Raw genomic sequence first — 115,343 nt, 5'->3', positions numbered from 1 at the left:
CGGAGTGGCTATCGAGAGTGTGGCATATCCTTCGCCCATTCCAAGGCCCATAAAAGTCGGGCCGTTCTTTACGAAAATCGAGCCCTGAGAGGCGCGGGCCATCTCCGTGAGGTTTGCCACGTTGAGGGAATGCATGGCGAAAGTGTGATGGCTGTGGTCTTCGGCCTCGACGGCGAGTTTTATGGCGGCGGCGACGTCCGCTACGACGGTGACGGGCATAACGGGCATCAGTTGTTCCGTCCAGACGAAGGGATGGTCGTTGGGCACCACGCCCCACAAAAGCCTCGCGGAATCGGGAACGTTAAGCCCTATCGCACGGGCTATCACGGGGGCGTTCCTGCCGACGTAATCGCGGTTCATTTCGCCTTCGCAGCCGTGTCCGCCGACTTTTTTGATTACAACTTTAGCAAGAGCGTCCATCTGCTCGACGGTGAGTTCGTACGCGCGCGCGTCCGAGCGCATGTGTTTTAAGAAAGTTTCGGCGACGGAAGAAACGACTATCGTCTCTTTCTCGGCGGTGCAAAGCACTCCGTTGTCGAAGGACGCACCGGTAATTATAGAATCCGCGGCACGCGCCAAATCGGCGGTTTCGTCCACGACCACGGGAGGATTTCCCGGACCGGCGGCAATGGTTTTTTTGCCCGCGCCCATGGCGACTTTAACTATCGCCGGGCCGCCCGTGACAAGATTGACTTTGACCTCAGGGTGATTCAGAAGCGCCTTGGTGAACTCCACCGACGGAGGATTCACGGTGGTTATAAGTCCCGACGGAGAACCGGCCTCGACTATGGCGTCGTTTATGACTTTTATCGAATCGTGAACGACTTTTTTTGAAGCGGGATGCGGCGCGAATATTACCGAGTTGCCCGCCGCAATAATCGAGATCGCGTTGTTTATAATCGTGGCGGCGGGATTGGTCGACGGAGTCACGGCGGCTATAATGCCGAACGGCGCTTTTTCCACGAGTGTCAGACCGTGGTCGCCGGTGAATGCCTCGGGTTTGATGTCTTCGACGCCGGGGGTTTTCGTCGCCGCGAGAACGTTCTTTTTTACTTTATCTTCCCACCTGCCCATTGAAGTTTCTTCAACGGCCATCTTAGCCCATTTCTCGGCGTTACCGAGAGAAACTTCGCGCATAGCGGCGATGACTTTTTCTCTCTGCGCGAGACCCTGACGGGCGAAAACACCCTGGGCTTTTGCCGACAGCGCGACGGCCTCGTCGAGCGAAGCGCATATCGGCCCGCCCGACCCCCCCGACGATAACTCGGACGGCGACACCGAAGAAACACTCATCCGGCGGATGACTTCCGAGACAAGCGACTGAATATCTTTTTCGTTTATTTCCATAAGTAAATAAGGGAACAGGAGATAGGCAATAGTAGCGGTGGGATTGCTATCCCACAAAATACGGCGAATAGCAATTCGCCCGCTACACCCTACTGCCTATTACCTGCTGCCTGCCTCTATTTGTCCGCGCTTTTTTTAAAGACAACCGTGCCATCTTTCTCGACGAAATCGACTATGGCCATAATGGTGCAGTCGACGGGATTGCCCTCGGTGCGCTTGGTCTGGCGGGCGCTTGATCCCTGGACTATCAGCACGAACTCCCCCTCGCCGGCGCCCACCGCGTCTATGGCCACCATAGGATTGCCCTTGGGCTTATCCTCGGCGCCCGGCGCGGCGGGAGTATCGAGAGGCTGCACCAGAAGAAGCTTGGTGCCGACGAGCTTTTCGTCCTTGCGAGTGCAAACGACGTTGCCTATAACTCTTGCGAATAGCATTTTCTCTCCGATTAATAGGATTAAGTGTAGCGGTGGGATTGCCATCCCACAAATTTGGCGAATAGCAATTCGCCCGCTACTTAATTCTGCTTACTTTTTTGCTCTGTTGAGCGTTTCGGGCAGCGATATCGGCATCTTGCCTTCCAAGTCGAAGGCGGGCTGCGGTATCACGTGCACGGCTACGAGTTCTCCGACTTTCTGGGCGGATGCGGCGCCGGCGTCGCAGGCCGCTTTGCAGGCCGCAACTTCTCCGCGGAAAAGAACTGTTACAAAACCGGAACCGATTTTTTCCCAGCCCACGAGTTTTACGTTGGCCGCTTTGACGGCCGCGTCGGCCGCTTCGATTAACGCGATAAGACCTTTTGTCTCAATCATTCCCAGCGCTTCCATAGTACATCCTCCTTGGATATATACAGCGAAATAACCCCGAACTTGCGCAACTTTTTGTTCAGGTGTAATGCTCGTTTGTCATTTCGTAAAAGTGACGGAATAATTTATTTTGATGCGCCGAATATCTTTTTTCAGAACCAGTTTATAGTAATTGAACACTATCTGTCCGGCCGCACGGAAAATATCTTTCGCGGTCGGTTCCGTTTTGTCGGAAGGGATTCTTTGGTCGACGAAACTAATTCGCGCGTTCATAGATATTTTGTCCGCACATTTAAGTTTTCGAACAGTTTGTTCGCCGGCTTTGTGTATCAGTCGCCGGTCTTTTGTAATTTTTCGATGTCTTTCTTGAAGATTTCTTCGCCGTCTTTTAAGATAGTCGTCGTGATAAAAACAAGGATATGTCTGCTGATTTTGGTTTTTGTTTTCTTCGAGAAAAGATATTTGATGATGGGTATGTCTTTCAGCAGCGGAACGCCTTTTACCGAGTCAACATAAGTAGTCCGTTCAAGTCCTCCCATCACGAATGTCTGAGTGTCTTTGACGTCGATGTTGGACTGGGCGGTCTTCTCGTTAATTATCGGCGCGCCTTTTGCGCCCCAGCCGGTTATATCGCCGACACTCGCGTAGACATCGAGGTTTATCAGTCCGCCAGAACGGATTTTCGGCGTAATGTTCAAAGTTATTCCCGTTCCCGCCCGCCTTTCGTAAGTATCTCCTTGCTCGGTATATGGAACCGCATCGCCGGTGTAAACCCTGCCGCTTTTGCTGTTCTTCACCACAATCCGCGGAGACGATATGATTTTGGCGTGGTTTTCATTGACGAGGAAGTTCACGAATTCAAAAAAAGTTCTGAAATTAACGCCGACGTTGTAATATGCCCTCACGAATGTTTGAGGATATTCCGTTGTATATTTATATCTATTTTCATAACCCGACGATCCCGACTGATCCTGGGTCAGTTGTTCTCTGACCTCTTTGCCAAAATACAAATCACCGCCGATATATCCATAACCGCCGACCGCCGAAAGAACAGCATCCCAGTCCAGTCCGAGCTTGCTTATGTAGTCACCGCTTACCTCTATAATCTTCGCCTCTATGAGCGCCTGCGGGATTTTCGTGTCCAATCTGGCTATTATGCTTTTCGCAAAGTCGATTTTGCTTTTTACATCGGTTATTATTATGGCATTATGCAAAACGTCGGCGGATATTTTTCCCTCGGTGGACAGTTGCGACTGGACGAGCGGTATTACGTCCGTCGGGTCGGTGTGCTTCAGCGGTATCGTCTCGGTTTCCAATCTCAAAAATTCTTTCAGTCCGCTTACGTCAAGTTTCCGGACGAGTTCGGACAGGTCATTTACTTTTGGCTCTTTGTCGGTAACGATAATCATATTCAAAGCGTCGTTGACCTGAACTGCGCCGTAGCGCGACAATCGGGCTCGAATGAAGGGCTCTATCTCGGAAGCTTTGATGTTGTTTAAGGTTATTATGCTGCTTATCGTGTCTATGCCGGCGTCGTCATATATGTCAACGTCGAATTTGATTCTCCCCTGCGAAGTCGGCGAAACGGCGCCAAAACAATGGTTGACCGCCACTATAATTATCGACGAAAATACAATGGCCGCACGGATGTTCATTTTATTCCCCCCTACAAAATTATTCACTGAAACCACAGGCCGGTAACAAGATTTTTATTCTTTCGCTTTGTTATGACGACCGTTATGAGAACGTCTTCTTCGGTTTTATCGTATCTGCCTTTCCACAAAACTTTAGTCATTCCTTGCGCGTTCAGAATATTGTCGAGAATCGGCTCGGCAATTTTTCCCACATCCTGGTTCGTTTTGCCGACGGGCTCGGAATGCAGCGCGCAAGTCAGACCGGCAAGCAGAATAACGACTATGGCTTTTTTAAGCATTGTTTTTTCTACAAAATTACCGCCATATCGCCGTTTTTAAGTCCGGCGGCGTTGGCTTCGTCCGTGTCGATATGACATTCCAGAGCCATTTTATCCGACACTCTGGCGACCATATTTTCAAAAATCACAGCGCGCTCGCCGAGGGTTTTAACTCTCAATATATCGCCGTCTTTGATTTCAAAATAAGCGGCGTCGGCGGGTGTCATATGCACATGCCTTTTGGCGGCGATGACGCCTTCTTTTATTTCTATGTCGCCCTTGGGGCCTGTTATTTTTATGCCCGCGGAACCTTTGACATCGCCGGACTGCCTTACCGGAGCTTTTATTCCGAGAATAAAAGAATCAGTTATCGATATTTCTATCTGAGTGGCTTTTCTGACGGGGCCGAGCACCCTGACCTTGTCGATGGAACCCTTGGGTCCGGTGATTTTAAGAGTATCTTCCGAGGCAAATTCGCCCGGCTGCATAAGTTTATTTTTTATTTTAAGTTCGTATCCGGCGCCGAACAATTTATCCAAATCCTCGCGGCAGATGTGCATGTGCCGGTTGGAAACGTTGGCTACGACGGGTTTCTTTTCGCGCTTCTGACGCAGAGCCAGCGACATCGTTATTTCGTTGACAAGTTTTTCTTCCATGTATTCCTCCGCCAAGTGTCATTCTGAGCCCCGATGTCCATTGGGGCGAAGAATCCCTGTTTTGTATGCGGAAGAAGATTCTTCACTTCGTTCAGAATGACTTCAAAAAAAACAACGACGCGTCAGTATTTTACTATTTTGGCGAAATCGTCGGCTTTAAGAGCCGCGCCGCCGACGAGCGCGCCGTCGATATCGGCCTGTCTCATAAGGTTTGCCGCGTTATCGGGCTTGACGGAACCGCCGTAGAGAATTCTTAAACCCGACGCCGCCGAGCCGCCGTAAAGCGCGGAATATTTTTCGCGGATGAAGGCGTGGATTTCCTGCGCCTGTTCCGGAGTGGCGGTTTTGCCGGTGCCTATTGCCCAGACGGGTTCGTAAGCCGCCACGATTTTTTGAGAATCTTCGACGGAAAGACCCGCGAGGCCGCCTTTCATCTGGCGTTCTATGACCTCGAACGCGCGATTCGATTCGCGCTCGGCAAGCGTTTCGCCCACGCAAACAATAGGGATAAGGCCGGCGGCAAGAGCCGCTTTCGTTCTTTTATTGACGGTATCGTCGGTTTCGCCGAAATACTGTCTTCTCTCGGAATGTCCTATGATGACATAATAGCAGCCGGCGTCGACTATCATTTTGGCCGAAACCTCTCCGGTGTATGCTCCCTCTTTTTCCCAGTGAAGATTCTGCGCGCCCAGTTTGAGCGCCGACTTTTTTATCGACTGAGACACTATGGCAAGAGCCGTAAACGGCGGGCATACCACAACGTCTCTGTCGGCGACGGACGAGCAGGATAATTTAAGATTTTCGACGAGATCGAGGGCTTCGGCGAGCGACTTGTACATCTTCCAGTTACCGGCTATTATGGGTCTTCTCATTTTGAGGGACTGCTCCTTATCATTTATTTCAAAAAAGGCGAGCGGTAAAATTGCGGCCAATTTGGCCACACGCGAATGTTTTTATGATAGCAAATTCATCCGTTTCAGTCAAGGAATGCGGGGCGGTTCAAAATCGAAAATGCCGTCGGGCGCGGGAGTGTCCGTTTTGTAATACTGATAGTCCTCGGTGAGCACCCAGCCGCGGCCCAGCGCGATGGCTCTGTGCGCCTCGCGTTCCGAGGCGGCGCGGGCCGTTTTTTCGAGGCGGGCGGTCAGCTCAAATAGATTTTTTTTTCGCGTGTCGAGAGCGCGCAGATATGCGGCGTCGCGCCGGAGGGTCATCTTTGAGGCGGCGGTGCCGGGGCGCTCCGAATAAGGGAAGATGTGAAGTTTGGAAAACTCGACTCTTTCGCACAGCGAACGGGTGGATTTGAAATCCTCGTCGGACTCGGAAGGAAAGCCGACGATAACGTCGGTGGTAATGGTAAGCGTAACGCCGGCATCGGAAAATTCTTTTTTTATCGAGGAAATTTTATTTTCGTACTCGGCTGCCGTGTACGGCCGGTTCATTTTCTTCAGTACGGCGTCGGAGCCGGATTGAAGCGGGATATGCAGATGTGGACAAATTCTCAAGGGTTTTTCTTTCATCAGGCGGATAAGGCCGGGGGTTATTTCGTTTATTTCTATCGACGAGAGCCGGATGCGGAAATCGTCGCGCAACGACAGAAGTTCGGCGATGAGATTTTCGAGCGTGTATCCGGCGGCGGGAGCGTAGCGGCCGAGACGCACGCCGCACAGCACGATTTCGGGGTATCCGTTTGCCGTCAGAGAACTGATTTCGGCAAGGACTTCGCGCGAGGGACGGCTCGACAGCGCGGGGCGGACGGTCGGCACGATGCAGTATGAGCAGAATTGGTCGCAGCCGTCCTGAATTTTAACGTACGCCCTGGATTTTTCAAGGAAGTTTTTGAGGGGCGCGGCCGAAAATTCGGGCAGGTAAGGTTTGACGTCGCCCGACGGGACGCCGGGTTTTTTATATTGCGGGCGAAGCATTTCGAGTATTTCGCCGGAGGACGACGCAACGCGAACGCGCGGGGCATCCTTGAATATTTCCGTGAGTTCTTCGCGGGCTCGACGGGAGTAACAGCCATTTATTATTATCCGGGCGCTGCCGGATTCCCTGAGCATTCTGCGCACGATTTGTCGGCACTGTCTGTCGGCTTCGGCGGTGACGGTGCAGGAGTTGATTATCACGGCGTCGGCATCGGCGATGGTCTCGGAAGAAGTGTGGCCTTCGGCTTCGAGTTTATCTTTCAGCGACTGGGTGTCGTACTGATTTACTTTGCAGCCGAAGGTGTAGAAATGAATTTTCATCGAGGGTCGTCGACGGAGATTTCGTAGCCGAGGATTGCCGCGACGGCCTCCGCGGCGGTGTCGGCCCTTAAGATTCTCGGGCCGAGACCTATGGTTTTTGCCGAGGCCAGGATGGCGAAAGCGAGTTCGATTTCGCGGACGGAAAAACCGCCCTCGGGGCCGATGAATATATTGAGGCCGGCGGGCGAAGGCGATAAAACTTCGCGTATGGTCTTTTTGGCGTTTTGCTTTTCCGCCTCCCATGCGATTATCGCGGGGAAACCCGACGCTGCGGCGGCTGAAAGAGCGTCCGCGAATTGGGCGGGCGGAAGAACTTCGGGGATGTCGGGGCGGCCGCACTGCTTTGAGGCGGCCAGAGCGGCGGCGCGCCATCGGACGAGTTTGCGGGAGGCGTCGTCGGCGGACAATCTGACTATGGTGCGTTCGGTGATGACGGGTATGATTTTTGACACGCCGAGTTGTGAAAGCTTGTCGATTATATCTTCAAACTTGTATTTTTTTGGAACGGCCTGATAAAAGCACAGTTTGACAGGGGGGCGGCTCGACGGGGATTTATCATCGGCGGAGGAAACGATCACGCCTGAGACAACTCCGGCGGTCGATGTTATTTTCCCGCGGAACGAATTGCCTTTGCCGTCGAACAGGGAAATTTCGTCGCCCTCAATTTTACGCAGGACTTTGGCGGCGTGGCGGGATTCTTCGGGTGAGAGTTTGAATTCTTTTTGGTTTGTAATGTTTTCGGGGTGACAATAAAAATGCGGCATGATGTTGTACCACAATGCCCCTCTTTAAAAAAGAGGGGTCGGGGGAGATTTATCAAATCCCCCTGTATCCCCCCTTTTCAAGGGGGGATCAAACCAAAAAATTATTCCGCCAGCGACTGCGCGTATTGTCTCAGATAAAGCTTCTGGCGTTCGCTCATATTTTGGGGCATTTTGAGTTTCAATTTGACGAGTTGGTCGCCGCGGCCCCGTCGTCCCAGATGCGGTATGCCGTGGTCTTTGAGTTTAAGAATAGTCCCCGGAGTCGTCGACGGCGGAACCTTGACGGTGGCCGTGCCTTCCAAAGTGGGCACTTCTATGTCGGCCCCGAAGACGAACTGGTGGTAGTGAAGGTGGGTTTCAAAAATAACGTCGTCGCCCTGCCGGTCAAACTGCGGATCTTTGCGAAGGCGAATGCTTATGTAGAGGTCGCCCGGGTATCCGGCCGACGAAACTTCGCCGGAGCCGGCGATTTTAAGCACGGTGCCGTCGGCCACTCCGGCGGGAACTTTTACGGTGATTTTGTGCAATCTTCGCTCAAGTCCCGTGCCGCGGCACGAAGTACACGGCTCGTCGATAACCGTGCCTTTGCCGCCGCATTCGGGGCAAGGCGAGGCGTATGTAAAAAATCCTCTGCTTGATACGACTTGTCCTCGGCCTCCGCAATCGCGGCAGGTGCGCGGCGCCGCGCCTCCTTTGGCGCCCGTGCCGCGGCACGCGGCGCAGGGTTCCATGCGCGGAACTTCGAGGTGTTTCTCGACGGCGGACAGCGCGTCGCGCAGGGCAAGTTCTATGCCGATGCGGATGTCTACGCCGCGTTCGGCACGTTGCCGTTTATAGCGGAACGACCGGCCGCCGGCGGCCTGCGCGCCAAAAATGTCAAAGACATCACCGAACAAATCGGAAATATCGCCGAAGTCAACGCCATCGGCGTAGCGGGCATAGCCGCCGCCCTGGCCGGCTGCTCCGCCGCCGGTAAACGCGGCGGGCCCCATCCTGTCGTAGAGGTCTCGCTTTTTAGCGTCGGCCAGAACCTCGTACGCCGCGTTGATTTCCTTGAACTTTTCCTCGGCGCTCTTGTCTCCCGGATTTTTGTCCGGATGAAACTTTATGGCCAGAGACCGGTAGGCCTGCTTTATCTCGTCAAGCGAAGCGGTCTTTTTTACGCCGAGAATTTCGTAGAGGTCCTTGGGCATCGGCCGTTATTTGGATTCCGGGCCGCCGCCCTTGTCCTCGTCGACGATTTCAGCGTCCACGACATTATTGTTGTTGCTGTTATTATTGCCCTCGCCGCCTGGCGCGGCGCCTTCCGCGCCGCCCGCGGCCGAAGGCCCGCCCTGTCCCGCCGCGCCGCCTTTGGCCTGCGACTGCTTATAGGCGATTTCGGCGATTTTGTACGATTCTTTGACGAGAGCGTCCTTGGCTTTTTTGATCTTTTCGACATCCGAAAGTTTCGCGGATTCCTTCGCCTCCGACACGGCGCGCTCGATACCCAGCCGCTCGTCCTGCGAAAGTTTGTCGCCGTGATCCTTGAGCGCCTTTTCCGTGCCGTATATCACAGTGTCGAGTTCGTTCTTGGCCTCGATTTCCTCTTTTTTCTTTTTGTCGGCGTCGGAATACTGAGACGCTTCCTTGACGTATTTTTCGACTTCGTCCTTGGAAAGCTTGGACGACGCCTCGATTTTTATCGACTGTTCTTTGCCCGTGCCTTTGTCCTTGGCCGTTACGTGGAGTATGCCCGATGCGTCTATGTCGAACGTCACTTCTATCTGAGGAGCCCCGCGCGGAGCCGGCGGTATTCCGTCGAGCATAAATCTGCCGAGCGAAACATTGTCGGAGGCCATAGGACGCTCTCCCTGAAGCACGTGAACTTCCACGGACATCTGCGAATCGGCCGCGGTCGAAAACGTCTCCGACTTTTTTACGGGAACGGTCGTGTTTCGCTCTATAAGAGGCGTGCGCACTCCGCCCAGGGTTTCTATGCCCAGGGTAAGAGGCGTAACGTCCAGAAGAAGAATATCCTTGACGTCGCCCGTAAGAACCGCGCCCTGAATGGCCGCGCCCATTGCGACGCACTCCATTGGATCTACGCCGCGTTCGACTTTTTTACCGGCCTGTTCCTCCACAAATTTCTGCACCATCGGCATTCTCGTGGGTCCGCCCACAAGAATTATGCGGCTTATGTCCGAAACGGATTTCACGTGCGAGCCGGGAGCTCCCTTGGCATCCTCTATCGCGCCCGCTATCGAAGCGGCGCAGCGCGCGACTATGGGATGCACGAGCTTCTCTAAAATTGCGCGGGATATTTTCATCGTCAAATGCTTAGGTCCCGAAGCGTCGGCCGTAATAAACGGCAGGTTGATGTCGGTCTCAAGAATGTTTGAAAGCTCTATTTTGGCTTTCTCGGCGGCTTCTTTGAGACGCTGCATCGCCATTTTGTCGTTTCTTAAATCTATGCCGCTTTCTTTCTTGAACTCTCCGGCGATATGGTCTATCAGCGCGTTGTCCATATCGGTTCCGCCCAACTGGGTGTCTCCCGAAGTGGCAAGAACATTGAAAGTGCCGTCCTTGCTCATTTCCATTATCGTGACGTCGAGCGTTCCGCCGCCCAAATCGAACACCAGAATTATCTGGTCGGCGCCGGCCTTGTCGATTCCGTAGGAAAGCGATGCCGCCGTCGGCTCGTTAACCAAACGGACAACTTCAAGTCCCGCGATGGTTCCGGCGTCTTTGGTCGCCTGACGCTGATTGTCGTTGAAATAAGCGGGCACCGTAATGACCGCTTTATCGATTTTCTGACCCAGAAACGCCTCGGCGTCGGACTTTATTTTTTGAAGTATAAAGGCCGACAACTGCTGCGGCGTGAAATCCTTGCCGTGCGCCTTATATTTGAAGTCCGTGCCCATTTTTCTCTTGAACGCCGTAAAAGTTCCCTCGGGATTCGACACCGCCTGACGGCGGGCCGGCTCGCCTATAAGCACCTGACCGTCTTTGGTCAACGCCACGTAGGACGGAAACGCCTTGCCGCCAATAGATGTGCCTTCGGCCGACGGAATTATAACCGCCTTGCCGCCCTCCATCGCCGAAGCGGCGGAGTTTGAAGTTCCCAGATCTATACCTATTATTCTTGACATACTGCCTCCTATTAAATCTCCCCCGACCCCTCTTTCAAAAAGAGGGGTGAGTGCTATAGAACAGATTCGTCTTTTTCCCCCTTTGCAAAAGGGGGATTCAGGGGGATTTCTTTATCCTGTGTTTTATTTTTTACAATTTTTACGCGGGCGGGACGGATAAGCCGCTCGCCCATCATATAACCTTTGCTCATAACTTCTTTTATGCCGCCGTCGGGCAACGACGCATCTTCCAGCGTCTCTACGGCCTCGTGAACCGCCGGATTAAAACTGCCGTCGGCGGCAACCGCCGTAACACCCTCCTCGGCGAGCATCTTTTCAAACTCCTTTATTATCATCTCAAGACCAACAAGCACACCCTCGATATCGCGGGTGTTTTTCGCGGCCGTAAGCGCCTGCGTCATTATGTCAAGAAGAGATATCTGCTTAACAAGTATCTCCTCCTTAGCCCAAGCCCGCTGGGCGGCTTTTTCGCGTTCGACACGTTTGCGATAATTTTCAAAATCCGCGCGCAGCCGCAATAACTGCTCGTAATAATCCGCGCCGCCCTGAGTCGCGGCCTTATTTGGATCGACCGGCGAAGCGGCCGGCGCATCGCTTCCGGAGACCGGTTCCGGAACGGTTTTCTTGCAATCCACGGATTCGTTTTCTTTTTTCGTCATATATCTTTAAGCGCCTTTTCAAGCATTTTTGATACGTTGTCCACTATGGACATCATCTTTGAATATTCCATCCGCTTCGGCCCGAGAATACCCAGCACTCCGACGGGGCGCTCATCGCGGCTATACGACCTTATAACCGCGCTGGCGCACTCAAAACCCTTGCAGCGGGTCTCCGCGCCGATTATGACTTTCACGTCGAGCGCGGTCATATTATCACGTATGACACGGGCAAGAGGTCCGGGGCGGTGTCCCGCTTCGAGCGAGGACTCGCCCAGAAAATCGGCGATGTTCAAATCCCTGAACTCGGGCAAAGCCATTATATTGGCCACACCCTCTATGTGAAGATTCTCCTGATAATCAAAAGCCGACGACAGAAGACGGCCTATATCCCGAAAGTCCGCCGGACTGCCGGCCAAATCGCCCTGAATATTGGATACGGCGCTCTGAGCGTCGTCAAGCGTGCCGCCGACCAGCCGCTCGCGCAGATAAGCGTTTATGTAGCCCGCCGCCGCGCGCGAAATTTCAAAACCGAAAAGGCGGTGTCTCACAAGTCCCGTATCCGTCACAAAAACAAAAAGCGTCTTGCCCCCGGGAACCGTTATAAGCTCCACGTCCTTTATGCGCGTCCTGTCTTTGGCGGGCAACGACACGAATCCGGAATAATGAGACAGCGAAGTAAGCACCCGCGAAGTGTTTACTATGACTTCCTCGAGTTCCGCCGCTCTGTTGTCGTACGCCTTTCTTAATCTTGAGGCCTCGTCGAGCGCGACACGCCGCGCGCCTTCGAGCATATCCACATACGCGCGGTAACCTTTATCCGTAGGCACGCGGCCCGCCGAAGTGTGCGGCTGCGCCAGATAACCGTCTTCCTCCAATTCCGCAAGGATATTTCTGACGGTGGCCGAGGAACAATCCACGCCGTAATCTCCGACCAATACCTTGGAACTCGCGGGCGCGCCGGTCTTTATGTAATGATGCACAGCGGCGTGGAGTATTTTGTTTTTTCTGTTTTTAGTTTTTACTACGTCTGCCTTTCTCATTAAAATTCACGACCGCGCCTATCCGGCGGAACACGCCGGATTAGTTAGCTGCTCCTGAAAAACTATACATTTTGTCATTCTGGGTCCTTCGGCGACGTCATTCTGAGCGTAGCGAAGAATCTCATAATGCCTCAGGATAAACTCCGCGAAGAATCTCGTTTTCCGACAACAAGATAGACCCTTCACAGAGCATGCCCTGAGCCAAAGCGAGACCCTTCGTTTCACTCAGGGTGACAAAAGCGAAGGGTTCAGGGTGACATTTTTATGACTTTTTCAGGAGCAATTAGTTAGCAGTCAAGCCCTTTGAGTGCTAATATTGTAGCAAAACGAAGCCGGAATTGTCAAGATGAGATTATTGAAAAAGTCCCCTTGGCCGTCATTGCGAGGAACCCCGCATCGGAGTGCGGGGTAAACTCCGTGACGAAGTAGGGACAGGTCGCGACCTGTCCCTACCAAAACGGCGGTGCCACGCAATGACAAATTACGGAGGTTTTCAACGGTCTCAAAATATATTTTGGCAAAGCGGGAAAGATTTTATTCTTTGGACGCCGCCCTGTACGAGCCTATGTCCCCGAGAAGATAATACAACCCCAAAACTGTCGTGGGCAAGAGCGACAGGAAATGGAAAACAACGGCAAATCCCGCGGCCTTGGAACCGGTTACGCCGAATATCCCCAGACCCATCATGGCAAAAAATTCCCATATTCCCACGTAACCCGGAGAAGATGGTATGGCCACACTTATGACGGTAACAGCCGTAACTGTGAACGCCGCAAAAAACGGCAGATGTATTCCCAGCGATTCCAGCACCAAAAAAGTGTGGATGCACGACAACGTCCAGAAAAGTACCGTAAGGCCCGACACTTTTGCCAGGATAAGCGGGTCCTTGATAAGTTCAAGCCCCGAGAGAAAATTGTCCATCAATGACTGAATCTTGGCGCTGTGGTGAGCGGCAAGGAAAGTGCCGAAAATTTTTACGATGCGCCGGCCGAAAAGCGCTAACATCGTCAGAAAAAGAAAACCCGCCAAAACCAGAAGAAATATCCTGGGAAGCGTTATCATGGCCGGCAACGCTATAAAAACGGAACTGACCACTATTATTATCACCGGAGGCAGCAGATCCGTGAGTCGCTCGATAATCACCGTCGATAAGGCATAACTTTTGGACACGCCCGCGTTTTTACCAAGGACATACGCCTGAAAAAGGTCTCCGCCGCGCATCGGAACGAATGTGTTGAGCATAAGTCCCATATTGGTCGCCTTGAAAAATACTTTCCACGGAACCGCGGAGTATTTCTGGCGCCCTATAATCTTCCACCTGAGACACCTCAAAGAGAATCCGGCCAGCGACACCGCCAGCGCCGATATTATAAGAAGAATGTTCGCGCCCAGCGCCTCCTTTATGACTTCGCCGATGTGTATGTTGCGAAAAGCCAGCCAAAGAAACGCGGCGCTTATCAAAAGTCCCGCGAGTATTTTAAGATATTTCATAGTTCGTCGGGCGCCGCGGAGGGGCGCCTTGTCATCGCCTCCTGCTGCGGTCGAGCAATGCCTCGGCTTTTTTGGATATTACCGACCAGCGTGTGTCGGGATAAAGTTCTTTTGCCAGCGCGGGATTGGGAGGCGCCGGCAGCGCGGCGGCGGCGGCGCCGTCGAGAATGGCGTAAACGTAAATCCGGTTGAGCGGATTCGCCGCGTGGCGCGCCCACCATTCGGGCTGCTGACGCTTCATAGACGTTATGCCGTATTCCGGCGCGTAAATATCGGCGGCGGATGAGTGTATCTCGCGCACGTGCGCGCGCCAAAAATCATCAAATATTTCAAGCGTCCTCTCGTCGAAATAAAAAACGTCGTAACCCAGGAGCCGACGCGCTTCCGGCCAGTTGAACAGAATGTGCGTCATACCGGCATTTTTCAGGGCAAGCCGGTACTCGGCGGCATTGCGCGAATCGCCCAGAATTTCAAGATACCACCAAAAATCGGGAGCGCTGGAGGTTTTATGCTTTCTTTCGGTGAATAATCCGCGCGTCTCGCCCATAAAAATAATACCCGCGTCCGCGGGCAAATTATTATTTATCCACTCCGCGGCCGGGTAGTAAGGCGCGGGGTAACTCATTCTTTGAGTGCTCAGATAATCCCCTTTTGAGATGTCGGAAAATACATAACGCGCGGGGTCCTGCGTCTCGCGCAATATGCGGGCCGCGAAAACTATATTCGCGGCGGAAAGATAAATGACAAGAGCGGCGGCGAGTTTTCCGACCGCGGATGATTTTCCGGCGAGCGAAAGATAGTGCGCGAAGATGACCGCGGCCACCGGCAGCGACGGCAGAAAATATCGAAGATAAAATTTACCCGTGGCGGCCCATGATATGATTGCCGCGGCAAGATAAATCCACGAGGCAAGCGCCTTATGTTTGTCGTCGGAACGCACAAAAAATATCAGAGGCAGCAACGTCAGAAAAACGGCGCCGGGATAACCCTCGGGATGCAACAGATTCATCGTGAGCGGCCACAGAAAAAGAAAGTAGTTTACGAATGTGAAAGGCGGCCAGTTAGGGTCAAGAAACTGTCCGGCGGCGCGAAGCTTGGTAAATCCGATATGCGTCCAGAAAAACGGAAATACGGGATTGCCGGTCAGGATGGCGTTTCTTAAAAGCCACGGAGCGGACGCGAGACCGGCTAATGCCGAAAAGAAAAGCGCGTCAAGGGCGGCGGACTTCAAAGAGGTTTCTTTCGAGGCCGCGCGGAAGAATATCATCACGACGGCGGGAAACCAGGCGAAAACCAGTCCCGTATATTTTCCTCCGACGGCAAACCCGCACAAAACACCGGCCAGAGCCAGCCACGCGCGGCGGGATGTGTCGTAATATTTCATAGCCGCGAAAAATGACGCGAACGCAAAAACAGCCAGGCCCATTTCCACGGCCGTCTTCCAGGAAACCGTCATAGTCGCGGGGTTGGCGTAGAAAATCAGCGCGGCAAAAATGCCGGCGCCGACGGACCATCGTCTGCGGCAGAAAACGAATACGGCGTACGCGGCCAGAATACCGCAGAAATAATGAACCATTTTTGCCGCCACGTCGTCGCCGAAGGCCATCGCCGCGGTAAACAGCATGTTGACATTCATCGGGAAAAAGGACGAAGGCGTGTAGACATCGGATTTTATCGAGGAGCCGAGCAGCCACTGCGCGGGCAGCCCCAGCTGATACTGCTGCGAATCATAGAACGTCTCCGGCGTGAGGGCGCCGACGATATTTACGAAAGCCGCCACGGCCAGCACGGCAAGCGCGCCGTATCCGGCGAGACCTATTTTTTCTTTTTTCCCCGTCACGGCCTGATTCGGCTCCGGATGGCCGGACTTAATCGCGGAACGTATCTCAAAAACCGCCAATGCCCAAAAGACAATCCCGGCCATAGCCATAGGGACGACTTTAAGCAGCCCCGTGTGTCCAAGGACAAAAACGGACAGCGCGACAAGTCCCAGTCCCGTCGATAATGAAAAAACCGTTTTTTCCTGACGGGACATTTCCAGCCGGAAAATTTTCAAGAAAGCCGAACCCGCCCCGAACGCCGCCGCAAAAACCGCCAAGGCGCGCAAAATCGCCGCAAAATGCGAAAATATTTTGGCGGCTGGAGCGTTGAAATCCACGCCGGCAAAAAGTTTGGCGGCCGTAAAAGGCGACGGAAACGCGGCGAAATACCGTTTGAGTATGAGCGCGGCCGATACCACAAAAACCACGGCGGCCACGGATACAGGCGCCCTGAACACTGACGGCCGGGGCGCGGATTGTTTTTCTCTTTTTCGTTTACCCATTTTTTATACGCGAAAGTTTTCTATGAGTTTTTTCCACTCAGTATGTGACGCATCATAACCGACGCGCCGCGCAAAATCTCCGACGGACGCAGCCGCAAGGCGCTTTTGAGCAGCCACGACGGCCTCAGGTACATTTTTTTATACGCCCTGTGAATCAATTTTTCTATTTCATCGGCCGGCAACTCGGGAGTATTGATAAGAGGTATCGGCCTGTCGATGGCAAAATAATAATTGTCCCAGTCGGCGGCGGCGGGGCTGAGGTACCCTTTTTCTTCGCACAACCTGCGCGCCTCGGTTCCCGGAAAAGGCACCAGATTGACTATGGCCATACTGTCGAGATTCAGCCCGAGAAAAAAATCCAGCGACTCCCGCGCGTCGGCCGGCGTCTCGCCGGGGTATCCTATTATACAATTGCTGCCCACGTAAAATCCCATCGACTTGGCCAACTCAACGTTTTTCCGGGCTTTGTCCAGATCCAGATTCTTTTTCATTTTGACAAGGGTAGCCGGCGAACCGGATTCTATCCCGAAGGACGCCGAGTAGACGCCGGCTCGCTTCATGGCCGAGAGGATTTCGGCGTCGACGAAATCGGCGCGGATACCGTTGGCGAATTTTACGTGAACCTTCGGCCTGAACGCCGCAAGGCGCTCAAGAATGTCGAGAGCGCGGGGGCGGTTGGCGGTAAAATTATCGTCCTCGAAATATATCTCGTCGGCGCCGTATTTGCCGGTCAGCATTTCGATTTCCGCCATAACGGAATCCGCGCTGCGGTATCTCATGCGGCGGCCCATCATCCGGCAGCAAAACGCGCATTCGTGGGGGCACCCGCGCGAAGACATAATCGGAAGGACTCTTGAGCCCTTGCGGAATAATCCGTGTGTCTGGGAATCGGCGAAATATTTTTTAATATCCATCCTGTCGAACGCCGGAAAGGGCAGCGCGTCGAGTTCGGCGTCGTCCAGAAAAGCGCCGGGATCGGTACGAACGATTGCACCCGATTTTTTGTAGAAAAGATTTTTTACGCCCGATAATGCGGACGCGGAAACGTCGGGGCCGCGCAACCTTTCGCAAAGTTCGGGAAAGGAATGTTCCGCCTCGCCCGTAATGACGAAGTCCACGTTTTTCCCGGCCACAACATCCTCCGGAAGCGCGCTGGGATGCGCCCCGCCGAAAACCACGTATGTGTCCGGCGACGTCGCCTTGATGCGGGCGGCGGCCGACAAACCCCTCTTGTACGCCGGGGTGGCGGCGCTGACACCCACAATGTCGGGACGAAAATCTATGAGGGCGTCCAGCACGCGGCGATCTATTCTTTCGTCGAAAACAAACGTATCGAACCCATCGGCCGCCAGCAGCGCGGAAAGATACAGCGGGCCCAGATGCGGCGTAGTGTTGCCGTCGGGGATGTACGGAAGGTAGAACGCCACTTTGTTTCTTTTATTCATGTAATTCCGTCATTCTGACCAAGTTGAAAACTTGGGAAGAATCCCCTTTAATCAAAACTTTTGAGACCCTTCGTTTCACTCAGGGTGACAAAAACGAAGGGTTCAGGGTGACATTTTATTTTTTGCCGCCGGTGATGCCGGCGCGCTCGTAATAGGCCAGGGCGTCGCGCACGCTTTCTTGGAAACTGTAAGCCGGAATCCATCCGAGGTCGGCGAGCGCGGCGGCGGATGAATAATATTTATAGCGAAAAAGATCCCCGACGGTGTGCGCGGTAAGAAAGCGATTCCCGGAAAGTCGTCCGACGAGAGAAGCGGCCAGTACCGCGGGAAGGCGGGCGACGCGCGGCACCGGAACAAAAAGCGGTTTTTTACCGAGAACGCGGGCGATGACGGCAAAAATCTCGGCGAAAAGAAGATTGTGCGCGCCCAGCACGTAACGTCGGCCGCTGCGGCCTTTCTCGGCGGCCAAAAGCATTCCGCGCGCGACGTCGCGGGCGTCGACGACGTTACCGCCTCCGGGCGGCGCCGGCACTACGGAAGCGGCGCGAACGGTCATAATAATCGCTCCTGAATTCAACGAGCGGTCGTAACGCCCGTAAACCGTAGTGGGATTTACGACCGTCACGTTTTGACCGGAATCCGAGGCCTTGCGGCATTCTTCCTCGACGGCGAGTTTGCTTTCAGTATACGGGTTTTGCCTTATCTGGGAAGGGTCGGGATAAAATGTTTCGTCTCTTATCAGGGAGGGTTTTTTCGACGAGCCCAGCGTTATGGCGCTGCTTGCCACGACTATCTTTTTGACTCCGGCGGACCGAGCCGCCGAAAGCACGTTGCGTGTGCCGCCGACATTGACGTCGAGAGATTCATTCCTTTTCGACGGCGAAAAATCCACCAGCGCCGCCAGATGATAGCATACGTCGCATCCCTCGACGGCCTTCGCGAGCGATGCCGCGTCGGTCACGTCGCCCGCAATCGTTTCCACGGCCGACGGCAGCCCGCCGCCCGCGCGCGTCAGCGCTCTTACTTCGTGTCCCGCCGCGAGAAGTTCATCGACCAGGTTTCTTCCGAGGAATCCGCCCGCGCCGGTAACGAAAGCTTTCATAGGCGTTTATTTTTTATCGCGCCCGAACGCGTCGTCGGCGCTCATGGGAAGGCGGGCGGCTTTGAGTGTTTTTCCGACGATATACTTCCGCACGAATTCCTCGTCGGTGGAGGCCAGGCAGTCAGGCGCGTATTGTCCGAAATACGGATTTGACAATGCGCGAGCGCGTATTGTTTTTACGGAGTCGACAAAAATATTCCCGAACGCGATGTGTATGAACGGACAGGCCAGAACGTCGCCGTAGGGCGTTATGTAGAGAATTTCTTTGGCCGCGCCGCATCCGCGCGGGCCGAGATTGGCCTGAAAATCCGTGCGCACATAGCGGGACCGTCCGGTTATATATTCTACGTATTCGAGGTCTTCTTTCGTCAGAAGCATACCCCCGTCGTCGCCGCTCCAGCGGCCGGCGGGCACCGGAAAAATGACGTTGAGTATAATCTTCATTTCGTCGGCCAGACGCAGCAAACCGGTTATGCCTTCGCTCCTCAGGGTAGAGTGTGTGACGACCGCTCCTATTGTAACGTTGATGCCCGATTTCCGCGCGAGCTTTATCCCGTCGAGCGCTTTTTGGAAGGCCCCTTTCATACCGCGGAATTCGTCGTGTTCTTCGGGTATGGAACTGTCCAAACTTACCGTCAATATATCCACGCCGGATTTTTTAAGACCCGCGATTCTTTTTTCGTCGAGGAGCGTTCCGTTGGTTGTAACCGATATCAGATTTTTATTCGGGGAACAGGCGGCGATTATTTCGGGGAGTTCTTTGATAACGAGCGGCTCGCCGCCCTGAAAAGAGAAATTCACGGCGCCCAGAGCCATACTTTCTTTCGACACTCTGGCGTAGTCGGACGGAGTCATCCGGGGCCTTTTATCGTCGACAAGAGCAGTGGCGAAACAATGGGCGCATTTGAGATTGCAGGCGTCGCCAATCGAAAAATCCACATAGCGAAGCGGCGGACGGCGGAAGACCTTGCTGCGGATAAAGGCCTGCGCCAGGCGCGCCGTCAGAATGGGTTTACGGGGACGGAAAGCGTATCGAAGGTTGACGAAAAAATCCGAGATGGTCATAAAGTTATCAGACGAATTCTCTCATTACGGCGTTCGACGTAAAATACGCCGACGGTCTCAGCCGGAAAGCGGCGCCGCGGCGCTCGACGGAACCGTCGGCTTCGAGGCGGCTCAGGACATCCGCGTAGAGGCGGGATTCCTCCGCGCCGAATGTTACGCCTTCATTAAGCAGCCGCAATCCCAGAAAAATTTTCTCCGAGGCGATTTGTCCGCCGGTCAGCGTTTCGCGCTCGGCCGCAGAATCGGCGGGATTGTCGGTGTAGACGGCGGTATCGCTTGTGTTTTTGAAACGCGAACGGCCGTCGAAACTCGCGGCGGCGGCGCCCAGACCCAGATAACTTCCGAGACGCCAGTAATTCAGGTTGTGCCGCGATTCCCTGCCGGGCCGCGCAAAATTCGACAGCTCATAGTGGACATACCCCGCCGAGGACAGATGTTCGCGCGCGAGCGCGTACATATCGGCCTGTTCGTCTTCCGATATTATGTCGCCTGAAGCCGCAAGCGGCGTTCCGTCTTCTATCGACAGAGCGTAGACGGAAATGTGCTCCGGTTTCAGCGCAACCGCATTATCAAGGTCGCAACGCCATTTTTCAAGGCGGCTTTCCATCGCCGAAGTTTCCGGACCGCCGACAGGCGCTCCGAAAATCAGATCCAGCCCGATATTGTCAAAACCCGCCTCGCGCGCCGCCGCGAAAGATTCACGGACGGACATCGCCGGATGTACCCTGCCCAGATACTTCAGGGTTTCTTCGTCGAAGGATTGCGCGCCCATGCTCAGGCGGTTCGCGCCAAGACGCGTCAGGACGTCGAGCTTGGCGAAATCTGCGCTTTCGGGATTGCATTCGACGGTAATCTCGGAGGCCGCGGACAAATCAAAATTGCTTTTCAGCAAGACGAACAGCCGTTCGAGCGCGGCCGCGCTCAAAACGCCGGGAGTGCCGCCGCCGATATAAACCGTGTCGAATTCTTTCCACCCGACGGAACGCGCAACGGCCTCCGCGGCCAGAGCGTCGAGATACCGCGATTCCGTTTCCGCGAAATCTCTTCCGGCTGCCGCGCTTGCGAAATCGCAATAGCGGCACTTGGCCCGACAGAAAGGTATGTGGACATATAGTCCGGCCATTTTTTCTTACCTGTGATCGCGTATTTACATCAAAATTTACCCTAAATGTCATTCCCGCCACCGCATTTTGCGGGGTCCCGCCGTAGGCGGTGAAATGCCTGCCCCCGAATGTTGTTATCGGGGGTCGTTATCGGGAATCTGCTAGAATTTCGAATTCTGGATTCCCGCCGGAGTTTATCCCGCTGGATTCCGTGTCAAGCACGGAATGACAAGCGGCACGGGAATGACAGAATGCCTTTTGTTTTTACTAACCACTATCCACTAACCACTGACCACTGCCTTTCTTACTTCTTATCCTTCTGTTTATCGTCGAACAATTCTTTTATTCCGGCGATGGACGCAAGTATGCCGCTTGATTCCATCGGCAGGAATATCTTGGTCGCCTGGCCATTGGCGACCTTCTCGAGAGTTTCGAGATACTTTATCGCTATGAGGTCGTTGGTCGGACGGCCGGAATGTATGGCGTTGTAGACGACTTCAATCTGATACTTCTCGGCATCGGCCACTTTTTTTATCGCCTCGGAACGTCCCTCCGCCTCAAGCACGGCGGAAAGTTTGGCGCCTTCGGCCTTAAGTATGGCGGCCTGTCTGAAACCTTCGGCTTCCAGAATATTCGCGCGCTTCTCTCTTTCGGCCTTCATCTGGCGGCTCATCGAATCGGTGATGTCGCGGGGCGGCTCGATTTTTTGTATCTCCACACGTGTGACTTTCACGCCCCACTTGTCGGTGGCCTCGTCGAGAACCTGCCTGAGTTGAGTGTTGATTTTTTCACGCGAGGTCAGTGTCTGGTCAAGTTCAAAATCGCCGATTAAATTTCTCAAGTTCGTCTGGGCGAGTTTCATCGTTGCCATGGCAAAGTTGGAAATATTATAGACGACTTTGAACGGATCGGTTATCTGAAAATAAATAACCGCATCGACATTAACCACCGCATTGTCTTTGGTAATTACGTCCTGCGGCGGAACGTCGATTACCTGCTCGCGCATATCGACAATCCTCAGCCGCTGAAACGGCGGAAAAATTATCGTGAGGCCGGAATCCGCCGTGCGCGTATACTGCCCCAGCGTTTCGACGAGTCCCTTCTCGTACTGCTGTATGATCCTTGCTGCGCGAAAAATGTAAATCACTACGAATACTGCCAAAACAAAAATAAGACCTGCCGGCATAATGCTACCTCCCTTGTGTATTGAAAGTTCTGTCAAAAATCTTTTGACAATTCTTGTATAAATTCCCCCTTAACAAAGGGGGCAAGGGGGTTGTTATTCCCGGACGGGCAACAACCCCCTTTTATTCCCCCTTTGTTAAGGGGGAAATTAGCCGTTTTCATAAAACTTTTGACGCTACCGTTTCTTACTGTTTTTTCACCACAAGATGCGTTCCTTCTACGGCGACAACCTCTATTCTTTGCCCGGCTTCGAGCGTTTCCTGCGACGACACTTTCCAGAATTCTCCGTCTATCTTAACAAGCCCCAAAGAATCCGGCGTTACTTTTTCGATAAGCGGCGCGGCGCGGCCGACGACAGCGTCGACGTTGGATTTTTTCTTCAACCCCCCGAAATAACGGCGGGCAAACGGCCTTACCAGATAAATCGAGGCGATGGAGACCGCAAAAAATACCGCCCACTCAACCGTGGGCGAACCGCCGACGGCTGATACCGCGGACGCGGCCAGAGCGCCTACGCCCAGACACGCAAAGAAAAAAACGCCCGGCGTCAGAATTTCCAAAAGCAGCAAACCGACCGCCGCCACGACCCAGACAAGAGACATTTCCATAATTTCCTCCATAAGATACGGACAAAAAGAGAACTGACGGATTTAATATTTCCCCGCCGGATTAGCTCTGCTTCTTTAGTTTTCCGGCGACACCTGCGCGGTTCAACGGCCAGTAAATGACCCACGCGCGGCCTTTCAAATATTTGTCGGACAGCGGCCCCCAAAAACGGGAATCGCTGGAACGGTCTCGATTGTCGCCGAGACAAAAATAGTGGCCGGGCGGTATCATTACGGGACCGAAATCGTCTTTTACGGAGCGCTCGCCGCGAAATTCTCCCCGCTCCCATTTTCTCTGATATTCTTCACCCGCGGGATTCAGACGACGCGCGTATGCCGACGAAAAAGCCGACGCTTCGCCGTCGGCAAAACGGACATACGGCTCGTCGATTTTCTGCCCGTTGACGTAAAGTTTTTTATTTTTTATTTCCACCCAGTCGCCGCCCACGGCCACGCAGCGTTTTATGAAGTCCTTGCTCACGTTTTTTCGTCTTTCCGAGGGTTCCAGCGCCGACGGAGGCGCCTGGAAAACCACAATATCGGAACGTTCGACTTTTCTTAAAGGCAGTACCCTTCTGCCGCCGGTCAAAGGCACCCTGAAACCGTATATGAATTTATTTACGAAGAGATGGTCTCCCTCCAAAAATGTGTCGCGCATGGAAGCCGACGGAATCCTGAACGCCTGTAGAAAAAAATACATTATCACCGCCGCCAGCCACACCGCCGACCATCCGGTATCGAGCCATTCTTTCTGCCACGCGAGCATGGGCGAAGCCGATACCGGTTTGGCGCGATGTCTTAATCCCGCGAACGCGCCCATAAGCGCTCCGGCGACAAAACCCGCCGCCAAAACGGCAGGGCTCTGTTCCTCTTTGCCGATAAACACCCTTGCCACAAAAACAAGAAATACGCCCGCCACAGCTCCGAAAATCGACGAAGCCGCGGCCACCGCGGCGGAACGCTCGAACCATTTCTTTTTGATGCCGACGGAGTATAGAATGTCCGCGGACAGAAGCGCCGCGCCGAAAGCGAACAGTGTTTTTTCCATATTTTTCCCTTATCGCGGACATCGGAACGATTCGCCGACGTCAATTTATTTTAAGCACTTTGAAAAAAGTTTCCGACGGGATGTCTATCCTGCCGAATTTCTTCATCTTCTTCTTGCCTTCTTTCTGTTTTTCCAGAAGTTTTCTCTTTCTGGATATGTCGCCGCCGTAGCATTTGGCTATGACGTCCTTGCGCATCGCGGGGATGGTCGACCGCGCTATTATGCGCGAGCCGATTCTGGCCTGAATAGGCACTTCAAACATCTGGCGCGGAATCAATTCTTTCAGCCGCTCGGTGAGCGCGATGCCGCGCCTGTGGGCGCTTTCTATGGGTGTTATCGTCGAAAAAGCGTCCACCGCCTCATAGTTTATCAAAATCTCCAGTTTTGAAAGCTTGCCGCTTTGGTAACCGGCGTGCTCGTAATCGAACGATGCGTGGCCGGATGACGCCGATTTGAGCGCGTCGTAAAATCCCACTATGACTTCGGCCAGCGGAATAGTGTATTCCAGAATTACGCGGCGACTCTCCAAAAATTTTATTTTCTCCTGTCGGGCACGATAGTTTTCAAGAAGCTTAAAGACATTGCCGAGATATTTATCGGGCACGACTATGGTGGCTGTTACCATCGGTTCCCTTATGTCGACTATGTCCGACAACTGCGGGAAACGGCTGGGGTTGTCGATGTCATATTCTTTAAGCTCTCCGGCCTCGTCGACGGCAACTTTGTAAATTACGTTCGGCGCGGTCACTATTATGTCGAGCCCGAATTCTCTGGAAATTCTTTCTTTCATAATTTCAAGATGCAGCGTCCCCAAAAAACCGCACCTGAAACCCATACCCAGGGCCGCGGATGTTTCGTGAATATAACGGAAAGAAGCGTCGGTAAGACGGAGTTTATCGAGCGCTTTGACCAAATCCTCGTAATCGGCCGGATTCGACGGATAGAAACCGGCAAAAACGAACGGCTTGACCTCGCGGAAACCTTCCAGCGCGACGGACGCGGGCTCGGCGATGGTCGTCATAGTATCGCCTATTCTTACATCCTGAATATTTTTTATTCCGCAGATGACATATCCGGTTTCCCCTTCATGGAGCCGGTCGCGGGCGGCGAACTCAAGACGCCACCAGCCGATTTCAAGCACCTCGTACTTTCTGCCGTTGGACATAAACTTTATTTCTTCACCCTTGCGCATCGTCCCCGAAAAAATTCTGACGTATATGACGACGCCGCGGTAGGAATCGTAGTAGGAATCAAATACGAGCGCGACGGCGCCCGTACCCCGCGCGCGAGGCGGCGGAACATTTTCTATAACGGAGGCGATGAGAGTTTCCACGCCTTCTCCGGTTTTTGCGCTCACGGATACGGGTTCTTCGTCGATGCCCAGAATTTCTTTAATCTGCCTCCGGGTGCCGTCGACGTCGGCCGTGGGAAGGTCTATTTTATTGATAACGGGAATTATTCTGAGGCCCGCCGCGACAGCCAGATTGTGATTGGCGATAGTTTGGGCCTCCACGCCCTGCGACGCGTCGATAAGAAGCAAAGCGCCCTCGCAGGCGGCAAGCGCGCGGCTGACCTCGTAAGTAAAATCCACGTGGCCGGGTGTGTCTATAAGATTGAGTGCGTATCTGCGCCCGCCTCGCTCGACCTCCATCCTTATGGCCTTGGCCTTTATGGTGATGCCGCGCTCGCGCTCAAGCGCCATGGCGTCCATAATCTGCGCTCTTTTGTCGTCGGCGGAAATCAATCCCGCCGCCGCAAGAAATCTGTCGGCCAGAGTGGATTTACCGTGATCAATATGGGCGATGATGCAGAAGTTTCTGATATCGCCGCAGGGTATTTGTCCCATATTATCCTTTTATTGAGTTTCGCTCAATAGTCCGTCCCGCTTCGGCGGGATGCGCCCGGCGCGTTTTCTTCGACAAAAACAACTATGCCGTTTTCGATTCTGTATCCGGCTCCGCAAAAGTGGCATTTAAGCCCGCCCGAAGCCGGCGCGTTTACAACCGACCGCTCCGCGGCGGCGGCCTCGACAATCGCAAGGCCGTCTTTTTTACATTCAGGACATCGCAATATCCGCAACAGATCTTTTTTCATAGCCGGATTTGCCTCATAATACTGTTGAAAAATCTATTTTTTGACCATTTTGTCATTCCCGAATGCTTTAATCGGGAATCCATACTGCGACGGAAACTCTGGATTCCCGCTTTCGCGGGAATGACGTGACCAAGGGTTTTTCAACGCTCTCCTCACACGCTCCATTTTTTCCAGAATAACGCCGGAATCGCGCGGATGATAGTTTTCAAACGTCCGAAGAAAAATTCACGCGGATGAGAAACGCACTTCCGGAGATATTTCGGGCTGATATAAAATTTGCGGTATGCCGCGCGGGCAAGTTTTCTGATTTGTTCGTTGCTCAGTTGAGACATATCGGGCTGGCCGTCTTTATTAAGCCAGCCGTTAGCCGTCATCTCGGCGTGGAGCGGCGTGCCGGGAAACGGGATTATGATTTGAAACTGCGCGGTCGCCGGATTCATTTCGTACGCCCAGCGAATCGTATTCTTAACGCTCTCGACGGTCTCGCCGGGAAAACCGATGGCAAAATCGCCGTGGATGCCCAGCCCCGCGTTCTTGGCGTCGGCCGTAAAGCGCGTCATTCTCTCGACGGTAATGCCCTTTTTGATGCGTTTAAGGACTTCGGGGTCGGCGGATTCGTAGCCGACGTGAAGGTTCAGGCAGCCGCTTTTTTTCATCAGTTTCAAAACTTCGGCGCTCATATCGGCGCGGGCGTAGCACGACCACGGAAGTTTTATGCCGGCGGTGATTTTGGCCTCGCAGAACTCGGCGGCGCGGGCTTCCGTAAAAGTATCGTCCTGTATCATAACCGACTTGATTTCCGGCATTTCATTTTCTATGGCGCGGAACTCATCGATGACGTTGGCAATGCTCCTGAGATTGTAAGTGCAACCCTTTATGTAGGTATGAACCCACAGGCAAAAAGTGCACTGTCCCCAACGACAGCCGCGGCCCGTGAAAATATCCATGAAAGGATACGGCTCCGACGACGTCTTGTAGCGGTAGATGTCGACGTGTTTTTTGAAAAACCTCGAGACGAACGGCACGGCGTCGAGTTCCTCGCCGGTCATATAAGGTCCGGCGGGATTATGCGTTACCGCTCCGCCGCGGCGCCACACAAGGTTTTTTATGGATGCGCAATCTTTGCCCTCGGCGACTTCTCCGACGGCGCGCTCGAACTCGCCGGTTATTAATTTGTCGATTTTACGGGCGGCTGAAAGCGTGGCATCCGGATTTATGGATGCGTAAGGCCCTACGATAACACAATCGCAACTGAGTTTTTTCAGCAGCGGCTCGGCGAACTCAAGGTCGCTCGCCTGGCTCATGCGGCCGGTATAAAGCACGAGCAAATCCGGACGATAATCAGCCGCTATTTTCTCGGTTGCCGCCCGATCCAGATAATGCGCGGGAGCGTCCACAAATTTAACGTCGAAGCCCTTGCCTTCCAGATACGCGCCGCAGTATCCCAGAAGAAGCGGATACCACTGCGTGGCCGACAGCGACACAAAATCGCAGCGGGCGTTGCGCATATATTCGTCGACGTAGGGCGGGGATAAAAGCAATATTCGTTTACTCATCGACCGTTATCCTTTTTTGACGGCTCTTATGCTTAAAAGCGGGGCCAGGCCGCGGGGCATACGCAAACGCCCAAGCGAGGAATCAAGCGCGGGCAGCGAGCCGTACCAATGGAATTGCATCTTTACGTCGAATCCGGCGGCAGCAAGCAGACCGGCTATTTCGCGGGACGGCACGCCGTCGCTGCGGAATTCCGACAGGTCATAATCGTCGTACGACACATCGATGCCGGCCAGTTTCTTTTTTGTGCCGGAATTTTTGAACATTCTGTAAACATAAATGGGCAGCGCGAAATTTTTGCGGAAAGCGGAATCCAAATCGTGGTCCGAATAGAAAATACCGCCGGGTTTAAGCGTCCTTGCGACTTCGCTTGCAAGACCCGCGAAATCGTACATATGATGAAGCACGGCGAAACACACCGCCGCGTCGAAAGTTCCGTCGGCAAACGGCAAATTATCAACGTCGGCGCAAACGCCCATTTCAAAAGCGTCCGGATTGGCGGCCAGAATTTTGCACGAAAGATCGACGCCTACCCTCTCGTCGAAAATGCCCTCCGCGCAGCGCGACACGAAACCGCTGCCCGCGCCGATATCAAGAAGCGTCCCGCCGGGCGCGGCTTTTCTTAAATCGCGAAGATTACCGGCAAGCCACGCGGCCAGCGCCGGAGTCCGTCTGCCATCGATACGCTCGTAATCGCCGGCTATATCGTCGTAGAGTTTTTGATTCGCGCGCTTGACGGTATTTTTATCCGCCGAGGATTTTATACTCATATTTTACCGGTCGGCGCACCCAAGGAATCGGCGCGCGAAATTTTTTTGTAAGCGCTGGTCTGGCGGAAAAAAGGATAACACAGCACGGCGGCCACGAGTATGATATTCGTTATAAAAAACATCTTTATGCGGCCGGCGGCCGCCGCGAGCGCCGAACCGCGGACATCATCGGTTCCGGACAGCGCTTTGGCGTTTATAATCGCGGCGGACACGACCGCCGGCGCAAGCGCCGCCAGAACAAAAAGATATTCGCCGGACAGCACGCGCGCGACAGTCATCGCCGCGAAGGCCGCCAGCACAAACGGCGCGATTATCATGTGAAGCGCCTTGGCGGCGTAGACCATAAGCCATCGCGCCGGCATCAGGGGAATGCTGCGAGCGAATCTGAATATCTCGCGCAAATCGGCGTTTCCTTTTCTGGCTTTATGACGAAGCAGTTCCCCGATGTTTTTTGCGGCGCGGAGTTCGTAGGCCCTGGCCGATTGCAAATAAACCGTCTTATGCCCGCTTAAATTAGCCAGGAAAGGCAGGTATACGTCGTCGGCTATGACATCGTCCGGGAATTTGCCGATGACGCTCTTGCGGAATCCGTAGCAGGCGGCGACCACCGTGGAAGACAGACCGATTCCGCTCTCTAAAAATCTTATGGCGTTCTGAAGCCGCCAGAAATCGGCGTCCTCGACGGAACAGTCGAGAGGAACCACGAGAGCGCCGGCCACGGCCGTTTCGCCGTCGCAGAGGGCGGATACTATGCCGCGCAGCGTGTTTTTTTCCAGAACGCCGTCGACGTCGGTATTTACCACGACATCGCCGCCGATTTTGTCCAGGACTTTGTTTATCTGCGGAATTTTTCCGCGGACTCCGGTCTGAACGAACCGCACGAAAGACATCGACAAGGCCGCTTCCGTCACGATTTTGTCCGTGCCGTCGTCGGAGAGTCCGTCCGCGACGATGACTTCAAGCTTATCGGCGGGGTAGTCCGTCTCGGCCACGTTCGCGAGCTTTCGGGCAATGAAATCCTTTTCGTTGTGGACGGGTATCACAACCGTGAGTATGGGGAGTTCGGCGTCGCTGTATTCGCGGCCGGGAGCGCAGAGCCGTCGGCGGGACATCAATCCGATAAGCAGAAAATATCCCGCGTACGCCCACCATAAAATAAAAAGAGCCGCAAAGTAGGAAGCGCCCGAAAAAAAACTCATTTTCTTTTTCGGCGCAGAAGAAACTGTATCTCGTCGAACCTCTTATTTACCGTGTGCACAATGAACCCCGCTATAAAAAAAAGCAGGGAAAGTATAAAGAAGGCGCTGGATAGTATCGCCGACGGAACACGATAAACATATTTAAGGTCTATGTATTCTTTGACGACCGGCACGCCCCATATAAGGGAGAGCACAAGAAGCGCTCCGGAAATCGCCGGGAAAAACAGCATCGGCCTGTAATCGCGCATTATGCTGCCTATTGTGAGCATTATTTTGTAGCCGTCCCTGAACGGCCTGAGTTTGGACGGAGATTCTTTGTGCCGCGGTTTGTATTTTGTGGGGATTTCCCGTATGCGGAAACCTTTTTCCAGAGATTGGAGCGTAAGCTCGGTCTCAATTTCAAATCCGCGCGAAAACAGGACAATGCTTTCCACCAGTTCGCCGGAAAGAACCCTGAAACCCGAAAGCACGTCGGACAATTTGCTGCCGAAAAAAAAGTTAATCAACGTGATGATAACTCTGTTCCCGAAGTTGTTGAGCGGTTTCAATGACTTCTTGTCGGCGTCCTTGAGACGCACACCCACGGACATATCGGCTTCTAACGCTCGGACGGGGTCTATAAGTTTTTTGACCTCTTCGGCGGGATAAGTGTCGTCGCCGTCGACCATGACGTATATATCCGCCTCGACGCTTCTGAACGCTTTCTTCACGGCGTCGCCCTTTCCCCTTCTGCGCTCTACCATAACGGTCGCGCCTTCGGCCGCGGCCAGGAGCGCCGTGCCGTCGGACGAATCGTTGTCGACAACGATTATGCGCGCTTCCGGCAGTTCATTTTTGAAATCCCTGATGACTTTGGCAATCGTTTTTTCTTCGTTGTAGCAGGGGATTATTACCGCTATGCCGCCCATAAAAACGCACCTCTGTGAATTATTTTATCTTTATACGAGCCGCTTGAAAAAATCCTCTTGGCCGTCATTGCGAGGAACGAAGTGACGAAGTAGGGACAGGTCGCGACCTGTCCCTACCAAAACGGCGGGGGCTCGCAATGACAAAATTACGGGGTTTTTCAATGTTCTCTTTAAACAAGCCGCTTAAGTTCTTTTTTAATTTTTTCCGGATCGTCGAGGGCCAGGATTTCGGTCACTTTTCTGGACATATCCGCGTAATTGACGCTCCTGATAGTTTTCTTGATTTTTCCTATGGCCGACGCCGGAACGCTGAACTCGTCGAAGCCCATACCTACCAGAAGACCCGTGTAATTGTGGTCGGATGCCATTTCTCCGCACATGCCGACCCATATTCCGGCCTTATGGGACGCCTCGACGATATTTTTGAGCATCCTGAGTATCGCCGGATGCGAAGGGTCGTACAAAAAAGCCACATTTTCGTCGGTGCGGTCCACCGCCATCATATATTGGATGAGGTCGTTTGTCCCTACGGAAACAAAGTCCGCCTCGCGGGCGATAAAGTCGCAAGTCATCGCCGCCGACGGGACTTCCACCATGGCGCCGGTTTCTATGTTTCTGTCATAAGGCAGACCCTCTTTGTCGAGTTCGTCCTTGATTTCTTCCACGATTTTTTTGGCTTCCAGAAACTCTCTGATGTCGGAAATCATCGGAAATAATATTTTGATTTTGCCGAACGCCGACGCCCTCAGAATGGCGCGCAGCTGCGGACGGAATATGTGCGGGAACTTCAAACAAAGCCGTATGGCGCGAAGTCCCAGAAAAGTAGGACATTCCTTGCCCGTGCGCAGCATTGGATCGGGGACTTTGTCGCCGCCTATATCAAGAGTTCTTACTATCACTCCGTAAGGCAGCATTTTCTCGGCGATTTTCGAGTAGTTATCGAATAGTTCTTCTTCCACAGGAAGATCACTTCTGCCTATATAAAGGTACTCGGTGCGGAAAAGTCCTATGCCCTCGGCTCCGGCGTTTAATATGAAGGGCAGTTCCTGCAAATTATCGAAATTGGCCGAGAGTTCTATGCGTTTGCCGTCGAGGGTCTGGGCGGGTAAATCCCTTATTTTTTCAAACTCGCGCTCCGCGGTGACAAATCTTGCGCGCGCGGCGCGGTAATTCGCTATCAATTCCTCGTCCGGATTTATTATTACTCTTCCGGAAACGCCGTCGATGACGACTATGTCGCCGTCGTTTACGAACGCCAGTATCCCGATTACACCCACAACGGCCGGTATCTCAAGCGTCTGGGCAAGTATGGATATGTGGGATGTTTTGCCGCCGCCTTCGGTGACAAAACCCAGCGCCCGCTTCTCCTGCATGGTTACCGTGTCGTTCGGGCTGATATTTTTCGCTATTACGATGGAGTCGTCGCCGATTTCCGAAAGTGGCCGCTTGGCCCGGCCCATCAGGTGAGACATTATTTTGTTGGCGAGATCCTCGATGTCGTTTTTTCTGTCCTTGAAATACGGATCGGGTATCATGTCGAACGACTTTATTACTTTGTCGAGCACGATGTAAAGGGCATATTCCGCGTTTATACCTTCGCTTATTCTGGCCGGCACATCGCGGACAATCAACGGATCGGCGAGTATCTGCTGATATGCCTCGGCCAGACGGGCATAATCCTTGCCCAATGTCTTGGTTATGCCGATTTTAAGCTCCGACATCTCTTTTTTAGTTTCGGTCAGAGCATCCCTGTAACGCTGGATTTCCTTCTTAGTATCGCCTTTGTCTATTTCCCTGCGAACGGGGCAGAAATCTCCGTCGTCGGATATGACGAACGCCCTGCCCACCACTATTCCCGCAGACGCGGGTATGCCGATAAATATTTTTTGTCTTTTATCCGTTTCCATAATTTTCGCTCCGGCGCCGAAGGCGCCGCATCTTCATTTCACCGGCTCTTCAAGCCGCTCCCTGACCACTTTTTTAAGATGTTCCACGGCCTGCCGCTCGTCCTCTCCGTCGGCAACTATTCTCATATTCGAGCCGTTGCCCAGAGCCAGGGTAAGTAAACCCATAATGCTTTTGGCGTCGGCCATCTGATCGCCGTTAAAGACGGTGATTTTCGACTTAAACCTGGCCGCCTCTCTGACAAAAATGCTCGCGGGCCTCATATGGAGTCCGTAAGGAAGATTCAGCCGCATGGATGCCTCGGTCATACTATCCCCCCTCCGAACAATACGAAGAAGAGTGTCGATAATACCGCCACGGCGTAAAAAATCATCAACCCCGATATTTTTTTGACGAATACGTGCGTAAGAAGGGTGGCAATCACGATGGCCGCGAACGCGTGTTCCACCGGCCACGAATCCGGCAAATAATTTACGTAGTAAAAAAACACCGCCGCGGAAGCCGCGGCAACGCCGAGCAACTGCGCGTACCATATGAGCTTCCCGGGATTGGCGGATTTAAGAACATAGAAAAAATCCAGCCCGACGGCCGCGCCGCGTTCAAGGAAAATATATCTGACCGGAATGCTGACTATGTTGTAGGCAACCAGAAAAAGCGCGGCCGACAACGCCGGAGACGCTCCCGCGAAAGCGGCCAGTATCGCCGCTATCCCCGCGACCGGACGGAGCGTCGACCAGAACATCTGTGTTCCCAGAGCGGCCATAGGCCCGCCGTAAGACACCTTTACTTTGGAAACGAGTTCGTGGTTTTTATTCTCCCAGTGAATCAGTATGCCCGCGAATATCCCGGAAAAATACGGATGAGTGTTGAAAAATTCGAGATGCCTCACGCACGCTTTTTTGAACTCGGCGGGATCACGGTAGAGTTTTTTCAGGAATGGCATTACCGACCACAAAAATCCTATGTTCTGCATTCGCTGCGAGTTCCACGCGGCCTGCGCGAGCAGTAATCTGGAGAATACCTGAAAAAGCACTCGTCTCATTTTTTGACTACCCTGAACACCGAATCATAAAAATTGTAAAAAAACACGCCGAGCCCTACGGCCGGAAGCATCAGATAAGAAAAGCCCAAACCTTCCGAAACCGCCCGTGGCAAAACCATAGACAACGAACAGAAAAGCGGCGACAGCATCAGCGACGCGAAAAACAGCGCGGCGTTTCTAAAAAAATGTTCGGCGGCTGAGCGAAGAACCACCCTGGCCGGAGCCGAGAAGTCGCCGTTTTCAAGCTGTGTCTGAAGCCGCGCGTTGAAACGCGACATGCGCGCGCGCTGTCTTAAATCGAGTTTTCTGAAAATCATGCTGACCGGAAGCGCCAATCCCATCGACAGCACCACCGCGACGCCCTCCGGCGCGCCGCAGCGAACAAGCGCCGAACTCCAGAAAACGGAAAGAAGCGAAGCGACGGCCACGTCGGGAACGAGAGTCGTTCCTATGGGAATCGTATTGATCCAGATAAGCTCAAGAATCACGCCGACTCTAAGACCCATAACAGGGTCGCCCACCAGAAATCCCGCCACGGGCCCGCAAACTATGGGCCTTGAAAAACCGAACTGTCCGAAGACAACCGCGTCCATGGCAAGAAAAGCTCCGACGAGGGCAAACACTATCTCGTTCATCGCGGCGGCTCCGAGGCCGTCGGCACGAACGCGAATTTACCGTCAAATGACATAGATTCGCCGTGTTTCAGTCCGTGCGAGCGTCTTATGAAAAGCGCGCAGCCGCCCTGCAGCGTGCGCTCGAAACCATCCTCGGAAAGAGAAACGGTTTCAACCGGGAAAAGCCAGATGTCCGTTCCCGCGCTGATGCCGGCGGTAAATGTAAGTCCCGTAACTTTATCGGGGATACTCAGAGAATCGACTGCCGTAATTTCTTTGGCCGGAAAATCGGCAAAAAACGCCAGATTGAATTCCGAGGCGAACGTAATATCCGCGGGCTCGGCGGATAGATTGGTAATTTTATAATGCGCCGTAAATTCGGCGGACGTTCCCGATGGTTTCAGCGTTTTTTCCACGAGCACTTTACGAATGCCGGCGGACGTGCGCACCGAGCCGGTCCTTTTGAAGGTTATGCGGCCGTCGGCAATTTCGGCCGTGTAGGGTTCCAGCGTAAAATCGCCGCTATCGGTGAAGCGGCAGCGTCTGAAATCCTCGAACGAGACGCGCGGCGACAGGAAATGGTCCATAAGCGACGCTCTGTCGTACCAATCGTAATTGAGATAGCGTTCGAGATTTTTTTCCTTCATTTTGACGACGCCGTGTATGCTCGATGCTCCGTCGCCGTCGTGAGACGCGCCCTCCGCCGCCACGGCATCTTTGATTCTTTCGTGGTAGGACTCATAGCGACGGGTCAGGACATTGAGCATATTCGCCGCCGGATTGAAAACGTCCCACTCATAAAGCGTTCCGCCTCGGGCGGGGCTGAAATACAGATTTTGCGACGGCGACTCCGCTGCTATTTCGTCGCGGCCGTCCTTGTCGATGTCGGCGGCGCCGATACGCATTCCGCCGGACGCGATGGCTTTCTCGGCGAGCACAAGTTCCTCGTAAACGGCTTTGCGCAGATGCGGCAGATAAAGCCCGCCGAATACGCCGTGCCAGTAAGCGCAGTTGCACTGCGCCGCGTAAAGATGATCCGCGGCATTAGAGAGCGCCGCCTTCCGAACTGCGGCCGATTTTTTAGCCGCGACGGCGGCTCCGCGCGCGCGGACGCGGGTATCCGTCAACGCGGAAGCGGCGGCGATACGCTCGCTAACGCGAAGCATTTTCTTGTGCATATTGTTCGACTCAGGATATTTGGTCAGGAAATTGCGCCAAAATCCGCCGCGCAAAAACTTGCGGGCGGCGGCAAGCCGCGAATCCGAGCCGGCGGCGCGGATAATATTTTCAAGCTCAAGCTGCGCGGCGGGAGGAAGCGTCCATTCCGACATTTCAAAATACGACGCCGACGGAAGATAGACACGGCCCGTCGGGCGATGAGAGTCCATAAAACCCGAATAAGTGTCGGTGCCCAGCCATGACGAGTTTTTTTCTATCGCCGACAAAAACCTGAAAAGCCATCCGGATTCCAAGTCGCCGCCTTTCCCGTAGACGTGATCGTGGGTTTTGGGCCACATGCCGAACTTCTCGCCGTCGTCGCCCATACTCAATGCCGAATCAAAAGGCCGCGCCGCGGAAAAAAGGTACATCGACTTGCTTACGTTTTCAAAAGGCACATAATACCGGAGTTTTTGCGATATCGGAAATATGTTCAGTTTGAATCCCTCGTCTTCGGTTACATAATAACCGCGCAGCGAGTCCTCCTGCATTCCGGCGGACGTAAAATGATAATCATCCGTAAGGGTATATTCTATTCCTTCGGAAGCAAGAAATTTGGGCAGGGCGGGCTCCCAGATTCTTTCCGTAAGCCAAATGCCTCTGGGCGACTGGCCGAAATTATTTTTTATGAATCCGCCGAGTTTTTTAAGCTGCGCCGCCTTATCCCGGTCGGGAATGACCGCAAGGATGGGCTCGTAATAACCGCCGGAAAGAATTTCCAGACGTCCGTCGTCGCACATTTTTTTTGCCGCGGCGATATACTCCGGATGCTTATCGCGCATAAAATCCCAAAGTATCCCGCTTAAATGCAGCGACCATTTCATTTTGGGAAACTTCTTCATCATCTCCATGAAAGGTCCGTATGAAAGGCGGTATCCGGCTTCGAACACTTCGGAAAAATTTCCCACGGGCTGATGATTGTGTATGCCCAGGAGAAACGTTGTGCGTGACATATTTTTTTACCTCCGCCTTGCCGCGAATACTTCGGGGTCTATGGCCGGGAAGATGGCGTCGGCGTCGAAGGACGCCGAAAGCGTGCGGGCGTCCTCATCGTTAATTTTGTCTTTTTCCAGCAGGGAGGCGAGCGCCGAAAAACGGTTATAGTGCGACAGAAATCGCTTTTCGCCGTACTCTCTGGCCTGCCTTGTAGTCACTAAAAATTCCCAGTCGGACGACTCAAGCAAAAGTTTTTCTCTGGCCGCCTGGGCAAGAGCCCTGACGTAAATGCCGCCGGAGGAACGCTGCCGCCGCGCATCCAGCAATCCCTCCATTCTGAGTTCGCACTCGTGTATCATGCGCCACATCCACTCAGTTTCGCGGTTCAGCCACACATAATGTCCTCCGCCGTCGCCCCATGATGTCTCGGGGATATCAACCTCGGGATAGGATTTGACTCCGGACAGATAGGACGATACGGACGACATACCGACCTCGGTCGAAGCCATTTCTCCGGCAACCGCATCGAGCCAGTCAATGCCTTCGTGCCACCAGTGTCCGTAAAGCTCGGAATCGTAAGGAGCCACAACGCCCATATCGGAAGAATCCGCGGAATGCTTGCGGAAAATATCGCAGATAACTTTTTTGAAATGCGCCGCGTGAACTTTTGAGCGGCGGGTTGCGGCCTCCGGATTATAAATTTCTTTGGCGCCCATGTCGGTTTTTTTCGATGTAATCCGCCAATATTGCAGCCCGCTTATTGAATCCTTCTTATGAAACTCCCTGTAATCCCCGTCGCCCGGATAGCCCATATCGCTCGACCATACCAGTCGCCCGGCTTCGCGATTTCTTACCAGCACTTTTACGCCAGCGCGCGTCTTGTATGCCCTAAGAGACGTGGAGCCGTTGGAGGGCTTCACTACTTGTCCGGTCTTGTCGGCATATACGGATGTAACGCCGCCCTCGACCGCGTGCGTGTCGACAAAAAAGTATTCCACGCCCTCTTCCTTCAAAAATTCATCCAACGCTTTCCCTGAGTTACCGTCGTCCCGCGACGCAATTGCCGCCGGACGATAGGCGCACTCGGGCAGCCAGAAACCCGAAGGCCGCTCGCCGAATCTGCGCGTGTGGCTGTCGATGCCCGTTTTTATCTGGGCGCGCACCGAAGAATCGCGCGACAAAAGCGGAAGGTAAGCGTGCGTGGCGGCGGATGTTATAAGCTCGACGACGCCGGATTTTCTTAAAGAAGCAATTTCTCCGATTATATCTCCGTCGATTTTTTTGAAACTTTCCAAACGTTCCGCGAAAGTTCTCTCGTAAAGCCGCGCTAAATCCTCGAGATGATTCTGACGGGAACGCGAAAATCTCGCGGCATCCTCGCGGGCGCGGCGGATTCTGTCATCGGCGTATTCTATGAATCGCGCCTTAAAATAGTCGTCGTCCAGTTGTTCGGCAAGCACGGGGGTAATGCCCAAAGTGAAAGCCGCGCCTTTATACTGCGTCCGCATTTTCAAGAAAAATTGAAGCAGCGGCATATATGTCTCAAGTATGCCCTCAAGCAGCCACTCCTCGCCGAAAGGCCATACCCCTGCCTTTCTGACGTAAGGTATGTGACTGTGAAGAACCAGACAGAAATGATTTTTCATTATCTTTTTTCTTTTTTGTCCGCCGCGGACGATATTCCCGCGACAGCGTCGAAAAGTCGCACGCGGTCGTGCATAGGCAGAACACGGGTCTCGAGTTCCACCCCCGATTCTTCAAAACGCCGCGCCGCGGCCATATCTTCGTCGTCCAGCGACAGCGTGGGCGTATAAAACTTTTTACCTGCGCGGGCGTGAAGGCCCCCGACGTTAAGAGATTGTATCTTGACGCCGGCCGCCACAAGTTTCATGGCTTCCGACAGAGACGGCATTACCAAAAGAATGGCTTTGGAAGAATCTATCAGCGCGGGCAGTTTTTCTATGGCTTCCCTCACGGAAAAGCACTCTATCTTCGTGCCGTAGGGCACGGCCATCGAATACATGGTCTTTTGAATATCGTCGACGGCGACCTCGTCGGAGACCAGCACGACCATATCGGCGGCAACGGCCTTAAGCCATCCCTCTATGATCTGGGCGTGTATCAATCTGTCGTCTATACGGGCAAGCGCGATAGTCATGATTATTTGATGAAAATGTCGCAAACGTCGGCTATGCTTTTGATGCCGTCGGCGATTACACGATTTTTAAGTTCGTTCAACGGCATAGAACCGCGATTTTTGAGCGCGGATAGCAGCATATAGAGGTTCACTCCGCTCACTATCGCGATTTTGTGACCGGACGCCAGCGGCACGCAAACATTGCACGAAGAGCCGCCCAGCATATCCGTAAGAATCAGCGCCCCGCCGAAATCTTTGGCTTTTTCGTAATCTCTCAGCAGCCGTATAACCTCGCCTTTGACCGATTCGATCGTCGAGGAAGCCGCAATTTCAAGAGTGTCGACGCCGGGCTGTTCGCCGGCCAGAATACCGGCAATTCCGACAAGTTCGACGGCAATTTTTCCGTGACTTATTACAATTACGGGTATCATCGTCGATACCTCCGCTTGCGCGATATTATCCGCATTAGCGCGAGCGCCAGTTTGGCGGGGTCGTGCCTTGCATAATGCGACGCCGACACGAATCGCGCCACTGCCGTCTCGGCGCGGCCGGAATATCCGGTTGCCAAATCGTCTATTACCGGATGCGCGCCGCGCACGCTGTATCTGGCCAGGACTTTGGGATCCAACTTTGAGCGGTCCGTGAGTATGTAATCAAAGTCCACGCCCGCGTGCTCGCGCACGACGTTTACGTGGTCGGCCATGGTATAACCGTCGGTCTCGCCCGGCTGCGTCATTATGTTTGAAACATAAATCTTTTTGGCGCGCGATTTTTTAAGACATGAGACCAGCCCCGGCACCAGAAGATTTGTAACTATCGAGGTGTAAAGCGAGCCGGGGCCCAAAATTACGTAATCGGCGGCCAGGACGGCAGACGCCGCCATAGGGTGCACCCGGACGTTTTTGCCGACGAGATATATATTCTTTATTTTTTCTCCGGCGGCAAGCGCCGATATGCGTCTTTCGCCGCGGATGCATCGACCGTCGAAAAGCTCGGCCTCCAGCCGCACGTCGGAAAGCGTAACGGGCATGACGTCGCCCTTAATAAAAAGAACTTTGCCCGCCTCGGCGACGGCGCGGCCGAAACCTCCGCTCAAATTGGAAAGAGCGGCAAGAAAAATATTGCCGAAAGAATGCCCGCCCAAGCTTCCACCCCCGCGAAAGCGGTACTGCAGAAGCCGCGACATCAGCGATTCTTCCTTCGACAACGCCACGAGGCAGTTGCGTATATCTCCTGGAGGAATTATGCCCAATTCCTTTCTGAGTTGTCCGGAACTGCCCCCCTCGTCAGTTACCGCAACCACCGCCGAAAGTTTGACGGGATATTCCTTAAGCCCCCTCAACAGGGTCGAGAGTCCGGTTCCACCGCCGATAGCGACTATTTTTTTCATTCTTTTGACTAAAGCGTTTCCGCCCCGCGACGAATGCTCGTACGCTTATTCGTGCAGCGGTTTTTTGGAGTCCCTGTGAAAGACCGTCGCCTGACAGCCAAGATGCGATAAAATATCGGCTACCCTGCGGGCCACGGCCACCGAACGATGATGACCGCCCGTACAGCCGATGCCCACCGCAAGGTAGTTTTTCCCCTCGCGCACATAGCGCGGCACAAGAAACGACATCATGCGTTCCAATATCTTCATGAACCGCAGTGAATCTTTGTCGCCGAAAACATATTTGGCGACGGAAGATTCGGCGCCCGTCAGATACTTGAACTTCTTGACATAATTCGGATTTTTCATGAACCGCACGTCGAAAACCAAATCGCACTCGGGCGGGACGCCGAATTTGTAACCGAACGAAATAATTCTGGCGGACAGCCCGCCGCGACGCGCCACTCCCAGATTTTTTTCCAGAATATTCTTGAGTTCCGGCGCGGTCAGATTCGAGGTGTCCACCACTACGTCCGCGCGCTTTTTGACTGCCGCAAGCATTTGGCGCTCGCGATCCACGGCCGTTTTAATGTCGCCGCCCAAAGGATGTCTGCGGCGGGTTACTCTGTATCTTTCAAGAAGAGTGGCCGTATCGGATTCAAGATAAATAACATACGGTTTTACGGCGGACGAGCGGGCGGGGACAAATCCGCTGCGGGCATCGATACCTCTTACATCCATTACTATGGCGGCCTCTTTCGGGGAGCCGGGCTTTTCCAGCCAGGCGGCGAAACTCTCGGCCATCTGGGCGGGAAGATTGTCGACGCAATAAAAACCTATATCTTCGAGTATTTTAAGAGCAAGGGTTTTTCCCGCGCCGGAAAGACCTGTAATTATGTTGAGTTTTTTTATCATGAGATTGTTGAAAAACCTATTTTTAGCCAAATGTAGCGCCCCGATTTATCGGGGCTCCGACGAAAGCGAACTTAAAAGTTCACACTACAAAGCTCACACTACTATCCCACACACCATTGCGAGGACATAATTTTTGTAGGAGCAGGCCCCCGTGTCTGCCCTATTATCAGGGCGACCACAGGGGGGCGCCCCTACCCAATGACAAAGTATGTTGTTCTCCGGCGTCCCGAAAAATTTATTTGGACGAAAGCGTTTTAATGAGCCGTTCCTGCAAAATAGTGGCCGAGTTTATTCCGCGGTTCTTCAAGTGCTGGTTAAGCGCGGCGACTTCGACCAATATGGGCAGGTCGCGGCCGGGCTTCACGGGAAGAACCAAATATGGGATGGCAATATTGAGTATTTCCGTCGTCTGCTCGTCGAGCCCCAGCCGCTCGTACGTTTTGGCCGGGTCCCACTCCTCGAATCTTATCACAAGGTCGATGTCGGCTTTTTCAAGCACCGCGCTTATGCCGAAAACGTTGATTACGTCTATTATGCCGAGACCCCTTACTTCCATGTAATTCTGTATAAACTTGGCGCTTCTGCCCACCGGCACGCCTTCGGAATGGCGGCGTATTTCCACTATATCGTCGGCGACGAGCCGGTGACCGCGCCTGATGAGCCCCATGGCGCACTCGGACTTGCCTACGCCGGAATCGCCCTCTATGAGTACTCCGTAACCGTAAACGCTGACCAGCGAACCGTGGCGGGCGATCTTGGGCGACAGGAATTCTTCCAAATAAAAAACAACCTCGCCTATGATGCGCGAGGGTTCGGCCGTCGTTGCGAAAAGCGGAAGGCGGTTCTTATTGCATATCTCGACGACTTCTATGTGCGGAGAAAAATTGCCCGAAATTATTACGGCCGGTATGACGTCGCCCTCAAGGGCTTTTTCGAGAACCTCGCGTCGGCGCGTCCGGTCGAGTTTGGATAAATACAGATGATCGCCCAGACCCAGTATCTGAATTCGTTCGCGCGGATAGTACTCGAAAAAACCGCAGATGGCCAGCGACAGCCGGTTGATCTCGGATGTTCTTATTTTACGGCCGAGTCCCGTTTCGCCGGCTATTACCTCCAGCTTAAGGGCGTCTCTTTTGTCGTTATAAAAACTCAAGACCTCGATTTCGTTCATGGTTGAGAAAGGCGGGATTGAAAGAAAAGGGTCGGCGGACTGATTTCAGTAGACGTCTTCTTTCTTGATTATTTCAGAGATTTTATCCACGGACTCGGCGTGTTTGAGCGCCTCTCTGAAAAACTTGTCCTTAAAGAGACGGGCCACGCGCGCCAGCGCTTTTAAATGCTCTCCGCTGACGTCTTCGGGTCCCAGAAGAAGAAATATGATATTGACGGCCTCGCCGTCGAGCGACTGGAATTCCACGCCTTTCTTGGATATGCCCAGCGCGCCGACGATGCCCTTTACCTCGGATGTCTTGCCGTGCGGGATGGCGACGTTCTGCCCTATGCCGGTGGAACCGATTTTTTCGCGATCGTAGACCGCCTGAAAAACCGTATCCGGATTCTTTACTTTCCCGGAGTCGGCCAACACCTTTATCATCTCTTTGATCGCGGACTTCTTGTCCCGCGACTTCAAATCAAGCATTATGTTCTCTTTATCAAGCAAGTCAAGCAACTTCATCTTTGCTCCTCCAATCTTTTATGCGGCAAAATCAACACACTGACCCGTCGGCGGAAAGCGGCGGACGGATATTATATATTTAATTCTATCATTCCGAAAGTGCCGTCGCTTCTTTTGTAGACAATGCTGACGGACCCGGATTCGGAGTTCTTGAACACGTAAAAATTATACTCGGAATCAAGCATTTTTTCCACGGCGGCGTCGGGAGTGAGTTCCCTTATGTCAAAACTCTTGGTTTCGGCTATTTCGTTAGTGCCGCGCTCGAAAACCGAGACCGCCGCCGGCGCCAGATCGCGAATCGCGGGACGACGGTGATGGTCCTTCATCTTCTCTTTATATTTTTTAAGCTGCTTGGAGAGCTTCCCGCAGGCAAGGTCGATTGCTGCATAGAGATCCTCCGAATGACTTTTGGATAAAAATTTCCCGTGCGGCGACTGCACGACTATCTCGACGGTGTGAAGATACTTCTTTTCCACCGCCAATATCACGTGCACCTTGGTCGCCGCGGGACGAATCTTGGAAACCGTGGCCGTTACCTTTTTTTGAGCGTAATCGGCTATCGACTGCGTAAGAGCGAATCGTCTGGCAATGATATTAAATTCCATAAGTTACCCTGCCTTTTAGTCCGTCTGACCGGAGAATCAACCGGAATTTTACATTATTCCGAGGCAAAACGAAAATTCCGGCGCCTACATTTTAAATCTTTCGCCAAGATAAACTTCCCGCACTTTGGACGAATTGGCAAGTTCGTCCGCGGCGCCTTCCATAAGTATGGAGCCGTCGTACATTATATAAGAGCGGTCGGTCACGCTCAACGTCTCCCTGACGTTGTGGTCGGTAATGAGCACACCGAGGCCGCGGCTCTTAATATTCTTTATTATCTCCTGGATATCGGCGACAGTTTTAGGGTCGATGCCTACGAAAGGTTCGTCGAGAAGAAGATATTTGGGGTCGCTCAGAAGCGCGCGGGCAACCTCGCAGCGACGTTTCTCTCCGCCCGAAAGCTGCCATGCTTTTGATTTGGCAAGACGGCTGAGTCCCATTTCTTCAAGCGAACGCTCCATCTTTTTTTTGCGCCCGGCGGGATCGGTGCCGAGCATTTCGAGTATGGCCATGAGATTTTCTTCCACGGTAAGATTGCGGAAAATAGACGGCTCCTGAGGCAGATAGCCCACACCGTGGCGAGCGCGAAGATAAATGGGCAGGGCGGAAGCGGCCAGGCCGTCGATAAAAACCTCGCCGGAAGTGGGCCGCACCATTCCCACTATCATATAAAAAGTCGTAGTTTTGCCGGCGCCGTTGGGCCCCAGCAGTCCCACAATCTCCCCCGGTTCGACATTTATGCTGATGTCCCCGGCGACAACCCGTTTGCCGTATATTTTCTTCAATCCGACGGATTTTAAACTCATTTTGGACCGCCCGCTTTCGTTTGTTTTGCCGCCAGTATGCGTCCTTTGACTTTGCCCTCAAGACGGGCCACCCCCGTATCGTCGGAATAAATCATTTTTTGGGCGCTGAATATCAACGTGTGTCCATCTTCGTTTATAAACAGCCGTCTGACCACAGAAGCCGTAAAAATCCCGCCGGAGCGGTCGTAGTTCATAAACTCCGATTTGAGCTCCATATCGTCGCGCTTAAGGACGGATTCTCCTTTGGCGGTGACGGTGTGCGTGCTCCACTCCAGAAGCGGCGCCGTAAGCTCCGATTTTTTGCCTTCGGCCGAAATTGACTTCAAATACGCCGGATTTCCCCTCAATAAACCTATGCCTGTTTTAGAAGAATACGCCCCCTCGTCGCCGCGAAGCGCGTCGGAGGATGCCTTGAGCGCCACGCTCACATTGCCCGCGGCTTCTATTTCATTGTGAGCGTCGCGGGTTACGATGCGGTCGGCCTTGAGTGTAAAACTGGAATGTTCGACGAGAGCGTCGCCGGTGAAAACCATAGTGTCGCGCGAAGGCATCATATTCATTGTTTTGCCGGTAACGCGAACCTCGTCGGCGGAAATGACGGAAACAATAAAAAACGCCGCCGCCATTGCCGCGAATATACTCTTCATTTTTTTAATTTGACGCGCTGGTTTGTCAAAGTTATAACTTCAAGCCGCGAATCCGAAACCATGGAATCGCCGCGTATTTCCGAGTCGGGCGTGATTATGACGACGCCCTTGGACGTGGATATTTTATCCTCCGAAGGAATATAGACGATGTCGGTCGCGCGGACAATCTTGTCCGGCCCGGTCAACTCCGTGTCTCCGAAGGTTTGAATCTCCGAGGTGCTCATAACGACCCTTCCGCGCGCGGCCCGCACAACGCTCGACGCGCCGCCTTCCTGCGGAATTCTTAAAACAGGATTTTCCAGAGCTACCTCGTCTTCGGTCAGAAAACTCGCCGACGAGGCCTTAAGTTCCCACGCTACCTTCCCGCCGCGCATCTGTTTGAGACGGAAATCGTTTATGGATTCCGTCGCTACGGCAGTACCCGGTACGGACGCGGGCGCTTCCCGACGGGCGCACCCCGATGCTGTCATAAAAATCAGGGGTAAAACCGCCAAAAAGGCCGGGGCGGATGCTATTGTCAATTTTTGTCGTTCCTTTTTGTTTTCCATCTTTTGTGATACCAAACCCATTGTTCGGGACGTCGGCGGACGTATTCCTCGATTTTGGCGGTGAATATCCGCGTGTTCTCCAAAGCGTCCTTTTGTTCGTCGCCGGTTCTCATAAGTTCCACGGGGCCTTCCACGCAAACCCTGTGGCCGAGAAGCGATTCCCTCTCGATAAAAACATAGACGACGGAACAATCCATTTTAAGAGCTATGGACGCCGCGCCCGCGGGCGTGTATGCATCCCGCCCGAAAAAATTCACGAAAACGCCCGGAACGTCGGTGTCCTGGTCTATTATCATTCCGAGCAGATGGTTCGAGCGCAGCGTTTTAATTATGTCCCTACCCGAATACTCCGCCGCGCGCATTATCAGGTTTATTCCCGCTCCGGCGCGGTTGCGTACCACTATGTCGTTAATCTCGGGGATGTAAAATCTTTTGGCCATCACCGTCAACGGATAGCCGCGGTCGGCCAGCGCCGCGCCCAAAAGCTCCCAGTTGCCGAAATGCGCGGTTATTATCATAGTGCCGCGGCCGCGTTTGCGGGCTTCGGCCAGAATTTCCTCGCCCTCGAAAGACACCAACTCGCGGATTCTTGAGCCGTCGTATTTGGGAAAACTCACGAACTCGGCAAAGTTCTTCCCCTGATTGGCGTAGGCGGCCAGACAAAGTTTGCGCACCCCCGACGGCGAGAGTTCCGGATACGAGGCGGCCAGGTTATCAAGCGCGACGGCCGAGCCGGTCCTGTCGAAATAAAAACCCAGCCGTCCCAGAAACGCGCCCAGCCGCACGGCTGCGGCCAGAGGCAGCAGCAAAAACATCCGTCTTAAAATGACTACGGAAAAATACAAAAAAAGGTCGGACAGCCGCTTCGATAGTTTTCTTTTTGGCGGGGTCACGGTTTGTAAGGTTCTATGGCGCGCTCCCAGAGTCCGCGGGATTTAAGCAGCATTTCCGCGAATTCTCTGAAAGCCCCCCTGCCGCCGGCGGCCCGAAGTTTTATATCGCAGATTTTTTTGACTTCCGGAGCGGCGTCGGACGGGCATACGGAGAGACCGGCGGCGGCCAGCATCGGCAGGTCTATTATGTCGTCGCCTATGCAGACGGCTTCGTCGGGACGGACGCCCGCGGCGGCCACTATGGAGTCAAACGCCTTTTTTTTGTCGGAACACTGTTCGTAAACGGACGCTCCGAATTCGGCGGCGCGAAGGCGAACGTCTTCGGAGGAACGTCCGGTGACGAAGGCCATTGAAACGGGCGACCCGGCGTTTTTCAGGAATGCGAGCGCCAGGCGGTCGCGGACATTCCAGATTTTAAGATCGCCGCCGGCCAGAATTATTATCTCGCCCGCGGTCATAACTCCGTCGACATCGGTGATTACGACTTTGATTTTTTTGAGTTTATCGGATATCAAGCGGGATATTTTTTTCATGTATCGACGGGTTTCGTCAAATTTTTTTCAGCACAAAGACCTTGTAAGTCATAAGCCGGCGGAATTTGGCGGCGTCTACTTTGTCGGTCATTCTTTCGTAGAGATAACCGCGGACTTTTTTAAGCGGAAAGTAGAACAACGCGGCGAGAAGCCGGCTCAGAAGAGGATGTTTTTCGGCCGCGTAGCCGGTGATTATTTCAAGTGTCGGCAGGGCATACTCGGAATATATCCGGGCTCCCAGCGAAAGTGTGGGCGCGGCTTTATCCGTTATGTCGCGGGTTTCAAGAATCGTAAGAGAACGCCGCGCGACGGCTTCCAAAAAATCGCTTTCCACGTGGCAGGTGCGGTAGTATGGTTCGCGCGTCTTGCGGAAGTAATCGGAGATTATTATGTAACCGCCGTCTTTCAGAATTTCCAGGCATTTGTCGAGGGCGGCGTCGATGCCCACGTACTGAAAACTCTCGGAAAACAGCGCCAGGTCGTACGGCGCGTCGGCGCGGAAGTCCTCCAGGCGCGTCCACCGGAAATCAATATCCGGATTCCGTCGGGCAAAAAGGGTCGCCTGGTATTCGTCGGGCGTAATGCTGGTGACGTCGTATCCGGAATCCTTCAGACGTCGCGCCACGACGCCGGTGCCGCATCCGGAATCAAGAATTTTTTTGACGCCGTCGGGGATCATCTCCTGAAGATGTTCCGTGTAGCGATCCTGCGCGCGGCGCATGTTTTCCAGCGTGAGTTCGTCCGTCGCCTCCCAATATCCGAAATGCAGAGAATCGAGTTTCAGGACGTCGCGGTAGAATTTAAGGCCCCAATCTATTTTTTGAGCCACGGGGTGGAGTCCTCCGGTATTTGCCTCATATAGGGTTTCAGCAGATAATTCGCGGCGAAAAAAAGCACTATCAGAATCGCGTATATTATCGACAGGGTTTTCAAATGCCACTTCCAGTCGGGCCGCCAGATTACTTCCGCTTTGACCGGAGCCGCGTCGAATCTGGTCTTGCATCGTTTACAGAAACGGGCATTGTCCTTGTTTTCCGTTCCGCATTTCGGGCATTTCATGATTTTGTCTCCGTTAAACCTTTTACGTTAAAGTCGTAATTGCTCCATTTGTCATTGCGAGGATTTTGTAGGGACAGGTCGCGACCTGTCCCTACTCACAAAAGCGGGATTGCCGCGCCACCCTATGTGCGGCTCGCAATGACAATCGAAATATCCGCAAAGTCTTAGGTCTATCGCTTCAAACCGCGCGCGCGGTTCTTCGCGGCCGCTATAAATCCCGCAAACAGAGGGTGCGGTGCCAGAGGCGTGGAGCGAAACTCCGGATGAAACTGCACGCCCACGAACCACGGATGATTTTTTATTTCGATAATCTCTACGAGATTCTTTTCCGGATTAACGCCGGCAAACAACATTCCATTTTTCTGAAATATTTCCCTGTAAGTATTATTGAATTCCAGACGGTGACGGTGCCGCTCCCGCACGGAGTTTGCGCCGTAACAGGACCGCGATACGCTGCGCCCCGGGTCCAGCCGGCAGTTATACGCTCCGAGGCGCATAGTGCCGCCCTTCTGTTTGATACCGCGCTGGCCGTCCATATAATTGATGACGGGATCGGGCGTTTTCGGGTCGAACTCGGCGGAATGGGCCTTTTTAATGCCGATGACCGAACGGGCGAAATCTATCGCCGCGGCCTGCATTCCCAGACATATGCCGAAGTACGGCTTTTTGGATACGCGGGCGTAACGCGCGGCCGTTATTTTGCCGTCTATGCCGCGATCTCCAAAACCGCCCGGCACAAGGATACCGTCGCATCCTCCGAAATCTCTGAGAGCCGATGCGGATTCGGTATCTATATATTTTATTTTAACGCCTACCCGATTGGCGTGGGCGGCGTGATGCAACGCCTCGAAAATGCTTTTGTAGGCGTCCTTAACCTGAGTATATTTGCCCGCTATGCCGATGACCACACGCGCGGGATAAGCGCGCGGTATTATTTTTTTCCAGTCCTCCAGCGACGGACGGCGGGCGCGTTTTATGCCGAGCGCCGCAAGAATAATGTCGTCGGCGCGCTGCGCGTGCAGATGCAGCGGCACTTCGTATATCGAGCGCGCGACGTTCGGCTCCCCGATCACGCACTCCGGCGGAACACCGCAGAAGAGCGAGAGTTTTGCCCTTACGTCGGCCGCCAGCGGCCGCTCCGAACGGCATATTATGACATCAGGGTCTATACCTATCTCGCGCAGTTTCATCACGCTGTGCTGGGTCGGTTTGGTCTTTATTTCCTGCGACGGCGAAAGCGTGGGCACAAGCGTAAGGTGGACATAGGCCACGTTTTGCCGGCCACGGTCGCTTCTGAGCTGACGGACGGCCTCAAGAAACGGCAGACCTTCGATGTCTCCGACGGTGCCGCCGATTTCGACGATAGTTATGTCGGCGCGGGAGGCAACCAGGTTTATGCGCCGCTTAATTTCCTCGGTTATGTGCGGTATGACCTGGACGGTTTTGCCCAGATAATCGCCGCGACGCTCCTTGGCTATGACCGTCTGATATATTTGTCCGGCGGTTATGTTGTTCAGGCGGGTCATACCCGGACCCAAAAATCTCTCGTAGTGTCCCAGATCCAAATCGGTCTCCGCGCCGTCGTCGGTGACAAAAACCTCACCGTGCTGGTAAGGGGACATTGTGCCCGGATCGACATTGATGTAAGGATCGCACTTGATTATATCGGCCTTGAAACCTCTTTGTTTCATCAGAAGCGCCAGAGACGCCGAGGTTATGCCTTTGCCGAGCGAACTGACGACGCCGCCGGTGACTACGAGTATTTTATTCTTCACTTAGTAACCTCTCCACTTTGGCTATGTCGTCGGGCGAATCCACACCGACGGTATCCGCGGCCACGCTCACGCATTTTATTTTAAGCCCGTTCCAGAGCAATCTTATCTGTTCAAGTTTCTCGGCTTCCTCGGCGGGACACACGGGAAGAGCCGCTATGCCCAAAAGAATATCGCCTCGATAGGCGTAAATTCCTATGTGCTTTTTATACAGGGCGCGCGCGCCGGAATGACGGGAAACGAAAGGAATCGCCGCGCGGGAAAAATAAAGCGCGTACCCGTTTTTGTCCAAAACGACTTTGGCGGTATCGGGATCGGCGGCCAGTTTTTCGTCGGCGGTTTCAAAAAAGGCCGTGGCGCAAGCGGCGGACTCGTCGGCTTCAAGCGCCTTGACGACGGCGTCGATTACCGACGGCGGCATCAGCGGCTCGTCGCCCTGCGCGTTTACATAGGCGTCGGCTTCGATTTTTCGGGCGACGGCGGCCACGCGTTCGGTGCCTGTGGCGCAGTCCGTCGGCGTCATAACGACTTCGGCGCCGAAGGCCGTCGCCGCGGCGCGGATTCTTTCGTCGTCGGTGGCGATTATAACCGCCGAAACTTTGGCCGCGCGGCGCGCATTATCCCAAACTCTTTGTATCAGCGGTTTGCCTTTGATGACGGCAAGCGGCTTCCCCGGGAAACGGGTCGAGGCGTATCTTGCGGGTATAACGCAGACGGTCTTCATAGGTCGTCCGCCGCCGCCCGACAAATAACAGCCGTCGGCGGGCGCCTCGTCACGAAAGCGCCTCCGTCAGTTCGTCGGCGGAAACCGTGGCGGTGCCGAGTTTGCCCACCACTATGCCCGCGGCATAATTGGCAAGTTCCGCGGCATCGCTAAAACAGGATCCGGCGGCCAACGCAAGCGTAAACACCGATATTACGGTATCGCCGGCGCCTGTCACGTCGAAAATTTCTTTGGCGCGGGTCGGCATATCGGTGATTTTTCCGCCCTCGTCGAAAAGCGTCATGCCTTTTTCGCCCCGGGTTATTATGAGCGTGCGGCAGCGGAGCGCTTTCATTATGGAGGAACCGAGCGCCCGCACCGCCGATTCCGAAGATGGCAGTTTGGCTTTCATACCGTCGGCGGCTTCGTAAAGGTTGGGCGTGAGGCAGGTTACTTTTTTGTAATCAAGAAAATGTTCCACTTTGGGGTCTACGGTTATGGGAATTTTGCGGGACAGGCAATACGGTATTACGGTGTCGAGCATTCTGCGGTTTATCACGCCTTTGCCGTAGTCGGAAATTATCACCGCGTCGGCGGCGGATGCGACGGACTTAAAACCATCTATCAGACGGGAAAGCACCGCGGGCGACGGATCGCCTTTTATTTCCCTGTCGAAACGCACTACCTGCTGATGGTGGGCTATTACGCGGGTCTTCATTATTGTCGGCCTGGAATCGTCGGAAATCATGCGGCTTACGTCTATGCCGCGCTCTTTAAGAGTGACGGACAACCGTCTTCCGGCGGTATCGGCTCCGACGGAGCCCAGTATAACGGCCCGTCCCCCGACCGCGACAATGTTCGACGCAACGTTGGCCGCGCCGCCGGGCATATATTTTTCGCCGGTGACCTCAACCACCGGAACGGGCGCCTCCGGCGATATGCGGGTGACTTTGCCGTAAATGAAAGCGTCGGCCATTACATCCCCGACGACGATTATTTTTTTGCCGCGCATATCACGAACGCGCCGGATAAGTTTTTTCATATAAGCCCCGATGTCACAAGGTCCCTTTCGTCGATAATTCCTATGGGGCGGCCGGAAGAATCCACGACGGGCAGATTGTCGCAGTTGTATTTTTTCATCATTGAGGCCGCGTCGCAGGCGCTCTGGGCCGGCATGGCCGTTTTGGGGGACGCGGTCATCACCGCGGATATGCGCGCGGAAAGCGCAGAAGCCCCGTTCTTTTTTTGCAGGCGGCGGCGCAGGTCTCCGTCGGTAAAATATCCTATGAGACGTCCGCGGGAATCAACCACGCTGACCGCGCCGAGTTTTGAGGCGGTCATGGCGGCCAGGGCGGCTGGAACGGAGGCCGTGTCTCTTATTACGGGATTGCTCCGGCCTTTCCGCATAAGATCCGCGACTTTCAAGTTCAAACGCTTGCCGAGGTTTCCGCCCGGATGGAATCTTGCGAAATCGTCTTTTTTGAAACCCATTACTTTTGCGGTAGCCAGAGCAAGAGCGTCGCCCACGGCCAGCATCGAGGTCGTAGAGGACGTGGGAACCATATTGTAAGGGCAGGCCTCTTTGGCCACCGCAACGGTAAGAATACAGTCGGAGAGTTTACCCAGATACGATCCGCGGCGGCCGGTCATCGCTATAATACCCGAACCGATTTCGCGGACGTGAGGCAGGACTTTTTTGAGTTCGTCGGAGTCGCCGGAGTAGGAAAGCGCCAGAACTGTGTCGCGGGAAGATATCATTCCCAAATCGCCGTGAACGAGTTCGGTGATGTTGGCAAAAACCGACGGAACGCCCACCGACGAGAATGTGGCCGAGATTTTTCTTGCTATCAGCCCCGACTTCCCCACACCGGTGACCATAAGCTTGCCGCCCGCTTCCGCGCAGGCCACGATTATCTTTACGGCTTCAAGAAACCCCGGGCCCAAATGCCTCGTCTGTTCTTTGACGGCGGCGGCTTCGGTAAGAAGAACTCTTCGCGCTTCGGCGAGTATTTTTTTGTCGATCATCGCGCTGCTTTAGACCAGTCCTGTGTGAATTTTTCCACGCCTTTGGCGGTGAGTTCGTGCTTTATCATTTCGTCGATTATCCCGGGCGGCACGGTGGCCGCGTAAGCCCCGCGACGGGCGCATGCCGTCACGTGCTCCAGTCCTCTTATAGAGGCGGCGACTATCCGCGTTTTGACTCCGGAGGCCGCGTAAATCGACGCCATATCGCCTATGACTTCGACGCCTTTTTGTCCGGCGTCGTCGAGCCGGCCCACAAACGGACAAATATAATCGGCTCCGGCGGCGGCGGCAAGTATTGCCTGTTCCGCGGAAAAAACAAGCGTAAAAGCCACGCGGATATTTCTTTTTTTAAGAACGGCGGCCGCCTTTAGTCCCTCGGCGGTAAGCGGTATTTTGGCCACGATTCTTTTTGAAATTGAACAGAGGAATGCGGCCTCGGAGATTATATTTTCGGCGTCGACGCTGACCGGCTCGGCAAGGACATCGCAGACGGCGACGTCGCAGATTTCTTTGAGTATGGCCTTCTGTCTGGCGAAAGCGCTTTCCGACGCAGCCGGCGCGCCGGAAGAAGACGACATTTGTTTTACCAGAAGAGTCGGGTTTGTCGTAACGCCGGCCAAAATGCCCATGTCCGCGAATTTTTTTATGGCGGCGGGATCGGCGGTATCGATGAAAATTTTCATATCTTTATTTTCCTTTAGCGCGGACGGCTTCGCTGATTTTTTTTGCGGTCTCAAGAACTTTTTCCAATAAATCGAGACGCAGCATACTGGCGGCGTCGCAGAGCGCGTTTTTGGGCTCCGGATGGACTTCAAGGAAAAGACCGTCGGCGCCGGCCGCGACGGCCGCGTATGAGAGAGGCGCGATAAACTGCGGCTGTCCGCCGGAAGCGTCTTTCGACGGCGGGCCGGGCAGGCGCACCATATGAGTTATGTCGGCCAGAACGGGATGTCCGGTTTCGCGCATTATCGGGATGGAGCGCATATCGCAGACGAGATTATTGTATCCGAAAAAATTCCCCCTCTCGGTAAGCATTATATTTTCGTTGCCCGCGGAAGCGGCCTTTGCCGCCACCTTGCCCATATCCCACGGCGCCAGAAACTGTCCTTTTTTGATGTTCAGCGGCTTGAGCGCTTTCGCCGCCGCCACAACCAAATCTGTCTGCTGGCAAAGATAAGCCGGTATCTGGATTATGTCGAGGACTTCGGCGGCGGCGGGAATTTCGGCGCGGCAATGAATGTCGGAAATGACGGGCGCGCCGGTCGCCTTGCGGATGTTATCGAGCATCCTCAGGCCTTTTTCAATGCCGGGGCCGCGGTAGTAATCTACGTTAGAACGGTTACCCTTGTCGTAAGACGCTTTGAAAACGAACGGGATTTGAAGACGTGAGGTTATGTCGACGAGCCGTTCGGCTATCGCCAGGGCTTCGGATTCTTTTTCAAGAACGCAGGGCCCCGCAAAAAGAACCAGCGGATTTTCTCCGCCGATTTTAATTTTCCCGACATTAACTGTTTTCATTTTGTCGTCAGTAAATGATACAGCAGCGGCAGCATTATTTCGTGATGTCCGCTGAAGTCGTAACCCGCGCCCGATTCAGACGCCGCCACGGGACGCGAAACGATATTCTGAAACGGACGATACATCCTGTACATATCGAAATTCGCCGTAGTGAAGTTGTCTATCTTGCCCGCTCCGCCGGCCAGATTTCTGGCGACACTGAGCGCTTTAAGAAAAACCTCCGGAATAATCACGGCGCTGCCGAAATTCATAAAAACTCCGCCGTCGCCCAGAGATGAAACTACCGATATCATTTTAAGAAAATCAGTGTAGCTCGACGCGCCCCACGCCGCGCCGTCGCATTCGGGATGCTGATAAATTATGTCCGTGCCGATGGCCGCATGAACCGTAAATGGCATTTGTTTGCGGGCGCACGCGGCGGCTATGCTTAATTTTTTATGCCAGAAATTCGAGCCCAGAACAGCGCGGCCGAAGGTCTCTCCGAGGCCGTAGCCCTCGGCGGCAGCCATAGAAGCCGCGGCGTTAAGGAAAATGCCGGTGTCCTTGACCATCCCGAAAGAACCGTCTTTTATCGTGTCGGCCACTTCCTCGGAAGTGCGTCCGGAGCGCGCTATTTCAAAATCGTGAATTATACCCGCGCCGTTGGTCGCGCAGGCGGTGATCCATCTTTTTTCGATGAGGGATATGACGAGCGGGGAGAGGCCGCATTTTATCAGGTGGGCGCCGTACGCCAAAACTACGGGCTTATTTTTCCGTCGGGCGGCGCGGATCGCCTCCGCAAGACATTTTATGTTTTTGCCGGCGAGTATATCGGGAATGATGTCGGACATACGGGAAGACGCGGGCTTTGCGAAAAACTCCGTCGCCACTTTGCCCGGACGAGCGTCCAAAGCGATTCTTTTGACTTTCGATAAATCCGGTTTCTTAAAAACCTGTCTTTTCATTGCCGTCGGGCATCCTTAAACGCCAATACGCTGATTTGCCAGCCCTGTCAAACCGGTCAATCGCACGGTCTTGGTAATATCCCAAAAGTCCGCCTTTGTGCTTTGATAACTCGGTCATAGTATCGTAAAATCTTTTAGATTCACTGTAATTCTGATTAAGTATCCGAATGTTTTCAACCCATTTATTCTCGGTAAAAACTTTATGGACTTTATATAGCGCTGCCTGTATATTGCGGTCCGCGACGGCAGTAAGGTCAAGTACGATTTGCTGCGCAAAAACCGAATTAACACAAAAAAGAAAAACAAGAGAGTTGATGAAGAGTATTTTCGCCATAAAATGTCGCCTCTCGTTCTATAAAAGTATTTACTTATATTTTATTATCTCGGCCCCAACCCACTCGCCCAAAATATGGTCTTTTTTGAGTTTCGTAATGGCGTCTCCGCCCATTCTTTTTCCTTCCGATTTCAAAGCTTCAAACACTTTCTCATTCCATGTCGTCTTATATGTAACTTGCCCCATTTTTACAAACTCTTTTCTATTGATTTTTTCCATAGCGTCGGCCCGGCCGGTTAAGTCGAAAAACTCACTACCGAGATCCCTATCCGTGACCGGGTTAAACCCTTCGTATGGTGACCACTCAGGGTAAACGGTCATAAGCGATTTAATCGTCGCGCATCCTGTCGCAAAAAAACAAAGAAAAATCGCTAAAATTACATGTCTCATACAATGAAATCTCCTTATCTCAACGACTAAACGGCGCGGGCCATTTCAAAGTCGTAGATTATGTCAGCGCCAGATAAATGCCTGTAACTTTATAGATTTCGCCTCATAGACTCAGAGCAAACTTTATCGCTTCATTAATTTGTTTTATTTTCTCCTGACCGAGAGTGGTTATTAAAGTGTCAAGGTGCGCTTTTGGTATGGTTATTATCGTGTCTAAATTCGCAACGCACTTTTTTGGCAGTCCATCGGATATATCCAATGGCACTTCTACCGGTATGTTTCGTATTGTAGAAGTAATTTCAGCCACAGTAACAGCGCTGCGGACACCATATGCCGCATCTCTTGAGAGCAACACAACCGGCCGCCTGCCGATAGGGGCGGGCAGATTTGCCCACCACACTTCGCATTTACGCATGCTAAAATTCCCCCAATGATTTTGACTGGATATTTTCAAAGGCGGCTATTTTCTTTATGTCCTCGGGTTTTTTCTTATAGCCGGATATATATCTCTTAACCTTCTCCGCCTCATCTTCTTCCTGGAAAAAAAAGGATATCATCAGATTAACAAAAGCGCTTCTATTAAGACCCTTTTGCTTTTTCTCTTTTTCTATCCTCTCATATTTATCACAAGGAATAGTAACGGTTAGTTTAGCAGTATTCATAATGCGCCTCCGCTGTAATTTATAATTTTAATACTACTATTATCATACTATAAGCATATAATTTTGTCAAGTGTTTTTTATTCAATTATTTTCACTTTCCCGGAGCATGTAACTCGGAAATTATACATTTTTGACGGAACTGTAACAAAAAGTGGTTAGTGGTTAGTGGTTAGAAAAACTTTTTGCTTTTACTCGCCACTAACCACTATCCACTGCTTTATCTGTATTCCCTAAGCACCGCGTCGACAGAGCCGATGAAAACCTGCGACTTCATAAGGACGGGCATTCGTCTTGCGTCGGCTGTAACCCACACCCAAAGCCGGCCTTTCGCCTTAAACACGCCGTCTCCCCTCAACGCCGGTTCAAGCTTAAAACAGTCAAACTCGCCGGCCGGAACGCGAACCTTCTCTCTGCCCAGTACTCTGACGGACAATGGATATGTCGTATCTCCGGAATGGGCGGGAAAAGAAAACTGCGCGCCGGGCTCAAGAGGAAGCAGCCGGACATAGTAAAGGGCGCTCAAAACGTCCTGCACCCATGGTCCGGTCGGGCCGGTTCTGCCGTCGGAGAGGGCAAAAGCGTTATTTGCCTGATCGAATATTATTTGTTCTTTTTTGCGGAAATTGCCCTCGGAGATATCGGATTCTATAGAGTGCGAACAAATACTTTCCACGTCGATATAGGATATGTTGGTGTCGCGGACTTTAAAGAATCCGTCGATAAAGGGCGTGGAGCGGGCTTCGGTGACTATTTTGTAAGACAGCCGTTCGGGAGCGGATGGCGCAGGAACAATCCGGTCTACATTCATAACGGCAATTCCCGCCGTGATAAACTGCCACTTGATTTCAAAAGTCAAATGTTCGCCGACGGCAAAAGCCGAATTGTCGACTTTGCGCCAGATAAAAGCGCTCGGCGTCTCCGACGAAACAACGACGGCATCTGGCGTACACGGAGCGACTTGAACAATTGGTATCGGCGGGGTAATGTCAGGGGGCGAGGCGGCGGCAGCGACCGCTTCCAACTCGGAAATGTCCGGAAGTATCAAAATACCTCCGACGATTATCAAATGAGGGTTGGATATTTTATTGGCGGCGGCTATGGCCGGATAGAACCGCGCCGAGCCGTAATGGCGGGCGGATATCGCGGCAAGAGTGTCGCCCCATATTATCTTGTGCGACGACGGCGGAGATGCGGCGAAAAGAGCGTGAGTGCTAAATAGAAAATAGAAAATAGAAAAAGAAAAAAACAGTGAAAAAGTGACGGGGTGACAAAAAATCCCCCTGTGTCCCCCTTTAATAAAGGGGGACACAGGGGGACTTATGGAGACGCGCAACACGTACTTACAAAAGATACATTTTGCGAGGTTGCGGGCTTTTGAAACAAAAAACCCGGGGCACTCGGCAAAAAGGGATTGCAGAAACGGGCAGGGGCAGGATGGCATCATAGTGTCGTTTGAGCGATTATCCACTCTGCCGCTTCCGCTAAATCGCGGGCGGCAAAATCCGGACGGCTTTTGCGACGGGCGCGGGTGAGGCGGGAACGTTTTGCCTCGGCAAGTTCCTCGGCGCCGTGGCCGGTAAGCACCATTACGGATTTCATTCCGGCATTGTGTCCGAATTCGATATCCGTAATTTTATCTCCGACGCAAAAAGACAGTTTCGGGTCGAATCGAAATTTTTTTATGGCCGCGTCTATCATCCCGGTGGCGGGTTTGCGGCAGGCGCAGCCGCCGTCGACGGGATGGGGGCAGTAATAAACGGCGTCGATGTCCACGCCGCGGTCGGCAAGCAGGCGGATAACTTTACGGTTGATGGCATTAAGTTTTTTCTCGTCGAGATACCCGCGGGCCACGCCCGACTGGTTCGTGGCCACTATCAAAAGGTAACCCGCGCGCCGAAGTTCCGCCAGCGCCGCTGCGGCGCCGCGCAGCAAACTTACGTCGCGGACGCGATTGAGATAATTTTTCTCTGCGATGACAGTGCCGTCTCTGTCTAAAATAACGGCTTTAATTTTTCGCGCCACGCGTTTTCTCCCTCGACAATTTCAAAATTTACGTCCGCGTAGAAAAACTTTTCCCGAGGCAGCGACCGGAAAGTGGCGAATCTGACGGCATCCTTCAAGGTCGTAACGAAAATCGCGGACGGATTTTCCCCGAGCATTTTGAAAATATCTTTTTCGCAATACCATCTGTGGTCGGCAAAAGGATAAAAACGCTTCAAACCGCCGGCCATCGCCGCAAGAGTTTTTTTGAAGCCCTGATTATTGCCTATGCCCGAAAATCCCACGACCTCGCGGGCTGCGGCGATATCCCGCATCTCGCCGGTAAACACGTTCTTTGTGCCGGACGGAGCGTGTCTTGCGGTTACTACCGGGGCCGAAGTGCGTTGCGATATTATTTTTTTGAGAGTATCCGCTTCCTCGGCGGAAATTTGATCGATATTCGTCAGCGCCACCAGCCCCGCGCGGCCGAGCGCCGACAGCGGCTCGCGCAAAATTCCCGCCGGAATCAACAAACCGTTGCCGAAGGGATTGCGGGCGTCGACGCACACAATGTCGAGGTCTCTGGCCATATCCCAGCGCTGAAAGCCGTCGTCGAGAATCAGGACATCCGCGCCGTAATCTTTTATCGCGGCGGCTGCCGAGGCGGCGCGATTTTTTCCCGCAAGTATCACGGCTTTGCCGATTTTTTCGGCCATAAGATAAGGTTCGTCGCCGGCCTCTTCGGGCGACGCTTTTATCGAATTGCCGTCGGAAACGCACAGCGGCGACGAGCCGGAAGACGACTTCCCCGCGTATCCCCGCGACAGAACGGCGACTTTCCGTCCGGCCGCCAGAAAATCTTCCGCCAGTTTTATCACTGTCGGCGTCTTGCCGGACCCGCCCCACGTAATATTGCCTACGCTGACGACGGGACAATCGAATTTGCGGGGCGCGGTCAGACGTCGATGGGCCAGATATCCGAGGTAATACGGAAAGGTCAGAGGGGCGAGCAGTAAACTCAGATTTTCACGCATAAACGACACAATACCGTCGCGGAGCTATCGCAGGAAGACAGCGCGGACATCATCGCGAAAAGCGGAGTTTCCAGACGAGCGCCATCGCCTCAAAAATTATGCTTTTGGATATTTTGGATTTCCCCGCCACACGGTCGGTGAACACTATGGGGTATTCCGAAACCGCGAAGCCCGCGCGGGCCGCAAGATATTTCAACTCTATCAAAAAGCCGTATCCTTCCGTTTTGATCGCGGATATTCCGACGGAGCGCAGGACGCCGGTCTTGATACAGGCGAATCCGGACGTGCAATCGCGGATGCCTATGCCGGTGACGGCGCGCGCGTAAAAATTCCCGAGACGGCTTATTATCCGTCTTGAAAGAGGCCAGCCGCTCGTCCCTCCGCCCGCGACATAGCGCGAACCGATGACGTAATCCGACGACGTAATACGCTCCAGCATACCGGGCATATAATCGGGATTGTGAGAAAAATCCGCGTCCATGGTGAATATGACATCGTAATTTTTTTCAAGCGCGTAGCCGAATCCTTTTATGTACGCGCTGGCCAGACCCGACTTGCCGGCGCGGCGCATCAGCGTAACCGACCGGTTCGACTCGCTTATCTTGGATGCGATATCGCCAGTGCCGTCGGGCGAACCGTCGTCTATAACGAGTATATCGAATCCCTTGCCGAGGGACAGAATGCGCTCTATAAGCGTCGCGATGTTCTCTTTTTCATTGTACGTGGGTATTATCGCCAGACACTTCATATGATTAAAACCCCTTAAAGCCGCGGCAGTCGTATACGGTGTATGTCCTTATTGTACGACCGCGATATTTGGCCTCAAAAATTCGTTTTTGTTTCACGGCTCCGTAATTCGACGGATTGACGGGGCCGGAATAAACATCCGTGTAATAATCGTAGGCCACGCAGCGTCCGGCCACGGCGGCATTATCTTGGCGCCAGTACGGAAAATTATTCGTTCCGGCGCGCACGTCCAGACGCATACGCGAGTAATACAAAAGTTCCGAAGCGGACTGGTAATCTATGGCTATTACCGGGTCGCCCTTCGCCGCGCTTTCAATTTCGGCGGTAAAATCCCGCCATCCGCGAAAACGATTGACCGGATCCATAAGCGCCCATTTTTCGTCGACGCGGTACATAGGCAGCGCGCCGAGCAGCGCGTGCGTCCACAGCGCGGCTACGAGCGCCCCGCTGAAAACCACGGAGAAACGCGCGAAAATCCGTCTGAAGGCGGGAGCGGATTCACCCGGAACGCCAAGCGGGGCGAACGCCCAGCCGGAAGCCAGAACCGCAGCGGCAAAAAACGCGGGGGCAGTCCAGTTTAACTCCCCTGTTTTTTTAAAAGACGCCCATCCGAAAAAAATAAATACCGGAATACTCATCGACGAAAGAAAGCGCAAACGCCAATCGCCGCTTCGTATCGCCCCCCAAAAAGCGGCGAGCATTAAAATAAAAATAAAAATTCCGCCGTTGAGCGCCTGTCCCCCCAGATACTCCGCGATGTTGAACCACTTCCCCGCCCCGTAGGTTCCGTGCGCCCACTGGAACGCGAACGACGCCCATCCGCGCATATAATTCCAGTAAACCACCGGCATAAAAATCGCGGCGGCTATCAGCAGCGACAGATATGGCTTAAAAGTTTTAAGATGCCGTCGGTGCGCGCCGGACACTGTCAAAAAGAGCAGAGCGCACGGGGCGAACAATACGGAAGTATATTTAGACAACATCGAAAGTCCGAAAGCGACGCCCAGCGCCGTCCACAGGCGTGTGCCGGAATAATCGGGGGCACGAACGATTTTCCAGAAAATCCACACGGACAGCGCCCAGAAAAAGAATGACGGGATGTCGGGCGTTATCACGAAACCGGCGCCCGTAAGAGGCATAACATTTAATATCGCCACGCTCCAGAACGCCGCCCGTTTGGAGCCGAAAATATCAAGCGAGAGCAGATAAGCCAGTAAACTTACCCCGACACCGCCGAGGAGCCCGGAAAATCTCACCCAAAATTCCGCATCCGAAAATATCGTCGTCATTCTTATTAAAAACGCGACGAACGGAGGATGGTCTAAATAGCACGCGGCAAGATGCCTGGACCAGAGCCAGTAGTACGCTTCGTCGGGATGGAGTTCCAGCGAAGCCGACAAAACGGCCCGCACGATGGTCACAACCGCGATAAAAATTACGGTTTTGCCGTCCATAATTCCGGTATTATACATATTTTGGGAAGATGTGACAATTTTTTATATACTACGTGCGGATTCATTCTTAAAATTCAAAAGGAAACACGGTTTACGATATGCTACTGAAAAAATCCCGAGTTCTTGTCACCGGAGCGGGCGGCTTCATAGGAAGCCACCTGGTACGCGCTCTCGTAGAAAAAGGGTCGAAGGTGTCGGCTCTGGTCCACTACAATTCGCGCAACAACTGGGGCCGCCTCGAAGAATTGCCCCGCGAAATTATCAAAGAAGTAAAAGTTATATCGGGAGATATACGCGATCCGTTCTTCGTAAAAAAAATAACGGAGGATTCCGACGCCGTGTTTCATCTGGCGGCGGCCATTGCGATACCGTTTTCCTATGTCGCTCCGGAACACTACGTCGAGACAAACATCAAGGGAACCCTCAACGTAATGGAGGCGGCCAGGGCAAACAAGACGCATAAAGTCATCCACACTTCCACAAGCGAAGTTTACGGCACGGCGCAATACACTCCTATCGACGAGAAACATCCCCTTGTGGGACAGTCGCCCTATTCGGCCTCGAAAATAGCGGCGGATAAAATAGCGGAGAGTTACCATCGTTCATTCGGCCTTCCGGTCGTTACTGTCAGACCGTTTAACACCTTCGGCCCGGGGCAGTCGGCCAGGGCCGTTATTCCGACGATAATATCGCAGATGCTGACACACGGAGGCGAGGTCAAAGTCGGCTCCGTCGGGCCGGTCAGGGACTTTACCTACGTTAAAGATACGGTCGAGGGATTTATAAAAGCCGCCGAACGCGCCGCCGACGGAGAAACACTGAACCTCGGCACGGGCAGGGGCGTGAGCGTGGGCGAGCTCATAAAGATTATCTCGTCGATAGCCGGATTAAAGCTCAAAATAATAACGGACAAAATCCGGGTGCGCCCGTCGAAAAGCGAAGTTTTGGTGCTTATCTCCGACGCTTCAAAAGCCCGCCGCGCGACAGGGTGGAAACCGTCGTACACGCTTGAAGATGGCTTGCGCGAAACCATTGACTACGTCCGCGCGAACATAAGGTCGTACAAACCGGAGGTTTACAACTTATAAATGCAAGCGATAATACTTGCGGGCGGAAAGGGCTCGCGGCTAAGACCTTACACGACGATAATTCCAAAACCGCTTATGCCCGTCGGCGACGTGCCGGTGCTTGAGATAATAATAAGGCGCCTTAAAAAATGCGGCTTCCGCGAAATGGTTATTTCCACGGGTTACCTCGCGGGACTCTTGCGGGCATACTTCGGCGACGGTAAAAAGCTGGGCGTAAAAATCCGCTACGTGCACGAGATTAAACCCCTCAACACCGCGGGCGCCTTGAAACTTGCGGGCGGCCTCGACGACAACTTTCTTGTTACCAACGGCGATATTCTATCGGACGTCGATTACGGCAAGTTTCTGGCGCGGCATAAAAAATCCGGCGCGGACGCGTCGGTGTGCGTTACCAAAAGAAAAGCCGTAATCGAATACGGCATAGTGGAGCCCGACGATAAGTGGCGGCTGGCGTCGTACTCGGAGAAACCATCGCGGTTATTTTACGTGAGCACCGGAATATACGCGCTGAAACGCGGTGCGGTTTCTCTGATACGGAAGGGCGAGTCGATAGGGATGCCCGACTTGCTGCTGCGTCTCAAAAAAAACGGGATGAAAGTTTTATGCGTCCCGCACGACGGCTTCTGGCTGGACATAGGCCGTCACGAAGATTATCAGAAAGCCGCGGAACTCGCCAGGGCCGGAAAACTCAAATTATAATTGTCGTATTATGCGCGATATAAAACATGTCATTGCGAGGAAGCCCCGCCGCAGGCGGGGGTGACGAAGCAATCTCGCGCATGTTTTTATCGAAAATTGAGATTGCTTCACCACCCTGCGGGCGGTTCGCAATGACAACTCTTAAAAAATGCGTGAAATAAAGAAAATTCTTGTAACGGGCGCGGGCGGTTATATGGGCGGATATTTCATAGCCGCCGCCGCGAAACGTTTTCCCCGCGCAACGATTGCGGCTTCCGACGTTAAAAACGCCGCTGCGCGCCTCCCAAAAACGGAAGGCGGAAAAAATATCGGTTTTATAAAATGCGACGCGGCCGATTTACAAGCGGCGAAAGCGCTTGTCGCCCGCGTAAAACCGGACGTAATCGTGAATCTTGCCGGCACGGGCGCAGCGACCATTCTGCCGTGGGACGTGCTGATAAGAGCCAATCTGGCGTCGGCCGTCTCGCTCATGGAAGCGTCCTTGTGCGTTAAGCCGTCGCCGACGGTAATTTTAGTCGGCTCGGCGGCAGAGTACGGCGCGGCCAAAAAATCACAATTACCGGTGCGCGAAAATTCGATTTTGTCGCCCGTCAGCCCGTACGGCCTGGTAAAATCATGGCAAAGCGAGGCGGCTGATTTTTACTCCGCGCGCGGCCTTAAAGTCATAGTCGCCAGAATGTTCAATGTGCTCGGACCCGCGATGTCGGAATCGCTTTCCGTGGGTTCCTTCGCCGCGCAAATATCGAGAATAAAATCCGGCAAGACGCGCGACTGCGAACTTAAAGTCGGCGACATCGGCGTAAAACGCGATTTTGTCGACGTAAGAGACGTGGCGGATGCGCTGTGTCTTTTGGCGCTGAAGGGCAAGGCCGGATTTTACAACGTATCCTCCGGAAAATCCGTGTCTTTGAAGCGGATAATAAAAATCCTCTGCGGAAACAGCGCGCCGAAAATAAAAATAGTCTGCGAGAAGTCCAGGTTCAGATCCAACGACGTAAAAGATATTCGCGGTTCATCTATCGCCCTGCGGAAACAAACCGGATGGAAACCGCGCAGGACACTGTCGGAAACTCTCGACTCAATACGAACCCGCTGAATCCGCAAAAGAGGCCGCCGAAAAACGCGGCGATTTTTATTTATGCCCGCTATGTCCGCACTTAAAAAAATATTCCCCGATAACCGTCGCACTATGTTTTTGGCGGTGTTCATACTGGGTTTCGCCGGTATGTTCGCCAAACTCGGAGATACCGACCTTCAGCCGATAGGTTCATGCACCTACGCGTCCATTTCGCGCGAGATGGCCCGCACCGGCGACTACCTGACCCCGCACTGGCCGCATTCCGAAGAGTTCGTCGATTTTTATCATCATCCGCCTCTTTTTTTCTGGCTGCAAAGCGCGGTCTTTAAGATAGCCGGCGCCGACGATTTCACGGCAAGGACGGTTTCGGCTTTCTTCGGATTGCTTCTTATACTTGCGGTTTATCTTCTGGGCAACGCCATCGACGATGAATACACCGGTTTTCTGGCCGCGCTCACGCTCATACTCACTCCTTTTTTCTTCAAACATTCGCGCAAATGCGAACTGGAAAGTATCTTCGTTTTTTTTACTACGGTTTCTTTTTTGTCCTTCGTCGCCGCGCGGCGCAAAGAATCCGGTTTATTGCACGCGATAAGCGGCGCGGCGGCAGGGCTGGCCTTTCTTTCCAAAGGCGTTCCGGCAGGCGCGATATACGCATCGATAATTCCCTGCATACTGTTTTTCGAGCCAAAACTTCTGCGGCAACCGAAATTCTGGATCGGGCCGTTGAGCGCGGCGGCAGTTGCGGCGGCATGGATTGTGCCGCAGATTATTTTTAAGGGCGACGCGTTCTGGCGGTTTTATGTCGTAGAGCAGGTCTTATGGAAAATAAGCGGCGGGGACAGAGGACAGGCGGGTATCGTCGACAAAATCAGGGGCGTGATTTTCTATTCGGGAATGTTTTTATCGAGATTCTTCCCGTGGGCAATAACGGGATTCTTCGGCGCGGTCCGGATTATCCGCGAAAAAGCCGGCAAGCTTTATATTTTACTTTTCTGGGCGGGCGTGACATTCGCCGGATTTTCGGCGGCGGGATACCGCGAGGATTATTATCTTTTGATGATTTGGCCGGCGTGGTGCGTTCTCAACGGGTATATATTCAATGTATGGACGAGAAAATACCGCCCGCAAATCGTTTCGGCTGGCGCGGCGACGGCGGTAATAATCGCGGCCATAGTATTTTTTGCGCCGGTGCGCCTGAGTAAATCCAGAAATCCCGACCTAAAAGCTCTGGCGCCCTGCATAGCAAAAAATACCGGCCGCGACGAAAAAGTTATTATCCACAAACTTTACTATTGGGATATGATATCGCTTTTGCCCTGGTACGCCGACAGGGGAGTTACGCATTCCGTCGACGAGCCCGAAGATATCGCGGCGCATGTATCGTCTCCCCTGAAAAAATATTTTCTCATGAAAAAAGAAGACGCGGAAAATCTTGCCCCCGCGACAAGAAAAAAACTTTATGTATTGTGCGAACAGGGAAGGTTTGTGTTCGCGTCCAACCGCAAAAGCGCGAAGGCGCCCGCCGTCAAAATTCCGTCGCGGTAACCATAAAACTTAAAACCGTCAAAAACCATCGGCCCGGCCGGCGCTTTTTATGAACCGCGCCCGTGCGGTAAGATAACATCAACGGCCGTTTTTTCCTGCGGATTTCAAAAAGATGAAATTGTCCGTGCGCGCGATAATTTTCGACGAACGGCGCGCGTTCTGTGTCAACACGGCGAAGTCCCGCGACCTCATAAGGTAATACTTGCCTCTCGACGAAAGAATATCCGACCCGATGCCGCCCGCCGACGCGGCCGAGACTTCGGCGTCGGCGTAAAATCTCAAACCGTTGGAAAAATACCAGTAATCTTCGACGGGAACCGCCACCGGCGCGGGCGAAACTTCCCGCACATGGCCGAACAATCCTTTTAACTCCCCGTAATGTCCCACGTCCAAAGTGTTCGGAGCCAGCGGCAAAAACAGATATAAAACCGCCGCAAGCGCCGACACGGCGACAAGCCCCTTCATCCATCTTTCATTATTGCGAAATCCGTCGAAAACCCGCGCTGTCACTACGGCAAAGGGAACGTAAATCGGCATTATGTATTGAGAACCTCTGACGGATGCGGCCTGAAAAACCGCAAATGGAACGGCTATCCACATAAGCAGTAACAGCGACCCGCTTTTTTCTTCTTTCGACGACAACGGCGACAAAACCAGACGTATTTCCTTGTATATTCCCATCGCAAGAAAAGGCAGCCACGGCCAATAGTTCTCGATTATCCTGACTATTATCGTGTGCCACGGCGTATAAATACCCGTTCCGCCCACGCCTATGGCCGCCACTCGTCCGATGTAGTTTTCCGTGAACTCCCCGCCGAATCTTAAAGTCATAAAAACAAACCACGGCAGTATTACGACAATGCTTGACATTGCGCCCAAGATAAAATGTTTATCCCTCATCCGCGACGACAAACCGCCCGTAAGGACTGCGTGAGCGCCGATGACGCCGAAAACCAGCAGACCCGGAACGTTTCTGGTCATAACGGCGCAACCCGCCGCTATGCCGGTCAAATAGTAATAAATTTTACCCCGTCCGGACACCGCCGCATAATACGCCGCGACGGCGGCGGTGAAGAATAAAGTGAAAAGCACATCGGGCTGGGCGCTCCTGGCGTGATGCAGATACTGCTGAGTGAAAGCCAGAATCAGCGAGGCCATAAAAGCGACCGGCTCGCTGTAAAATCTTCGCGCGAAGAAAAATAAAAAAATAACTCCGACAAAACCGAATAAGGCCTGGGCCGAACGGGCGCCGAGATTCCCGGAACCGAATATTCCCGCGCCCGCCATCTGCGCCCAGTAGTGAAAAATGGGTTTGCCGTCCTGAAAATCGGCCTTCCCCGCGTAGACGGGCACGAGCCAGTTATCGGCCCGCAGCATTTCTTTGGCCTTTTGAGCGTAGAACGCGTCGTCAAAAATAAGCGTGGCCGCGCCGAGACGGTTAAAATACATTATGCCGCAAACGGCCAGGATAAAAAGCAAACGCGCTTTGGTCGATGTCAACACGCTCGTCACGCTCCGAGGGCTATTTTCAGATAAAACTCAAATGCCCTGAAAAAATCACGAAAACTCATAGTAAACAAATCTTTGAACTCGACACGGGGGAGAAGATGAGGGTCGGCTCCGGCGGACACAAGCCCCGGACGGGTTGTGCAGGCCGCGACGTAATCCGAGCGCGCCAGAGCGACCGAACGCTCGTCGCAGGAACCGAAGGGATAGCAGAAAGTGACGGCGTCCACGCCCGCTTTATCCTTGAGCGCCTTTTTCGATCCGGATACTTCGACGGCGACTTGGGCGTCGGAAACGTCGGCGAGGCGGGGATGGCTTAGAGTATGCGCGCCGAAATCGATTATGTCCGACATTAACCTGATTTCTTCCGGAGACAGATGTTCTTCGGCGGGTTCCCCCGGGTAGGCGTAATTTTGTCCCACCGCCGAAGCCATAAGAAAAACCGTAGCCCTGAATCCGTTTTTTTTAAGCGTCGGATAGGCCGAAGTGTAGTTATCGCGGTAGCCGTCGTCGAAAGTAATGGCGAAAATTTTTGGCGGCAATTTTTGACCGGAAGATATTATGCCGGCGAGTTCGGGCAGGGACACGGTTCTATATCCTCTCAGTTTCAAATAGCCCATCTGCGCGGCAAAATATCGCGGGCGCACGAATAAGCTTTTGAGCCCTCCCCGACGGAACGGCGCGATTTTGTGGTAACAGAGTATAAAAGTTCTGCGCGAATAATACGCGCGCAGAGCGACTACCGCGACGGTCAAAACAAATACAATCGCAAACGCCCAGGGCCATATTTTCATTTGAAAGCCATCCTCAGAAGTTTCAGATATTTTATCATCGTCGAAACCACCTTCATTTTGGAAGCCCCGCCTTTCAAATCGTATCTTAAATCAAGGGGCGCTTCGACGATGCGCGCGCCGGGTTGCCGCGATAGTTTTATCAATATCTCGGTGCCGGCGGTAAAACCCGCCTCTGTTACGAGCGGCGCGGCCTCGGGGCTGTCGAAATAGCGGCGCAGTATGGCGCCCGATATGACCCTGTATCCGCTTGTATAATCGTTTACGCCCCTGATGCGAAAAGCGATTTTGAATATCAGAGCGGCGACGCGGCTCAGAAGATTTCTGTAAAACGGCACGCCGCGAGTTTTCGCGCCGGCGCAGAAACGCGACGCAATCACTATATCGGCGCCTTCCGCGACACGGGATGCCATCGAGGGGATGAGCGCGGCCGGATGGGTATTGTCGGCGTCCATCGTAACGACGACGTCGCCGGACTTTACGTTTTTGGCGATATACGCGAACAAAGTTTTTATCGCCGCGCCCAGGCCCATATTTTTTTCGTGCGGTATTACTTCCACGGGCATAACGCCGGATGCCAGACGAGCGGCCGACAGAGTGCCGTCGGTCGAACCGTCGTCGACAATTACGACTTTGTAATCGGCGCCTTTGAGCGTTTCGGAAACCGCCGAAAGAAGAGGCGGAATATTTTTTTCTTCGTTGTAAGCCGGCAGAGCAACGTAAATCATGAGGATCCTCCGGTGAGTTCATCCATCAACTCTATATATCTCGATTTCATTTCGACGACGGAAAATTTTTCGGCCACGGCCGGCGACGCGGCGCGTCCGATAGCAGCATAGTCCGCGGCGGCCATCTTCAACATCTTCCCGGCGAGTTGTCCGGCCGAGCCGGCGTCGAAAAGCATTCCGTTTTCGTTATCGACGATGACTTCGGGGATTCCGCCCACCCGAGAGGCAATGACGGGACGTCCCGCCGAAAGCGACTCAAGAATGCTTATTGGTATATTGTCGTAAAAAGAAGGATGCACAAGAATGTCGGAGGCCTTGTAAACCGCGGACACGTCTTCGACGTAACCGGCCAGCAATACACGCCCCGCAAGATTAAGTTTTCGCGCGAGCGACGAGAGATATTCCGCGTAGCCGGCGTCACCGGCGCCCGCCACCAGAAGCTTTGCGCGAGGACACGCGTCGGCCACGGCGGCGAATGCCTCCACGGCCACATGCTGTCCCTTGTTTTTTTCCAGACGGCCGACAAGACCGAAAACTATGTCGTCCGGCGCGAAACCGAAAGTTTTTTTTGCCGCCGCGGATTCTTCCGGCGACGGCGGCGAAACGGCGCTGAAAATACCGTCGTAAATCAGCCGGACATTGGACAATCCGTAATCGCTTTCAAGGTCTTTCTTTACCGCCGCGGACAAAGATATTATGCGGTCATACCGGCCGTAAAGCAGATATTTATTGACGATCCTCTTAAGCCCTTGTTTTCTGTAAGGGACATTCCGCGTCAAAACGGTTTTTACTCCCGCGAGTTTGGCGGCGGCAAGGCCAATCCAGTAAAATCCCGGAGAGTTTATATCCGCGACTGCGGCATTTATCCGACGCAGATAAAAAAATATCCTGCACAATGCGACGGGATCCGTGTCGAAAACAGGATTTATCTTAAAAACGTCGATGCCGGCCCGCCCGGCCAGTTCGCCGAGCCGTCCGCCGCGCAAACATACAATGTGAGGAAAAAAACCCGCGGACGAAAGCGACTTGGCCAGAAACAATATTCTGTTGGCTCCGCCGGACCATGCGGGTGTCGCGTCGAAAAATACGACGGATTTATTTTTCATAGAAAAATAAACATCCGGCAAGAAACCACAGCAGATAAAGCGTTTCGCCGGAGAATAGATTATCCACCATACCGTGCGCCGCAAAGTCCGTCAAACTGCCCAGAACTCCGGCGGCAAGAGCCGCAGGCATAACGGACGCGCCGCCCGAAGAACTTGCGCGGGCAAGCACAAAAGTTTTGGCGGCACGACGGAACATAACAAAAAGAAAGGCGGCGAGGGCAAGCGCAAGCGGTATTCCCCCGTCGAGAGCGGCAGCCATGAAAATATTATGCGGATGAAAGTGTTTTTGAATAATTCCGGCGGCCGCGTCACGGGCGGCGGCGCGCTCAAAACCTCCGGCGCCGAAACCTAACACGGGAGATGTCTTTATCATGGCCGCCGACTTTCTCCACATATAAACCCTTTCGGTTTCGGGCCGGCTTTTAATATCGGCCAGACGGGAACGCACCGGAGCAAGAAACAGCATCGCGGGCAATAAAGCGAATATGAAGAACGCGCGGCGGCCGTAACGCAAAAAGAATACTACGGCCACACCCGCCGCGGCGCCGATCCACGCTCCGCGCGTAAAAGTCGCCAGAAGAGCTCCGGCCATCAACACAGCGGCGACGGCATACGGCAACTTCTTTTTTTTGTCCGACGGAAAAACCGCAAAACCGGCCGCCACCGGCAGCATCATTCCCAGAACGCCGCCCAGCGAGTTGAAATATCCCAGTGTCCCGCGCACGCGCAAGTACGGCTCCGAAAATCCTCCGCGGGTTATGTCTATGCCGGTAAAATACTGGGCTATCCCGTAAACGGATTGAACGGCGAAAAACATCAGCGCGACCGAAAGATAAGCGGCGCGCGCCCGCGGGGACGAAGCGGCGAGACCGCAAAAAATCGAAAACGCGCCGACTAACGGAGCCAAATTTCTTAATCCGGCCAAGGCCGCTCCGCCGGCGGCGGACGCGACAAAACTCCATGCAAGAAAAAACACGACGGCGCGCGCCAGAAAACCCGCGTCGTCGTCAAAGTGAATCATATTCCCGACGCCGCCGGCGAACACGAACGCCGTCAATCCCAAAAACACCAATGCCGAACCGGCCTGAATGCCGGATATTCCCATAGAGGCGAAAACTGCATATACGCAGAGTCCCGCGGCGACCGTACCCGCCGAGATTTTAAGTATTGTTTTCTTCACGGATTTCCACCCCGAGTCATTGTGCCGGAGGAACTATACTCTTCTTCCACGTGGGGAGGCCAAATCCGGTTGCCGAGCACGACGCCTCGGCCCACTCTCATAAATGACTTAATATCGTTTTCCATTTTATCGAGCATATTTTCTCCGCCGGACATCACGCGTCGAGCAAGCGAAAACGGAACTTTGCGGCCTCTGTAATGGAGCGATATCTTTCTTTTGCCGTCGTGGCCGAGAATAAAATCTCCGTAAGCCCAGTAAATTATCTCATTTGCGTACATAAAAGCAAAACCCTTTTTATTCTCGTCAAACAGCGAGCGACCGAAGGAAGCGTGCTCCGACGACACTCCGGCAAGATCCATTATGGTGGGCAGTATATCCGTTTGCGAGGCGGGGGAGCGCATGACCGCGCGGTCGGGTTTTCCGCCGGGAAAGACCATCACAAAAGGAATACGGAAGACGTCGCGCGGACCGGAAAGGCCCATCGCGCTGGTATGGTCGCCGAGGATTATGAAAATGGTGTCCTTATAATAGTCCGACGACACGGCGGCGGAGAAAAATTGTTTAAGCGAATCGTCGGAGTAACGCACGGCGTTAAGAAAGTCGTCTCTCAAGGAATGTCCGCGGAAAGGCCTTTCGCCCGGCGGCAAGTCATATGGCGGATGGGCGGAAAGAGAAAAAACCACGCCAAGGAAAGGTCTCGGCATTTTTTGAAACTCTTCGTGTGCTCTTAAAAAAACATACTCATCGTGCACGCCCCAAGCTTTTGAAAAGCGGACTTCGTTGCGCTTAAAATCATCCATCGCCACATGCTCGTTGAAACCCGCAGCGGTCAACAGCGCATCCCTGTTGTAAACGTCCCTGCGGGCGCCGTGCACGAATATCGAAGAATAGCCGTGCTCGCCGAGCACATGAGCTACGCTTCTGACACGATTCTGTTCAAGAGTTATGGAATTGTGGGCGAAATCGTAAAATGGAGGCAGCGAGCACAACACGGCGGGCAGTATTTGCATCGTCCTGGTTCCTGTGGAATAAAAATTCTTGTGCAGCAATCCGTCTTCGGCCAGGGAATCCATGAAAGGCGTGGCGCCCGCGATTCCGCCGAGCGCGCCGGTATGAGCGGCCGAGAGGCCTTCCATTATGAAAATTACAATGTTCTTCTTTTTCCCAGCCGGCAAAATCTTGCCGGACCGACGAAAACGCTTCAACGGATATTTCCACGAAGAAAAACTTTCGCGCGGAGAACCTACAAGCCCCGTGACTCTTTGGACGTCGGCGGGAATAATATCCGCATCTTCCGAGGAAATTCGCAAATTGTGCAACGCGGCGTGAGAAACGGTGTATGCTCCGTTGAGGGATAAGTAGCCGAGCGGCACGTCTTCAAGCATGGCAAAGGCGGTCTTCGGCTCTATGGGCCTCGTCTGAAAACCACCGCGGCCCGCGACGACGGCAACGACTAAAAAAACCAGAACCGACGAAAATCCTCCGAGCGGAGATATATTGCCGGCGGGTAATTTTTTTTCTATGAAATGAATGACCTTATAAAACAGGAAAATCTGTCCCTTTACAAAAACCGCCATGAAAACCGCCACAAGCGCGTAACGAGACAATATCGTCTCCGATACCTGCGCGATTTCCTGAACTGCCAGCCATATTTCAAAAGACATCCTGCGTCCGGAATACCGGAAGTAAAACAAGTCGGCCGCCAGCACTATCCACAGAAATGAGAACACGACGATCAAAGCCGCGACGGGGACACGGGACATCCGCCCATCGTTGCGTCTTATTTCCGAAATAAACAGCCACAGAAAAAATACCGAGGAGAATACGGATATGGTGGAAGCATCGAAGCGAAGTCCCGCCAGAAAAGCCCCGATTATCTTCGCCGCGGATGCATCGCCGTAAATCTCTGAGTATTTAACGTAGAAAACCGCGCGGAAAGCTCCGAAAATGATCAGATTGGCCGCACAAAAAAAAACATAAAAAGCGGCCGCGCGGCGAGCGATGCGCAGAGAGGAGATTTTTGACAATATTTTCGTTTTCATTATCGCACGGAGGGCGGGGCGGGGGGCACGCCGATCAGCGCGCGCCCGACATCTTCCGCGGTTATCGCGCGCATGCAAATGTTATCGCGGCAACGGCGCATCTTCGACTGGTCGCACGGGGCGCAGGGCGTTTTTTTTGATATCAGCGACGGTGCGGGACCGCCTTTCAAAGTCCTGGCGCCCCACCTGTCGTCGGAGCCGGGCACATAGAGGCCGACAACCGGAACTCCCAGCGCGGCCGCGACGTGGATTCCGCCGGTATCGACGGAAACGTACGCCGCGCATCCTTTAACGCAAGCCGCGAACTCGGCTAATTTGACCGTATTGGTTCTGTTTATAAGATTTATCAATCTTCCGTCGGCCACGCCTCTTTCAATCACAGCAGATTCCTCTAAATCTTTTTTTGTGCCGAACAAGACAACTTTCACTCTTTTGTCTTCAATAATATTTCTGATTAGCCCTGTCCAATTTTCGGTGGGCCACCGTCGGGCGCTCTCTCCGGCAGCGCCGAAACCGATGCCGATAATTTTATCATCGCGGTTTAATCCCGCCGCTTTCAATATTTGCGACCCTTTTGAAAAATCATCGTCGGAAAACCATAATTCCGGCTCCCTGCTTTCGACTGCCCCGCCAAGTTGTTCAATTATATTCAAAAGATACTCGACGCAGTGTTTATTGTTGTCGGGTATTTTATGGGTAAGCAAAAATCCGCGCCTGTCGTGCGGGTAACCTATCGTGTTTTTGATTCCCGCCAGATAACAAATCAGCGCCGAATGGAAACTGCCCGACAAAACGAAAGCGGCGTCGAATTGCCTCGACCTCAGCTCTCTTATGAAACCGAACTCACCGCCGTATTTCTTTTTATCATATATGATAACCTCGTCCATATACGGGCAATTCGCGGCAAGTTCTCTGACCAGCGGTTTTATGCATAAAACTATTTTTGACGAAGGGTAATTCCTTCGCAACGCCCTGTAAAAAGGTGTCGCCAGGACAAATGTCCCCACGGTATCCACGCCGCGAACGAGAATATTATTAAATGTTCCGTTATTCGCCATCACGATTCCAATCCGGATATCTTGTCAACTATTTCTTCCGGTTTTATACTTTCGACACACAGATACTTATTTATTTGAAAACATTCGTCTTTGTAGCACGGCGAGCAGGAAACCGGCTTGTACACAATCTTTGTTTTTTCGCAAAACGGCCCGTACTTTTCCGGATCGGTGGATGTAAAATAAATAAACGTCTTCGCGCCCACGGCCTGCGCTATATACGAAGCGCCCGTATCGGGCGATATAAAAAGTTCGCTCATTGAAATCATCGCCGCCAGTTCCTTGAGATTAAAATCTCCGGTGATAAACTTTACCCCCGCGTCACAAGCCAGATTCAGGCAGTAATCCCTGTCCTTCACGGAACCCGCAAGAACTATTTGGCAGTCCGCATATTTCAGTTTCAGCAACCCAAAAAGTTTTATGTATCCGGCCGCACTCAGCATTTTTGTCTTTCTCGTGGCCACGGGGCTGATAGTGATAAGTTTTTTCGAAGTATCGACGCCCAACATCTCAAGTTTTCTCTTTACGGTATTTCTGATTTCATCTTTATTCCATCCGGTAAAATCTATTTTCGTCAAATCGACTTCGGCCGGGGCCGATATTTTCAAATAGTCGTTCAAAAGTTTCTTTGTCAGCGCCAGGCATTCCGCCCTGTATGGTCTTTTTTTATCGACGGAGACGGCGCTTTTGAGAAATAAATTCGAAAGATCTTCTTTGACGCCGACGGAGTATCCGGCTCCTGAGGCAAAAGCCGCAAGCGAATTGGAAAATGTCGTTCTGAATAATACGACAGCATCGGGTTTCAGGGCGATAATATCTTTTAAAAGTTTATATTTGGACGATTTCGCTATTATCCCGCCTACATTCGGATTTTCGTCCACAAGTTCCTTATAACACTCTTTCACTACCGCTGTTATCTCGGCGGAGGGATAGTTTAATTTCAAATATCTTATCGCGGGAGTGGTCATCAAAATATCGCCGATATAATTCGGAAGGAAAACCGCTATCTTCATAAAAAAGCTCTTATGCCGCCGCAGTAAAACTATGCTTATGTCAAAACGTGATTTGGTTTTATTTTGTTTTTATCCCGTATTTCGGGTCGTTATACATCTTGAATTGCCGATACATTTTCGGCTTATATTCCCCGGAAAAAATATCTTTCACAAGTTGATTCAACTCATTAATCAAGTCATCCCTTTGCAAAACCATAATATCTATCCGCTGTTTGCATTTTATAATATGCTCGGCGCCGGCATCGTTGCGTTTAGTTTGTTCGCCCATATGAAATATTTTTAAGTCGGCGATAGTTATTTTGTCGACCAAACTCCCCACAGTTTCAGCCATTGCTTTTTCCCTCCCTGTATATGCTTAATACGCACTCATCAATTTGTTCAATCAGGTCATTTCTCTGCTGGTTCAATTTGTCGATGTTTCTTTTGGCCGCGGCGATTTGATGGTCATCGTCGACGCGGGCCTTATCTTCCTCATGCCAAAGCGTGATGTTGACTTCGGACAACTTGCTTATCAATTTACCCAGTTGTTTTTCCATACAATATAATCTCCCGGTCGGCTTTATGATATTTTTAACGTTTCCCCAAAATATCCATCGCTTTTTTCAAAACATCTTCGACTGTTATATCTTTCATGCACTTGAAATCGCGGCAGGAGGTCTTTATGTCGCAGGGTGAACACGGGCATTTTTTATAAACATAAGCGGACTTATCGTTATACGGCCTGTACCATACGGGATTCGTGGCTCCGAATACACCCAGCGTGGGGACGCCCAATGCCGCGGCTATATGAATCACCCCGGAATCATTTCCTACGACGATACGGCACTTTTTCAAAACGCCCGCCAGCTCCGGGAGCGATATCTCGCCGACCAGGTTGACGGCCTTACGTTTAAGTTTGGATACAACCGCCGCGGCGATGTCGCGCTCGCCTGCGCTGCCTACCAGAACAGGCGTGACGGCAGCGACATTCTCCGCCGGATCGCTCATGCGGTTTATAAGTTCTGCGAATTTTTCCGCCGGCCAGATTTTGTGCCGGCCGCGGCTGGCCACGGCAAACGCCGCCGGTAACGACGCCTTGGAAAGCGCGACGGCGGCTATACCATCCTCCCTGTCGGGAACTTTCAACCATGGAACGAGTTCCGACGGAGCGGGAATTTGTTTGCCTTCGATTCGCGCGATAAATTCCGCCACCCTGTAATTCCGCTCGACGGCGTGCAGGCGCGGATCGTATTTCTCGACGGGACGTTCCACGAGCCACGCCAATTCGCGCAAAAGCGGCGTGGAAAATTTATTTGCCGCATTGGAAAAGCGGTTTAAAAAAGCCGACCGCAAAAGCCCCTGCAGGTCGATGACTATGTCGTAGCGACGTCGGCGTATCTCACCGAGAACCCTGAAATATTCCTTAATCCCGCCCTTGCGATCCCATTTTACAAGAGCGTCGACACCCTCGACGCAGCGCATTATACCTGCGAACTTCGTAAAGACCACCCAGTGTATTTCCGACGCAGGATAGAGGATTTTAAGCGCTTTGGCCACGGGCGCGGCGTGAACGATGTCGCCTATGCCGCTGGGTTTTATGATGAGAATTTTTTTCGGATTCATTGTGCCCCCTTTGAAATTATCAAGGCGCCGACGGGGGCATCGAACGCCGATTGGATTTGGATTTTATAGAGAGATGCGGCGAAATCCGTCAATTTTTGCCGCTGATTGCGACGTTGCCGAAGACGTCCGCGGCTTTCAGGTAAAGATGCGGAGCGTCTTGCTTAAATGACGGCGTGGTGTATATTTTGTCTCCGAAAGAGCCCAAACTGCCCTTACTCGACTTACCAAAAAGCTTTCTGTCTGTTCAAAAGGTATCGGAGAGGGGGGGATTCGAACCCCCGGTCCCGCTTTAGCGGGACAGCGGTTTAGCAAACCGCCGCCCTAAACCACTAGGCGACCTCTCCAGATTACTCAAAAATGCTGAAATATCAATACTTTTCTCATCACCCTCTTTTCGGGTGTTTTGGCCATCGGGGGGTCGGGGTGTCGAAAGGGTGTCGAGTCGCGTCCCCAACATCTCCATTGCCGTGAGTTTGTGCTCCTGAGACAGGTGGGCATACCTGAGCGTCATATTGATGCTCTGATGGCCCAAAATCTCCCTTACGGTGGCAAGTTGTATGCCCAACATGACCATGTATGATGCCGCCGTATGGCGCAAATCGTGGAACCGGAAATCGGCAATGCCCGCTTTCTTGATTATGCGCTGGAACATGCTATTGATACTGCGATAAGGCACGCCCGATTCGTTGCAGAAGACGTGGACTTCATCCGTGTTTTTGCGGCACTCATTGAGCGTTTTGCGCAAAACCCCGTTTATCGGGATTTCTCTCATCCGGCCGCTTTTGGTATTTTTGAGGATGATGATATTCTGAGCGAAATCAATGTCTTCCCATTTGAGAGGAAGTATTTCCCCCAGGCGCATTCCGGTGTGAAGCGCGGCGGTCACGATGCGCCTTATCGTCGTCGGACAGGCGTTAAGAAGCCGTCCGATTTCTTCTTGCGAGAGATAGCGCAAGCGCATATTGTTTTCTTTCAAGAGTTTGACGCTTCGCACGGGGTTCGCCGACGCCTTGGCGTTTTTTATCGCCCAGTTGAAAGCGCACTTGAGGCAGGCGAGTTCGCGGTTTACCGTCGCGGGCTTTCTTCCGTCGGCGTTGAGGCGTTTGCCTTTGTATTGTTCGATGAGGATCGGCGTTACCGCCTCAAGGCGCTTGGAGCCGTCGAAGTAAGTCAGAAGCTGCTTGACGAGTCCGATGTCGCGCTCATAGGATTTCTTGTTGGTTTTGGAATACGCCAGAAAGTCGTCGAGGATTTCTTTTAATCTGTGCACGCTCTCTTTTTTTCTGTCAAAGAACTTCCCCTCTTTTATCTCGATGCGGCGCTTGGCTATGACTTCCTCGGCGAAACGCTTTTGTGTGCCGACGGCCTCTCTCTTACGCTCGTAGCCCACGTAGTAGTCGATATACCACTGGGCACCGCGAAGAGACGCCCCGCACTTGGGGCATTTGGCCGCTTCGGCGGCAGCGGTTATCTTCGTCGCCGCGAACTGGCTCCGGCAATGAGAACATTTTTTGAATAATCTCATAATATACCCCCTCAATGATACTAAATTCCCCCTTAGAAATCACAATTCCCCGACTCATCATCACGATTCCGCGGGGATTTTCTGCGATGCTATCCATTTCTCCAAATCCGAGACGTCAAACATCAACTTGCGGCCCATTTTTATATGAGGGATGCGTTTCCTGCAAACCCAGACGTAAAGCGTGCCTTCCGTCGTGCCAAGATATTCCGCGGCCTCGGCGACTTTTAGTAGTTTTCTTTCCATAAACTTCTCCTTTGTTGAGGCGGATACAAAATCCTCCGCCGATTTTACCGACGACGACGGCGGCTGTGGTAAGGGTAATATCGCGGCGGCTTGCCGACCTTCCAGTACCAAGCGACGCGTGCAATCGTGGGAACCCTGATTTTTCTGACCACGGGCCAGCCGTTCCCGCGTCGCATAACCTCTACTGTTATATACTTCCAGACAAAACGCTTTACTATCTTTGCCATATTTCTCTCCTTAGTTACGCCCCGCCACGTCGTAAAATAAAAACCGACAGAGCGGGTGCGTGCTTTTCCTCAAGCATACCCTGCTCTGTCGGCTCACACCCACGGGACTGATTCCCGTTTAGTTATTACGAACAGAGAAAGTGTTTGGAAATATTTTTATTCGACTTCTATTTTGACTCAGCGTTTTTCAGTACAAGGCCTCCGCCATCAGTGCTATGAAGTGCGTATTTCTTTACTCGATAGTTGAAAACTATAGGCAAGTCGGATTTTTGAAGTGTTAATTTGAGTCCGCCCGGGTTCGGATGATTCTTATACGACGCAAAATCGAACTTCTTGCCGTTTATAAAATAAACAAACTGCTCGCCCTGTTTCTCGACTCGAAACTTATCGGAGAAAACCGCAGGATTAAGCAATACTTTTTTGAAAATATCATTGAGCGGCATAAGGACAATCGGTTTATCTCCCCATTTCTGCGGGACCCGACCGTCCACGCCGTGACCGGAATACCAGATTGACTTTAAATCCGAATAAAGAAAAATATCCCGCCCGACGGAAAAATCGTGAAGACGGGCGTCGACGATGTTATATCTTTGAATCCACGAGACAAACCTGTTTAATCTTTTCGGCGGTATGCCCGTGTTTTGCTTAATCTCTTTTATAATCATCAACTTGATAACATCGCCAATGGAAAATCTCCGAGGGTCATAAGCGCCCTCCTGCCCAAAAAACATCGCATCTACTGACTGCCAGTATATTATTTGACGTCGAGTAAGCCCCGCTATCTTCTTTACCTGACCAAGGGCGAGACGGCGCTCTTTACATACAGTGTGTTCAATAATATTTGCGGCAAAATACTTATCATTCAGTTGTTTGATTTTCTTGACCACAGTGGCCTCATCTTTAGGGCTTATAGTTTTTTGCTCTCCGGCCGCCTTATCGATATCAACGGCTTGGGCACTACGACGTTTAACCAGTTCATCTATCCGTCTATCCACATTTTGACGAAGGTCTTTTTCGGCTTCCGGCGTGGCTACGATCCGGCAAATCTTCTGTGACGGTTGAGTTTCATCTGAACTAGGTAAACGCTTTTTTAATCTTTGCGCATTCATGGTAGAATCCCCCAATGGGGTTTAATTAATTACATATACATGTGTTGTACATGTATATTGTAATAAAAAATCTACCGGAAGTCAAGGGTTTTTTAAGAGACGTTTTTGGGGGGCTTTAAATTGAACTTTCCGGCGGGATGTCAAAAAAAAATTTAAGAAAACAAACCCCTTTGATACACCTTACAACTTTTTAATTTTCTTTCTGTTATTTTATCGTTAGCCCCAATATCTCCAAACAAGAGTGGGGACTCGGGGTCATGCAAAGAATAGTTATGCCGAACCTTATTCATATCATAATTAGCGTAACAATACAAACACCCGTTGGGGCATGTGTTATAAGCACCGATGTCAATACTGGCAACACAACCGCACTCTTCTCTTTGCGTTTTATCTTTGGCAATATCTAATCGAATATTAAAGATTTCCTCGATCAGTTTATCATCAATGCACTTACCATGGGATATCCCGTATTTGGCAAGATCGACTTCTTCAGCACAACTTGTCAATTCTATATTATGTCTCGAAGAAACGTTCGACAGGGCATTTGCAACTTCAAACAAGTAAGCATTATCGAAATTAGCCGGTCCAACTGATGACATATTTTTCAGTATTTTTTTATAAAAATCCACGAAACTAATAACACACCTTTGGGTTTTACCTTCCAACTCTTGTGCGATATACTTGAACATTTTTACGTGATATTGAACGTCAAAATCGTTTGAAAATATTATCGGGTCATAACGCCAAATTACTCGTTTTTTGCCTATTTTATCAGATAAAGTCTTAAAAATATCCAACCTCTGATTGAGTGCCGCCACATTAGGCTCCAAACTCTTACCATACCCGGTAATCGTAAACTGAAAATAGTAATCGTAACCCCTTAATTCGTTCAATCTATTAAGCATTCCTGCTGGGTTTTTTGTCCAGAATACGATACAATCAATCAACTGTGGCGATAAATTAATACGGCTTATCTGATGAATATTCATGGGATTTCTCACCAACAAATAGCTCTCTCTAAACCGATTAAACAGCCATTCAGAATAAAAGGCGGGAATATCTGTGCGCCGACTGGCACTTATTATCATAAGTTATTTTTTATACTCAAAAAATACGCTTTGTCTTATTTCTCTCAGCGGGCTGTGCTCAAAACCAATAGGAATACTACAAACAATATGATTCTCTGGGATTGGTATCCAACTCGCGCCTTTGTATGGAGGATCATCGCAATAATATTGACGAACGCTAGTAAAAAGGTCACACACTCTGTTATGAAATACATCCCGCCCCTTATTCCGACTATTGATGTCATTAAAAATAACAAAAGCACTTTTCTTAAGTTGACTTGATACCGCCCATCTAAACGTGTCAAGAAATTTGCCCCCAAGGGAATTTTTCATAAGCGTTGAAAACAATTTGCCTATTATCACAATATCATAGCCCGAAAGATCGATATTCACGCTTACATCGTCAGTCGAAAATCGGGCACCTGTGAGCTCATATCTTGCGGATTTCCAACTATCGTTCATATCTATTCCATGATAATCAATGCTCATTGATAAGTCATTGTCTGAAATATACTTAGTGGCAGCCAAAAAATCTGGGGCGAAACCACATCCTAATGACAATATTTTTATTTTCTTGTTCATGAAATTATTTTCAAGAATTTGAGAATTGCTTAAATAATGATAGATTTCACTGACAAAGGATGGGCCATAATTTATGACGTAGTAATTAACCTTTTTGGGACAATTATATATATCTTTTCCCCCACGAAAACCGTCGTGGAAACAGGAGGGACAATCGCACGTATGGGGTTGCGGATGGCAGCAAGACAGTGTCGAATAATTCATAGCGCAACGCTTCAATAATTCTATCATAATAGTAATCACCCTCCTTTGTTTACTATCGCGTTCCCAATAACCTTTACCCTGATCATTACAACTTTAGTTCTAAATGGTCTCGGCACGCGCAAATCTCACCACAGAGAACGAACCTTCTCCCATCGAAGGCCAATTAATTCATCAGAGACCGCACTACGTTCATAGCGTCTGAAACTATTGACAATATTTTCAAATTCAAGCTTACCGATATATCGGGCAGTGAGAGTTTCCAATATCAAGAGCGTGCCCCAACAAATTTTCCGCAAGGCGGCATGAAAAGATATACCATCGGCAGAACCGGCAACAGACAGAAGGAACGAGTCAGCATCGGAATAGTTTGAGCGCAAACGTAAACGATAAAGGCAATGGAACAGTGTTGTCGGAGATAAATTATCTATGAATCGTCGTTTGACATTCGAGCAGACACGCTTGCGATTGTTAGATTCCTTCCAATCATCGCATTGCTTTTGCAAATGGCGCAGGCGTGTAGTTCTTAAAAACTTAGCATAAGAATCCCAAAATGAAACTCGCCAACTTGACATGAGACTTGAAATTGGAGAGACGGTGACATCATTCGGGAGATGGCGCAGTTGACAATCTGAAGTTTCAGGATTACCGGCACAAACCACACGCCAAGGTTGAGGGTATAAAAGCGGTCGGCGACTAATTTCCTCGGCAATCGCCTTAAGATTTGAACCATGCTCTCGTCCAACAGTTTGTCCGCTTGCATTGAAATAGGCGCGGAGGGCCAAATAGCTTGCGTAATAAGCTTGAACGGGTATCCAATGGTTGGAGTAAGAAACGAATTCATCATACTGAGCAGAAATTCTCATTTGAATCTCTGTGAACCACGCGTTGCGTAATAGCTCAGCCATTCTTCCGGTGTCTATGCTACGCCCGCCTTGGATTGATTGGAATACTGATGTCTGTACTATCGGACTGATAATACTTTCCGGGTGAGCGTAAACATCTCCGAGAAAATCAGAAATTGCACTGAGATAGTTCAGATAGGTGCGAAATCTATTTGCTTGCTCCAGCTCTTCATCAGTCGGCATGGTTATTATTGCCATCATGTGAATACATAGTTATCGTTCGCGGCCACAAACTAAATTAAAGATACAAGCATATCTCCGATAACCTTTAGAGTTATTTTCATAGACACTTGATACAATAACCATCGTCACGAGGAACGAGTATCCGGTACATTTACTTATTTGGTGTTCTGCTTACTGGGAATTGTTTCCGATTTATCCACCTGCTTATTTAATTCTTTCAGTTTTATTACAGAAATGGATTTTTTCGGGGGGTGCCCTTTACGCTTATACACTCTAGAACCTTTGCCATTGTAAACGACTTGGAAATCTCCATTTTCACTCAAGCAAAGAGCTATAAAATAGTCGAAGGTAGGAGCAGAGATCCCCAGTCCCAATGTCTTTTTTTGGGTAATTTTGACCTGTACAAGACGTCCGTCGGGCGCCTTAAAGTCGTGAGCTTTACTATTACTATCTATTTTTACAAGGCTAAAATGTGCTTTTGCGTATGCTTCGCCAATGTCACCAATAAGCTTGCCGTCGAGAGTGAAATTCCATTCTGGGAAATCGGCGTGGAGTTTTTTTCTAGCACTCTGAAGGGTTTTTACAGCAACGCGTAATTTTGATTCTGCTGTTATCATTCCATTACCACCACACAAATACTATACTATCCGCGTAAGCAGCAAAGACGAACTGCTACTTTCCGTGCAATACTCCAACCAATCATGGTTCAACCGTAAACCAAAAAAGCCCGCGGCGGCAGAAAGCCGCACGGGCTGTCATTTTTTTGAACCGTTTTTCCCCGAAAGCATACAAACTTTCATCCAACCCCCGCATGACCATTTACTTCATACGAGATAATTCTACAAATCTGGTCGGGGCGTGTCAAGCGGTGCCATGCAAAACACAATCTTGCACGTTTTGTCAACGTGGCGAATAAGAAATCGAGATGCTGTGTGTATTTTCAAAAATCTTGTTTATGCCCATAGTGTAGTCGAGTCTGAGCGAACGCGCGGCAAGATTAAGCCCAAAACCTACGGCGAAAGTCTCGACGGCACTGCTTTTGTATCCGCCGCGAAGAAAAAAAGTCCCGTCGATAATCGCCTCAACACCCGCCTCTGGCGAAAGTATCGCGTCGCGCACGTTATATGGGATGTTAACGCCGGCAGTATAATTTTTCCCGGCCGCGCCGATGATACAGGCCGCAGTCAGAGGAAGTTTTTCTTCCTCGGTGATGTATTTCATCGACGAGCCGATATTTTTCACGGCAAACCCCACAAAAAAATCACTCTTCGGGTCGCGGGAAATAGTGCCTATATCAAAAGCAATCGCGGAGGCAGCGGCATAGTCGGCGAGACGAGAAGAATAAATCTTGACGCCCGCTCCGATAGAGCCCTCGCCGCGCACGGCGCTAACGCCGATGGCGGCCATATAATCGCTTTGCGCTTTCACCGTACGGGCACGACCCAAACTGTCATAAAACTCAAGCGGACCGCCATCATAGTGACCGACGAAAATGCCCGCGCGGATATCGCCAAAGTTCTTTTGGTCGACTTTTCTTTGAAAGTTTTTAACCGCACCCGCGTAATAATATGCGTCGTCGCCCATAAAACCTCTTGATACCGAGGTTTCGAGCGAGTAATCTGAAACGGCTATCATCGCCGGGTTAACGAGCAGAGACGACGGAAGTCCGTCGGTGGCTGCGAAGACCTCGCTTGCGGCAAGGCGGGCCGACGGCGGTTTTGTAAGTAGTATTTCGGCCCGGCAAATTCCGGCGGCAAAAAAAAGCGCGGATACAACTGCCGCCGACATGGCCCATCTGTTTGTGAATACTCTTAAATTATTTATCGAATCACGCATATCTTTTTTATTTTCCTGATTCCCGCGCCTTCAATAAAGGCAGGATATATTCCGCTTGTCGCCGTTCTTCCTCCGTGAAACGTCCCGCGCCACTCAAAGAAAGCGGAGCGGCCCGCAGAAACATTTTTTTCCTCGGTATAGGCCGCGCTTCCGTCGAGAGGCGTAATGCTTATCTTAACGACGCCGTCGACAGCAGGCACGAAATAAATATTTACTTTTTCACCGGCAGACGGATTAAAATATCCCCTATCGACGCCTGCGCTCACATACTGCACCCCGGCCTCGCCGCGAGCAAGTGTCGGTTCCTCCGACGGGTTCGTAGGATCTTGCGTGGAGATATACGTGGAAACTGTCAAGGCAAAAGATGACGCAACGGTATCACCGTTCAGCGCGGCTATGCGATAATAATAAGTAGAGCCGCCTGTTATAGCATGGTCGGTATAGGTTATATCCGTAAGTGCATCGTCGGAGTCGACGATAGTTGAAAAATCGCCGTCGTTTTTTGCTCTTTGTATCGGCCAGCGGGTCTGCGAGGGATTCCCGTTGGCGCCCCATGAAAGCGCAATACCGCCCGCTTTGGAAGCGGAGGAAACGGCTGGTTGCACAGGCGGGTTGGCGAGGGTGTAGACCTGACCGGAAAGCAATGATGACCACTGATACCAGAATGACTCGCTGTAGTCGGATATCGCGTCGTTGTATGCCGCTATAGACACACTGGCAGACGTATTCGGGGACAGTCCTCCCTGAACCCACTGCACAATATTAGACGAAACCTCTACCAAGGTTCCCCCCGCCGCATTTTTGACTATGAATTTTTTCTCATTGACGGAGTTATCGTTCCAAGTCCATCGTATTGAGGATGTAGAAAGCGCCGCGCCCGCCACTCCCGACGGAGCAACGGGTATAGACATCACCTTAAATACATTCAGACGCCCTCCCGTCGAAACCTTACCGCTCAAAGACGCTTTCTGTTCGACGCCACCGAGTAACACTGCGCGCAATTGTTCGACACTTAAGTTTGGATTGGATGCCAACACAAGTGCCGCCGCTCCGGCCACATGCGGCGCGGCCATCGAGGTGCCGTCTTTGTAAGCAAGAGAATAAGAGTTTATGCTTAGTGGCTTACGGACAACACTAACATCATCTATATAAACCCCGTCGTAATTATATGAGGAGTCGGATGAAATGCCGAAACCGAAATAACGCACTCCATATACTTCAACCAAAGATGTTATATCTATAGATGCCTGTGAAAAAACACCGCCTGATGATCCCGTTCTTCTGTCATTACTGTTTCCCGTGAACAGATAAAGCGGCAACCAGTTGGTTTTATCAACAGAAACAATTATGTCAAGAAAGTCATAATTATTCTCAAGGTCATATCTAACTTTGAAGTTCAAAAAGTATTTACTGTCCTTGGTGTAAGTGATGGGCGTATTGCAGTAAGCAAAGGTCTGTGTAGACACCAGATTATCGGTGTAATTTCCGCCAAGGCTGTCTTGTAAACTGTTAGGTAACGAAACCCTCTGCTCACTGTTTATACTCCAAGTATTGTTTGTGCCTTTAGTGTACCAATCTCCGGTATAATCCCCGTCAAAACCCGTGCTATATACAGTTGATGAACCCTCGTCATAAATGGCCACTGTGCTGTATATGTTTACGCCGGGCGCAGCAAGGTGGACTTTGGTTGCCCCATAGTTTGAAAAAGACGCCAGATTATCGTTCTGGTCGGTCGCGGCCACAGAAATTATATTTGATAAGTTGTAAGAAGCCGGATATTTCGGTTTGGTATCGTTGTTGTCGGCGTCATTTCCGGCTGCCGCGACAAATAAAACTCCGGCATTTTTCGCCGCCTGTATTGCCTGATATGTCAAATCTCCGTCGTAGCCGCCATACCCGCTTAAACTTGCATTTATTATTTTTGCCCCGCCGGAAACAGCATGATTGATGCCCTTAATCAGCGTATCACTCTTGGAGCCGCTCCCCGAAACGCCAAAAACTTTTATGGGCATTATCTTTGTGCGCCAGTTAACGCCGGTTATTCCGCTTGAGTTATTGCCCACAGCGCCTATGGTTCCCGCGACATGCGTTCCGTGAGTGTTGTAGTCAGTGGCATCCGAATCGTCATCGAAAAAATCATAACCACTCCCGGCCCAAATGTTCGCTGACAAGTCGGGATTGGCCGCCGCTATACCCGAATCAATCACCGCAACCACCACGGCGGTCGTGCCCGTCGTTATATCCCAGGCATAATCGGCGTCTATATCGGCATCCGCCGTACCGGCTGTTCCGTCGACCGTTTGCCCCGTGTTCTTAAGCCCCCAAAGCTGATTAAACGAAGTGTCGTTTGGGACTGCGTTCAAATAATAAATGTAGTTCGGCTGAGCATGTTCTACGAGAGGATTTTTCCTGAAATCCGCGACGCTCTCGGCAATCGTCTTGCCTTTTTTTATTTTAATCCTTCTGACTTTACGCTTCTTCTCGTGAGTGGCAAAAAACTCCCCGGTGGCAAGCGACCCCTTAGATGAAAGCATTGAAGATATTTGATTTTCCGAAGCGTTGGGTTTATAGATAACAAGTATCTCGTCAGGAACGTATTCGATGGGTTTTGTTTCGAGGTTTTGTGGCGGGGCTTTTTGCTGGGCGCGAAGAGGTGCAAAAATAGTGAGCCCTACCGCCACGGCGACAAGAAAATGTTTTACATTCTTCATAAATCCCCTAAAATCAGTCGCCCATCAATTTCCGCGCAACAGCATTACGCACTTTTTCTTCGAGGTCAACGTCATTGCCCTTATCTATCCATTGTTCCGTCCACGATTCCCAACCCTGTTTCTCGGCACGGACATCAATCTCAAGCGGGGCAGTTTTCTTCTGAGTCCTGACGGAAACCCTTGTTCTTGTTTCCTTGGCTCCGAGAAAACCTCGTTTTTCCTTCCAGTTAGTTTGTAGGTATCCAGATTCTTTTTCCAGTATTGCAATATCGAAATCTTCCGAAATAGCGGCGACTATTTTGGGCCAAACCTTGTCAAAATCCTTGCTTACTTTATATTCGGGCGGGAAAAGCGGCCGCCAGACGGGGGCAGTGGCGCATCCGATAAAACCTACAAGTATCAACAAAACCAATGGGGTAAAAACTTTTTTCATGACTTTCCCTCCCTTGCTGGATTTACGTAGATTATAGAAAATCAAGAGGGCAAAGTCAAGCCATAAGGCGATATTTAATACGCCTTTTAGGTGGTAGTGTGACGCGGCGGGGATATTGTAAAATAATCGCCCTAAAGCGTGAACCGCAAGGCGAGCGCAAAGGCGGGATTTGACTTATGGAAAAAATCTACAAAAACGTGGCGCAAACGCTCAGAGCACGGAGAGAAGAGGCCGGAATCACTCAAGAAAAACTATCCGAAGCGTCGGGCGTTTCGGCGAAGTTTATAAGCGACGTCGAGCGCGGCGTCAAAAAGCCGTCGATTGTGACGGTAGCAAAAATGGCACGGGCGTTGAACGCGGACTTCGGAGTATTTGCCGGCGATGAAGAAGGATATTTACCGAATCCGCCCAAACCGGGTCTGACGCGATGGCTGGCCATGTGGCGACGACTTGAACGTCTGAACGATAAAAAACGCCTCGCCGTGATAAACGCGTTCGAGGCGATGGTATCATCTCACACCGAAGGATTTTCTCAGAAAGCCGAATCAAAAGTAAAACTCTCCGTAAAATCTACGAAAGGTTTCAAGCGCCAGCCCCGCAAACCCACCGGCGAGGCGTGGCTGATAGGTTGAGTTTTTAGGATTGTTCCCTTCAAAAATACCCGCCCCCCAAAAAATCTACTAAGACAAAGACGCGCCTGCTTTCATGGCTGCGATCACAATCTTTGCGCACGCCTCGGCATCAGATTTAGCGTTATGATGTTGCAACGGTATGTCTAAATGCGCGCAGACATCGGATAATTTAGTCGGCCTTAGCCCCCAAATCTCTCTGGCAAGACGCATAGTGCATTGAAACGGAACATCGGGCAGTTTAAAATTCGCCTTACTACAACATTTATCGAGCACCGCACGATCAAAAGGGGCGTTGTGCGCCGCAAGAAACTCAACGCCTGAAATTACTTTGTGCAAGTCGGGCCATATCTGAGAGAATTTGGGAGCATCGACCACATCTTCCCACGTGATACCGTGCACGTGCGTAAAAACAAATTCCTGGCGCGGGGGGCGGATGTAGTGATGGACGCGCTCGACAATCTTATTGTCTTCCACCCGCACTACAGCCACAGAGCACGCGCTGTCGTGCCAATAGTCGGCAGTTTCAAAATCTATTGCGGCGAAAACCGGTGGGCGGGATGATTTTACGATTTGCTTTTTTGACATATTGCCTCCACATTCAACAGCCCCGATTCAAGCGACAACACCACAGTTACAAAACCGAGCCGTGGGTTGTGGTTTAGCGTCTCCCCCCCCACTCTCTCAGAAAAACAGTCCCCCATTTTTATTATAATATTTACCCCTCAGAATATTGCGACTGTAAATTATTTTAAATTCACTTTTGCCAGCCCTAAGCGGAGGCATCACAGAACAACTTATAACAGCAACATTAAGCGCACAAACGCAAATAAATTGGATAAACCACATATACTCACGCAACACAAGAATACTCTTTGCAGTAAACGAAAAACAGATACAAAAACACATGCCGAGCAATCCAACATGCATAAGCCACCGCTCGAAACGCGTGGGGACCAGAAAATATTCCTTGAAATGATACGTCTGATACCTCAAAGCCGCGTCATAAAACTTCTTCAATACAGCCAGCAAAGCTGGCAACAAAACAAGATTGTCGAACCTAATAAACTCGGAAATATTCATAGCAAGCCCTCTGATATTATCCAATCCTATCCCTCTTTGCCAAATTATGTCTCGCGCAAAGAAGTTGGATATTTTCTGCGTCGCGCGAAGAGCCACCTTTACTGTAAGGAATAATATGGTCAAAATGAAGATTATCGACCGCACCACACTCGACACACTTACCCTTATCACGTGCCCAAACTATACGCTTGACTTCCGACGGAATTATACGAGTATGATCAATATCTGACTGCTCAGCATTCTTTTCACTTAGTGATTCGTCCGTGATTGCCAATTTAAACTTAAACACGTCACGGCGGCCATCACTTTCCATCCAAGCATCTTGAAGCTCAAACAATCCATTGTATGCCCAAATACCAGGCCTGATTTTTTCATAAACCTTAACGAGTTCTGGACTTTTGGCGTTCTTTTTATACTCGCCAGCCGCCTTAAAAAACATTCCATTTTGCGTCAATGACCCGCTTGGATTTTTCATAGGCTGATCATATTTTTTCGGATCATCGACCCCTTTGGTTTTAGGGATGTCATGCCCCTCATAAATAAGCGTTTTACCATTACCCTCGACGCGATCTGAATATGGCGCACCAGTTTGTGTGCTCATCAAAATGACACTATAGCCAGGTGCGAGGTGATAATTCATACCTTTTTGTAAACTAAATTTTTCTTCCTGACACATAGTTTGATAAGAAATTACATCGCCGGGTTTAATCATAAAATAAAAAAGCCCGAGGCGCCAATAGACGCCCGGGCGATTACAATTCCCCCCGTTGAAAGCTTTGATGCTCTCATCGGACCCCGCTGTGATATTTTATTGCTTTATCTTTTCAGAGTATACATTTTCAGTGACCGTAATTCAAGCCATTCTTAGCTATTTTTTAGCTTCAAAACCACCCCAAATCCACTATAAATCACCACCCGAACGCCACACAAAAACCACACGAAAACCACTGGGGCAACCACTCGAAAACCACTAAAAAACCACGCGAAATTCGGGGTATTTATCGTTTACATAAAAACTTCGCGATTTTTAGCGGCCTATCTTCTCACCAATCCGACTTCCCGGGATGATTCCGCCTCGACCCACATTGCCAAACGCTACTTAGCGAAGCGCCGGCGAACCTTAGCCACAATCTGGTTATCCGTCATATTGCCGACTGCTTCAACCCCTGCGATGCGTCCGCCCAGTTTACTTTTTATAAGACGTTTTTTCAGTTCGCCTTTTGCCTCGCCGGGACCAAATATCAGAATGGATTCCGCGGCGCGAAGACACGCAATTATAGCATCGTAGTAAACGTTGATATGCCCTGTAAACATTCTCTGGCGACTATCGGACGCGGGCGCCTGCCGCGATGCATAACCTTTGCGGGACGAATCGCCGGAACGCTGGAGATGCTTTTCCACTTTCGACAATATCAGTATTGTGTCTTCCCCTTTGTCCGTAACGGCCACGATGACGGCTTTTCTGTGGTCAATCCACAAACCCATTCTTGTTTTCATCGGTCTCTCCTTAATTCTCCGGTTTGGTTATATTTTCCAACTGCGTTTGCTCAGCGCGGGCTACTTCGGCGCGAGCTTCGGCGAGGGCACGGAGCTTTCGTGCCGCGCGTTTGCCGTCTCCGGAAAGAATCGCGGAAAGCAAATCGCCCTCCGCCTCCGCAACGGCAAGTCTGAGGTAGTAGTCCATCGACTCTTTCAGATGAGCAACGACGATTCGGCCCGTGATGATGGGGTGGTTGTTCGTGACATTGGCCTCGGGATAGCGAGTGCCATGCTCCAACTCGACTTCAAGACCCGATTTGAAGACGGAAAGATCGACATTCATCGAAGGAACATCGAGTGCGCGAAGAACCGCTTCCGCTTCCTTCGCAGGAATGACGGGTTCCTTCAGAATAGACCAGTCCCGGATGCCCAGTTCCCGACAGACGCGACGGACTTCTTCCTTTGTGATGTATTCCGGAACTTTCATTTGCGTATCCTCCTTGCCGCAACGGACGTCACGCTCTGCCGCGCGGTTCTATTAGATTTGTACATCGCCAAACGATTCGGGGCTCGGAGCGATTTTTCCTTAGTAACGCTTTGCGGCCAGTATAGCATATCGTCGGCGCGGGGCTCAACCATCACACTGATTCAGAGCACGGCATCTTTCGGCGCAGGCGGCATCCAAGATTCACCCGCGCAATTCCGTATCATCCGTCCTTTTTTCGTACCAGAAGCCGAGCGCCTTGCGGGACTTGAGACCATAACGAAGCAGACGGACGAGCAGGCGCGACAGGTCGAATAAGTTGTTGGCGCGGGCTTTTCTTCCGGACGTGACGACATGCTCGCGCAAAATCACGAAACGGCCTTGGCGCTTGAGGGCGTTACTGACGACGATGTCTTCGGCGGCGTAGTAGCGCTCGTCGAAGCCGCCGGACGCCTCGAAGGCCCTGCGGGTGCAAAACACGAAACATCCCGGAGCAAGTCGCAGCATCCTGAAAAGCGGCATGCTCGCGGAAAGCATCGCGCGGGCGTAAAGAGGCAGGCGGCCGTCCATTCGGGCCGTCGCGCCGCCGCCGACGGCGCCGGAATCCATCGCGCGCATGGCGGCGCCAAGGACATCGGAGGTTATGAGGGTGTCGGCGTCGACGAAAAAGAGCCGTTCGCCCGATGATTCGCGCGCTCCCGCGTTGCGGGCCGAGGCGATTTGACGTCGCTCTATGCGGACGACCTTCGCGCCGCACTTGCGGGCGACATCGGACGTGGCGTCCGTCGAAGCGTCGTCAACTACGATGACTTCGTACGGTTCGCCAACGGACTTGGCCGCTTCGCCAATCGCTTGAAGCGTGGCGGGAAGCAATCGCTCTTCATTGTGGGCGGGGACGATGAATGATATCATCTTTGTTCTTTGTGCCTACTCAAGGACGGCGAGTGTTTTATATCGTCAACAAGTGTCGTGCGGCAATAACGCGGGTCGTTTCCGTCGGGGTGTGTTGATTTCAGATATATAATTTAAAGAGAATGGAAATCTGAGAGTATGTTAATGTCCCTGAAATGGGTCCGCGGGGCAAAAGCCACACATCGCTAAACCCCGAGCCCTCGCTTTTATTGACGCTGTAAACCCCGGAAAGAGTGAATCCCTGCGTTTTTATTCCCAGCCCGAAGGCATAATACAACCCGCCCGCGTAGCTCGCGTATGTGGTGAAATTTTTACTGTAATACATACTGTATCCCAATCGACCTATGATATAAGTGAAGTCGTTTACATAATAATGCCCCAGGAGATATAGCGGCGAAAAACCGATAGTAGCCGAGCCGCTAAAAGTCAGCGTCCTCGGCAACTGGTAAAAAGCTCCGAAACCAAGTCCCAAGGGAACGCCGCGTCCCTCGTATTCCCATCCGATTGCAACCCCGGCTCCGGAATCGACGGGTCGTTCACCGCTGTATGTGCCGATACTGTAGTTTTCCTTGAATGTACCGGGCAGATCCAATCCGACATAAAACGCACCGCCGCCGCGTTTCGGTAAGCCGCTTGATTTTTTGAGCGCTTCTATTTCCCGCAAAGCATCGTCGGCCTTTCGGTTTATCTCTTCTATCTCTCTCATCTTGCTTCTGTCGCCGGATATCTCCGTTATCCGCCGCTTCGTGTCGTCGACGTCGACTTCAATTTCTGCTTTTATGTAATAGGTCTTACCGTCCCATTTCTCTTCCAGTATCTTTGTTTCCGTGATTCCCGCGGTTATGCTTACTATCTGATGCTTCGTGAATTGTTCGCTCCCGGCTTTGCTTTCTCGTTCCGTGCTTTCAAATGCGCTTTCTATATAAGTGCCGACCTCCTCGATCAGACGCGACTTAACCTGATGCAATGCAATTGCCCGGGCGGTCAATTGGGTATCCTGCTTGCCGGCGCGATAATAGTGTTCCCTTATAAATGTTTTTGCAAGAAGCGCTTGGGAGAAAAACAGAATCATCATCGACGATAAAAACGCCGCGGGCGCAAAATAAAAAAGCCCGCGGCGCAGTAAACGCCCGGGCTGCCGATTATTTGCCGTTGAAAGCTTTGATGCTCTCATTTTACCCCTCTGTGTTACTGTTTCTGTTTCATCTTTTCAGAGTATACATTTTCGGACGGGTGGATTCAAATCAATGCTAAACACGGCTTAATCCGCCCGGAATCAACTATAAAATACCACACGAAGACCACACGAAAACCACGAGTAATCCATACAAAATTCATACGAAAACCACTTGAAACCCGGGAAATGATTGCGGTTTATCGAAAAATCCACCGATTCTAATATGTCGTCCGGTCAAGCCCTTGCCTTGGCTCGTTTCGACTTATCAAAAAAGATTTTAAGCTCGCCGCTTTTGCCTTCTCTTTTCGCCCACGCGCCGATTTCTTTAAGGTCGACTCGGTTCTTTTTGGTTATCATAATCGCCTGTTCGAGTGATTGATGATCATTCCAATGAAAAAACGCGGCGAGGCGGTCTTTCACGCTGTCCGTCGGAGACAACATTTTTATGACGCCGAATCTCGTCTTGAGTTTTTTTAAACTTTTGACTATTTCACGGCCAACGGCCACCGGCGCAGCGACAAACTCGATAAAGTAATATCCGCCGGGACGCTTGTAATGCCTCTCCCCCTTTGGCCTTGAAAATCCCATGCCGGCAAGGGCCGCGTCCATTTTCTTCAACTCGGCTTCGGCGACAAAATCCAGATCGGACGATTCATACTCGTTTTGCGTATAAATCGACACACACGCGCCGCCGACGAGAACGGCGTCGATTCCTTCTTTATTCAACCCCCCGCATACATGTGCGGCGAGTTCTTTGATGTTTTCTTTCCCGATGGATTTTTTCACAAAGGTTTACCGCTCCTGCGCGGGCGGGTGCGAAGCATGTAGTATTTTTTTATCTCCGCTTCGGGCAAAGCATCGAGGGCTTTTTTGAGTATAGCGCGCAACTCCGGCAAAAAGTAGTACCGTGGATTAAATGTGTACAGACGCAGTTTCCCGTAACGATTACTCGAAATGACGCCGCCGTTTTCCAGGCGTTTTAACTGCTGTTGAATGCCGTTTAAGCTGACGCCGAACAGTTGCGCGATGCTTTGCGGATAACCCTGCCCATAGCGCTCAAGATAAAGGAGTATTTTTTCGACCGTCTTGTTGCCGAGGATGGATTCAAGCATATTTCGCCTCCGGACGATTCACCATAATTTATGTTACATATACCATATTTTATGGTGAATGTCAAGGGGGAAATATTATCCCCGCTTAAGCGCCGGCGAGTCTATCGCCCGACGCAATATCAATGACCCGAATGAGCGTCGGACCGGCGGCGCCTAAAACTCATAACCTATGCCCAGACGCAAAATCAAACTTCTGTCGTCGCCCAGCGCCCTTATCCCCTCGGCGGAAAAAGTGTATCTCAACGGAGTCATATTCAACTTGATTCCGGCGCCACCGTATTCTCCTCTCCGCTCAACTCGGGGGTCTTTTCCGAGCGCGCAATACTCAAAAACATCTCCATATTGGACAAAAAAGCTTAAATCCCCCGAACCTATTTCCGCCCCACCGTAAGTTCTTGTATTATATTGATAACCTTTGTCATCGTGATAAAATTCACCGGCCTGCCACGACCCTTTATATTGATGCATTCTGCCATAAAGCAAAACACGGCCGGAAATCCGCCAATTTGTCTCTATCAATCCGTTTATCCTTTGATTTGGATCGGCGCCTATAAATTTTCCACCGTTATGCCGCAAAATAATATTTATCGGGCCTTCATACGGGCCCACCCTCATAACAATCGACGCTCCGCCGAAAAGCGGAACACCGTACCGAAAGAATCCCGCAAAACCGGGGCCGATTTCAAACCATGGCCAGTCAAAAGAAAAATTCAAATATGCTGCCTCGCCGAAACTTTCCATAAAATACGGCCTGAGATAACCCAAATCCATCCTGAATAAATACGGAAACTTCCAGTTGAAGCGGAATTTAAATTCGTCCAGCGGTTCGGCTCTGGACAGCGCGCCCTCAATTTCCATAATACCCTTTTCTGCGCGAGGACTGATCAAATCACCCGGTTTTATACGTCCGGCGCCGGAAATCACCACGCAATCAGAAGTCCACTCGTCGGTATTTATAACTTTAAGCGCCCCGATAACGGCTGTTTCTTTGTGTACTATTACACCTGTGCGCGGATTAACCTTGCTGTCGGATTTTATAATTTTGAATTGTTGGCTTTTTCTGACACCGTTGAGCAAGCCCAGTCCGATAACTACTTTGCGGCCATCCACTTTCATAATATGGCTGCCGGTGTATTCTATCGGAATGCTTTTTTTTGACTTTGTCAGCATCTCTATCTGCCTTAGCGCCTCATCGGCTTTTCTGTTTATCGCCTCTATTTCCCGCATCCGTTCCCTATCCTGCGATATCTCCCGAATTTTACGGCGTGTATCATCAATATCCACGTCTATCTCGGCCTTTATATAATATATTTTACCGTCCCACCGCTCTTCCAGTATCTTTGTCTCCGTGATTCCCGCTGTGATGCTTACTATCTGATATTTCGTGAATTGTCCGCCGAGACCGCCGCCCTCCTGCTCCGTGCTCTCAAACGTGCTTTCCATGTAAGTCCCGATTTCTTCGAGCAGCCGCGCCTTTACCTGATGCAGCGCTATCGCCCGGGAAGTGATTTCGGTGTCGTTTTTCCCGGCGCGGTAATAGTGTTCCCTGATGAAGGTTTTTGCAAGAAGTATATCGGAGAAAAACAAAATCATTATCGATGATAAAAACGCCGCGGACGCAAAATAAAAAAGCCCGCGGCAACGCAATTGCCCGGGCTTACAGCTGTTTATCGTTGAAAGCTTTAACGCTCTCATGCTGTCCCTCTTTTATGGTATCAGCGATACTCCAGCAGTATACATTTTTACGACCTTATCATCGTCAACATCATCTTAAATCGTTCGACGCCTTTTAGCGCGTGCGATTCGTTGGCGGGCATGATTATCATTTCGCCCTGCTTGACGGTGATGGGTTTGCCGGAGATGGTTATTTCGACGGCTCCGTCGAGCACGCAGACCATTGCATCGAAGGGCGCTGTGTGTTCGCTCAAGCCCTGACCTTTGTCGAAGGCGAAAAGCGTTACCGTGCCGGTTTTCTTTTCGATTAACGTTTTACTGACGACGGCGTTTGACTGATATTCTACGAGGTCGGCAAGACGGGGCGCGACGGGTTGGGTGGTCATTTGGGGGACTCCTTTGATAAACATCTTATGAAACGTAGCAATATTTCGGGTGTGGCAAACCGCGTGAGATCACCTACAAACTTTTAAACCATTCCCCGTTAATAATAACCTCTTCCATAAGTTTTGTGTTAATGCCTAATTTTAGTTCCCTCAGCTTGTCGCAAAGTTTTTCACCATCAATCAAATCGATCGGCGGCGCGCCATCACGGGTCGCCTCTTTGATAGCTTCACGTGTAAATGAACCTGTTGTAATAAATAACCCTTTATCCGCCCGCCCCGTCATAGCCCCTCGGAAATCCCTTATTTGGCTCGGGCTGACAACCCCCTTGTAACGCTTACATTGAAATATAACATGGAAACTCAATAGTCCGCTTATACGAATTATTCCCTTGCCATCTATACCACCGTCACCGGTACGACCTGTAACTTCCACTTGAATGAACCCGCTTTCCCTAAGCATTCTTTGCGCCAATCTTTCAAATGATGCAGGTGAAATTGCCAACAAAACATCAAGGAGCTCTTGCTTCCATTTTTGCGATTCATCTTCTGAGACAACATCCACATCAGAACTTTCTTTACCCTTTATTTCACTGACCTTTTTTAAATAATTCTCTCTGCATATTCTAACTATTTCGTTAGGTTTAATACTTTCCGGATCTATATCAGGTCTCGCAAGCGCCCACACTCCACGTTCGGAATTATTAAGTATGCCACATTTTTTTAGATATGTTCTTGCCCAAGCTAACCTATATTCAACTTCAGTCGTCGCACCATCTTTAGTGTGAGGTACCTTCAATATCTCTTCATCTATCTTTTCAAGTTCGGCAACCTTTCCATCAATCTCCTCAATGGTACCTGAACCACCTAAAGAAATAAGAGCTTTAACTACCGGACGCATTAATCCGTCAAATGTAGGTAAACCAGCAACCAGTTTTTTTATGGCCATATGTTCTCCCGTAAAATTTAGGAATTATTTATCAAACACAAACAAATGCTCGTGCATAATCAAATGGAAATTATATTTTTTCGACAAAGTTGCCCAAAGAGGCGTGGCCTTGCAGTTCCATTGGCGTTTGATTATGTCTTCCTTGAGTTTGAATCCTGAGTCGAGAAACGCTTTCATCACGCCGAAAGCGAGCGGTTGATAATAGCCATGCCTTCTCGTATCGCCTACAAGAATGGCGCAACGCTTGCCCGGTTTGAGCACGCGACGGCACTCGTCGGCAACTTTCTTTATCTCGTCACAAAAATCTTTAAGTTTGTGAATATTAGAGAGGTCGGATTTTATTTTCCCGTCACTATATTTGATAATGTCTACGTACGGCGGATGGGTGGCTATAAAATCAATGCTACCGTCGGGGATTCCGCTCAAATGGCGCGCATCGCCTAATCTGACCGATACCGGCGCCTGTCGAGCGGAGCTTTTGAAGTCAAGATTTTCCCTCGCAAGCCGCACCATTTTGGGATTTATGTCAATACCGATTGCGCGGCGACCCAAAAGTTTGCACTCTATCAGCGTCGTGCCGCTGCCACACATCTGATCCAAAACCAAATCGCCGGGCTTGGTGTAGCGCACTATCAAATTGCGCACCACCTGAGGCGCCCAATTACCCCGGAAAGCGGCGTTTTTGCCGTGCGTGGCCCACGCACCACGCTTCGGGAAAGACCAGACCGTAGTCGTTTCCAACTCGAAGTTTTCGAGAGTGCCAACACCCCCCACATCATTCATCTTGCCCCCCAATCGCTTTTTAGATTTTTTTTGCAAGAATATCTTCCAATACGCCTTTGGAGACCATCTCAAGATTGAGCAGATGGTCTATTTTGTCAAAAGTTTCGCGCAAAGGCCGCGCCGTGGACGACCAGCCAATACCGTCGGTAATCCAGACAAAGCCGTGGCCGTCATTCTTCCAATGCTCGAACATGGTTTTGTATTCACCTGCCGTGGATTTGAGTTTTGAACCGCCACCCCCGTAAAAATTCGTCTCGATAAGATACAACTTCTTTCCGGCGCGCGCGGCAAAATCAATTTTTCGTGAGGATTTATCGACGGTAAGATGCAACCCCCACTTTTTCTTGACACTTGCGGCATCGGCCTGTTTGAGATAGTCGAATCCATTGCGTTTACAAATATCCGCGACAAAAAACTCGACGATGCTCTCCATCATGGTGCCGGTGCGGTTCTTTCTTCCGTTAGAATCCAGCCCGACCTCGACACCGATAACATAATCCACGATATTTTTCAGCCGTTTCGACGATAAAAGCTCAAGAAATCCGGTTTTATCAGCGAACTCGACGGCCTTATCAATGTCTTGCTGACTTATGGTAGCGCCCGACGAAAAAGAAAAATCCGCATACTCAAACTTTCCGTAGCCGTATTTGTTCAAAATCTTGAAATCGTTTTCGCGCGAAGCAACCAGTATCGGTATCAATTTTACGAGTGAAGGATGTTTTTTAAGCAGCACGGCGAGTTCGGCTTTTATATTCTCTTTTCCGACGAGATAATTGAGAATATTCAAATCTATTTCGATGTCTTTGATATTCTTGAAAACTTTGGCCCAGTTAACGAAGTAGTCCCATCGGGTGATGGATTCTTTCAATGTGCGTATAATGTAATCGAAAACTTCGGAAGGGTCTTTGCAGGAGAGGCGCTCTTGGTATATCGGGTGATATTTCATCGTCGGGCAAACTCAGAAATTGCTGATTAGAAGTTCGCTTATGTGGCCCCGTCTGGCGCCGTCACAGTTGAGCATACGACTCGCCTCGACGCGGGAGATATTAAAACCGTCATATATTTTGTGGAAGAAGCGGTCGCGGGCGTTTTCGTTGCCCGGGTCGGAGTTGCTGAGTATCAGGGACGCGTCGAGATCCGACAAGTCGCGGCAGAGCTTGGCGAGGCGGCGTTGGTCATCGTCGGAAAAACCATCTTTGGTATAGGCGGTAAAGCTGGAAGTGGCGTTCAGCGGTCTGTACGGCGGGTCGAAGTATATCAGCGTGTCGCGGCGGGCATAACCGCGGGCGCGCTCAAAATCACCACGGATAAGTTTAACGCCTTTTAATGCGCGGGAAACGGCGAGCAAGTTTTCTTCGTCGAGGATTCTGGGATTTTTATATCTGCCATGAGGGACATTAAACTTACCTTTGCTGTTCTGACGATATAATCCGTTGAAACAAGTTTTATTGAGGGCAATCAACAGCGCGGCACGGTTTACTCGATCGGAGACGGAAGACACACGTTTTCCACGGGCGCGGTTATATTCATCGCGCATCTTGTAGAAAAACCGTTCCCTTTCTGCCGACGTTTTTTTGAGATATGATTTTTGAAGCGTGGCAAGCCGCTTAATGAGTTCGCGGGAATTGTTTTTTACTATTTTGTAGGCATTTATCAGGTCGGTATTGTTGTCAATAAGTACCGCGTTTTTTATATCATAGCGCGCCTTCAAATAGAAGAAAAACGCCCCGCCGCCGACGAAGGGTTCTATATAATTGTCTATAACGCCGGATTCTTTTACCGAGGAAGGCAGCCGATCCGCAAGCTCGTCCAGCAGTTGCGTCTTTCCTCCGGCCCATTTAACGAAAGGTTTTACTTTGGTCATATTGTGCTTGGTTTATTGACGGATAGAGTATACATTTTCGGGGCGGGGCAATCAAAGCTGGTCGGTTAGAAAAATGAATTGTTTATATAACCTATATGACCGACGCGAATGGACTATAGGCCTACTCGAATTAAATCTAAATTAAAGATGTAAGCTAATTTCAAGAAATTATTTTTTCTTTTTCCTACGCTTATGCACAAGAGTCAACATTTTGGCAGATTTATTATCTCTAGTATAATAACGCGTGCTTTCTAACCTTTCTTTTCTTTCTTGTTCACTAACTCCCGGAGCCGGTTCCCTTGAGATTTTTGCCATATAATTTCCTCCTTAAAAGTTATATATACTGCGCCCCACAAAAGTATTCATCTCGGGGGGAGAACTAGTATTATCAAATTATTTTCTCTGTTTTACATTTTTCACAATAAACCTTACTTAAAGTACAGTCACGCTCACAACTGCCCCAATCGCTACAGCGATGGCACTCTTTATTATTATGTTCCGTCGAGGCGGGTATATTACATTTAGTGCAATACCATTCGCCGTCCGAACTTTTCTTGGCACGTTCGTAAGCACTGGCCACCTGAAATCTAAATTTGGCACCAACAGACCCTCTTTTTTGAGGCATATATCCTCCCCCACTTTAATTACGCTTTATTCCAAAGTAGGATTTGCTCCACCACCCAACAGCAGGATCAAAACTATCGGAACATTCTGCTATGTGTAAATGTTAACGAACTAACTTTATTATTCTGATGCTCCTTGCACAAGATCGAGTGCGGCACGGTAAAGCATCGGAACCCAAAATATTGCCCCATTCTTATCATATCGCTCTTCAAAGAAACCAATGGTGCATAGTTCACGTGCGATTTCCATCGCCGCGTCATGCGAAGCATTCCAAATCCGTGCGAGCGAAACAACCGAGTATTGTGTGTTTTCATTGCGTAATTTTTCTATATATACTCGCATTGCCGGATATTCCGCATAAAGAGTTTGTTCTAGTCGCGTCTTAGAAACTTCTGATAGTGCACCCTTAAAAATTGCACGTGAAAATAGATGCCCTTCTTCTGGTTCAGATTCTCCAATTTCCATTTTACGCACCTGGGCATCGCGGAGCGCATTCAACAGATGAATAACTTCTCTCGGAGCCGTCTGTTTTGAAGCATCACAAGTTCGTCCGAGTATCCAGTCAAGGGTATTAGATTTTCTCGAACCAGCTTCTACTTGGAGTGGAAATAAGCGATAGAAAAATTCCTCTTGTTTACTGGTTGAACTAAGCACATCATCTTTATTTTCGCGGTAGTGTCCTAAAATTGTAGTGTTTTGTGTTGCTCGTCTAATAATTAGATTTAGCATTGATGCCCTGTTCCATTCTATGGTCAGGTGACGTGTAATATGGCTAGCCTCCCTAAATCCTGTGGTGGTTATATGTCGCCAAATATCTGTTCGAAGGAAGATTTTTATCCGCAAATTACGTAGCACCTGAAGATCAAGATAGACATGAAAGAGTGCTCGCAACGCATTCTGTTCGAGATCGGGCGAGTCTGCGAATGCAACATCTAACCTATCAAGTAATACCCATAGTTTATATCCGGCATCAGCGAGCGCTTTATCGCCCAACGTAAGTAAATGATCAAGAGAGACCATTCCCTTCGCAGATTGTTCAGCAGATGGCTCACCAAAAATGATCTTAGTTGTTATTGTCGACGTCTGACTAACTGTATCGAGGCAATGCGAGCTTTCCACAGCTGTTGGGCGTAACAACCTTTTAACGTAACCAAAGGCAGATATAAGAATCCTTTGCAGATTATTTGTGGCCAAAAGACCATTTGCCCGCAAATGCTCTCGCAGTTCCTTGGCTTGGTCACCAGCGAAACCATAGTCGTCGAGCGTTACAGACACAAGGCATGCCATATAGAGCTTCCATAACGCAATAAACTCACGCTCCGATGCCGGAGGATCGGCCTCTAATGCTCGAAATGCCGTGGCTCCACGAGGATTTTCTGCTACTGTTATAAGAATCCTACGGTCAAAAAGATTAGTTTTTCGTCCTACGAGCAAGGAATAAAGAGCGCTTTTTCCCGCTCCTTTCGGTCCATAAATGACATCAACCTCGTCGGAAAAGAGTCGTCGCCAGTGGTCTGTTTCAACGAAATATTGGGCAAGGCTGTCGACTTCTTCCTCTGCCACACGCTGACCAAAATTTGTTGACCGCAAAACTTCCAAAATTGCCATATCATCCCTCCGCATACCAACAATGCGTTTTACTATAATTTCATTATTATATGTTCCGACGACACATCTTCTCCCTTCTATTTTTTCGACGCTTACCCCTTATTATTGCATTATAACCAAAATCTCACTTTATTCCAACTGGGTCAAGATGAAAAACACATATCGGTATGACTTAGGAAAGGAATGGCGACTTGTTCGAAAGATTAGAAATGAACGCTAAGGACAAAATTTTAAACCGCACGGCGGATTTTCACAGCGCCGGGCGGCCGCCGCAAAAAAGTGTATCGCCGCCCCGAAAATGACCGCGAAAAATAAATTTAGGGGTGTCGAAAGGGTGTCGGGTAGCCGCAACAAAGAGGTAAAAAACGTTAATATTGGTTAAGTCTCGGTTGGTGTTTTTCCGTCGGAGGGAGGATTTTCCGTCGGAGGTTTTTTTTCTTCGCCTTGTTTAGCAAACCGCCGCCCTAAACCACTAGGCGACCTCTCCAGATATGTCAAATCGCTTTAAAAAATCAGTGCTTTTTCCGAGCCGCATTTTTCCCTTCGCGGGGCGCCGAACATACCAAAGTGACCAAAAAGTGACCGGGAGTTTCCTTTTGGTCATTTTTTTTGAGACGAAACGACATAAAATTCGTGGTGACCCAAAAGTGGCTACTTCTTGCCGCGAAATCGCGATACGCGAGGCATTTTCTCATCGGATAATGCCGCCTGAATCATTAAGAGATTTCAACACAATATCCCCGCGCAAACGCGCGGCTTTAACGGGGTTAAATCGTAACCCTGGAATTTCCATCACACCGTAGCCCTGTAGCGTCCATTGCGCGACATTTTCAAAGAACGAGAAACAACAGCTTATGCGACGGAAGATGCCGCGCACCATTTTTCGAGACAACGTGACTTGCGGTAATTATAACATTTTTTTTGGATGGTTTGTAATAGCGTGGGAGAGTTGACTTTTTAATAAATGCCCGGCGATGAGATATTTTGATTTTGTTAAACGAACGGGAGAGTTTAAAAGACTTTTGCCGCCGACTACTGACTCACCGAAATATCATCAACATAAAACTTCGCGGCGGGATTCGTCGAGAATCCTTCGGCACGAAGGGTGAGCGTAGCGTTTTGCGAGGGAGTTCCGGCGTTTATTGTCAAGAATTCCCAAGCGTTCTCCGCCGCGACGGTTGCAGAAACACTCGTCGGGGAAATGCCTTTTCCTGATAGTGTGAGTTTCGGTTTTGTGGCAGAGCCGCCGTATTCGGTGTTGTAGCGGATGTAGGCGGTAATCGTCAGAGCAGAACCTGATTTTACCGGAACGTCCCAATCCCAGATTTCTCCCCCGCCGAAGCCAAAAGCATTGGGGGAAGTTCGTGTTATCGATTTTTCCTGCCAGGGTTTTACGCGATAAGTAATGCCTATGTCTTCAAGGCGCGGGGTCGTCGTCGAATTCGTCGTCGTAAATGTGCTTTGATATTGAATGTAACGGCCATGCCAGTTGAGTGTTTGGCCGTTTGATACTGTGAGCCAAGACGGGGTTGATGAGTTTATCGAGAACGGGTAAGACGATACGCGCACTCCCACGGCAAGGTTTGCGCCGGAGGGTTGCGCGGCGGGGTTCCACGAGACGCTTGATACAACGACTTTTGAGGCGGTGTCTATTACCGCCGAGCGATATGTTCCCGTCGAGAAAAATGGGCATTCTTCGCTGCTGACCGAACTTATCGTTGGCTCCGTTGCTGCGTATCTGCGGATGAGGATATTATCATAATGATTATGACTTATGTCCCAACCGGACGCATCTGGTAAAACAGCAAACAATGAAACCGAGGATGAGCCGCTCGTGTAAGTGTTTTGGGATTTTTGTGTGCCACCAACATATAGAGTACACGTACCGGCAGAATATATGATTTTCATACGATATGACTGTGATTGAGCAATAGCGTCTCCATTAGCACTATTACCATTTATACTCCAACCGTGAGTGCCGCCAGCGAGGTGTTTTATATGTTGTGCCTTACCACCAATAAACTCAACCATCATATTCTGTCTATAGTTCACACTCTGAGATTCCTCGCTGGAAGCATCCAATTCAATTATCAGCGGGTCGGAAAAAGATAAAATCGTTGACCATTTTTCAGTAGAGCCGGCAGTACTGCTATCGGTAAGCGATAACTTGCCGCTTTCTATGGCATATGAACCGCCCGAATCAGTTCTTGCCCACTTATTTGCGTCAATACTTGATTGACTAAAATCATCAAAGAAAATTCCTGTGTTTAACATATTACTCCCTGTAGCGGCACTGGGATTGCCATAATACATATAAACCGTAGTTCCTGAAGTGGCGGGTAGCGTGGAGATTTTCACCCAAAAACCTCTGCAGTTGGCGGTGGTGGTGTCGGGGTCTATCCAGTACGGAATCGTTGTTGTCGCCGTCGACGGTGTAAACCTGAAATCGGCCATTGTGGGTTGGGCGGACGAGCGAATCGCAGTCCAGTTTGCGCCAAACGCGCTCGTTGGAATCCAAACTTGATAATCCGAAAGCCCGTAAGCAAGAGAATTGTTTATCGTAATTTTTCTTCGGTATTTCCAGCCGGCAAGCCACAACTCAGATGGCGAATGACCGGGGGTGGTAAATGTCGAACCCTGCCAGTCAAGTTGTAATTGGGTTTCAGGATACCAGGTGGCGTTTACTAAGACGCCGTTTTGCCAGTCGGTTTTGGATGTGTGGGTTATTTGGGTTGCGCTAAAAGCTTCGGAGGGGTTTAATAATAGACAGCAGATAGATAGATAGATAGATAGATAGATAGATAAGGAGCGTGTTTCATTTTGGGCCTCTTTTGGGGGCGGTTTGACTCGCTTTTTAGCGCGTAATATCCGCTTATTGTCATTGCGAGGAGCGCAGCGAGGAAGCAATCTTACAACAGCGAGATTGCTTCGTCATCAAGGGCAAGCCCTTGACTCCTCGCAATGACACCAGAACATATTTATACAAAATAATTGTTACGAAGTTGTTACGGCGGATTTTCGTAGGGACAGGTCGCGACCTGTCCCTACTGCGATACGTTTATGTCGTCAATATAAAATTTAGCCCCGGGGCTGGTAGAAAATCCCTCGGCACGGAGAGTTAGCGTAGCGTTTTGCGACGGTGTGCCGGCGTTTATCGTTAAAAGTTCCCAAGCGTTTTCGGCGGTGCCGGTGGCGGAGATACTCGTCGGCGAAATGCCGACACCTGAAAGCGTGAGTTTCGGTTTTGTCGCAGAACCTCCATATTCGGTATTGTAGCGGATGTACGCGGTGATAATAAGCGCGGAGCCACTTTTGACGGGAACATCCCAGTCCCATAATGCGTCTCCGACAAAGCCGAAAGCATTGGCGCCGGTTCTTACCGTCATATTCTCTTGATGTGTGCCCGGTTTTGCGCGCCAATCGGTTATTGTCGATGTGCCGATATTATCCGCTTTGTCTTTGGCTTTTACGCGAAAATAATAGCGTCCGTTTCTTTTCAGCGACGAGAAAGTATGGTCAGTTTGGGAAATCCAGCCGGAGTTGTTCGCGCCGCCCATATCGGCGTTGGGTGATATTTCCACAAAATACGGGTTCGTGTCCGCAAGGCCGCTTCCTTCGTCGGTGGCGGTGAAATATATTTTTATTTGTGTTTGGGATAATGCTGAAAAAGACGATATGGTTACTGTCGGAGATGATGTATCCACAATAAGTACGCCGTTTGATGTCGCTTCTTCTCCGGCAAATCCCGTGTCATCAAAAGCCCTGACGGAAACAAAATATCTTCGGCCATAATTGAGCGTTCTATATGATGTCGTCGAGGTCGCGGTTCCCGCGCTTGTCCATCCGAGGACTTCGTTTCCAAAAGGCGTATGGCCGATTTTGAATTCGTAGCGGTTGAGTGTGCGGCCTGCGGTTCTGATTGCGGCGGCATCCCAGTTGGCTTGGAGGCAGCTTGTTATCGTCGAGAAATTGATGTCTGCGCCCGCGCCGTCGCGGACAGTTGATGTTGAGGGTAAAACGTTTTTGTAGAGTCGGCCATAGTTGCCGGCTGTCGGGTCTGAACCGGCAAAAGTATTCACTGCAAAAACTTTAATAGTTCCGCCGTTTGAGGTCTGGTTGTTTCCGCCTCGGGCAGAAAAGTTTACGCCGGTGGCGTTGTTTGTTATCCATTTTCCGTCGAGAAGGACTGCTCCGCCGGCGCCAGTACCACCTCGACCACCATATCCCCCATAAGTGCTGGTTGGTTCGTGGGGATCTCCCCCGCCACCGCCCGCCATACCATTTGCCAAAAGCCATGCCGATGAATTTACCGTAATAGTTGAATACGCAACCAACCTTATAAAACCACTCCCCGATGCTCCACCAGCACCAGCACCGGCAGCACCAAGACCATCGGAAGATTTTCCTGCCCCTCCACCCCCGCCCCCGCCTGAACCTAAATATAATTCTTTTCCAGTTGTTGAGTCGCCGTTTCCAGCAGCACTCCTGTAACCTCCGACGATAGCATCCCCACCATTCCCGGGAGGCGTATTATTCGCCGCACCACCACCACCGGCGTATGCTCCGCAACCGGTGGCACCAGCACCTGCGGATGTTGGAGTTCCATTGCTACCAGTTGAACCACCAGAGCCACCGCCTCCACCTCCGCCAGTTCCTCCGCTGGTACCATATGCCGCTCCACCACCGCCAGCGCCATAGCCCCCACCGCCGCCTCCACCTGGATAAGCAGTGGCAGTAGTATCACCTGCACCACCGCCACCACCGCCTATCATCAATTCTCCGGCACCACCATTGGCATTTCCGATACGACGATAATTATTTCCAACGCCGCTGAAATTACTAACACTACCCGCCGCACCGTTACCAAAATATGTTCCTGTGCCGGAACCCGCCGCGCCGCCCGCACCACCACTGCCCTGCCTTGCGCCTCCGCCACCTCCACCGAAAATATTACCCGCGCCGCCGCCAAAACCATTACCTGCAACGCCTGCTCCAGTTCCGCCGCTACCTCCAGGTGAACCACCGCCACCGCCAGTTGAGGCACCATCTCCCCCAGCCCCGCCTAAACCATTGCTACCGCCCACGCCACCGTACCCTGTACCTGATTGATATGCCTGTCCGCCTCCACCCCCGCCACCATACCCCCGACCGCTCGCGGTGATGTAACCGCTTACTGTAATGTTGTTCGCGTGAATACCCAGCCAGCCGTCCTTGGGATTTGTCACTTTTGAATCCGCCGAGGAAATTCCGGCAGGAACGCTTTCAACTCGCCCGAATCCCTGCACGTAGCAGGTGGTGTTAGCAAGTATATTTATCGTTTCAAAAAAGTGGTTTCCGTAAAACGTGTTCAGCGCCGGGCCGCCCGACCACATCGCGGTGTAGTAACCGCCCGATGTTTCGTTTCTTATGCCGCTGACTGACACACCGTCCCATATTTCTTTTTCCGCAATCTGAACGCCGTTCGATGTTCCGACGGGGCCGTCGCCATCGGCGTTGACAGGCGTTATGTGGACATAGTAAGTCACGGCAGGCGTCAGCCACGCGCCCGCAAGGGCGTGTCCGGAGATGGCCGTAGAAGTGCTTGTGACGTTTCCGATGTTCGTCCAGTCAACAAGTGTTATCGTCGGGCCGGATGTTATTTTTATTTTGTATGAAGTCGCGCCCTCCACGGTAACCCAGTTTGACTTAATAAATCCCGCGCCTGTGTTTGTGGATGCGTATTGATACAGTAAATCCACACCGGCGGTTCCCGTGCCGTCACAGACACCATAAGAACCGGCGGGCCAAGCGGGAGGAAGAGCGGCAAGACGGGATGGAACGAGCGTAGCGAATAAAGAGAAAAATACGATGGCGGCGAGGCGGGGATAGGCGGATGTATAGAATCGTCCGAAAACCCGCCCAAAGAGGCGGGAAAGGTCGTTACAATTGAAACTATAGCGATTTGGGAGCAGCTGATTAAGGGTTTTACGAGAGGGGCAGCGGGGTTTTAGAGATTTGAAGCGGGGGCGGCGTAAAAGATAGACAGCAGATAGATAGATAGATAGATAGATAGATAGATAAGGAGCGTTTTCATATTAGGTCATCTTTGTATGTCATTACGGGCACACAATCAGGGGCGTTGTCACCCTGAGCGAAGCGAAGGGTCTCATTTGTCCGCGCTTGAAAAACGAGATGCTTCGTTTCACTCAGCATGACAATGATACTAATTTCTTATGTCATTTATACAAAATAATTGTTACGAAGTTGTTACGGCGAAAAATCTACTGGCTGATATTTATATCGTCGATATAAAATCTGGCCCCCGGATTCGTCGAGAATCCTTCGGCGCGAAGTGTGAGTGTGGCGTTTTGCGACGGCGTGCCGGGGTTGAGCGTCAAAAGTTCCCAGACGTTCTCGGCGGATGATGTCGCCGATATGCTCGTCGGTGAAATGCCTTTTCCTGATAAGGTGAGCTTCGGTTTTGTGGTCGAGCCGCCGTATTCTGAATTGTAACGGAGGTATGCGGTGATGATTAGAGCAGAACCTGATTTTACGGGGACATCCCAATCCCAAACAGCATCTCCGACGAACCCGAAGGCGTTGGCGCCGGTTCTCGTGGGTTGGCCTTGAGCGGATTTCGATTGAAACGCGCCGGGCTTCGTGCGCCAGGATATTGTTGCGGAGTTGGATGAGCCGGCGGTGTTATACGCTTGAACGTATCGGGAGTATTCTTTGTTGCGCTTCAGACCCGTTTCTATCCAGAAAGTCGTGTCGGCGGTGCGCGTAGAAAGCAGGCCGCCCGTCGACGTGTAAACCCTGAACTCGTCTTCCTGTGATGCGCCGGATGAGTTGTCCGTCCAACCCCATTCTATTGAGGTGTTGGAAAGTGCGGCGACGCGGTTTATTGTCGGTGCGAGCGGCGCGATGTTGGGCGCGAAAAGATTGTCAATATACTATCGCGTCTTTGTTCGCGTTGCTCACGGCTGAGATGTCCCAATCCACCGTCTGATACACGTTAGCCGAAGTTATGTTTGGTGTGATGTAAGTCGTCGTACCGCCGGAATCTCTGATGCCGATTTTGATGTTGCTTCCGGTTCTTGTCGAACGGATGTCGAATTTGATTTGTGTGTAATCGGAGAGGTTTATCGTCGGAGAAACTGTTCTGGTGAGGGTTTTATTTAGTGATGTAGTGATTCCCGCGCTGCCTTTTAGCGAATATGATCCCTGGGTTTTGAGGGTGGATTCGGAGTATGATTGTAGGACGGTTGCAGAAGAATATCTTATTATGACGATGCCGGAGCCGCCATTTCCACCGCTATTAGTGCCATTCCCGCCACCACCACCGCCACCGGTATTTGGACTGCCGTTTTGATGCGAATTGCCCCCGCCACCACTGCCACCAGAAGCCACAACACTATTTCTATTGGAACCAGCTCCACCTCCAGCGTAAGTTATAGGAGAACCTGAAATTGAATACAGAGCCCCAGTACCACCAGCCCCTGGTGTTGCTGCATCTACCGCAACATTTGACCCAACCCCGCCTGCGCCACCTCCGCCAGCGGAACTAAACGGATTTAGATTATAACCTGTAACAGTACCACCGGCGTTTCCTTGACCAGCAGTTCCTGCTGCTCCAGTATAGTTGTAGTAGTGTGAACCTCCTCCTCCGCTACCACCAACATAGGGAGCTGTGTTTTCTGAACTACCTCTACCACCACCTATGGCAGTCAAGGTTCCAAATACTGAATTATTTCCGTTAGTTTGATTTTCAGTTTGTGCTGTTGAACCAGCGCCTCCACCACCAACAGTTACAGTAATATTTCCTGATGCGGAATAAGCAGAATTGTAAATCAAACCTCCAGCACCTCCACCACTTCCCTGATACATAGCGCCGGCACCACCACCGCCAGCAACAACAAGAACCTCAACATTCGTGGAGACATTCATCGTAAAAGTTCCCGAAGCGGTAAAAGTATGAATCCTGTAACCGCCGACCTCGGTTATCGTTCCGCCCGTTGCTGTAACGGAAGAATTGCTCACATAGGCGCTTTGAGCATTTGCATCCGTGTTGTATTCCATGTAGTCGATTTCAAGAGGCGCGGCGGAAAGTCTGGAAGCGGGAAGGATGAAAAGTAAAAAGAAAAAGACAAGGGCAGAGGCGGCACGGCTGATTGATAATCTCTTTGAAAATAAAAACCCCGAAGTTTTGGATTTCCTCGGGTGTTCAGGTTCGGCTACGGACTATCTCATAAAGACAGCAGATAGATAGATAGATAGATAGATAGATAGATAAGGAGCGTGTTTCATTTTAGGACCTCTTCGGGGGGCGGATTGGCTCGCGTTTTGGCGCAAAACACCCGCTTATTGTCATTGCGAGGATCTTAGAGAAGTCGTCATTCCCGTGTAAACGGGAATCCAGAAATTTTTACAACATATTGAAAAGCATGGATTCCCGATAACAACATTCGGGAATGACAAACCAAAAAACGAGATTGCCACGCCCCCGATAAATCGGGGGCTCGCAATGACATCCGAGTATATTTATACAAAATAATTGTTACGAAGTTGTTACGATGGGAAGATGCCGTCACCGGTGCAACCGGCTGGATGCTCTGGCAGTGCGCGCGCCGCTTCTTTCGTCATCGGATTATGGTTTCTGTGGCGAACGCGGCGACTTTAAGGCGGGCGCTTATGACGTTTTTAAGCAACTGCGAGGCGGGCGACGTCTCGGTGATGGTTCTTAGAATCTTCATCGTCGGGATCCTCACGGCGACGTCTTTGTGGTCGAGATAATTGAATAACGCCGTCGAAAGAGCGTCGGTTTCGCCGGAGCCGATAGCCGAAAGATTGACCTCCGACATCATTCTTAGAACCGAAGCCATTTCGACGGCGTCGCGACTCATCGCGGACGGAAGCGCCCTGAACGCGCGTAGCGCCGGAAAAATCGAGAGCATAAGCCGGAAGGCCTTCAGCCTGACAGCCCTGTTCGTCGAGGCAAGAAAGCCCGATAGTTTTTCGAAGGTCTCCGGATCGGCCGACGGCCCGCCTGCGGCGATGTCTTTCTGCGCGACGGCAAAAGCGCGCGCGGCTTCGTCGTCTTCGGAAAGAAACTCAAGAGCGTCGGGATTTATTGCCGCCATCGCGCCGCGGGGTTCTTGCCGGCGCGAAGTATCGGCCTCTCGACGCGCATCCGAACCGCCGCTACGGAATCTGCCGACGGCAAATACGGCAAAAAGCAACGCTATCGCGGATGCCGCCGCCGCTCCGACGTAAAAATCGCCCCGACCCGCCGTTTTATTTTCTTGGCGACTCGTTTGCGCGGCAGCCGCCGCGGCGGACGATACGGCGGATTCGGCGCTCATCTTCATATAGTCGCGCAGAAGCGCGGCGTTTTCTTTGTTGAGGTCTGCTATAACCGACATCAGCGACGTTATAAGCCGTTCGCGTTCGATTTGGAATTCCTCCCGCGCGCGGGCGAGGGCGGTCGAGGCCTTTTTTGCGATTTCGGTCGCGGTCTTGTCACCGGGTTTCTGAATCAGCGCGGCTTCGGCCAAATGTTCCGCGCGCGCGAACTCGCCTTTTTTCATGGCTTCGGCGGCAAGCGCGAGAATCTTCGGCACGCTCGTAACGGCAGCGGGCAGAGCTGCAGCCGCCGCGCGCCCGGGCGGACGTGTCGCCGGTAAAATTGTTTTGCCGCGCGCGCCCGGCGTTTTTCCGTCGGGCGACGGCTTGGCGGCTGTGGCCCCGCCTCCGGACTTGGAAGTTGTTTCGTCACGCGGGACGGCAAGTTTTTCACTCGCGGCGGCCATATTTTTGAGTCGTCCGTGAATCTCGGACACCCTTTTGTCGTCGGGCGCGCGGCGCATCGTATCGGCGGCGGCCGCAAGAGCCCCCGAATAGTCGCCCGATGCGGCCAAAGACGACACGCGTTCAAGGGCGACTTTGACATAAAAACTTTTCTTGTCGGCGTCGGCGGGATTTCTGTCGACCACGATTTCAAGCAGAGAAAGCGCCGAAGTAGTGTCCCCCTCCAAAAACCTGCCGACACCGGTTAGAAACATCGTCTCGGTCGCCACGTCGGATTCCGCCTTGGCGGAGGGCGCGGCGCAAACCAAAAAACAGGCCGCCGCGAATATCACAAACAAAAACTTCGTCGGAAACGTCATATTTTCAGCAACTCCCTGATTTTGTCCATCAACACGTACACCTCGAAAGGTTTCTCAAAAAACGCCTCGATTTTTATCGCCGGATTTTTCGCGATGAAAGTTTCCATTATACTTTTGCTCGTTATCACAATGACCGGTATGCCGGAAAGTCCGGGCGTCGTTTTAAGACGGGTCAGCGTCGTAAAACCGTCCTGCACGGGCATAACCATGTCCGTTATGACGAGGTCGGGGTTTTCCTTTTGCGCGAGTTCCAGCCCTTCTCTGCCGTCGGCGGCCAGAAGCGGCCGCGCGCCGATATGTATTATGCCAAGATACAGAAGTTCGCGCGTCTCTTCGGTGTCGTCTATCACAAGAACTTTTTTCATAACGGGTTGCGGTCTTGAAGCGTAATTTTATCGTCGGATGAAGTGCCGGGGAGGTATGAATTACGCGATGGAAAATGCGGGTTGGGCGCGGAGTTTCTCTATTCTCACGATGTGCGCTTCTTTCTGCGCGGCCAGAATCGCTTTCAAACTTTTGAAGATGACGCCGGATGCCGCCTCGTCGGAAATCGCAAGACCGCAGACGACATAAACGCCGTCGCGCATGGTCCATACGACTTCGGCGGGAACCGAGGTTATGACGTTGCCGCCGGAGAGCGTCGCGTCGAATATTATCGTTTCGCCGGCCGTCAACGGACATCTCGTGACGAGTTTCGCTCCGGCCACAGAAATGTCGCGGAAACGCCCCCATGATTCGCCGGAGTTGTGCGGCCTGAAAATCACGGGAGCAAGCAGAGCGACCCTGGGAGTTATTCTTCTTTGCACGACGGTATTCTACGATTTGAGAATGCCGGACGACAATAGGCCGAACGGGTATGTTTTTGCCTATGGTCAATAGGTATAATGGCTTTCATTCGGGGTGAAAAAATGTGAGTCGTGAATGGCTCGGTAAAAAAAGTAACGACTGGATAGTTTGTCGAGGGCTATTGGCTTATCGAGATATCGTCGATATAAAACTTAGCCCCGGGATTCGTCGAGAAACCTTCCGCTTTAAGTGTGAGTATGGCATTTTGTGACGGCGTTCCGGGGTTTATCGTCAAGAGTTCCCAGGCATTCTCGGCGGATGATGTCGCCGATGCGCTCGTCGGAGAAATGCCCCCGCCCGAAAGCGTGAGTTTCGGTTTTGTCGCCGAGCCGCCGTATTCTGAATTGTAACGGATGTATGCGGTTATCGTAAGAGCCGAGCCGGATTTTACGGGAACGTTCCAATCCCAGACGGCGTCTCCGACGAAACCGAATGCGTTTGCGCCGGTTCTCGTCGGCTCGCTTTGCGCCGACTTCGCCTGGAACGCGCCGGGCTTTGTGCGCCAGATTATCGTCGCGGAGTTGGATGAGCCGGCGGTGTTATACGCTTGAATGTAACGAGCGTATTCCTTGTTGCGCTTAAGTCCGGTTTCTATCCAGAAAGTCGTGTCGGCGGTACGCGTAGAAAGCAAACCTCCCGTCGAAGAATAAACCCTGAACTCGTCTTCCTGTGATGCACCTGATGAGTTGTCCTGCCACCACCATTCTATCGAGGCGGGAGACGGGGAGAATGCGCGATTGGGCGTCGGTGCATTTGGCGGTATTGTGGGAGCGAAAAGATTATCGATATAAAAAGTATTTGAGGCATCGGCATTGACGATTTCTATTATTATTCTATCTATGACATCTTTGTTTGCGTTGGTCACGGCGGATATATCCCAATCTATCGTCTGATAATTATTTGCCGAGGTTATGTTAGGGGTGATATAGGTCGTCGTGCCGCCGGAATCTCTTATCCCTATTTTGATGTTGCTTCCGGTTCTTGTGGAGCGGATGTCAAACTTGATTTGTGTGTAGTTGGAGAGGTTTATCGTCGGGGATACTATTCTGGTGAGGGTTTTGTTGAGGGAGGTGGTGACGGGCGCGGAGGACTTTATCGCGTAGGAACCTTGGGTTTTTATGGTGGGTTCGGAGTAAGTCAGAAGTGGCGAGGGGTATCTTATTATGACGATGCCGGAGCCGCCGGCGCTCCCCCCGCCTTCTGGATCGCCACCTCCCCCACCACCACCCGTGTTTGGGGTTGCAGCACTTCCGTAACCAATATCATTCCAAGTACCGTTACCTCCTCCACCAAGACCACCAATTCCTCCTCCAGTTACAGGAGTAGAATTTGTATTAACACCACCGCCACCACCACCTGCATAGTAAACTGCTGATCCAGAAATGCTGCATTGCAATCCTACCCCGCCATTTCCCCCACGACCACGAACGCTATCTTCGTTAGTAGCGTTTTCCCCTGCACCGCCAGAACCACCACCGCCGCCAGAACCGCCATAACTTGCTCTAATAGCAATTCCGCCTTGATTACCTTGACCTGATGTTCCACTCTTAGGAGAAAAAGTATTGCCGTCGGAGCCACCACCACCACCCGAACCACCTGTGCTTGCATTATCAACGGCGTGAGCACCACCGCCTCCACCGCCAATTGCGGTAAGAGAACTAAAAACTGAGTTCCCTCCATTGCCTCCGGCAGACCCACCTGTACCACCAGAACCAGCGGAACCACCAGCACCAATAGTAACGGAATAACCTTGTGCAGTAACCGAGAATACAGAATTGTAAATCAAACCTCCTGCACCACCGCCCCCCTTTCCACCGCCACCACCGCCGGCCACAACAAGCACCTCGACATTCGTCGAGACATTCATCGTAAAAGTTCCGTTGCTCGTGAAAGTATGAATCCTGTAACCGCCGACTTCTGTTATCGTTCCGCCCGTCGCTGTGACAGAAGAATTGCTCACGTAGGCGGCCTGCGCGGCGGCGGTGGTTGTGTATTCCATATAATCGAGTTCGAGGGGGGCGGCGTAAAGAGAGTGAATAGTAAATAGTGAATAGAGAATAGTGAAAACAAAAGCAGCGGCGAGGCGGCGGGCGAAAGCATTATTGGCATCGCGACAAATGCAAAACTTGGGTGGCAATTTCCCTATTCGGGAGATTGCTTCGCCCCGCCAAAAGACGGCGGGGCTCGCAATGACAGGGGCTGGGGGCGGTGGCACTGAAA

Annotated in this window: 113 protein-coding genes, 1 tRNA gene and 2 pseudogenes (1 of these 116 cut by a window edge); 7 read left to right on the top strand and 109 right to left on the bottom strand. The window is 51.5% G+C overall.

What is annotated here, in order from left to right:
• From CVU77_03310 to CVU77_03000, 63 genes are all read right to left on the bottom strand, one after another.
• Window positions 1–1,341: the 5' portion of an aldehyde dehydrogenase EutE gene (locus CVU77_03310; protein PKN02030.1), read on the bottom strand. 81 nt of this gene lie to the left of the window's left edge; the window shows 1,341 of its 1,422 coding nt (coding positions 1–1,341); its start codon is at window positions 1,339–1,341; the stop codon falls past the left edge of the window.
• A 122-nt stretch (window positions 1,342–1,463) separates the two neighbouring features.
• Window positions 1,464–1,781 carry an ethanolamine utilization protein EutN gene (locus CVU77_03305; protein ID PKN01975.1) on the bottom strand — a complete coding sequence of 106 codons (318 nt, stop codon included), beginning with the start codon at window positions 1,779–1,781 and terminating at the stop codon, window positions 1,464–1,466.
• A 90-nt stretch (window positions 1,782–1,871) separates the two neighbouring features.
• Complete coding sequence (locus CVU77_03300; protein PKN01974.1) at window positions 1,872–2,171, bottom strand: ethanolamine utilization microcompartment protein EutM; 300 nt, start codon at window positions 2,169–2,171, stop codon at window positions 1,872–1,874.
• Window positions 2,172–2,479: 308 nt separating this feature from the next.
• Window positions 2,480–3,805: a hypothetical protein gene (locus tag CVU77_03295; GenBank protein ID PKN01973.1), complete on the bottom strand. Its 1,326-nt coding sequence runs from the start codon at window positions 3,803–3,805 to the stop codon at window positions 2,480–2,482.
• A 23-nt stretch (window positions 3,806–3,828) separates the two neighbouring features.
• Entirely contained in the window at window positions 3,829–4,083 is a 255-nt protein-coding gene (locus CVU77_03290) for a hypothetical protein (protein PKN01972.1), read from the bottom strand.
• Window positions 4,084–4,091: 8 nt separating this feature from the next.
• Window positions 4,092–4,718, bottom strand: coding sequence for a propanediol utilization protein (locus CVU77_03285; GenBank protein ID PKN01971.1), 627 nt, complete (start codon window positions 4,716–4,718; stop codon window positions 4,092–4,094).
• A 122-nt stretch (window positions 4,719–4,840) separates the two neighbouring features.
• The gene (locus tag CVU77_03280) at window positions 4,841–5,590 is read right to left on the bottom strand and encodes a triose-phosphate isomerase (GenBank protein PKN02029.1); all 750 of its coding nucleotides are present in this window, start codon (window positions 5,588–5,590) and stop codon (window positions 4,841–4,843) included.
• A gap of 108 nt (window positions 5,591–5,698) precedes the next feature.
• Window positions 5,699–6,964 (bottom strand): tRNA (N(6)-L-threonylcarbamoyladenosine(37)-C(2))-methylthiotransferase MtaB, encoded by a 1,266-nt coding sequence (locus CVU77_03275; protein ID PKN01970.1) that lies wholly within the window; start codon window positions 6,962–6,964, stop codon window positions 5,699–5,701.
• Complete coding sequence (locus CVU77_03270; GenBank protein PKN01969.1) at window positions 6,961–7,728, bottom strand: hypothetical protein; 768 nt, start codon at window positions 7,726–7,728, stop codon at window positions 6,961–6,963. The genes CVU77_03275 and CVU77_03270 overlap by 4 nt, the downstream gene beginning before the upstream one ends.
• 101 nt (window positions 7,729–7,829) lie before the next feature.
• Window positions 7,830–8,921, bottom strand: a complete 1,092-nt coding sequence (dnaJ, locus tag CVU77_03265; protein PKN01968.1) for a molecular chaperone DnaJ — start codon at window positions 8,919–8,921, stop codon at window positions 7,830–7,832.
• A 6-nt stretch (window positions 8,922–8,927) separates the two neighbouring features.
• Window positions 8,928–10,859, bottom strand: a complete 1,932-nt coding sequence (locus CVU77_03260) for a molecular chaperone DnaK (GenBank protein ID PKN01967.1) — start codon at window positions 10,857–10,859, stop codon at window positions 8,928–8,930.
• A gap of 53 nt (window positions 10,860–10,912) precedes the next feature.
• Window positions 10,913–11,518: a nucleotide exchange factor GrpE gene (gene grpE, locus CVU77_03255; GenBank protein PKN01966.1), complete on the bottom strand. Its 606-nt coding sequence runs from the start codon at window positions 11,516–11,518 to the stop codon at window positions 10,913–10,915.
• Window positions 11,515–12,558 carry a heat-inducible transcription repressor HrcA gene (gene hrcA / locus CVU77_03250; protein ID PKN01965.1) on the bottom strand — a complete coding sequence of 348 codons (1,044 nt, stop codon included), beginning with the start codon at window positions 12,556–12,558 and terminating at the stop codon, window positions 11,515–11,517. The genes grpE and hrcA overlap by 4 nt, the downstream gene beginning before the upstream one ends.
• Before the next feature lie 534 nt (window positions 12,559–13,092).
• Window positions 13,093–14,049: a hypothetical protein gene (locus tag CVU77_03245; protein PKN01964.1), complete on the bottom strand. Its 957-nt coding sequence runs from the start codon at window positions 14,047–14,049 to the stop codon at window positions 13,093–13,095.
• 31 nt (window positions 14,050–14,080) lie between these two features.
• Window positions 14,081–16,372, bottom strand: coding sequence for a hypothetical protein (locus CVU77_03240; GenBank protein ID PKN01963.1), 2,292 nt, complete (start codon window positions 16,370–16,372; stop codon window positions 14,081–14,083).
• 20 nt (window positions 16,373–16,392) lie between these two features.
• Complete coding sequence (locus CVU77_03235) at window positions 16,393–17,817, bottom strand: hypothetical protein (protein PKN01962.1); 1,425 nt, start codon at window positions 17,815–17,817, stop codon at window positions 16,393–16,395.
• 115 nt (window positions 17,818–17,932) lie between these two features.
• On the bottom strand, window positions 17,933–18,919 hold the full coding sequence (locus CVU77_03230) for a hypothetical protein (GenBank protein ID PKN01961.1): 987 nt from the start codon (window positions 18,917–18,919) through the stop codon (window positions 17,933–17,935).
• Between the two features lie 6 nt (window positions 18,920–18,925).
• On the bottom strand, window positions 18,926–19,984 hold the full coding sequence (locus CVU77_03225; protein PKN01960.1) for a hypothetical protein: 1,059 nt from the start codon (window positions 19,982–19,984) through the stop codon (window positions 18,926–18,928).
• Window positions 19,985–19,991: 7 nt separating this feature from the next.
• Complete coding sequence (locus CVU77_03220; GenBank protein PKN01959.1) at window positions 19,992–21,107, bottom strand: coproporphyrinogen III oxidase; 1,116 nt, start codon at window positions 21,105–21,107, stop codon at window positions 19,992–19,994.
• Between the two features lie 284 nt (window positions 21,108–21,391).
• A complete protein-coding gene (locus CVU77_03215) occupies window positions 21,392–22,273 on the bottom strand; it encodes an SPFH/Band 7/PHB domain protein (protein PKN01958.1) in 882 nt (293 codons plus the stop codon).
• A 184-nt stretch (window positions 22,274–22,457) separates the two neighbouring features.
• Window positions 22,458–22,892: an NfeD family protein gene (locus CVU77_03210; protein PKN01957.1), complete on the bottom strand. Its 435-nt coding sequence runs from the start codon at window positions 22,890–22,892 to the stop codon at window positions 22,458–22,460.
• 49 nt (window positions 22,893–22,941) lie between these two features.
• Window positions 22,942–23,643: a signal peptidase I gene (gene lepB, locus CVU77_03205; GenBank protein ID PKN02028.1), complete on the bottom strand. Its 702-nt coding sequence runs from the start codon at window positions 23,641–23,643 to the stop codon at window positions 22,942–22,944.
• 322 nt (window positions 23,644–23,965) lie between these two features.
• A complete protein-coding gene (locus CVU77_03200) occupies window positions 23,966–25,771 on the bottom strand; it encodes an elongation factor 4 (protein PKN01956.1) in 1,806 nt (601 codons plus the stop codon).
• Window positions 25,772–25,794: 23 nt separating this feature from the next.
• Complete coding sequence (locus tag CVU77_03195) at window positions 25,795–26,019, bottom strand: hypothetical protein (GenBank protein ID PKN01955.1); 225 nt, start codon at window positions 26,017–26,019, stop codon at window positions 25,795–25,797.
• Window positions 26,020–26,171: 152 nt separating this feature from the next.
• Entirely contained in the window at window positions 26,172–27,575 is a 1,404-nt protein-coding gene (locus CVU77_03190) for a hypothetical protein (protein PKN01954.1), read from the bottom strand.
• A 6-nt stretch (window positions 27,576–27,581) separates the two neighbouring features.
• On the bottom strand, window positions 27,582–28,343 hold the full coding sequence (locus CVU77_03185) for a hypothetical protein (protein PKN01953.1): 762 nt from the start codon (window positions 28,341–28,343) through the stop codon (window positions 27,582–27,584).
• The gene (locus CVU77_03180; GenBank protein PKN01952.1) at window positions 28,340–29,542 is read right to left on the bottom strand and encodes a hypothetical protein; all 1,203 of its coding nucleotides are present in this window, start codon (window positions 29,540–29,542) and stop codon (window positions 28,340–28,342) included. Before CVU77_03180 ends, CVU77_03185 begins: the two co-directional genes overlap by 4 nt.
• Entirely contained in the window at window positions 29,539–30,450 is a 912-nt protein-coding gene (locus tag CVU77_03175) for a glycosyl transferase (protein ID PKN01951.1), read from the bottom strand. Before CVU77_03175 ends, CVU77_03180 begins: the two co-directional genes overlap by 4 nt.
• 170 nt (window positions 30,451–30,620) lie before the next feature.
• Complete coding sequence (gene ptsP, locus CVU77_03170) at window positions 30,621–32,357, bottom strand: phosphoenolpyruvate--protein phosphotransferase (protein ID PKN01950.1); 1,737 nt, start codon at window positions 32,355–32,357, stop codon at window positions 30,621–30,623.
• 33 nt (window positions 32,358–32,390) lie between these two features.
• Window positions 32,391–32,888 (bottom strand): hypothetical protein, encoded by a 498-nt coding sequence (locus CVU77_03165; GenBank protein ID PKN02027.1) that lies wholly within the window; start codon window positions 32,886–32,888, stop codon window positions 32,391–32,393.
• Window positions 32,660–33,397 (bottom strand): hypothetical protein, encoded by a 738-nt coding sequence (locus tag CVU77_03160; GenBank protein PKN01949.1) that lies wholly within the window; start codon window positions 33,395–33,397, stop codon window positions 32,660–32,662. Before CVU77_03160 ends, CVU77_03165 begins: the two co-directional genes overlap by 229 nt.
• Window positions 33,394–34,032: a hypothetical protein gene (locus tag CVU77_03155; GenBank protein PKN01948.1), complete on the bottom strand. Its 639-nt coding sequence runs from the start codon at window positions 34,030–34,032 to the stop codon at window positions 33,394–33,396. The genes CVU77_03160 and CVU77_03155 overlap by 4 nt, the downstream gene beginning before the upstream one ends.
• Window positions 34,029–36,182 (bottom strand): hypothetical protein, encoded by a 2,154-nt coding sequence (locus CVU77_03150; GenBank protein PKN01947.1) that lies wholly within the window; start codon window positions 36,180–36,182, stop codon window positions 34,029–34,031. Before CVU77_03150 ends, CVU77_03155 begins: the two co-directional genes overlap by 4 nt.
• Window positions 36,183–36,188: 6 nt before the next feature.
• Window positions 36,189–37,811, bottom strand: a complete 1,623-nt coding sequence (locus tag CVU77_03145; GenBank protein ID PKN01946.1) for a 1,4-alpha-glucan branching protein — start codon at window positions 37,809–37,811, stop codon at window positions 36,189–36,191.
• Window positions 37,811–38,323, bottom strand: a complete 513-nt coding sequence (locus CVU77_03140; GenBank protein PKN01945.1) for a hypothetical protein — start codon at window positions 38,321–38,323, stop codon at window positions 37,811–37,813. The genes CVU77_03145 and CVU77_03140 overlap by 1 nt, the downstream gene beginning before the upstream one ends.
• A gap of 2 nt (window positions 38,324–38,325) precedes the next feature.
• The gene (locus CVU77_03135) at window positions 38,326–38,733 is read right to left on the bottom strand and encodes a hypothetical protein (protein PKN01944.1); all 408 of its coding nucleotides are present in this window, start codon (window positions 38,731–38,733) and stop codon (window positions 38,326–38,328) included.
• Window positions 38,730–39,692 (bottom strand): hypothetical protein, encoded by a 963-nt coding sequence (locus CVU77_03130; GenBank protein PKN01943.1) that lies wholly within the window; start codon window positions 39,690–39,692, stop codon window positions 38,730–38,732. Before CVU77_03130 ends, CVU77_03135 begins: the two co-directional genes overlap by 4 nt.
• 45 nt (window positions 39,693–39,737) lie before the next feature.
• Window positions 39,738–40,616, bottom strand: a complete 879-nt coding sequence (locus CVU77_03125) for an RNase adapter RapZ (GenBank protein PKN01942.1) — start codon at window positions 40,614–40,616, stop codon at window positions 39,738–39,740.
• A 205-nt stretch (window positions 40,617–40,821) separates the two neighbouring features.
• On the bottom strand, window positions 40,822–41,757 hold the full coding sequence (gene hprK, locus CVU77_03120; protein ID PKN01941.1) for an HPr(Ser) kinase/phosphatase: 936 nt from the start codon (window positions 41,755–41,757) through the stop codon (window positions 40,822–40,824).
• Between the two features lie 45 nt (window positions 41,758–41,802).
• Complete coding sequence (locus CVU77_03115; protein PKN01940.1) at window positions 41,803–42,261, bottom strand: PTS fructose transporter subunit IIA; 459 nt, start codon at window positions 42,259–42,261, stop codon at window positions 41,803–41,805.
• A 71-nt stretch (window positions 42,262–42,332) separates the two neighbouring features.
• Window positions 42,333–42,866 (bottom strand): ribosomal subunit interface protein, encoded by a 534-nt coding sequence (gene raiA / locus CVU77_03110; protein PKN01939.1) that lies wholly within the window; start codon window positions 42,864–42,866, stop codon window positions 42,333–42,335.
• An 84-nt stretch (window positions 42,867–42,950) separates the two neighbouring features.
• Window positions 42,951–43,670: an LPS export ABC transporter ATP-binding protein gene (gene lptB / locus CVU77_03105; GenBank protein PKN01938.1), complete on the bottom strand. Its 720-nt coding sequence runs from the start codon at window positions 43,668–43,670 to the stop codon at window positions 42,951–42,953.
• Window positions 43,667–44,317: a hypothetical protein gene (locus CVU77_03100; protein PKN01937.1), complete on the bottom strand. Its 651-nt coding sequence runs from the start codon at window positions 44,315–44,317 to the stop codon at window positions 43,667–43,669. Before CVU77_03100 ends, lptB begins: the two co-directional genes overlap by 4 nt.
• Window positions 44,314–44,886, bottom strand: coding sequence for an LPS export ABC transporter periplasmic protein LptC (gene lptC / locus CVU77_03095; GenBank protein PKN01936.1), 573 nt, complete (start codon window positions 44,884–44,886; stop codon window positions 44,314–44,316). The genes CVU77_03100 and lptC overlap by 4 nt, the downstream gene beginning before the upstream one ends.
• A complete protein-coding gene (locus tag CVU77_03090; GenBank protein ID PKN01935.1) occupies window positions 44,835–45,800 on the bottom strand; it encodes a hypothetical protein in 966 nt (321 codons plus the stop codon). The genes lptC and CVU77_03090 overlap by 52 nt, the downstream gene beginning before the upstream one ends.
• On the bottom strand, window positions 45,755–46,291 hold the full coding sequence (locus tag CVU77_03085; GenBank protein ID PKN01934.1) for a hypothetical protein: 537 nt from the start codon (window positions 46,289–46,291) through the stop codon (window positions 45,755–45,757). Before CVU77_03085 ends, CVU77_03090 begins: the two co-directional genes overlap by 46 nt.
• Window positions 46,292–46,307: 16 nt before the next feature.
• Window positions 46,308–47,294 carry a hypothetical protein gene (locus CVU77_03080; GenBank protein PKN01933.1) on the bottom strand — a complete coding sequence of 329 codons (987 nt, stop codon included), beginning with the start codon at window positions 47,292–47,294 and terminating at the stop codon, window positions 46,308–46,310.
• Window positions 47,295–47,520: 226 nt separating this feature from the next.
• A complete protein-coding gene (locus CVU77_03075; protein ID PKN01932.1) occupies window positions 47,521–49,125 on the bottom strand; it encodes a CTP synthase in 1,605 nt (534 codons plus the stop codon).
• A complete protein-coding gene (kdsB, locus tag CVU77_03070) occupies window positions 49,115–49,846 on the bottom strand; it encodes a 3-deoxy-manno-octulosonate cytidylyltransferase (protein ID PKN01931.1) in 732 nt (243 codons plus the stop codon). The genes CVU77_03075 and kdsB overlap by 11 nt, the downstream gene beginning before the upstream one ends.
• Before the next feature lie 49 nt (window positions 49,847–49,895).
• Window positions 49,896–50,867, bottom strand: coding sequence for a D-glycero-beta-D-manno-heptose-7-phosphate kinase (rfaE1, locus tag CVU77_03065; protein PKN01930.1), 972 nt, complete (start codon window positions 50,865–50,867; stop codon window positions 49,896–49,898).
• Entirely contained in the window at window positions 50,864–51,850 is a 987-nt protein-coding gene (locus CVU77_03060) for a hypothetical protein (GenBank protein ID PKN01929.1), read from the bottom strand. The genes rfaE1 and CVU77_03060 overlap by 4 nt, the downstream gene beginning before the upstream one ends.
• Window positions 51,847–52,533, bottom strand: coding sequence for a fructose-6-phosphate aldolase (locus CVU77_03055; protein ID PKN01928.1), 687 nt, complete (start codon window positions 52,531–52,533; stop codon window positions 51,847–51,849). The genes CVU77_03060 and CVU77_03055 overlap by 4 nt, the downstream gene beginning before the upstream one ends.
• 4 nt (window positions 52,534–52,537) lie before the next feature.
• Window positions 52,538–53,368, bottom strand: coding sequence for a 3-deoxy-8-phosphooctulonate synthase (locus CVU77_03050; protein PKN01927.1), 831 nt, complete (start codon window positions 53,366–53,368; stop codon window positions 52,538–52,540).
• On the bottom strand, window positions 53,365–54,312 hold the full coding sequence (locus tag CVU77_03045) for a hypothetical protein (GenBank protein PKN01926.1): 948 nt from the start codon (window positions 54,310–54,312) through the stop codon (window positions 53,365–53,367). Before CVU77_03045 ends, CVU77_03050 begins: the two co-directional genes overlap by 4 nt.
• Window positions 54,293–54,646 (bottom strand): hypothetical protein, encoded by a 354-nt coding sequence (locus CVU77_03040; GenBank protein PKN01925.1) that lies wholly within the window; start codon window positions 54,644–54,646, stop codon window positions 54,293–54,295. The genes CVU77_03045 and CVU77_03040 overlap by 20 nt, the downstream gene beginning before the upstream one ends.
• A 30-nt stretch (window positions 54,647–54,676) precedes the next feature.
• On the bottom strand, window positions 54,677–54,865 hold the full coding sequence (locus tag CVU77_03035) for a hypothetical protein (GenBank protein ID PKN01924.1): 189 nt from the start codon (window positions 54,863–54,865) through the stop codon (window positions 54,677–54,679).
• A 274-nt stretch (window positions 54,866–55,139) separates the two neighbouring features.
• Window positions 55,140–55,451, bottom strand: coding sequence for a hypothetical protein (locus CVU77_03030; GenBank protein PKN01923.1), 312 nt, complete (start codon window positions 55,449–55,451; stop codon window positions 55,140–55,142).
• A gap of 1 nt (window position 55,452) precedes the next feature.
• Window positions 55,453–55,698, bottom strand: a complete 246-nt coding sequence (locus CVU77_03025; protein PKN01922.1) for a hypothetical protein — start codon at window positions 55,696–55,698, stop codon at window positions 55,453–55,455.
• Window positions 55,699–55,915: 217 nt separating this feature from the next.
• Window positions 55,916–57,142 carry a hypothetical protein gene (locus CVU77_03020; GenBank protein PKN01921.1) on the bottom strand — a complete coding sequence of 409 codons (1,227 nt, stop codon included), beginning with the start codon at window positions 57,140–57,142 and terminating at the stop codon, window positions 55,916–55,918.
• Window positions 57,139–57,720, bottom strand: coding sequence for an HAD family hydrolase (locus CVU77_03015; GenBank protein ID PKN01920.1), 582 nt, complete (start codon window positions 57,718–57,720; stop codon window positions 57,139–57,141). The genes CVU77_03020 and CVU77_03015 overlap by 4 nt, the downstream gene beginning before the upstream one ends.
• The gene (gene lpxK, locus CVU77_03010) at window positions 57,690–58,712 is read right to left on the bottom strand and encodes a tetraacyldisaccharide 4'-kinase (protein PKN01919.1); all 1,023 of its coding nucleotides are present in this window, start codon (window positions 58,710–58,712) and stop codon (window positions 57,690–57,692) included. Before lpxK ends, CVU77_03015 begins: the two co-directional genes overlap by 31 nt.
• A gap of 49 nt (window positions 58,713–58,761) precedes the next feature.
• A complete protein-coding gene (locus CVU77_03005; GenBank protein PKN01918.1) occupies window positions 58,762–59,460 on the bottom strand; it encodes a dolichyl-phosphate beta-D-mannosyltransferase in 699 nt (232 codons plus the stop codon).
• A gap of 4 nt (window positions 59,461–59,464) precedes the next feature.
• Window positions 59,465–60,931, bottom strand: a complete 1,467-nt coding sequence (locus CVU77_03000; GenBank protein PKN01917.1) for a hypothetical protein — start codon at window positions 60,929–60,931, stop codon at window positions 59,465–59,467.
• Window positions 60,932–61,011: 80 nt separating this feature from the next.
• Here CVU77_03000 and CVU77_02995 point away from each other — a divergent pair, with 80 nt between their 5' ends.
• From CVU77_02995 to CVU77_02980, 4 genes are all read left to right on the top strand, one after another.
• The gene (locus CVU77_02995; protein PKN01916.1) at window positions 61,012–62,001 is read left to right on the top strand and encodes an NAD-dependent dehydratase; all 990 of its coding nucleotides are present in this window, start codon (window positions 61,012–61,014) and stop codon (window positions 61,999–62,001) included.
• Window positions 62,002–62,700 carry a nucleoside-diphosphate-sugar pyrophosphorylase gene (locus CVU77_02990; protein PKN01915.1) on the top strand — a complete coding sequence of 233 codons (699 nt, stop codon included), beginning with the start codon at window positions 62,002–62,004 and terminating at the stop codon, window positions 62,698–62,700.
• 148 nt (window positions 62,701–62,848) lie between these two features.
• Window positions 62,849–63,796 (top strand): hypothetical protein, encoded by a 948-nt coding sequence (locus CVU77_02985; protein PKN01914.1) that lies wholly within the window; start codon window positions 62,849–62,851, stop codon window positions 63,794–63,796.
• Between the two features lie 42 nt (window positions 63,797–63,838).
• Window positions 63,839–65,326, top strand: a complete 1,488-nt coding sequence (locus CVU77_02980) for a hypothetical protein (protein ID PKN01913.1) — start codon at window positions 63,839–63,841, stop codon at window positions 65,324–65,326.
• 78 nt (window positions 65,327–65,404) lie between these two features.
• Here the strand turns inward: CVU77_02980 and CVU77_02975 are convergent, their stop codons facing one another.
• From CVU77_02975 to CVU77_02905, 15 genes and pseudogenes are all read right to left on the bottom strand, one after another.
• On the bottom strand, window positions 65,405–66,829 hold the full coding sequence (locus CVU77_02975; protein PKN01912.1) for a hypothetical protein: 1,425 nt from the start codon (window positions 66,827–66,829) through the stop codon (window positions 65,405–65,407).
• A 5-nt stretch (window positions 66,830–66,834) separates the two neighbouring features.
• Window positions 66,835–67,626, bottom strand: a complete 792-nt coding sequence (locus CVU77_02970) for a polysaccharide deacetylase (protein PKN01911.1) — start codon at window positions 67,624–67,626, stop codon at window positions 66,835–66,837.
• A complete protein-coding gene (locus CVU77_02965) occupies window positions 67,623–68,351 on the bottom strand; it encodes a hypothetical protein (GenBank protein ID PKN01910.1) in 729 nt (242 codons plus the stop codon). The genes CVU77_02970 and CVU77_02965 overlap by 4 nt, the downstream gene beginning before the upstream one ends.
• On the bottom strand, window positions 68,348–69,457 hold the full coding sequence (locus tag CVU77_02960; protein PKN01909.1) for a hypothetical protein: 1,110 nt from the start codon (window positions 69,455–69,457) through the stop codon (window positions 68,348–68,350). The genes CVU77_02965 and CVU77_02960 overlap by 4 nt, the downstream gene beginning before the upstream one ends.
• On the bottom strand, window positions 69,447–70,637 hold the full coding sequence (locus tag CVU77_02955) for a hypothetical protein (GenBank protein PKN01908.1): 1,191 nt from the start codon (window positions 70,635–70,637) through the stop codon (window positions 69,447–69,449). The genes CVU77_02960 and CVU77_02955 overlap by 11 nt, the downstream gene beginning before the upstream one ends.
• Window positions 70,634–72,679 (bottom strand): hypothetical protein, encoded by a 2,046-nt coding sequence (locus CVU77_02950; GenBank protein PKN01907.1) that lies wholly within the window; start codon window positions 72,677–72,679, stop codon window positions 70,634–70,636. Before CVU77_02950 ends, CVU77_02955 begins: the two co-directional genes overlap by 4 nt.
• Window positions 72,679–73,737: a hypothetical protein gene (locus CVU77_02945; protein PKN01906.1), complete on the bottom strand. Its 1,059-nt coding sequence runs from the start codon at window positions 73,735–73,737 to the stop codon at window positions 72,679–72,681. The genes CVU77_02950 and CVU77_02945 overlap by 1 nt, the downstream gene beginning before the upstream one ends.
• Window positions 73,737–74,747, bottom strand: coding sequence for a hypothetical protein (locus tag CVU77_02940; protein ID PKN01905.1), 1,011 nt, complete (start codon window positions 74,745–74,747; stop codon window positions 73,737–73,739). The genes CVU77_02945 and CVU77_02940 overlap by 1 nt, the downstream gene beginning before the upstream one ends.
• A gap of 58 nt (window positions 74,748–74,805) precedes the next feature.
• Window positions 74,806–75,078 carry a hypothetical protein gene (locus CVU77_02935; GenBank protein PKN01904.1) on the bottom strand — a complete coding sequence of 91 codons (273 nt, stop codon included), beginning with the start codon at window positions 75,076–75,078 and terminating at the stop codon, window positions 74,806–74,808.
• Entirely contained in the window at window positions 75,071–75,283 is a 213-nt protein-coding gene (locus CVU77_02930) for a hypothetical protein (protein PKN01903.1), read from the bottom strand. The genes CVU77_02935 and CVU77_02930 overlap by 8 nt, the downstream gene beginning before the upstream one ends.
• A gap of 34 nt (window positions 75,284–75,317) precedes the next feature.
• The gene (locus tag CVU77_02925) at window positions 75,318–76,349 is read right to left on the bottom strand and encodes a hypothetical protein (protein PKN01902.1); all 1,032 of its coding nucleotides are present in this window, start codon (window positions 76,347–76,349) and stop codon (window positions 75,318–75,320) included.
• A gap of 255 nt (window positions 76,350–76,604) precedes the next feature.
• Window positions 76,605–76,693, bottom strand: a tRNA-Ser gene (locus tag CVU77_02920).
• Between the two features lie 140 nt (window positions 76,694–76,833).
• A pseudogene (locus CVU77_02915) lies at window positions 76,834–77,874 on the bottom strand (hypothetical protein).
• 60 nt (window positions 77,875–77,934) lie between these two features.
• A complete protein-coding gene (locus CVU77_02910) occupies window positions 77,935–78,117 on the bottom strand; it encodes a DNA-binding protein (protein ID PKN01901.1) in 183 nt (60 codons plus the stop codon).
• A gap of 394 nt (window positions 78,118–78,511) precedes the next feature.
• Window positions 78,512–79,009, bottom strand: coding sequence for a hypothetical protein (locus CVU77_02905; protein PKN01900.1), 498 nt, complete (start codon window positions 79,007–79,009; stop codon window positions 78,512–78,514).
• Window positions 79,010–79,171: 162 nt separating this feature from the next.
• On the opposite strand from CVU77_02905, the gene CVU77_02900 reads away from it, so the two are divergent.
• On the top strand, window positions 79,172–79,399 hold the full coding sequence (locus tag CVU77_02900) for a hypothetical protein (protein ID PKN01899.1): 228 nt from the start codon (window positions 79,172–79,174) through the stop codon (window positions 79,397–79,399).
• 206 nt (window positions 79,400–79,605) lie between these two features.
• Here the strand turns inward: CVU77_02900 and CVU77_02895 are convergent, their stop codons facing one another.
• The 7 genes from CVU77_02895 to CVU77_02865 all read right to left on the bottom strand — a co-directional run bounded on the left by CVU77_02895 (window position 79,606) and on the right by CVU77_02865 (window position 87,371).
• Entirely contained in the window at window positions 79,606–80,541 is a 936-nt protein-coding gene (locus tag CVU77_02895) for a hypothetical protein (GenBank protein PKN01898.1), read from the bottom strand.
• 3 nt (window positions 80,542–80,544) lie between these two features.
• Complete coding sequence (locus CVU77_02890) at window positions 80,545–81,102, bottom strand: hypothetical protein (protein PKN01897.1); 558 nt, start codon at window positions 81,100–81,102, stop codon at window positions 80,545–80,547.
• A gap of 727 nt (window positions 81,103–81,829) precedes the next feature.
• Window positions 81,830–82,066: a hypothetical protein gene (locus CVU77_02885; GenBank protein PKN01896.1), complete on the bottom strand. Its 237-nt coding sequence runs from the start codon at window positions 82,064–82,066 to the stop codon at window positions 81,830–81,832.
• Window positions 82,067–82,546: 480 nt separating this feature from the next.
• Window positions 82,547–83,008: a hypothetical protein gene (locus CVU77_02880; protein PKN01895.1), complete on the bottom strand. Its 462-nt coding sequence runs from the start codon at window positions 83,006–83,008 to the stop codon at window positions 82,547–82,549.
• Between the two features lie 283 nt (window positions 83,009–83,291).
• Window positions 83,292–84,227 carry a hypothetical protein gene (locus CVU77_02875; GenBank protein PKN01894.1) on the bottom strand — a complete coding sequence of 312 codons (936 nt, stop codon included), beginning with the start codon at window positions 84,225–84,227 and terminating at the stop codon, window positions 83,292–83,294.
• Complete coding sequence (locus tag CVU77_02870) at window positions 84,212–86,938, bottom strand: hypothetical protein (GenBank protein ID PKN01893.1); 2,727 nt, start codon at window positions 86,936–86,938, stop codon at window positions 84,212–84,214. The genes CVU77_02875 and CVU77_02870 overlap by 16 nt, the downstream gene beginning before the upstream one ends.
• Before the next feature lie 13 nt (window positions 86,939–86,951).
• Complete coding sequence (locus CVU77_02865) at window positions 86,952–87,371, bottom strand: hypothetical protein (GenBank protein PKN01892.1); 420 nt, start codon at window positions 87,369–87,371, stop codon at window positions 86,952–86,954.
• Between the two features lie 176 nt (window positions 87,372–87,547).
• Here CVU77_02865 and CVU77_02860 point away from each other — a divergent pair, with 176 nt between their 5' ends.
• Window positions 87,548–88,003, top strand: a complete 456-nt coding sequence (locus CVU77_02860; protein ID PKN01891.1) for a hypothetical protein — start codon at window positions 87,548–87,550, stop codon at window positions 88,001–88,003.
• A gap of 48 nt (window positions 88,004–88,051) precedes the next feature.
• Here CVU77_02860 and CVU77_02855 read toward each other — a convergent pair whose 3' ends face one another.
• From CVU77_02855 to CVU77_02765, 19 genes are all read right to left on the bottom strand, one after another.
• Window positions 88,052–88,588, bottom strand: coding sequence for an exonuclease (locus CVU77_02855; protein PKN01890.1), 537 nt, complete (start codon window positions 88,586–88,588; stop codon window positions 88,052–88,054).
• Between the two features lie 96 nt (window positions 88,589–88,684).
• Window positions 88,685–89,107, bottom strand: coding sequence for a hypothetical protein (locus CVU77_02850; protein ID PKN01889.1), 423 nt, complete (start codon window positions 89,105–89,107; stop codon window positions 88,685–88,687).
• Window positions 89,100–89,723: an HNH endonuclease gene (locus tag CVU77_02845; GenBank protein ID PKN02026.1), complete on the bottom strand. Its 624-nt coding sequence runs from the start codon at window positions 89,721–89,723 to the stop codon at window positions 89,100–89,102. Before CVU77_02845 ends, CVU77_02850 begins: the two co-directional genes overlap by 8 nt.
• A gap of 455 nt (window positions 89,724–90,178) precedes the next feature.
• Window positions 90,179–90,580: a hypothetical protein gene (locus CVU77_02840; protein PKN01888.1), complete on the bottom strand. Its 402-nt coding sequence runs from the start codon at window positions 90,578–90,580 to the stop codon at window positions 90,179–90,181.
• 10 nt (window positions 90,581–90,590) lie between these two features.
• Window positions 90,591–91,049 (bottom strand): hypothetical protein, encoded by a 459-nt coding sequence (locus CVU77_02835; protein ID PKN01887.1) that lies wholly within the window; start codon window positions 91,047–91,049, stop codon window positions 90,591–90,593.
• 201 nt (window positions 91,050–91,250) lie between these two features.
• A complete protein-coding gene (locus CVU77_02830) occupies window positions 91,251–91,958 on the bottom strand; it encodes a glycosyl transferase family 2 (protein ID PKN01886.1) in 708 nt (235 codons plus the stop codon).
• Between the two features lie 100 nt (window positions 91,959–92,058).
• Window positions 92,059–93,132 (bottom strand): hypothetical protein, encoded by a 1,074-nt coding sequence (locus tag CVU77_02825; GenBank protein PKN01885.1) that lies wholly within the window; start codon window positions 93,130–93,132, stop codon window positions 92,059–92,061.
• 237 nt (window positions 93,133–93,369) lie between these two features.
• A complete protein-coding gene (locus CVU77_02820; protein PKN01884.1) occupies window positions 93,370–93,921 on the bottom strand; it encodes a hypothetical protein in 552 nt (183 codons plus the stop codon).
• Window positions 93,918–94,247, bottom strand: a complete 330-nt coding sequence (locus CVU77_02815; GenBank protein ID PKN01883.1) for an ArsR family transcriptional regulator — start codon at window positions 94,245–94,247, stop codon at window positions 93,918–93,920. The genes CVU77_02820 and CVU77_02815 overlap by 4 nt, the downstream gene beginning before the upstream one ends.
• 153 nt (window positions 94,248–94,400) lie before the next feature.
• Complete coding sequence (locus CVU77_02810) at window positions 94,401–95,942, bottom strand: hypothetical protein (protein ID PKN01882.1); 1,542 nt, start codon at window positions 95,940–95,942, stop codon at window positions 94,401–94,403.
• A 47-nt stretch (window positions 95,943–95,989) separates the two neighbouring features.
• A complete protein-coding gene (locus tag CVU77_02805) occupies window positions 95,990–96,307 on the bottom strand; it encodes a cupin domain-containing protein (protein PKN02025.1) in 318 nt (105 codons plus the stop codon).
• A gap of 73 nt (window positions 96,308–96,380) precedes the next feature.
• Entirely contained in the window at window positions 96,381–97,253 is an 873-nt protein-coding gene (locus tag CVU77_02800; protein ID PKN01881.1) for a restriction endonuclease, read from the bottom strand.
• A gap of 24 nt (window positions 97,254–97,277) precedes the next feature.
• Window positions 97,278–98,036 carry a site-specific DNA-methyltransferase gene (locus CVU77_02795; protein PKN01880.1) on the bottom strand — a complete coding sequence of 253 codons (759 nt, stop codon included), beginning with the start codon at window positions 98,034–98,036 and terminating at the stop codon, window positions 97,278–97,280.
• Window positions 98,037–98,055: 19 nt separating this feature from the next.
• On the bottom strand, window positions 98,056–98,982 hold the full coding sequence (locus CVU77_02790) for a restriction endonuclease (GenBank protein PKN01879.1): 927 nt from the start codon (window positions 98,980–98,982) through the stop codon (window positions 98,056–98,058).
• A gap of 12 nt (window positions 98,983–98,994) precedes the next feature.
• Window positions 98,995–99,900 (bottom strand): modification methylase, encoded by a 906-nt coding sequence (locus tag CVU77_02785; GenBank protein PKN01878.1) that lies wholly within the window; start codon window positions 99,898–99,900, stop codon window positions 98,995–98,997.
• Between the two features lie 744 nt (window positions 99,901–100,644).
• Window positions 100,645–102,132 carry a hypothetical protein gene (locus CVU77_02780; protein ID PKN01877.1) on the bottom strand — a complete coding sequence of 496 codons (1,488 nt, stop codon included), beginning with the start codon at window positions 102,130–102,132 and terminating at the stop codon, window positions 100,645–100,647.
• A gap of 512 nt (window positions 102,133–102,644) precedes the next feature.
• Entirely contained in the window at window positions 102,645–102,827 is a 183-nt protein-coding gene (locus CVU77_02775) for a hypothetical protein (protein PKN01876.1), read from the bottom strand.
• A gap of 337 nt (window positions 102,828–103,164) precedes the next feature.
• Window positions 103,165–104,730: a hypothetical protein gene (locus CVU77_02770; protein PKN01875.1), complete on the bottom strand. Its 1,566-nt coding sequence runs from the start codon at window positions 104,728–104,730 to the stop codon at window positions 103,165–103,167.
• A 446-nt stretch (window positions 104,731–105,176) separates the two neighbouring features.
• Window positions 105,177–106,211, bottom strand: a complete 1,035-nt coding sequence (locus CVU77_02765) for a hypothetical protein (GenBank protein ID PKN01874.1) — start codon at window positions 106,209–106,211, stop codon at window positions 105,177–105,179.
• Window positions 106,212–106,737: 526 nt separating this feature from the next.
• Between CVU77_02765 and CVU77_02760 the strand changes: the two are divergent.
• Window positions 106,738–107,241: pseudogene (locus CVU77_02760) on the top strand (hypothetical protein).
• 3,509 nt (window positions 107,242–110,750) lie between these two features.
• Here the strand turns inward: CVU77_02760 and CVU77_02755 are convergent.
• From CVU77_02755 to CVU77_02735, 5 genes are all read right to left on the bottom strand, one after another.
• Entirely contained in the window at window positions 110,751–112,277 is a 1,527-nt protein-coding gene (locus tag CVU77_02755; protein ID PKN01873.1) for a hypothetical protein, read from the bottom strand.
• A complete protein-coding gene (locus tag CVU77_02750; GenBank protein ID PKN01872.1) occupies window positions 112,274–112,642 on the bottom strand; it encodes a two-component system response regulator in 369 nt (122 codons plus the stop codon). Before CVU77_02750 ends, CVU77_02755 begins: the two co-directional genes overlap by 4 nt.
• Before the next feature lie 60 nt (window positions 112,643–112,702).
• Window positions 112,703–113,083, bottom strand: coding sequence for a hypothetical protein (locus CVU77_02745; protein PKN01871.1), 381 nt, complete (start codon window positions 113,081–113,083; stop codon window positions 112,703–112,705).
• Window positions 113,084–113,241: 158 nt separating this feature from the next.
• A complete protein-coding gene (locus tag CVU77_02740) occupies window positions 113,242–113,988 on the bottom strand; it encodes a hypothetical protein (protein PKN01870.1) in 747 nt (248 codons plus the stop codon).
• Window positions 113,989–114,521: 533 nt separating this feature from the next.
• Window positions 114,522–114,803, bottom strand: a complete 282-nt coding sequence (locus CVU77_02735; protein ID PKN01869.1) for a hypothetical protein — start codon at window positions 114,801–114,803, stop codon at window positions 114,522–114,524.
• Between the last annotated feature and the right edge of the window lie 540 nt (window positions 114,804–115,343).

Source organism: Elusimicrobia bacterium HGW-Elusimicrobia-1 (genome assembly GCA_002841695.1).
Classification (GTDB): Bacteria; Elusimicrobiota; Endomicrobiia; order PHAN01; family PHAN01; genus PHAN01.
The sequence above is the reverse complement of the archived record's forward strand: the minus strand, read 5'-3'. Positions and strand labels throughout refer to the sequence as shown.

Excerpts from the sequence above, each read along its gene's own strand:
- CVU77_03080 (PKN01933.1), bottom strand. The coding sequence starts at position 47,294 with ATGCAAGACCAGATTCGACGCGGCTCCGGTCAAAGCGGAAGTAATCTG.
- CVU77_02940 (PKN01905.1), bottom strand. The coding sequence starts at position 74,747 with ATGAAGATAGCGGTTTTCCTTCCGAATTATATCGGCGATATTTTGATG.
- CVU77_03270 (PKN01969.1), bottom strand. The coding sequence starts at position 7,728 with ATGCCGCATTTTTATTGTCACCCCGAAAACATTACAAACCAAAAAGAA.
- CVU77_03155 (PKN01948.1), bottom strand. The coding sequence starts at position 34,032 with ATGAACGAGATAGTGTTTGCCCTCGTCGGAGCTTTTCTTGCCATGGAC.
- CVU77_03030 (PKN01923.1), bottom strand. The coding sequence starts at position 55,451 with ATGCGTAAATGCGAAGTGTGGTGGGCAAATCTGCCCGCCCCTATCGGC.
- CVU77_03025 (PKN01922.1), bottom strand. The coding sequence starts at position 55,698 with ATGAATACTGCTAAACTAACCGTTACTATTCCTTGTGATAAATATGAG.
- CVU77_03290 (PKN01972.1), bottom strand. The coding sequence starts at position 4,083 with ATGCTTAAAAAAGCCATAGTCGTTATTCTGCTTGCCGGTCTGACTTGC.
- CVU77_02830 (PKN01886.1), bottom strand. The coding sequence starts at position 91,958 with ATGATATCATTCATCGTCCCCGCCCACAATGAAGAGCGATTGCTTCCC.
- CVU77_02815 (PKN01883.1), bottom strand. The coding sequence starts at position 94,247 with ATGCTTGAATCCATCCTCGGCAACAAGACGGTCGAAAAAATACTCCTT.
- CVU77_02925 (PKN01902.1), bottom strand. The coding sequence starts at position 76,349 with ATGAATCCGAAAAAAATTCTCATCATAAAACCCAGCGGCATAGGCGAC.
- CVU77_02785 (PKN01878.1), bottom strand. The coding sequence starts at position 99,900 with ATGACCAAAGTAAAACCTTTCGTTAAATGGGCCGGAGGAAAGACGCAA.
- CVU77_02990 (PKN01915.1), top strand. The coding sequence starts at position 62,002 with ATGCAAGCGATAATACTTGCGGGCGGAAAGGGCTCGCGGCTAAGACCT.
- CVU77_02750 (PKN01872.1), bottom strand. The coding sequence starts at position 112,642 with ATGAAAAAAGTTCTTGTGATAGACGACACCGAAGAGACGCGCGAACTT.
- CVU77_03175 (PKN01951.1), bottom strand. The coding sequence starts at position 30,450 with ATGGGCGGCATAGCGGTAATAATCCCCTGCTACAACGAAGAAAAAACG.
- CVU77_02825 (PKN01885.1), bottom strand. The coding sequence starts at position 93,132 with ATGAGAGCATCAAAGCTTTCAACGGCAAATAATCGGCAGCCCGGGCGT.
- rfaE1 (PKN01930.1), bottom strand. The coding sequence starts at position 50,867 with ATGAAAAAACTTATCCGGCGCGTTCGTGATATGCGCGGCAAAAAAATA.
- CVU77_03040 (PKN01925.1), bottom strand. The coding sequence starts at position 54,646 with ATGGCGAAAATACTCTTCATCAACTCTCTTGTTTTTCTTTTTTGTGTT.
- CVU77_02800 (PKN01881.1), bottom strand. The coding sequence starts at position 97,253 with ATGGCCATAAAAAAACTGGTTGCTGGTTTACCTACATTTGACGGATTA.
- CVU77_02860 (PKN01891.1), top strand. The coding sequence starts at position 87,548 with ATGGAAAAAATCTACAAAAACGTGGCGCAAACGCTCAGAGCACGGAGA.
- CVU77_03275 (PKN01970.1), bottom strand. The coding sequence starts at position 6,964 with ATGAAAATTCATTTCTACACCTTCGGCTGCAAAGTAAATCAGTACGAC.
- CVU77_02960 (PKN01909.1), bottom strand. The coding sequence starts at position 69,457 with ATGAAAAATAAATCCGTCGTATTTTTCGACGCGACACCCGCATGGTCC.
- CVU77_02930 (PKN01903.1), bottom strand. The coding sequence starts at position 75,283 with ATGGAAAAACAACTGGGTAAATTGATAAGCAAGTTGTCCGAAGTCAAC.
- grpE (PKN01966.1), bottom strand. The coding sequence starts at position 11,518 with ATGACGAAAAAAGAAAACGAATCCGTGGATTGCAAGAAAACCGTTCCG.
- CVU77_03005 (PKN01918.1), bottom strand. The coding sequence starts at position 59,460 with ATGAAGTGTCTGGCGATAATACCCACGTACAATGAAAAAGAGAACATC.
- CVU77_02805 (PKN02025.1), bottom strand. The coding sequence starts at position 96,307 with ATGACCACCCAACCCGTCGCGCCCCGTCTTGCCGACCTCGTAGAATAT.
- CVU77_03230 (PKN01961.1), bottom strand. The coding sequence starts at position 18,919 with ATGAAAGCTTTCGTTACCGGCGCGGGCGGATTCCTCGGAAGAAACCTG.
- CVU77_03130 (PKN01943.1), bottom strand. The coding sequence starts at position 39,692 with ATGAAAAAAATAGTCGCTATCGGCGGTGGAACCGGACTCTCGACCCTG.
- CVU77_03115 (PKN01940.1), bottom strand. The coding sequence starts at position 42,261 with ATGAAGTTGCTTGACTTGCTTGATAAAGAGAACATAATGCTTGATTTG.
- CVU77_02855 (PKN01890.1), bottom strand. The coding sequence starts at position 88,588 with ATGTCAAAAAAGCAAATCGTAAAATCATCCCGCCCACCGGTTTTCGCC.
- CVU77_02895 (PKN01898.1), bottom strand. The coding sequence starts at position 80,541 with ATGATAATAAGTGCCAGTCGGCGCACAGATATTCCCGCCTTTTATTCT.
- CVU77_03240 (PKN01963.1), bottom strand. The coding sequence starts at position 16,372 with ATGGGTAAACGAAAAAGAGAAAAACAATCCGCGCCCCGGCCGTCAGTG.
- CVU77_02810 (PKN01882.1), bottom strand. The coding sequence starts at position 95,942 with ATGAGAGCGTTAAAGCTTTCAACGATAAACAGCTGTAAGCCCGGGCAA.
- CVU77_03180 (PKN01952.1), bottom strand. The coding sequence starts at position 29,542 with ATGAGTTTTTTTTCGGGCGCTTCCTACTTTGCGGCTCTTTTTATTTTA.
- CVU77_03235 (PKN01962.1), bottom strand. The coding sequence starts at position 17,817 with ATGAATAAAAGAAACAAAGTGGCGTTCTACCTTCCGTACATCCCCGAC.
- dnaJ (PKN01968.1), bottom strand. The coding sequence starts at position 8,921 with ATGCCCAAGGACCTCTACGAAATTCTCGGCGTAAAAAAGACCGCTTCG.
- CVU77_03060 (PKN01929.1), bottom strand. The coding sequence starts at position 51,850 with ATGATCGACAAAAAAATACTCGCCGAAGCGCGAAGAGTTCTTCTTACC.
- CVU77_02880 (PKN01895.1), bottom strand. The coding sequence starts at position 83,008 with ATGATAACAGCAGAATCAAAATTACGCGTTGCTGTAAAAACCCTTCAG.
- CVU77_02875 (PKN01894.1), bottom strand. The coding sequence starts at position 84,227 with ATGCGTGATTCGATAAATAATTTAAGAGTATTCACAAACAGATGGGCC.
- CVU77_03260 (PKN01967.1), bottom strand. The coding sequence starts at position 10,859 with ATGTCAAGAATAATAGGTATAGATCTGGGAACTTCAAACTCCGCCGCT.
- CVU77_03045 (PKN01926.1), bottom strand. The coding sequence starts at position 54,312 with ATGAAAAGACAGGTTTTTAAGAAACCGGATTTATCGAAAGTCAAAAGA.
- CVU77_03305 (PKN01975.1), bottom strand. The coding sequence starts at position 1,781 with ATGCTATTCGCAAGAGTTATAGGCAACGTCGTTTGCACTCGCAAGGAC.
- CVU77_02775 (PKN01876.1), bottom strand. The coding sequence starts at position 102,827 with ATGAGAAAATGCCTCGCGTATCGCGATTTCGCGGCAAGAAGTAGCCAC.
- CVU77_02970 (PKN01911.1), bottom strand. The coding sequence starts at position 67,626 with ATGAAAATATGGCCCTGGGCGTTTGCGATTGTATTTGTTTTGACCGTC.
- CVU77_02845 (PKN02026.1), bottom strand. The coding sequence starts at position 89,723 with ATGAATTATCACCTCGCACCTGGCTATAGTGTCATTTTGATGAGCACA.
- CVU77_02910 (PKN01901.1), bottom strand. The coding sequence starts at position 78,117 with ATGGAAAGAAAACTACTAAAAGTCGCCGAGGCCGCGGAATATCTTGGC.
- CVU77_02965 (PKN01910.1), bottom strand. The coding sequence starts at position 68,351 with ATGATTTACGTTGCTCTGCCGGCTTACAACGAAGAAAAAAATATTCCG.
- CVU77_02865 (PKN01892.1), bottom strand. The coding sequence starts at position 87,371 with ATGAAAAAAGTTTTTACCCCATTGGTTTTGTTGATACTTGTAGGTTTT.
- CVU77_02790 (PKN01879.1), bottom strand. The coding sequence starts at position 98,982 with ATGAAATATCACCCGATATACCAAGAGCGCCTCTCCTGCAAAGACCCT.
- CVU77_02840 (PKN01888.1), bottom strand. The coding sequence starts at position 90,580 with ATGAAAACAAGAATGGGTTTGTGGATTGACCACAGAAAAGCCGTCATC.
- lepB (PKN02028.1), bottom strand. The coding sequence starts at position 23,643 with ATGCTCGCGTGGCAGAAAGAATGGCTCGATACCGGATGGTCGGCGGTG.
- CVU77_03055 (PKN01928.1), bottom strand. The coding sequence starts at position 52,533 with ATGAAAATTTTCATCGATACCGCCGATCCCGCCGCCATAAAAAAATTC.
- CVU77_03300 (PKN01974.1), bottom strand. The coding sequence starts at position 2,171 with ATGGAAGCGCTGGGAATGATTGAGACAAAAGGTCTTATCGCGTTAATC.
- CVU77_03215 (PKN01958.1), bottom strand. The coding sequence starts at position 22,273 with ATGCCGGCAGGTCTTATTTTTGTTTTGGCAGTATTCGTAGTGATTTAC.
- CVU77_02795 (PKN01880.1), bottom strand. The coding sequence starts at position 98,036 with ATGAATGATGTGGGGGGTGTTGGCACTCTCGAAAACTTCGAGTTGGAA.
- ptsP (PKN01950.1), bottom strand. The coding sequence starts at position 32,357 with ATGGAAACGGATAAAAGACAAAAAATATTTATCGGCATACCCGCGTCT.
- CVU77_03185 (PKN01953.1), bottom strand. The coding sequence starts at position 28,343 with ATGAGTATAAAATCCTCGGCGGATAAAAATACCGTCAAGCGCGCGAAT.
- CVU77_03200 (PKN01956.1), bottom strand. The coding sequence starts at position 25,771 with ATGGGACAAATACCCTGCGGCGATATCAGAAACTTCTGCATCATCGCC.
- CVU77_03210 (PKN01957.1), bottom strand. The coding sequence starts at position 22,892 with ATGGAGGAAATTATGGAAATGTCTCTTGTCTGGGTCGTGGCGGCGGTC.
- hprK (PKN01941.1), bottom strand. The coding sequence starts at position 41,757 with ATGAACGAAATCGAGGTCTTGAGTTTTTATAACGACAAAAGAGACGCC.
- CVU77_03225 (PKN01960.1), bottom strand. The coding sequence starts at position 19,984 with ATGACCATCTCGGATTTTTTCGTCAACCTTCGATACGCTTTCCGTCCC.
- CVU77_02950 (PKN01907.1), bottom strand. The coding sequence starts at position 72,679 with ATGAAAACGAAAATATTGTCAAAAATCTCCTCTCTGCGCATCGCTCGC.
- CVU77_03165 (PKN02027.1), bottom strand. The coding sequence starts at position 32,888 with ATGGTACGCGCAGTTGCTCGGCGTTGCCGCGGCTTCCGCGGCGGTGTT.
- CVU77_03135 (PKN01944.1), bottom strand. The coding sequence starts at position 38,733 with ATGATACCCGTAATTGTAATAAGTCACGGAAAAATTGCCGTCGAACTT.
- CVU77_02870 (PKN01893.1), bottom strand. The coding sequence starts at position 86,938 with ATGAAGAATGTAAAACATTTTCTTGTCGCCGTGGCGGTAGGGCTCACT.
- CVU77_03160 (PKN01949.1), bottom strand. The coding sequence starts at position 33,397 with ATGAGACGAGTGCTTTTTCAGGTATTCTCCAGATTACTGCTCGCGCAG.
- CVU77_02905 (PKN01900.1), bottom strand. The coding sequence starts at position 79,009 with ATGATTATAAAAGAGATTAAGCAAAACACGGGCATACCGCCGAAAAGA.
- CVU77_03085 (PKN01934.1), bottom strand. The coding sequence starts at position 46,291 with ATGAAAAAAATATCCCGCTTGATATCCGATAAACTCAAAAAAATCAAA.
- kdsB (PKN01931.1), bottom strand. The coding sequence starts at position 49,846 with ATGAAGACCGTCTGCGTTATACCCGCAAGATACGCCTCGACCCGTTTC.
- CVU77_02985 (PKN01914.1), top strand. The coding sequence starts at position 62,849 with ATGCGTGAAATAAAGAAAATTCTTGTAACGGGCGCGGGCGGTTATATG.
- CVU77_03020 (PKN01921.1), bottom strand. The coding sequence starts at position 57,142 with ATGATGCCATCCTGCCCCTGCCCGTTTCTGCAATCCCTTTTTGCCGAG.
- CVU77_03035 (PKN01924.1), bottom strand. The coding sequence starts at position 54,865 with ATGGAAAAAATCAATAGAAAAGAGTTTGTAAAAATGGGGCAAGTTACA.
- CVU77_02890 (PKN01897.1), bottom strand. The coding sequence starts at position 81,102 with ATGAACAAGAAAATAAAAATATTGTCATTAGGATGTGGTTTCGCCCCA.
- CVU77_02945 (PKN01906.1), bottom strand. The coding sequence starts at position 73,737 with ATGGCGAATAACGGAACATTTAATAATATTCTCGTTCGCGGCGTGGAT.
- CVU77_03280 (PKN02029.1), bottom strand. The coding sequence starts at position 5,590 with ATGAGAAGACCCATAATAGCCGGTAACTGGAAGATGTACAAGTCGCTC.
- CVU77_03190 (PKN01954.1), bottom strand. The coding sequence starts at position 27,575 with ATGAGTAAACGAATATTGCTTTTATCCCCGCCCTACGTCGACGAATAT.
- raiA (PKN01939.1), bottom strand. The coding sequence starts at position 42,866 with ATGGAATTTAATATCATTGCCAGACGATTCGCTCTTACGCAGTCGATA.
- CVU77_03145 (PKN01946.1), bottom strand. The coding sequence starts at position 37,811 with ATGAAAAATCATTTCTGTCTGGTTCTTCACAGTCACATACCTTACGTC.
- CVU77_02780 (PKN01877.1), bottom strand. The coding sequence starts at position 102,132 with ATGGCAATTTTGGAAGTTTTGCGGTCAACAAATTTTGGTCAGCGTGTG.
- CVU77_03050 (PKN01927.1), bottom strand. The coding sequence starts at position 53,368 with ATGAAAACAGTTAATGTCGGGAAAATTAAAATCGGCGGAGAAAATCCG.
- lptB (PKN01938.1), bottom strand. The coding sequence starts at position 43,670 with ATGAGTTTAAAATCCGTCGGATTGAAGAAAATATACGGCAAACGGGTT.
- CVU77_02885 (PKN01896.1), bottom strand. The coding sequence starts at position 82,066 with ATGCAAGCGGACAAACTGTTGGACGAGAGCATGGTTCAAATCTTAAGG.
- CVU77_02735 (PKN01869.1), bottom strand. The coding sequence starts at position 114,803 with ATGGAGGGAACTCAGTTTTTAGTTCTCTTACCGCAATTGGCGGTGGAG.
- CVU77_03140 (PKN01945.1), bottom strand. The coding sequence starts at position 38,323 with ATGACTATCGCGCTTGCCCGTATAGACGACAGATTGATACACGCCCAG.
- CVU77_02755 (PKN01873.1), bottom strand. The coding sequence starts at position 112,277 with ATGACGTTTCCGACGAAGTTTTTGTTTGTGATATTCGCGGCGGCCTGT.
- CVU77_03000 (PKN01917.1), bottom strand. The coding sequence starts at position 60,931 with ATGTATAATACCGGAATTATGGACGGCAAAACCGTAATTTTTATCGCG.
- CVU77_03285 (PKN01971.1), bottom strand. The coding sequence starts at position 4,718 with ATGGAAGAAAAACTTGTCAACGAAATAACGATGTCGCTGGCTCTGCGT.
- CVU77_03245 (PKN01964.1), bottom strand. The coding sequence starts at position 14,049 with ATGAAATATCTTAAAATACTCGCGGGACTTTTGATAAGCGCCGCGTTT.
- hrcA (PKN01965.1), bottom strand. The coding sequence starts at position 12,558 with ATGAGAAAGGCAGACGTAGTAAAAACTAAAAACAGAAAAAACAAAATA.
- CVU77_03195 (PKN01955.1), bottom strand. The coding sequence starts at position 26,019 with ATGAAAAAAGATCTGTTGCGGATATTGCGATGTCCTGAATGTAAAAAA.
- CVU77_03150 (PKN01947.1), bottom strand. The coding sequence starts at position 36,182 with ATGTCACGCACAACGTTTCTCCTGGGCATACACAATCATCAGCCCGTG.
- CVU77_02935 (PKN01904.1), bottom strand. The coding sequence starts at position 75,078 with ATGGCTGAAACTGTGGGGAGTTTGGTCGACAAAATAACTATCGCCGAC.
- CVU77_03295 (PKN01973.1), bottom strand. The coding sequence starts at position 3,805 with ATGAACATCCGTGCGGCCATTGTATTTTCGTCGATAATTATAGTGGCG.
- CVU77_03100 (PKN01937.1), bottom strand. The coding sequence starts at position 44,317 with ATGAAGAGTATATTCGCGGCAATGGCGGCGGCGTTTTTTATTGTTTCC.
- CVU77_02980 (PKN01913.1), top strand. The coding sequence starts at position 63,839 with ATGCCCGCTATGTCCGCACTTAAAAAAATATTCCCCGATAACCGTCGC.
- CVU77_02995 (PKN01916.1), top strand. The coding sequence starts at position 61,012 with ATGCTACTGAAAAAATCCCGAGTTCTTGTCACCGGAGCGGGCGGCTTC.
- lpxK (PKN01919.1), bottom strand. The coding sequence starts at position 58,712 with ATGCGTGAAAATCTGAGTTTACTGCTCGCCCCTCTGACCTTTCCGTAT.
- lptC (PKN01936.1), bottom strand. The coding sequence starts at position 44,886 with ATGGGTTTGGTATCACAAAAGATGGAAAACAAAAAGGAACGACAAAAA.
- CVU77_03220 (PKN01959.1), bottom strand. The coding sequence starts at position 21,107 with ATGGCCGGACTATATGTCCACATACCTTTCTGTCGGGCCAAGTGCCGC.
- CVU77_02835 (PKN01887.1), bottom strand. The coding sequence starts at position 91,049 with ATGAAAGTTCCGGAATACATCACAAAGGAAGAAGTCCGTCGCGTCTGT.